Raw genomic sequence first — 90,831 nt, 5'->3', positions numbered from 1 at the left:
CAGGATCAAACTCTCAAGTTGAGACTTCTCTCTGCTGCTCTTCGCTCTTTGCTCACCAAGCCCCTAAAGGCTCAGCAATCACTGCGTAGTTCTGCGTTCATATTAACGAGTTCCCACATATAGATCAGGGCCTAAACCCCAACCCATAAATGGTTGTCTATTAAAAGAGACCGCTCACAACAGTAGTCGTCATCAGACCACCGCCGCCTGCGTTTCCCTTCCCCATTCTACAATGTCAAAGATCAGAAATCCGTTTCAGCGTTAAGCTTCGTAAAGATTTCGTTGCCGCCGTCAGCGGCGAGGAGGCGGTTTCTATTCGAACCCCCGATCCGCGTCAACGGTCTTTTTCGGTTTTCCACAAGGTCGTGGCATTTTATTTGACGGCCCTTGCGGATGTCGCGCTATTTTTACATTTATATCAGCAGCTTAAATAAAATCGGGCGCAGAAATTTTCTTTCCGCGCCCGCTGATTTTGTCCGTTCACCCCAGAGAGATCAGGGCAGTTGGGCGATCTGCCCCCAAAAGCGCACCACTTCGCGCACGGTTTCGGCGTAAAGGCCGCCGTCGAACGGCTTGACCACATAGCTGCTGGCCTGACGTTCATAACAGTCGCGGATATCGCTCGGCGATTCCGACGAGGTGAACATCACCACGGGAATAGCGCGAAAGTTCGGATCGGCCTTGATCTCGCTGAGAAACATCTTGCCGTCCATGCGCGGCATGTTGATATCGAGCAGGATCAGGTCCGGCCGCGGCACCTCTTCGAAACGCCCTTCGCGGCGCAGGCACTCCAGTCCCTGCTGCCCATTGCCCGCCACCGACACCCGGCACGACGGCGTCGCGGTGCGCAGGGCGCGGCGAGTCATTTCCACATCGCCTTCATTATCCTCGATCAGCAGAAGTTCGAGCGTCATGACGTCTCCGGTTCAGAAATTACAAACGGGCCGGTTGCGGCAGGGTGAAGCTGAAGGTCGTGCCTTCGCCCGGCTTTGAGGTGAAGCTGATGTCTCCGCCATAGAGGCGTACGAACTTGCGACAGGTCGAAAGGCCGATCCCGGTGCCCGGAAACTCGTCTTCGCTGTGCAGTCTCTGGAAGATGGTGAAGATGCGATCGGCATAGGCCGGGTCGATGCCAATGCCATTATCCGCCACATCGAAACGATAGGCCTTACCAGCGCGACGCGCCGAAACGTGGATTTCCGGTGTCCGGGTGCCGTCCTGAAACTTCAGGGCATTGCCGATAAGGTTCTGCAGCAGCACGCGCATCAGGGTGGGCGAGGTCTGCATTTCCGGCAGGGCGCCGCAAGTGACACGGGCGCGCTGGGCCTCGATGACACCGGCCAGACCCGCACAGACCTCATCGAACACGCGCCGCGTATCAACCGCCTCAACCTCTATGGCTTCGCGGCCGACGCGCGAGAAGTTGAGAATGTCGCCGATCATGCGGTTCAGTCGCGTGGCGTTATCGCGGATATATTGCACATAGCGGCGTCCGTCTTCGTCCAGTGACTCTACCGAATCCTCCGCCAGAAAGCCCGCATAGATGTTCATCATGCGGACCGGCTCCTTCATGTCGTGCGAGCAGACATAGGCGAAGCGCTCCAGCTCTTCGTTCGACTGACGCAAGGTGGCGTTCAGTTGCAGGATCTGCTGCCGCTGGGTGTAGAGGTCGAGATAGACCTGCACCTTGGACTTGAGGATGTCGGGATTGATCGGTTTGAAGATATAGTCCACCGCGCCGATGGACGCGGCTTCGGTGGCGTAGTGGTCTTCCTTGGAAATGGCCGTGACAAAGATAATGGGTACGCCCTGCATGGAGGGGCGGGTCTTCATCAGGCGGGCGGTCTCAAAACCGTCCATGCCGGGCATCTGCACATCGAGCAGGACGATGGCGAAGTGGCGTTCGAGCACCAGGCTCAGGGCCGCCTCACCCGACTCGGCGGTGACGATATCGGCCCCCAGCGGCTTGAGCAGGGCTTCGGTCGCCAGAAGATTCTGCCAGCGGTCATCGACAATGAGGATAGAGGGCCGCTGGGCCTCTCCCCAGACCGCGGATGGTGTCTGAGCCGTCCTGACTGTCGTCATATCAGTCTCCGATTGCCCTTTGGCGAGAGGAACCTAAAACAGATCGCGTGCGGATTGAATCGAAAAATGGGTGATAAGCGCCTGTTTTATGATCTTTATCAGGCTGAGCTTGCCACTCTCTCTGTCGTGACACAGCTTCCCTTACAGAGTGTTCACAACCTGCGCGCGGCCCGCCATTTTCGTCTTATGCCTTTGCGCCCAGATTTCCGGGTGAAAGGAGATAACATGACGGAACACCGCTCCCCCACGCCCGAAGAGATCAGCCGGACCGCCGAGCAGAAGGGCCACGACAGCGATCCCTTTCCGCCGGAAGGCACGACGGACGAGCACCTGCTGCATCAGGACAGCCAGCGCCCCCTCCGCGAGAATGAGCGCGTCAAGGCGACGCGCAAGGCCCTGCGGCGTATCCGCAAGCCGAAGACCCACCTGTAAACGATGACAGTCAATACTGATTTTTTACGGTCCTTACGGGTAAGGACGGGCCGCGTCATTGAAGTGCGGCCTCCGTAAAATATCATTGTTCTCAAAGGTTTGTTATGATTGATTGTCAAGAACGCAAGGGCAGGGCGGCCACGGCACCCGCGCCTTTGAAAGTGCTGGTCGTTGACGACAATCAGGCCTCGGCCCTCACCTTAAGCTGGGCCATCGAATCGTGGGGCGATGAGGTGCGGACCTGTTTCGACGGTCTCAGCGCCATGGAGACGGCGCGCAGCTTCCACCCCGACGTCGTGCTGCTCGATCTGGGGATGCCGGAAATAGACGGCCTGAGTGTGGCGCGGGCCCTGCGCGCCGATCCGCGCACGCGCCGCTGCAAGATTATCGCCCAGACCGGTTGGGGCGATGCGGGCCGACGCCGGGAAACGGCGCAGGCCGGCTTTGACCTGCATCTGGTCAAGCCCATCGACTTTACGGTCCTGCAGGACATGTTTGAGCTGTTCCGCCTGATGCCCAGCCGTTAAATCAGAAACCACGACGGCAACTAGGACGATTGCTCAAAAATAAACGTTTGCGCGAAACGTTCTCATAAATTAAACTCAAATATTATGCCAATACAGGCTGTAAATCTCCGTTTGTCGCAATATGCGACACTGAGATATTTTGCCACATTATTTATATTTGCACAAAAGATAGACGCGACAATCGCTTAATACATCATTTATTATTACGAGCGCGATCATCCCCTAACGCCGTTATGGCGGCTGGAGGATGCACATGAACATACATTCCGTAAAAACGAAGATCGTCGCCCTGTCGGCGCTCTGTCTTCTGACGGCGACCGGGGCCCTGGTTGGTTTCGGCATATTTTCGTCGGGCAAGACCGCGCACTTTGTGAACCAGAATGTGCAGGGCCTGCTGGATCGCAACAGCAGCGAGTCCCTGACGCGGCTGGCCGATGCGCAGGCCGGGACGATCCGCACCGAGGTCGATACGGCCTTTTCCGCTGCCCGTAACATGGCGCGCAGCCTAGAAGTCATCGCCGGTCCGCGCGGCGTGCCGCGCGCGCAACGGCGTCAGCACCTGAACCAGATCCTGCTGGGGGTGCTGAAAGACAATTCGCGCTTTAACGGCACCTATAGCGCCTGGGCACCCAATGCGCTGGACGGAGCCGACGCGGCCTATGTCAACCGCAAAGAAGCAGGCTCCGACGCCACGGGCCGCGCCCTGCCCTACTGGACGCGCAATGCGCAGGGCGAGATCGCGCTTCAGCCGCTGGTCGAATACGACAGTCATGACCGCCACGCCAACGGCCTGATCAAGGGCGGCTGGTTCCTCAGCCCGCAGGCCAATGGCAAGGAGAGCATCCTCGCCCCCCTGCCCTATATCGTACAGGGCAAACACGTCTTTCTGGCCACCATGTCGGTGCCCATCGTCATCGACGGCCAGTTCAAGGGCGTGGCCGGGGCCGATTTCGATCTGTCCTTCGTGCAGGTTCTGGCCCAGTCGGTGAAGAAGTCGATCTATGAGGGCAAGGGCAATGTGACCATCGTCACCTCTGACGGGCTGGTGGTCGCCTCAAGCGCCTTCCCCGACGCCGTTGGCGGCTCGGTGCAGTCGGTCGATCCGTTGGCCTGGCGGGCGCTGGACACCGTCAAAGGCGGGCGCTCGGCCGTCGATTTCGACAAAAAGAACGATCAGATGCGCGTCTATGCCCCCATTCAACTGGGCCGCAGCGGACAGTTCTGGTCGGTGATCATCACCGTGCCGCGCACCGTCGTCATGGCCGATGCCGACAAGCTGTCCAATGCGCTCAAGGCGCGCGGCGGCAGCGACTCCCTCTGGGAGATCGTCTGCGCCCTGATCGTGGCGGTTCTGGGGATCGCGATGATCGCCGTTATGGCCAATAATGTCGCCAACCCCATTGCCCGCCTCACCGAGGCGCTGGGCCGGCTGGCCTCTGGTGAAAAGCTGCGCGAAATCGCCGGGGCGGGGCGCAAGGACGAGATCGGCGACATTTCGCGGGCGGTTGACCGCATCCGCATCGTCACCGAGGAAGAGGCCCTGCAAAAGGCCGCCGATGCCGAGGCCGAACGCCAGAGGCAGGATCAGGCACGGCGTCAGATGATGCTCAAACTGGCCGATGAGTTTGAAAAGTCGGTGGGCGGCATCGTCTCTCTGGTGTCTAGCGCGGCCACCGAAATGCAGGCCTCGGCACAGCAGCTGACCGCCACCGCGCAGCAGGCTTCGGCGCAATCGGTCGCGGTATCTGCCGCCGCCGAAGAGGCCGGGGCCAATGTCACCTCGGTGGCCTCGTCCGCCGAAGAACTGGGTGCCTCGGTCAATGAGATCGGGCGTCAGGTCGAAACCTCGGCCAGCATTTCTTCGGAAGCCGTGGAAGAGGCCAGCGGCGCGGTGCGGCTGGTGGACGAACTGAATACGGTGGCCGTCAGCATCGGCGGCGTGGTCGATCTGATCGCCGGGCTGGCCAGCCAGACCAACCTTCTGGCGCTCAACGCCACCATCGAGTCGGCGCGCGCCGGTGAAGCGGGCAAAGGCTTTGCCGTAGTCGCTTCCGAGGTCAAGGCGCTGGCCGGTCAGACGGCGCGGGCGACCACCGAAATTTCGGACAAGATCGCCCACATGCAGGAGGCGACCGCCAAGGCGGCGGCGGCCATCTCCAACATTTCCGGCACCATCGCCCACCTCAACCAGACCAACACCATCATCGCCTCCGCCGTCGAACAGCAGACGGCGGCAACGCAGGAGATCGTGCAGGCGGTCAATCAGGCCTCGGTCGGGACGCAGGAGGTGACCACCAACATCACCGGCGTGGCCATGGCGGCGGAACAGACCGGCACCTCTGCCGTGCAGGTGCTGGGGGCGTCGGCCGAACTGGCGCAGCAGGCCGAGCGGCTGCATCAGGAGATGGACAAGTTCCTGCAAACCGTGCGCGCCGCCTGAGGCCCCGCATGAGCTGAGCCTAGAGCGGAATGATTTCAAATGGAATCATTCCGCTCAAGCCGCCACTGAGGCGGCGGCCAAGGTGGCGGAGCCCGCACCCGGCGAGGGGCTAAACAAAAATCCAGATCATTATGTTTCCACCAGAAATCATAATGATCTAGGGGCGGGACCGTCGAACGGCCCTGCCCCCGGCAAGCCGCAGGGTAAGCGTAATGACTCAGTGATCCGTCACGCCGATTGCCCGCGCCGCCAAAACGACGCATACTCAGGCGCATGACAGGCAAGCGCAGAATCCTGATCCTGGGGGGCGGTACGGCCGGATGGCTGGCGGCGGCCTATCTGGCGCGCTATTTCGACATCAAACGTCAGCCGCGCCTTGAGATCGTGCTGGTGGAATCACCGGAGATCAGCAGCGTAGGCGTCGGCGAAGGCACCTTCCCCACCATTCGCCAGACGCTGAAATTCATCGGCATAGACGAAGCGCCCTTCATGCGGCGCACCACGGCCACCTTCAAACAGGGCATCCGTTTTGCCGACTGGGTGACGACGCCGGTCAACGGGCGGCACGAACACTATTTCCACCCGTTCGAAGCCCCCTACTATACCGAGGGCGAAGGGCTGGTCCCTTACTGGCTGTTGCAGGACGAGGCGACGCGCAAGCCCTTTGCCGAGGCCGTAACGTTTCAGAAGCGCGTGGCCGAGGCGCGGCGCGCGCCCAAACGCCCGCACGAAGGCGATTTTGCCGGGCCGCTGAACTACGCCTATCATTTCAACGCGCATCAACTGGCCGAGGTGCTGGCCGAACGCGCCGTCGCCCTGGGGGTGGCGCATAAGCCGGCGCGGCTCGATGGGGTGGTGCTCGACCACACAGGGCAGATCGACCACATCGTCGCCGAGGGCGAGGTGCTGACGGCGGACCTCTATATCGACTGTTCGGGCTTCCGGGCCGAACTGATCGGTAAGGCGCTGGGGTCGCCGTTCCGCTCGGTGCGCGGGACGCTGTTCACCAACAAGGCGCTGGCGTGTAAGGCACCCTATGAGCGCCCCGACGCCCCTATCGAAAGCTACACGGTGGCCACGGCCCATGCGGCTGGCTGGACCTGGGATATCGGCCTCGATGGGCAGCGCGGGATTGGCTATACCTACTCGACCGACCACACGAGTGACGACGAGGCGGAAGCGACGCTGCGTCGCTATGTGGGCAGCAAGGCCGCGGTGAACCTGCGTGAGATTGCGTTCGAGCCCGGCTACCGCGAGCGCCCGTGGATCGGCAATTGCGTGGCGGTGGGGCTGGCGGGGGGCTTTATGGAGCCGCTGGAATCGACCGGCATCGTGATGATCGAGGTCGCCGTGGCCATGATCGCCGAGATGTTCCCGCACGCCGGGCCAATCGACGCCCCGGCCCGTCGCTTCAATTCGCTGATGACGGCGCGTTACGAGAATATCGTCACCTTCCTCAAGCTGCACTACGCGCTGAGCCACCGCAGTGAGGCCTTCTGGCGCGACAATGCCGATCCGCAAACCTGGCCTGAGCGGTTGCGCGAGTTACTGGAGCAATGGCGTTACCGGCCGCCCAGCCGGTTCGACTTCCTGATTGACGTCGAAACCTTCGCCTTCTTCAACTATCAGTACATTCTCTACGGCATGGGCTTCCGGACCGATCTCAGCGGGGCGCGAGACCACTTCCCGCATGTCGAGGACGCCAACCGGACCTTTGCCAAGATCCATAATTTCGGCGAGCGCGCGACGCTGGACCTGCCGCCGCACCGCACCCTGATCCGCCAGATCTACGCCGAAGGCTTTGCGGAGTCGGCATAGCTGCTCTTCTTATACCTCCCCAGCTTGCTGGGGTATAGCGCAGTGAAAGTATAGCTTTCGCCAGCGTTGGGACCGCACGAAGCGAAGCTGAGATGCGGTGGTGGGGGTTCTTTCTGATCTTAACCCCAAACGGATGTTAAACCTTTGGAGCGATGTGCGGAAACGGAGTTCGGCGAAGCCAAAAGTGTGAGCGGTTTTCCGCACATCGCGACAAAAACAAAAATTTAGAGCGAAATGGCCATTCTACTTAAAGTCTTTTCGCTCTAGTCCGGCGACCTGTCCGGCAAGGCCCCAAGCTCGCCGCTTTCGCGCGCCTTGCGGCCATAGACGGCTTCGAACAGCGGCGAGGCCATGACCGTGGTGACAATCGCCATCAGCACCAGCATCGAGAACAGGGCCGGGCCGATAATGCCCTTTTGCAGGCCGATATTGATGATGATCAGCTCCATCAGCCCGCGGGAATTCATCAGCGCCCCGATGCCCAACGCCGTGCGGTTGTCTTCGCCGGTCAGGCGCGCCGCCGCATAGCAGGCGCCGAATTTAGCGAGGATCGACACGGCCAGAATGGCCAGCGCGATCAGCAGCAGTTCAAGATTGTTGACCATATCGAGGCGCGTGTTCAGCCCCGAATAAGTGAAGAACATCGGCAAGAGCAGGATGACGGTCAGCGGCTCGACCTTTTTCTTCAACTCCTCGGTAAACTTGCCACGCGGCATGACCGTGCCCAGAATGAAGCCACCGAAGATGGCGTGGATGCCCACCGCGTCCATTACAAAGGCCGAAGTCGCAAAGGCGATCAGGGTAATGGCCAGAACCGTGTGGCTCATCTCACCCTTTTGTTCAACCATGCGGCCCAGCGGCGCCAGAAGCGGCTTGCCCGCGAACACCACGAACAGGGTCCATAACAGGCCGCCGCCGATGGCCAGCACGGCGATACCCGGCCCGCCGCCAAAGGTGGCCAGCACGATGGCCAGCACGCACCACGACACGGCGTCGTCAAAGGCTCCGGCCGTCAGGGACAGGGTGCCCAGCGACGAATGGGCCAGACCGCGCTCATTGATAATGCGCGCCAGCATGGGGAAGGCGGTCAGCGCGATACAGGCCCCCATGAACAGGGTGGCATTGAACTGCGAAATGCCTTCGGCAAACAGGCCCGGCACCGTCAGAAGCCAGGGCGTAATCAGCAAGGCCATCAGAAACGGCACCGTAATGCCCGAAAACGAGACCGCCGCAGCGCTTTTGCCCTTTTGCGCAAAGTGGTCGGCGCGGAAGGTGCAGCCGACGAGGAACATATAAAGACCCACGCCCAGTTGCGCCCCGACATAGAGGACGTTGCGGCTTTCCTTGGGGAAGATGGCCCCCTGAAGATCGGGGAACAGAAGCCCCAGAAGAGATGGCCCCAGAATGACCCCGGCGATCATTTCGCCGACCACCTGCGGCTGCGCCAGAAACTTCTGACCCAGCCAGCCGACCACGCGGCACGCCAGAATGATCAGGCCGATTTGCAGGAAGAAACGGATGCTGAAGTCGTTGGCATTATAGGTGCCATTGGGCCCATGCGGCGACAGGAGGGTGGTGATGGTCTCAAACGTGTGAGCCCACATGTCGGGTGTAGCGACGGTCATGCGAGTCTGTGATCCCCTGATTGATCTGTGTTCGGCCTTCTTTTGAGCGAGACCGGTGGCTGAGACAGACACAGAAATCACGCCGGACGCAACCGGTTGCCGGCTAAAAAAAACGTTTTGAAATACCGCGTTTGAAAATTGTTGCTAAAGGGTCACGATGTAGTAACGTAACTACATGTTAGCGCGCTCATTTGTAGCAACGTAGGTGCAAATTGACGACCTTTTCCAGCCGCGAGTTTAATCAGGATGTCGGTAGCGCCAAACGCGCCGCCCTATCGGAGCCTGTGTTTATCACTGATCGGGGCAAGCCGACTCACGTCCTTTTGAGCTTTGAGGCCTATCGCGCCCTGTCGGGGCAGACGGAGACTCTGGTCGATCTGCTGGCGCTCAGCGAAGGGGTCGCGATTGACCTCGACGCCGCCCGCGCCGGGGATGGCTGGGACCGTCAGGGAGGGGTTTAATGTACCTGCTCGATACCCCCATCGTTATGGAACTGCGCAAGGCCAAGTCGGGCGACACTGATCCCGGCCTGACGCGCTGGGCGTCTGGTATCGGGCGTCAGCACCTGTTCCTGTCGGTGCTGAGCCTGCTGGAGATGGAAACCAGCATCGCCGCGGCCGAAAAGCGGGATGCCGAAAGCGGGCGTCTGCTGCGGCAATGGCTGGACGAACAGGTGCCGCGCGCCTTTGAAAACCATATTCTGCCCATCGACGCGGCGGTGGCCCGACGCCGGGCAGCCCTCCATATGAGCGATTCCCGCGATGCGCTGATGGCCGCGACCGCCGCCGTGCACGGCCTGACCCTCGTGACCCCCTCACCGGCTGCCTTCAAGGCGGGCAAGGTCAAGACCTTCAATCCGTTCGGCTATACGCCCGAAGAGGCCGACACCTCCGCCGACTGGCGCGAAGCTTCACGCTCCGGCCCGCAATGGTTCCGCAACCTGTTTGTCAGGTTTTAAAACGCCGCAATGACCGCACCATTATAGGTCTTGGCGATGAAATCCTTGACCTTCTGAGAGGTCAGGGCCTCGGCCAGCGCCTTGATACGCGGGTCGTCTGTCTTGTCGGCGCGCGCCACCAGATAGTTGATGTACGGGCTGTCCGAGCCTTCGATGATCAGGGCGTCTCTCTTGGGGTCCAGCTTGGCATCCAGCGCGTAGTTGGTGTTGATCAGGGCCAGATCGACCTCCGGCAGGACGCGCGGCAGGGACGGCGATTCCAGCTCCTTGAACACAAAGCCCTTGGGGTTACCGGCGATGTCTTTCAGCGTCGCATTGATACTGTTAGGGTCTTTCAGCGTAATCAGGCCGTTCTTGTGCAGCAGGATCAGGGCGCGCCCGGTGTTCGAGGCGTCATTGGGCACGGCGATGACCGCGCCCTGCGGCAGGTCAGCAATCGCCTTATGTTTGCGCGAATAGCCGCCAAACGGCTCGACATGCACGCCGACCACGGTCACCAGCTTCGTGCCGCGTTCCTTATTGAACGAGTCGAGATAGGGCAGGGTCTGGAAATAGTTGGCGTCGATCAGGCCCTGATCGACCTGAAGGTTCGGCTGCACATAGTCGTTAAAGACCTTGATATCGAGCGTGATGCCCTTGGCCGCCAGATCGGGGGTTATGACCTTGAGGATTTCGGCGTGCGGTACGGCGGTGGCTGCGACGCTGAGGACATTGCCCTTGGCGGCCGGCTTGCCGCAGGCGGCCAGAGCAGAGGCGGCAACACCGGTCAGGATCAGATGACGACGAGACAGCATGAGTATCTTCCTTATTTCTTCGAGACGCGCGCCACCAGCGCATCGCCCAGCATTTGCAGCCCCTGAACCAGGGCAATAATCAGCACCACCGTCACCACCATGACATCGGTCTGGAAGCGTTGATAGCCATAGCGCACGGCCAGATCGCCGAGGCCGCCCGCCCCTACCACGCCGGCCATGGCCGTATAGGAGACGAGCGCGATGGCCGTCACGGTCGCCGCCGCAATCAGGCCCGGCAGGGCTTCGGGCAGCAGGGTGTGCAGGATGATCTGACGCTTTGAGGCTCCCAGCGCCTGCGTGGCCTCGATGACCGAGCGATCGACTTCGCGCAGGGCGTTTTCGACCAGCCGCGCGAGAAATGGCGCGGCCCCCAGCACCAGAGGCGGAATGGCCCCCTTGACGCCCAGGGACGTGCCGACCAGCGCCAGAGTGACCGGGATCAGCAGGATAAACAGGATCACAAAGGGGATGGAACGCAGCACATTGACCGCAAAACTCAGCAGGCCATAGAGGAGCGGATGGGGGCTTAAGCCCTGACGGCTGGTGACCGACAGCCACACCCCCAGAGGCAGGCCCAGCGCGAGACTGAGCAGCAGGGACGCCCCGACCATGCCGAGCGTCTCACCGCTGGCGCGGGCGATTTCCGCCGGGTCGATATTGGCAAAAAACTCAGGCCCTATCATTGGACCGCCTCCGTCACGCTGACGCCGCGCGCCCGCAGACGCGCCAGCGCTTCGGCGCGGTGAGGACCGGCCATATCGACGATCATATGGCCATAGGGGCCGGATTTGAGGTGCGACACCTGCCCGGACAGCACGCTGAAGCGCGCCTGAAGCCCCTGCACGGCCGCCGACAGGGCGTCGGAATAGACTACCTCGCCGAAATAGGTCAGGGTGACCGCGCCTTCGCCCACCCCGTCGGGCGGCGGCGGCAGGATGTGCTTCGACAGGGCGCGACCGGCGGCGCTCACCGGGGCGAACAGCACCTGTTCCACTGTGCCGACCTCGGCCAGCCGCCCGTGATCGAGCACGGCCACGCGGTCGCACACCTGACGCACCACCTCCATCTCATGCGTCACCAGCACGATGGTCAGGCCCAGTTCGCGGTTCAGTTCGGCCAGCAGCGTCAGTATGCCCTGCGTCGCCTCCGGATCGAGCGCCGAGGTCGCTTCGTCACACAGCAGGATGTCCGGCGCATTGGCCAGGGCACGGGCAATGGCCACGCGCTGCTTCTGGCCACCCGAAAGCTGCGCCGGGTATTTCTGCGCGTGGGCGCTGAGACCGACGCGGTCGAGCAGATCAAGCGCCCGCTGGCGGCGGGTGCCGGACGTGCCCGTCCCGGCCAGCTCCAGCGCATAGGCGACGTTGTGCAGCGCTGTCTTGCTCGACAACAGGCCAAAGGACTGAAAGATCATGCCCATCTTGTGCCGCAGGGCCGACAGGGCGCGCGCATCCAGACCGCTGAGATCGACGCCATTGACCTCCACCCGGCCTTCGCTGGGCGTTTCCAACCGGTTGAGCAGGCGGATCAGGGTCGATTTGCCGGACCCCGACGGGCCGATAATGCCAAACACCTCACCGCGCGCGATATCGAGATCGACGCCATCCAGCGCCGCCTGCACGCCGCTTTTGGACACGAAGCGCCGGGTCACGCCACGCAGCGCGATCACCGAAGCCGGATTGTGCACATCTGAAACCATCAGGCGGTCTTAAAGCGCCTGTTCCGGCCTGTGAAGCGTGTTTTTCTGCGCCCACGAATGACGCTTACTAAACTGGCGGACACAGCGAGAGCGCGGCGTCTCAAAATAGTGATCGTTTTTGACATAATTTGAATATTTCAAATGTGAAAATTGCGCACGGCGTCAATTTTGAGGCAGTGACTTTGAGGGAATCAAGCACTTTCTTCTGCATACCAAGTATATACAGATTACCGGTAAAACCGTCCCACTTTTATATGTATTAAAAAACGATTATCGGAGTGAATTACAGTTTATTTACCCCGCATTGACGACACATTGTCGCCCCATTTCGTCAGCGTTTGACATATTGTGTGGCATTTTTGCCTGTGAAACGTCGATATTTGACATTTTCATAAAAATAGCCGCGCTATTTAAGGCGCAGGACTTGACTGATCGTTTTTGATCGTAAATGTTCGCAGCGCTGATAAATTGATCATCGCGCCACGAGGGTACCAACCCAAGGGCACGCCCGCGACACCCCACGGGCAAACGATGAGGGAGACTCGCCCCCTTCAGGAGCCGTTTGTGTGGCTCCACCGCCTTCCCCGCTCCGGTCCTGCGTCCCTGCACACCGATGGCCTGCGGACGGCGGCGCTCCGGCCTGTCTCCCGTTTCGATGTGTCCGCCGGTGTCGTGCCCGGTCGTCCCCCTCCCCGGACGTGAAGGCCGGGCCACCGTCCCGCAGATTGCTCAGGAGCCCCAAAGGTATGATCCGTCGCCCCTCCCCCCGCTTCCTTTCCTCGCGCCTGAAAAGCGCCTCCGCCCTGACCGCAGTCGCCCTGCTGGGCCTGTCCGGTGTCGCCCTTGCGCAGGAGGCCGCCCCCGCTGCCCCGGCACAGGAAGAGATTGAAACCGTTGTGGTCACCGGCACACGCGCCTCGCTGGCCTCGGCCATCACGCGCAAGAAGCGCGCCGCCACCGTATCGGACTCCATCGTCGCCGAAGATATCGGTCAGTTCCCGGACAAGAATGTCGGCGAAGCGCTGGGCCGCGTGACCGGCGTGCAGTTGTCGCGCGACATGGGCGAAGGCAATCAGGTGTCCATCCGCGGGGTTGAGCCTGATCTCAACCGCGTGGAAATCAATGGCATGAGCGTCATGTCCACCGCCGGCAATCTCAACGTCTATGGTGGGGGTGGCCGTTCTAACGACTTCCGCGAACTGCCGTCCGAAATCGTCAAGTCGATTGATGTGTTCAAGGGCTTTACCGCTGACATGACCGAAGGCGGCATCGGCGGCACCGTCGCCGTAACCACCAACCGTCCGCTCGATTTCCGCAAACCGACCTTCTCCGTGACCGCCTCCTATCAGAATCTGGATACGGTTGATGGCTGGACGCCGCGTGCCAACCTGTTCGGAGCGACGAAGTTCCTCGATGACCGTCTGGGGGTGATGGCCAATGTCACCTATGACCGCGTCAATACCCGCGGCGACTATTACGACGGCAATTCGTGGGCCCGACTGGCGGACTTTGACAATTCCGCCGAAAAGACCGCCAGCTATTATAATCAGGGCTACGGTCAGTCCGTCAGCGATGCCATAGCCGCCGTCACGACCAAGGCCGCCTGTGCCACCCTGACCACGCCGGACGCCAGCAAGCTGACGACGGCTCAGGCGCGCACGGCCTGCGAAACCCAATGGTACGACTATAGCCCGCGCGTGCCCCGCTACCGCGTATGGACCCGCGACGATGAGCGCGTCTCGGCAGAGTTTCAGGTTCAGTACAAGATCAGCGACCGCATGGATGTGTGGGCGGGCTATCAGCATAATCGCCGCTCGCAAACCCTGAACGACATCAATTACGGCACGGGCTTTACTTCGCTCGACGCGCTGAACTATTCGGCCAACGGGGCCAACTGTGCCCGCGTGACGGCGGCCACCGCCGCCAAAACGCCGGGCATCAAGGTCGATGCCAACCACAATGTCACGGAATTCGTCATCGGGGACTGCGTCACCACCGCCAACCGTGGCGGCAACAACGCGTTCAGCGTCTCGTCACGCGACTTCAGCTACACCTCGACCTCAAAATACCTGCAATATGGGCTGAACTATCGCGGTGAGCGCTGGCGCGTCGAATTTGCCGGATCGAACGCCGAGACGGAAACGCTGAGCCAGACCAACAATGTCAGCGTCAGCTACAATACGCCCGGTCTGAAGGTCACGATCGACCCCAACACCTCCGCCCCGATCTTTACCTTCGCTCAGGGCTATAGCCCCGCCGATGCGTCAGCGGTGAGCCAGTACCAAATCCAGTATCGTCCGTCGCAGTCGGCCAATTCAGAAGATCAGTACAAGCTCGACTTTACCTATGATACCGACCTGCCCTTCCTCAAGGGCGTGAAGTTCGGTGGACGTTACACCGATACCGTGACATCCGGCTATGGCTATGGCGGGTTCATCGTCAATGCCGGGTCCGATCTGGCCAGCGAGCTGGACAATACGGTCATCTATGCCAACTCGGTCAATTCGACGGCGACGGTCAGCAATAGCGCCACTGCGGATCAGACCGCGCCGGCCTACGGCAACCCGTACCAGACCAGCTACTGGAATACGACGGAGACCTGGTCACGGGCCTTCTCCAATCAGGTCTTTGCCAATGCGATGACGCCCCTGCCGTCAAACTTCTATTACGGCGGTACCAGCAACCTGCCGTCTAGCTGGCTCTACCCGACCTTTAATCAGGTCGCGCAGTATCTCGATACATCGCACTTCAATCTGGACAATCTCTACACCACCGTCGGCAGCGACGGAAAAACCTACAGCCAGATTCCCTACAATGTGAAGGAAGTCACGGACGCGCAGTATGCCCGCTTCGACTACGGCTTCCCAGCCTTCGGTCTGGAGTTCGAAGGTAATTTCGGGGTGCGTCGCGTTCATACCGAAACGACGGCCAGCGGTCAGAACACGCGTCGTGAAACGCGTCTGGTCAATGGCGTCGCGACCACGGCCATCGTGTCCAACACCCAGACGACGATGACCAAGGACTATACGGTGTGGTTGCCGAGCTATAACATCAACACTTGGATTATCCCGTCGCAACTGAACATCCGCGCCGGCTTTGCCAAGCTGATGGCGCGTCCGCTTGTCAATTATCTTCAGCCCAGCATCGACTGCACCATCAACTACACCAATGATGGGACGTCGGAAGACGGCCCCGATAGCTGCAATGCCGGTAATCCGGGTCTGAAGCCTTATCGCGCCGATCAGTCCGATATTTCGGTGGAATGGTATCCGAACCGCGACACGCAGCTTTCGGCAGGCTTCTTCTACAAGAACATCAAATCCTTCTACATCGCCTCGCGCACCAATCTGGGGCAACAGGATGTGTTCGGCGACGGCACGCTTTATTACTACAACAGCTATATCAACGGTCAGGGTGCCAAGATTTCGGGTCTTGAACTGACCGCCAAGACCGCCTTCACCTTCCTGCCGGGCTGGCTGTCGGGCTTTGGTGCCGACGCCAACTATACCTATCAGGAGGCCAAGGATGTAGGCGTTTACAGCCAGCTCGACGGCTCCGAACTGCCATATCCCGGCCTGTCTTCAGACAGCTACAACGTCACCCTGTGGTACGATAAGGGCCCGATCAATGCGCGTCTGGCCTATAATTACCGCTCAAAATATCTGGTGACGGCGGCCGACACCTCGCTCAATCCGGTGTTCAAAGACCCGACAGGTTATCTGGATGGCAAGGTCACCTGGAAGCCGGGCCCCAAGGGTCTCAGCCTCTTTATCGAAGGGAAAAACCTGACCGAAGAGGACGAGTCCACCTGGGCAGGTGATATCCGACTGATCAGTACCGGCTATTCCGGCCGTCGCGTCTTCTTTGGCTTCACATACAAGAATTAAAGTCCGTTTCCTCCCTGACCTGTCACCCGCCGCCTGCCCCCCGCAGGCGGCGGTTTTTTGTGTTTGCACGGTTTTTATGCCCCGGCGTCACGGCGGCATTTCCGCCTTATCGGACGAATGAGAGGGTAGGGCTCAGTACAGGGGGCGTCCTGTCCCCAAAGACCGAGGAGCCTGATTATGAACGAAAATTCCATTGGCTGGCTGACAGCCCTGATCGTCGGTGCCTTTGCCGGCTGGATCGCCGAGCAACTGATGAAGTCCGAACAGGGTCTGTTCATGAACATCCTGCTGGGTGTTATCGGGGCCGCCGTGGCGAACGGGCTTCTGGCCATCCTCGGCATCTCGTTCGGCGGGGTGATCGGTTATCTGATCGCCGGTGTCATCGGGGCCTGTCTGCTGATTGGGCTCAGCCGCATGTTGCGCGGTCGCCGGGCGTAAGGCGCTCAACGCGTTGACCTGAAAAAAGCCTGCTCCGCGAGGGGCAGGCTTTTTTCAGATCTTACGGTTTTCAGGCTTTGAGAAACCGCTTGGCCAGCGCCTTGCGCCGCGCCTCACCGGCGGCACGGGCCTTTTCCACCTCGACCAGTTCGGTGGTCGCCAGCAGGTGTTCGATCACGCGGTCCATATGCTCACGCATGGCCTGACGTGCGGCCTCGGGGGAGCGTTGTTCCAGCGCCTCGATAATCTGGCTGTGTTCGGCGACGCGCGCCTTCATGCCCAGATTGGCCGTCCGCGCCAGAATATTGCGCGCCAGTGGCGAACGGTAGCGCCAGTCCCACAGGTTTTCGACCGAGGACACAATGGCGCCGTTGCCCGTAACCTGAGCGATCAGCATATGAAATTCGCGGTCGGCGCGTTCGGAAATGGCCGGAGACGGGTCTTCCATGCGCCGGGCCAGCTTTTTCAGCTCATCCAGTTGTTCATCGCTGATCAGGGTGGCCGCCAGCGCCGCCACCTCGCTTTCGAACAGGCGGCGCGCCTCGATCAGCTCAAAAGCGCCGATCTCGGAATCGGACATGGGCAGGGGATCGGGCGACACGGCCTTGACCACGATGCCATGGCCTTGGCGCGCTTCAATATAGCCCAGGATTTCCAGCGCGATCATGGCCTCACGCAGGGTCGGGCGGCTCACCTTGAACTGCACCGCCAACTCGCGCTCGGTCGGCAGGCGGTCGCCCGCCGTATAGACGCCGGAGCGGATTTCTTCGGCGATGGAGTCGGCGATGCGTTTATAGCGTTTGCGAGTATCAGACATGGGACCGTTATCAGATTCGCCCGACTATGCCCCATCAGCCGCCGTTTTGAAACGGAAAAGACAGGAGGTCGCGCCGCTTTTTGGCCTGACCAATAAGACAGTCGAGTTTAACCAAGTGGGGCAAAGCTCTGCACATCACAATTTTAATGGCTTTTGTAACGAAGTTTCGGGTGTTTAAGCCTGTCTTCAGATCGAAAACCTGCTTGATCCCACGCAGTTTGTGCTTGCCATCGGGCGTGCAAAGCGGCAATAAGGACTGAATAGGTCATACCAATTTAAGGCGTCCGTCTCATGAAGATCGTATCGGCAAAAGTCATTGTCACCTGCCCCGGCCGGAATTTCGTCACCCTCAAGATCCTGACGGACGAAGGCGTCTATGGCATTGGTGACGCCACGCTGAACGGGCGTGAGCTGTCGGTCGTCTCCTATCTCGAAGACCATGTGATTCCCTGCCTGATCGGGCGCGACCCGCAGCAGATCGAGGACATCTGGCAATATCTCTATCGCGGGGCCTACTGGCGTCGCGGTCCGGTGACCATGTCGGCCATTTCCGCCGTCGATATGGCCCTGTGGGACATCAAGGGCAAGATCGCCGGCCTGCCCGTCTATCAGCTTCTGGGCGGCCGGTCGCGCACCGGCGTCATGGTCTATGGCCACGCCAACGGCACCACTATCGAGAACACCATCGAGGTGGCGCAGGAATACAAGGCCATGGGCTATAAGGCCATCCGCCTGCAATGCGGCGTGCCGGGGCTGGCCTCCACCTACGGCGTGTCGAAGGACAAGATGTTCTATGAGCCCGCCGATGCCGACCTGCCGACCGAAAACGTCTGGTCCACCGAGGCCTATATGCGCGTGGTGCCCAAGCTGTTTGCCGCCGCGCGTGAAGCCCTGGGCGAAGAGGTCCACCTGCTGCACGACGTCCACCACCGCCTAACGCCGATCGAAGCCGGGCGTCTGGGGCGCGACCTTGAACCCTATCGTCCCTTCTGGATGGAGGATTCGGTCGTGGCGGAAAATCAGGACAATTTCAAACTGATCCGTCAGCACACCACGACGCCTCTGGCCGTCGGGGAAATCTTCTCCTCGATCTGGGACGCCAAGGACCTGATCCAGAACCAGCTGATCGACTATATCCGCGCCACCGTCGTCCACGCGGGCGGCATTTCGCACCTGAAAAAGATCGCTTCGTTTGCCGAGCTGTACAACGTCCGCACCGGCTGCCACGGCGCGACCGACCTGTCGCCGGTGTGCATGGCGGCGGCCCTGCACTTCGACGTCTCGATCCCGAACTTCGGCATTCAGGAATATATGCGCCACACGCCGGAAACCGATGAGGTCTTCCCGCACGGCTATTATTTCGACAAGGGCGACCTGATGGTCTCCGAAACGCCGGGCCTCGGCGTCGATATCGACGAAGACCTGGCGGCGAAGTATCCCTATAAGCGCGCCTACCTGCCGGTGAATCGTCTGCAGGACGGCACGCTGTTTAACTGGTAAAAGATCATACCTCCCCAGCTTGCTGGGGAGGGGGACCGCACGAGATCGCAAAGCGAGCGAGATGTGGTGGTGGGGGCATTTCAGATATCATGCAGATAATCTGACAAGGCTTTACCCCACCTCCGTCGATTCCGGCGGCATCCCCCCCTGATTTGGCTTCGCCGAACTGGCGTTTCAGGGGAGGAACTTAAAAACCGCACCCGCAAAGCGGGGCACCACAGGAGGGAAGATGCGTAGGCTTATCCACGCGCTGTGCGCGCTTGTCTGTCTGCTGGCGGCCCCGGCCTTTGCCGAGGACGGTTACGATCTGTGGCTGCGCTACAAGCCGGTGGCCAGCGCCCACACCCTCCCCCGTGCTATTGTTGCTCAAGGCACCCCCTCGCCCACGGTCAGCGCGGCGGTGGCCGAGCTGCAACGGGGCCTGTCCGGCCTGTCCGGGCACACGGTTTCCGTGGCCCGAAATGTTAGCGCTCCCTCGGTCGTTCTGACGCGGAATGCGACGCCCGATGCGGCGCTGGGCCGCGAAGGCTATGCGATCCGTAACGGCCGTCAGAACGGCCAGCCGATCGTGCGCATCCGCGCCAACAGCGATATTGGCCTGCTGTACGGGGCTTTCGCTTATCTGCGGCACGTCCAGACCGGGGCCACCGCCGACACCACCGACGTGCCCAAGGTCAAACTCCGCCTGCTCAACCACTGGGACAATCTCGACGGTACGGTCGAGCGCGGCTATGCCGGCGCGTCTCTATGGGACTGGTGGCGGCTGCCGGACCTGAAGGACCCGCGCTACACCGACTATGCCCGCGCCAATGCCTCCATCGGCATCAACGGCACGGTGCTGAATAACGTCAATGCCAAAGCGGCGTCGCTGACCGCGCCCTATCTCGACAAGGCGGCGGTGCTGGCCGACACCTTCCGCCCCTACGGCATCCGCGTCTATCTGTCGGCGCGCTTTTCGGCCCCCATCGAACTGGGGGGTCTAAAGACCGCCGATCCGCTCGACCCCGCCGTGCGCGCCTGGTGGAAGGCCAAGGCGGATGAAATCTACGCCAAAATCCCCGACTTCGGTGGCTTCCTCGTCAAGGCCAATTCCGAAGGCCAGCCCGGCCCGCAGGACTACGGCCGCACGCACGAGGACGGGGCCAATATGCTGGCCGAAGCGCTGGGGGACCGCGGTGTCGTGATGTGGCGGGCCTTTGTCTATAAGGCCGAGGTCGCCGACGACCGCCACAAGCAGGCCTATAGCGAGTTCAAACCGCATGATGGAAAATTCGCCCCCACTGTGCTGGTGCAGGTGAAGAACGGTGCCATCGACTTTCAGCCGCGGGAGCCCTTCCATCCGCTGTTCGGGGCCATGCCCAAAACGCCGCTGATGGTCGAGTTCCAGATCACCAAGGAGTATCTGGGCTTTGCCACCCATCTCGCCTATCTGGGTCAGTATTACGAGGAAACGCTGCGCGCCGACACTTTTCAGAACGGCCAGAAGGGCTGGAGCGTCGCCCGCGTCGTGGAAGGCGAACATCACGCCCTCAGCGGTATGGCGGGCGTGGCCAATATTGGCACGGATCGCAACTGGTCCGGTTCGCACTTCGATCAGGCCAACTGGTACGCCTTCGGGCGGCTGGCGTGGAACCCGCAAGGCTCGGCGCGCGACATCGCGACCGAATGGGCGAAGATGACCTTCACCCCCGACCCGCGCTTTGTGACGCCCGTCGTCGCCCTGATGATGCGCTCGCGCGAGACGGTGGCGGACTATATGACGCCGCTGGGGCTGCATCACCTGATGGACACGGGCCACCACTACGGCCCCGGCCCGTGGGTCGATAATCTGGGCCGGCCCGACTGGAACCCGGTCTATTACCACAAGGCGGACGCCAACGGCATCGGCTTTGACCGCACCAAAACCGGCTCTGATGCCCTGAGCCAGTACGACCCACAGGCCCAGAAGGCCTGGGCCGATCCCAAAACGATGGATGAGCGCTATCTCCTGTGGTTCCACCACCTGTCGTGGGACTACCGGACGCGCTCCGGACGCCCGCTGTGGGATGAACTGGTCCTCACCTATGACAAGGGAGCGAAAGACGCCGCCGCGATGCAACAGACGTGGGCGGCGATGAAGCCCTATGTCGATGCCGAGCGCTTCGAGGCCATCGCCAGCACCCTGCGCATACAGGCGCGCGAAGCCAAATGGTGGCGCGACGCCTCTATCGCCTATTTCCAGTCGAAGTCGGGCCGCCCCCTGCCCGCCGGGGTGGCGGCACCCGCAAAGTCACTCGACTATTATAAATCCCTGAGCTTTCCCTATGCGCCGGGGCATCACTAAAAAAATTTGGGCGAAAGGTGATCCAGCTTAAATCCCGGCACGTATAATCTCCTTTTTTCAAAATAAATAACTGAACTTTATAAGTTTTTTATAAAAGCAGCGTTCGATTTTAACGCGCGCTTTACCAACGGCGTAACAATGCTACGTCAGAAGTTGCGTAAGGTTTTGCCATGCTCGTTAAATCGAAGACCGACCACCGCCCGCGCTATGAGGCCCTGTCGCGGACCCAGGCCATCATCTGCTTCACGCCCGATGGGACCATCGAAGACGCCAATGACCGCTTTTGCGAGGCCATGGGCTATAGTCGCAGCGAAATCATCGGGCGGCACCACAGCCTGTTCGTCGATCAGGCCTATGCGGCCAGCGACGACTATCGCGCCTTCTGGGCCGATCTGAAGGCCGGACGCTTCCGCTCGGATGAATTTGAACGGCTGGGTAAGGGCGGCAAGCGCGTCACGCTTCAGGCCACCTATTCGCCCATCGAAACCAACGGCCGCGTCACCGGCGTCATCAAGATCGCCACCGTCGTCGAAAGCCGCAAGGCGCAGCAGGAACGCATCGCTCGCCTGCTGGAGACGCTGGACAAGCTGCCCGTACCGATCATGACCTGCGATCCGCAGACCTTCGTCATCGACTACGCCAATGAGGCTTCGATCCGCATGATGGGCAAGATCCAGCAATATATCAACGTCAAGGCCGATGAGATCATCGGTTCCAAGATCGACGTCTTCCACAAGGTGCCGGAGCATCAGCACCGGATGCTGAACGCCATGGGCAGTGACGGCCATCAGACGACGATCAAGGTCGGGCCGGAATATCTGGAGCTGAAGATCAACCGCATCGCCGGAAGACCCCTGCTGGTGTGGTACGTGGTAACGCACCGGGTGGCCATGGCCAAGGGGATGGAAGATACGGTCGCTGAGATGACGCGCGTCGGCGATGCCGTCACCTCGCAGGCCGGTGAGCTGTCGGGCTATGTCCGCGAAACCATGACCCTGACCGCTACCGTCGCCAATGCGGTGTCGGAACAGGCCACCGCCATCCACGAAGTCGCCATGCGCACCACCGACGTGGCCCGAGAGGCCGAGGCGGTCGAAACCGCCAGTATCGGCACCAAGCATCAGCTCGAAGGTCTGACCGGTGCGGTCGGCAGCATTTCGGACGTGGTGTCCACCGTGTCCTCCATCGCCGAACAGACCAAGCTGCTGGCGCTCAACGCGACGATCGAGGCGGCGCGCGCCGGGGCCGCCGGTGCGGGCTTTGCGGTCGTGGCTTCTGAGGTCAAGGCCCTCTCCGAACAGACGGCCAAGGCCACTTCGGAAATCGGCAAGCGCATCGAGGCCATTCAGGCCGAAACGCGCAAGACGGTCGATACGGTGTCCGGCGTCATCAACGGCATCGGACAGATCAGCCAGCTGGTCAATTCGGTGGCCTCGGCCACGCAGGAGCAGCGGGCCGTGGCGCAGTCGGTCTCCGAAACCATGGGCCGCGTCGCCGAATATGCCGAAAATACGGGCAAGTCCGCCGAGCGGGTGGCCGGCATTTCCGACACGGTGCGCGCCACGGCGCAGGAGCTGAGCAGCCGTCTGGCGGAGTTCGTCAAGAAGGAATAGAGCGATAGGTCGAAAAGTGTGAGCGGTTTTCGACAAAAATATCGCCACAAAACAAAAATTTAAAGCGGCATGAGGCTGGCATTGAAAATCATGCCGCTCCAGGCGCGGCCACCCGGCCATAGCTGAGCGCCGTTTGCGGTATACCCACCTCAAACGGCGTCACCTCAAAGCCGAAGCGCTGCGTCAGCTTGTAACCGTCGATATGGTAGGGGCGGTCGAACAGGAAGCGCATGTCGTGCAATTCGCGCATAAAGGGCGTGACCAGCCCCAGCACGGGCAGCAGGCTTTGCGGGATGGCTTGGATCCGCGCGGGCTTCCCCAGCGCCTCAGCCCCCAGCGCGATCAACTGACGCGGCGTGCGCGTCGGCGCACTCGGCATATGCCAGACCTGACCATATTCGGCTGCCGGCAGGTCGAGCAACAGGGCCATGGCGCGCGCCACATCCGGTATGTAGGCGAAATCGTGCGGCGTATCCGGCGGGGCGATCAGTTGCGCGGGCTTACCCTGAGCCAGCCGCCCGAAGACCAGATCGCCCAGATGGCTGTTGCTGACGCCGGGACCGTAGAAATCCGGCACGCGCAGGGCGCTCATCACCACCTCGCCCTTCGCCGCCGCCGTCTGCCACTGGTCTGAGATGGCACGGCGCACCGCCGGCTTGCCGCCCCAGCGGGCATAGGACGTCGTTTCCGAAATCGGCCCGTTTTGCGGTCCGTACATATAGAGATTATCGAAGAAGAGCGTTTTCGCACAGGTCTCGCGGGCCGCCTTGAGCAGGTTCGTCATCGCCACAGGCCAGCTTTGCCGCCACACGGCGGTCGAATACTCAAAGCCGATGGTGATGACGATGTGGGTCGCGCCGCGCGTCACCGCCTGCACGGCAGCGGCATCGAGCACGTCCGACGCCATGAAATTCACCCCCGGCGGCAGGTCTTTGGGGCGCTTGCGCTGGGTGATCAGGGGACGGCGGCCTTCGGCGACCAGACGTTCGGTGAGGCTGCGGCCACCGGGGCCGTAACCAAAGATGACGATTTTCTCGGACATGACACACTCCTGTGACTGTCCCCAAGATAAGGCCGGTTGAACTATATCAAAAATGCATTATTTATATAAGCGTTATGCAAAATAAGAATTTAGCCGCCGTCGATCTCGACCTGCTGCCGGTGCTAGAGGCCCTACTGCGGCGGCGCAATGTCACCCACGCCGCGCAGGAGGTGGGCCTCAGCCAGCCGGCCGTCAGCCGGGCCCTTTCGCGGTTGCGCGACCTGTTCGACGATCCTCTGCTGATCCGCACCGGCGGCGGCCTGACCCTGACGCCGAAGGCCGAGCGGCTGGCCCCGCAGGTGGCGGCGGCGCTTGAGGGCTTGCGCGGTCTGTTTCGTGAAGCGGGCTTCGACCCGGCGCAGGAAAGGCGCACGATCCGCCTGGTGGCCTCCGACGTGCACGCGGTGCTGCTGTTGCCGCCGCTGATGGCGCGGCTGGCGCACGAGGCCCCCGGCATCGACGTGCAGGTCTCGGCCTATGGCCCGGATACGGTCACCCGGATGCAGCAGGGACGGCTCGATCTCGCCTTTGCGCTGGAGACGACGCCCCTGCCCGTCGGGACCGAAACCCTGCCGCTGGGGGAAGACCGGCTGGCGCTGGTGATGCGACGGGGGCATCCGCTGGCCGACCGGCCCGTCACTCCGGAGGATTATGAACGCTTCCCGCACGCCGCCATCAGCATTTTCGGCGATGGTCAGTCCGAGTTGGACGCGGCGCTGGCGGCGCGCGGCCTGTCGCGCCAGATCGCCCTGACCACTCCCTATTTCATGGCGGCGCTGGCCACAGTTGGCCACAGCGACCTTCTCACCACCCTGTCCGCAGCGCTGGCGCAGCGCATGGCCGACAGTTTCGGCCTCGTCTGCCGCCCCACACCCCTGGCGCCGGAGCCCATGCGACTGGTGCTGGTGTGGGACCGTCTGCGCGGCCGCGACCCGGCCCTGATCTGGTTCCGCGAACGGCTGCGAGACGTGGCGGCGGAGGTCTATTCGGTCACCTGATACCAACGTCCGAAGATGCTGACCGCATCCGGCCGTTGAAGACACCGAAAAACCGCAATTAGCGCTTACGGTGATTTGTGTCCGGACTGGCGAAGCGCCGTCCCTGACTCTTATCCCCCCCTTCTCGTTCTGGCTGCGCCCGCTTCCACGCCGAGTGCGCTCCAACCCTTTTTAAGTCCGCCCCTCAGCGGACAGGAACATCATGTACACATCTCTTACCCCAACGGCTCCGAACGGCCGTCACGGTCGCATTGCGGCCCCTCTTCACCGCGCCTTTGATCCCGAAAACCGTTGCACACGTACCGCAATGCGCTCTGAGCGCCCTATTCCCACGCCGCCCCTGTTTACGCCGGAAGAATTGCGCCGCCTTGTCGCTGAAATGATAGACTAAACGAAAATAAAATAGGCCCCTGTCGCTTTTGGGGCGAAACTTATTTCAAGCTGTGCTATAGTAAAATCTCGAAACACAGACCGCTTTGTCTGATTGCCTGTATTGGCCTCTCCCAAGCATTTCTTTTTTCGAACGCCCCGGTTTTCGGGGCAGACGGCGCACGTCTATATGCGAACGGAGGCCAACATGGCTGTCGGTATTGTAAAGTGGTTCAACCCGAACAAGGGTTTTGGTTTTATTCAGCCGGAAGACGGTGGCAATGATGTGTTCGTGCACATTTCGGCCATCGAACGCGCTGGCTGGCGGATGCTGGTCGAAGGCCAGAAGATCGCCTACGAGGTCCAGAGCGACCGCGGCAAGGCGGCAGCGGTCAATCTTCAGGCCGCTTGACTCTGCGAAGCCCGGCGACCCCGCCGGGCTTTTTTATTTGATCTAAGGAGCCTGCACATGACCCCTTTCCGTTCCCCCGCCGACACCTGGGATTCCCTGTGGCCGACCGTGGGTGAGGCCGGGCTGGTCAATGCCCATGTGCCTGCCCGGTTTGAAGTGCGCTTTGACGGTCAGCTCTGGCAGGTGCTCAAAGACCGTGAACCCGTGGCGCATCATAGCGAGCGCAGCGAGGCTATTCGCGGCGTACGTCAGGCCATGCAGCGCCTGTTTGCCGCCGGCAAGTCGGCGCAGTGGCGACTGATCGCCGCCAACGACTGATCCGCCTGTTGTCTGAAACGGTTTTTTGAAAGCTCTCCTCATGACCTATTCGCCCGCTGTTGTCCCCACCACCGACGCCCTGTCCGACATCGCCGATCTGGTCGATGCGTTGCTGGTGGAGCCGTGGGAGCCGCAGAAGGTGACGGGTCGGCGTCGTGAAGCCTGGGCGCAACTGGCACCCCTGATCCTCAACGGCATTACGCTGTCGAAATTCGACACGCCCGCGTTTGATCGCCTGATGAACGGCCACATGCCCCTGCTGCGGCGCAGCCGTGACCGCGTCTGGACGGCGGCGTTGTTCGTCGTGGCGGCCGCCCTGTCGCGCTCGGAGCCGGTCGAGTTCCGGCGCTTTCTGTTCAGTCCGCCCTTGCTGAACGAGATGGCGGGCCTCAGCCGCATTATCGACTACATGGTCCGTCTGTACGCGGGCTCGACCGACTTCCGCCCGGAGTTGCGGCGTCAGGTCATCAACCTGATCTTTGATCCGGTGGAGGAGTTGGCGCGCGCCAGCGACCTGAGGCAGGTGGTGGACTTCGTCGCCGCCCGACTGGCCGATATTGACGGCTTTCAGCCCGACCTTTCGGGCATCAGCCTCGACCTGATGGGGGCGGTACTCGCCGCGCGGCGCGGTGTGTACGATCTTCGCCACCAGATTCGTTAATCACTCTTCCAAGGCCGCCCGTCGCCGCGCCAGTTCGGTCGAAACGGCGCTCATGCTGGCCTTGTCGAGCTTATACATCAGCAGCACAGCGACCGAGATCAGGGCCGCGACCGCCGGCGCCAGCGACATCAGAACGGTGATAATGCCCTTGGTTTCGACGGTCTGCGGACCATTGGCGACGTAATCGACGGCCTTCAGGCCCGCGCCGATCAGGTAGGAGGCCAGCGCCCCGCCCAGCTTCTGCGAAAAGGTCGCCGCCGCATAGGTCATGGCCGTGGCGCGCCGTCCGAAGCGGTATTCCGTATAGTCGGCTGCGTCGGCATACATGGCGTAGGCCAGCGGCGATTTCGGCCCCAGACACAGGCCGATCAGTATTTGCACCCCGAACATCAGCCCGATCTGATCCGGCGGGATGACGAAGAAGCTGGCCGACAGGACGGCGACGACGCCCATCAGGATCATCATCAGCCGCGGCTTGTCGATCCCTTTCGTCATCATGGGCGTCAGGAGCGCACCGGCAGCCAGCGCCACGCCGTAAGAGGTCAGGAACGGCCCGATCAGGTCCTCACGCCCCACCACATAGCGCATATAGTAGGCCGAGGTGGCCATGCGCAGGGTAATGGTCACCATGATGACCAGAGCCAGCGCAAACAGCACCAGCCACGGCTTGTTGCCGAACAGGTCGCGGATATCGCGCCAGGGACTGGAGACCTGCTGCGGCGGCGGGCTGATGCGTTCGCGCGTATTGAGGACGACCAGCGCCATGATGGCCACGACCGCCACGCCGTAGATGGCCATAACGATCGGCCAGCCTTGCGCCGGATTGGCCCCGCCAAAACTTTTGACCAGAAGCGGCGTGGCGTAGGTGACGATGGTGCCGCCCAGAAAGCCGCCGACAAAGCGGAAGGAATTGAGCGTGGTGCGGTCCTGCCCGTCGGCGCTCATCACGCCGGACAGGGCGCTGTAGGGGATGTTGGCGATCGAATAGACGATCATCAGCAGATTATAGGTCAGATAGGCATAGACCAGCTTGCCGTCATGATCGAAGGGCGGGGTGAAGAAGCACAGCACCCCCAGCACCGCCATGGGCGCGGCGGCCCCGAAAATCCACGGACGAAAGCGGCCCCAGCGGCTGCGCGTGCGGTCGGCCACGGCCCCCATGATGGGGTCGGCAAAGGCATCGAGGACGCGGCTGATCAGCAGCATGGTCCCCGCCGCCAACGGGTCGAGGCCGAAGACGTCGGTGAAGAAGATCAACCCGAAGGCCGAAATGGTCGTCCAGTAGAAGTTGAAGCCCAGGTCGCCTGCGCCATAAGCGATCTTTTCGCGCAAGGATAGACGGTCTGTTGCGGCCATTTCGTTCCCCTGTGGTGCCGCTTTTTTGCGGTTTTCGTCAGACTAGGGCACTGTTGACCGCTCTGCAAGCGCCGATACGTCAACGTTGTCATGTGACGCGACATAAAGGTCACACCTGCGCACCGCTATGGACAGAGACACGCATCGCGGTTAAGCCTGTTTTATCATATTTTTTGCGCGCGTGCCCGTGTCCCGTATCACCATCGTCGATCTGGCCCGCCTGTCGGGCGTCTCCATCAAAACCGTGTCGCGGGTGCTGAACAAGCAGTCGGGCGTGCGGCCGGACAAGCGCGCCGAGATCGAAAAGCTGATCGCCGAGACGGGGTTCAAGCCCAATCCCGCCGCCCGCGCCCTGTCGGGGTCGCGCAGCTATATGATCGGGCTGATTTTTGAGCGTCCGGTCACCCACTATTACCAGCACGAGCTTCAGATTGGGGCGCTCGATGCCTGTCACCGGGCCGGCTACCATCTGATTATCGAAGGGGTGGCGGAACTGCGCCACTTGCCGCGTGCCCAGATGAAGGCGCAACTGGCCACCTCGCGCTTTGACGGCGTGCTGCTGGCCCCGCCGGTGTGCGATGACGCAGCCATGATCGACCTGTTCGATGAGCTGGGCGTGCCTGTGGTGCGCATCTCCCCGGTCCAGCATTTCGAGCGCAGCCCCTATGTGTTTATGGACGATGTGGCGGCGGGCTATGAGCTGACGCGCTGGCTGATCGAACTGGGCCACACACGTATCGCCTTTATCGAAAACCTGCGCGGGCGCGGCTCCAATGCCGACCGCAAGGCCGGCTATCTGCGCGCCCTGTCCGAGGCCGGGCTGGCGGCGCGGCCCGACTGGGTGGTGCGCGGCGATGTGCGCGTCAATAACGGCTTTGACGAGGCCGAAGCCCTGCTGTCGCAGGCCGACCGCCCGACCGCCCTGTTCGCCGCCGCCGACTATATCGCCTTCGGGGCCATGGCCGCGGCGGCCAAGCTGAAACTGTCGGTGCCTGAAGACGTCTCCATCGTCGGCTTCGACGATGCGCCGGGTACCAGCAGCGTGTGGCCGCCGCTTTCGACCGTGCATCAGCCGATGAAGGGGCTGGCCGAAGAGGCGACGCGCCTGCTTCTGGAGCGCATCAACGGGCGCGACGTCCCGGCGGCGCAACAACTCGACTATTTCATCGTCCGTCGCGGGTCCGCCGCCGCGCCCCGTAAAGCGTAAATATCAACCCGAAACAGACCGGCCTTAATTTGGCTGCATAGCCGTCTCACAGTCCCCCTCATGCCCCTGAAACGCCTCGCCCTTTCCGGTCTGATCCTTGCTACGCTGATCGTCACGCCTGTGGCGGTGTGCGCGGCGGATGATGAGATCGTGGCCACCAACCACCCCAAGGTGGCCCTTGACACCCCGGCCCCTGCGGGCAGCGTCACGCCGGTGACCGCCGAAGACACGGCCAAGGCGACACAGGCGCAGGTGCTGTCGACTCTGGACGGGACGCGCCCCCCTGAGCGCCGTCAGCCGACCTCGTGGGGCCGCGACGATGTGGACTCAGGGCCGCAAAAGCGTCAGATTCACGGCGAAGCGGGTGTGTCCATCGGCACCGGCGGCTATAAGAGCGCCTATGTGGCGACCCTGATCCCGGTAGGTGAAACCGGCACGCTGGGCCTGGCCTACAGCCAGACCGATCACGGAAAGAACAACTATCTCTATGCCGATCCTTACGGCTATGGCTACGGGCCGGGCTATGGTCGCTATGGGGCGTCAGCTTACGACGACGCCTACGGATACGCCCCTTATGGCTATGGTCGTGGCTATGGCTATGCGCGCGGCGGTACGTCGAAATCCCTGTCCATCTCGCTTGACTTCAGTGATCGCAGCAAGGACCGCGACCGCGACGAAGACTGCGACAGCGTGCGTTATGAAGGCGCCCGTTATGACAGCGCAATGGGCGACCCCATCTGGGGCGGCTATCGTCCCTCCCGCCGCGTCTGCACCAAGACCACCCACTATTCCGACTAGAGCGAAATGACTTTAAGAGGAATCGCCATTTCGCTCTAAATTTTTGTTTTGTCGCGATGTTTTTTGCGGAAAACCGCTCACACTTTTGGCTTCGCCGAACTCCGTTTCCGCACATCGCTCTAACGCCTGTTCGCGCGATTTCGAACCGGGTGATACGCTGTCCGTGTGCCGTACATGATGAACGCCCTGACCGAACGCACCGGCTATTACACCGCTCTGGCGCTGGGACTGGGTCTGGCGACGGGCTTTGCCATCGTCTTTGGCTATCTGTCGCCGGATTCCTGGTACTATATTCTGATCGCGCAGGGCCTGCGTGAAGGGCACGGCTGTGCCCTCTATGGCCACTATCTGTCGGCCTATCCGTGCGGTTATCCGGCCCTGCTGGCCCTGACGGCCCCGACCTCTGACCTGCCGGTGATGATGGTGTCGTCCAAGATCACCAATCTGCTGCTGATGGGGCTGAGCCTGACCTGCGTGGCCGCCGCCCTGCGCCACCGTCTGGCGGCGGCCTTTGTGGTGCTGAACCCGATTACCCTGCACCTCTTCATGTACACCTGGTCGGAGAACCTGCTGCTGCTGTGCGTCTGCGCGACGTTTCTGGCGCTGACGCGGCTGACGGAAGATCCGACCTCGCGCAAATGGATGGCGCTGCTGGTGGTTGGCCTGATCGTCGGCTGCTTCGCGCGCTATTTCTTCGGCCCGTTCGCCTTTATCCTGTTTCTGGTGGCCGGGGCGGTCTATGGCCGCCGTCTGGCGATACGGGTCCTGCCCGCCTTTGCGGTGGCAGGCCTCGTCTATCTGGCCTATCAGCACGTCAATACCGCCCTGACCGGCTACCCGACCGGGATGCCGCGCCTGCCCGCGCCGGAAAGCCCGACGCTCCTGGTGCGCATGTTTCTGGGGGCGGTGGCGGAACTGGGCTGGACGCTGGTCATACCGTTGCTGCTGGCCATTGGCCTGTCGTGGCGGCAGATCCGCTTTGAGCGGACCGCTCCGCCCGATGCGCCCGCAAGAGCCGCGGTGTTTTTGCTGCTGGCCGGCGCAGGCTTCCTGCTGCTGGGTTTCGTTTTGCGCGCCTCGACCTATTACGACTCCTATGACGAGCGCACGCTGGGCTTCGGTGTGGTATTTGTCGTCGCCGGCCTGATCGCGCGTTTCGTTCACCTGCGTCGCCCCCAGTCGTGGCCGGTGCTGGCCGTGCTGGGGCTGGCCCTGTTCAGCCCCCTTAATGCCGACGAAGACTCGATCCCGCAGGGGCTGGCGCAGCTCCGTGACGGCCATTACCGCTTTGCCCCCGCCACCCTGTCGGCTTTTCAGCGCCAGGGCCCCCCCGTCGATACGGTGGTCAGCTTCGCCCTGCCCGCCACGCCCGCCGACCTGTGGAACGTCGATCATATCCGACAGTTTTATTACGGCGGAACGACGCGACTGATCTCGCCCGATCTGGCCCCCGATGCGGTGCCGGAAACCGCAGGCGCGTTTGTCAACCGCGTGCGTCAGGCGGCCAGCGGACGCTGCTTTGTCGATTTCGCCGCCTTCCCCGACCGCGACCGTTTCGATCTCTATCTCAACGTTACCATACCCACCGATCAGCCCCTGTTCGGCGGCCCTCTCAAGGCCAAGCCGCGTATGGACCCGGCGCTGAAAACCTATCTGAGCGGCATCTTCCAGCCGGGCGCCTTCCTCCCCTGCGCCGAGGTGCTGGCCCTGCCGCAAAGTCAAGCGATACCTGAGGCGGTCCCGCACAACTGAGAGGTCTGCGTTGCGCAGCGTGGCCGCGAAAACGGGTTTCCTCTTTGGAGCGACCTGTTTTAGATTGATCCGACAACGTTGTCGCCACAGGAGGCCTCATGCAACGCCGGACCTTTCTGCTCGCCGCCACCGCGTCCCTGCTGACGCCCGCCCTCAGCCGCGCCGACAGTCAGTACCGGGTGCTGGTTCTGGCCATGCCCAGCAAGTACCATTACGAATATATCCCCGTGGCGCGCGACAGCTTTGAGCGCCTGTCGAAGCTCCATGCCTTCGACCTGAACTGGACGCACGCGGCCTCGGTGCTGGAGCAGGACCTCAGCGCCTATGCCGCCATTGTGCTGCTCAATACGCCGGTCGAAGACCTCAACCCCGCCCAGCGCGCAGGCTTTGAGGCCTATATGGCCGGCGACGGCAATGCGGTGATCGTGCACCGCGCCGCCATCGCCCTGCCGGTGGGAAGCTGGGCGTGGTACGAAAGGCTGGTCGGGCGCACGGTCGGGGTGCACCCCATGCTGCAAACCGGCGTGGTGACGGTCGTGGACAAGGGCTTTCCCGCCACCTTCGGCCTGCCGGAGCGCTGGATCTGGAGCGACGAATTCTACACCACGACCAACCCGTATCAGGTGCCGATCCACCCCGTGCTGAACGTCGATGAAACCAGCTATGACCCGCGCAAGATCTGGCCCGGTCAGGTCTCCGAGCCGATGGGCAGGGATCATCCGATCGCCTGGTACCACCGCCCGCAAAAGGGCCGGGTCTTTGTCACGACGCTGGGCCATACGGTCGAAATGTACCGCGACCCGACCTATCTGACGCACCTTATGGGAGGTCTCTACTGGACAGCGACCGGGCGTGGTCAGACGCGCTGACCACGCCCGGCAACCGCATCAGAAGCGCATCCGCACCCCGCCATTGAGCACAAAGCCGTCGGTCGGGGCCCAGGCCTCGACCGTCCAGCGTCCGTCGGCGGCCCTTTGTCGCCGGACCAGCGGATCGTGCCGCGTCTGGCGCACATTGAGCAGGTTCTCGGCATTGAGGAACAGGCGCACCTTACCCACCACGCGTTCGCCCAGCAGGCCCAGCTCCCAATAGGGTTTGCTCACGCTCCGGTACGGGTTGTCGTCCAGAGTCTGACGCCCGGTATAATAGGCCTCAAAGCCGATGCGCCCGATGTCGTGTTCCTCCCACATGGCGACGAAGCCGCCGGTGTGTTTCGGCGTCGTCGGCTGAGCGCGGCGGCCGCTGCCCGACGGATCGGGCTCGGTGGCATCGACATAGACGTAGGAACCGGTCAGGGTCAGCGCCTCATGACGGTAACGCAAACGCCATTCCGAACCGCGCGTGCGCGTCACGCCCGCCGCATTGACCAGCCTGACCGAGGCCGGGCCGGTTTGGCGGAGCTGCACCGCATCGTCTATGTCCGCACCGAACAGGGTCATATTGGCCTCGATCGGTCCTCTGGCATAGGTCAGGTCGAGCGAGGCCGTGCGCGCCACCTCGGGCCGCAGGTCACCCAGCGGCTCCAGCCGGCCAAAGCCCGTGGCCTCGATGGCCTCGACAAAGGGCGTGGGCGCATGAAACCCGCGCCCCACTGAGGCCCGCACCGTCCAGGGACCCGGACGATAGAGCAGAGACAGGCGCGGACTGAACTGCCTGCCGTAGCGGCTGTGGTCATCCAGGCGGGCACTGGCCGCCAGCGTCAGGCGCTCCCCCATCGTCTGCTCCACCTGCCCGAACAGGCCAGGGACGCTGAAGTGATAGTTGAAGCCGCTGAACCCCTTGGAATGGTAGTGGTCGGACTGAAAGGCCACCCCGCCCACCCAGGCGGTCGGCCCCGTCTCGCCCTTCAGCGCCGCCTCGGCAAAGCCGGTCAGGTGCGAGTCGCGGTCAATGACCTCACCGAAGCGGTGCTCGTGCCGCTGGGTCATGGACGAGGCGCGCAGGCTGAGCGTACCCAGCCCCTGAAGCGGAAACTGCGCCGTAACCCCGGCATCGACGCGGCGCGAGGCCTGCGTTTCGGGAAAGGCCGTGCCGTCCGGGACCGTGCGCCCGCTGAGCGTGCCGCCCTCGCGCTGTTCGCGCATCGCCCCCAGCGTCAGCAGCGCCTTCGCCCCGTTGTCCCCGTACCAGAACAGGCGCGGGCGCAGCGTCCAGCGCTCAAAACCCGCCATGTCGATCCAGCCATCGCCATCGAGATCCTTGCGCGCCTGACGGTGATAGCCGCCGGTAAGCGAATAGCTGAGGCTCTGCGTCGCCGGGGCGGAGCTATAGGCCGTGACGTCCTGCCCGCCACGGTGGGTCAGGTTGAGCAGGACTTCGCTTTCCGGCTCAGGGCTGGGGCGGCGCGAGACGAGATTGATCACCCCGCCCAGCGCCGAGGCCCCATAAAGCGCCGAGACCGAGCCCTTGATCACTTCCACCTGGCCCAGATCGGTCGGTGGAATCTGCAACAGACCGAGCGACTGCCCGCCATAGAGTGGCAAGCCGTCGGTGAGCAGCAGGGTGTAGCGCCCGGCCATGCCCTGAATGCGGATATTTGCCGCCCCCAGCGACGGCGCGGTCACCTGCACGCGGATGCCCGGCGTCTCATTGACGAGGGTCGAGATATTGCCGGGGGTCATCAGGCTCTTTTCGTCGATCTCTTCGCGGCCGATGACGTCAACGCGGATCGGCTCGTCCTGAAGCCGGCGACCGGCGCGGGTGGCCTGAATCACCACCTCTTCGATGGCGTCTTCCGGCTGAGGGGGGAGGGTTTGGGCCTGTGCGGACGTTACGCTGGCAAGCAGAGGCAAGGCTGCAGCCGCCAGAGCGCAATCCGATAAAGTGGGCACCACTTTTCGGAAAAATTGCGCGACCAAACAAAAATTTAGAGCGGGATGACGTTTCGATCTAAAATCATCCCGCGCCAGAAGGGGCAAGGCCCCGTATGGGTAAAACATGGGAAAACCCGTAAAAATGAGCAAGCAAGGGCGTGGCGCGTCGAAGCGCGGCGCGTCGGTTCATTTTTCAGGGTTTCAGCGCGGCGGCGGGGCCAGCGGGCGGTAGCTCAGGCCGACGCTGTGGCGGTGACGCGGCTGGAAATCCAGCGCCTTCACGCTCGGCAAATGCATAAACAGGAAGCTGGCGGTGGCGATGGCGGCGCAGTGCTGACCGCAGACCTTCAGAGATGCGGCCCCCTTGTCGGCGCAGCAGGGCGCTTCCGACGACCGGACGTGCAGGTGCAGATGGGTGTCTTCGTGATGCGCCCAAGACCCCGCGCGTTCGGGCGCGTGCAGACCCGACAGCATGGCCAGCAGTCCCGCCACAATCACCATCACTTTGAAGAGGCCAGAGCGCATGGGGTGTTTATAGGCACCGCACCTCGCCACCGCAAGCAGAGGTTTCAGCGCTTTTTCCACACCCTTACGTAATCGACCTCAAAGGTGCGCGGGAAGATGCCGTCATCCACCTCACCGGCCATATTGCCGCCAATGGCCAGATTGAGCAGCAGGAACTGTGGCTTGTCGAAAGGCCAGGCACCCGGCTGATCGGTTTTGGCGTAGCTGTGGTAGGGCTGCCCATCGACGAAGAAGTCGAGCTTTTCCGGCGTCCACAGAAGCTGATACTTATGAAAGGCCGTGCAGGCATCCGGAACGTTCAGCGTATTGCCGTTGCCGGACCCGCCCACCGTGTCGATGGTTTGGCGGTTATGGACCGTGCCGAATATCTTGGTGGGCGTCTTGCCCACGTGCTCCATAATGTCGATTTCGCCCCCGTCCGGCCACGGCCCCTCGGTGCCAAGCATCCAGATGGCCGGCCATGAGCCCTGACCGCAGGGCACCTTGGCGCGGATTTCATAGAAGCCATAGAGGAAGCTGACCTTGCCGCGCGTGATCAGGCGTGCCGAGCTGTAGTCCTGCCCGCCGTAATCGGCGCGGTCGCTCAGGCGCTCCTTGCGCGCGGTGATGCGCAGCGTGCCGCCCTTCACCTCGGAATTTTCCAGCCGCCCGGCGGCGTAATACTGCTTTTCGTTATTGTACCAGCCGGTGCGGTTGGCCTGCGTGTCATAGACCCAGGTCTTGGCATCGGGCAGGCCGGGCGTGTTGAACTCCTCGGCCCAGTCGAGCGCATAGCCCGCCGGAACGGGTGAGGTCGCATCGGCCGCCCGCGTCTCAACGGCCACCGAGAGGGCGGTCAGCGTCACCGCCGACAGAATCAGGGATTTCAGCATGGCGTTTCCTTTGTTTTTATGCCCTCCCGCCGAAGGCCAGGAGGTTTAAGATCACTCTACCCTTACCATACGGCTCTTGCGGCGGCCATCGGGAGAGGTAACGCGCAACTCCACCGGGCCGCTCACCGCCACCGGCCCCGTATAGGGTGTCCATTCGCCGCCTGCGAGGCGGTATTCGATGGGCGTAGCGGCGATTTCGGCATTGGCGAATAGCTGGCCGCCTTCGATCTTTGCACCGGGTGGTGCCAGACGATAGGCGATATCCGCCTGATCCAGAAGCCGCAGATGCACGCCCAGCCGGTCGCGGAAACCTTGCCACTCACCCAGCACCGCCTTGGGATCGACCTTGCCGTCGCCATAGGTGTAGCTTTCCCCCGCCTTGTACGGCGCTTCCCAGCCTGCCCGGTGCCAGGCCCGTTCCGCCAGCGGCAAAAGGCGCGGGAAGAGACGGTATTCGGCCGCGTCGTCCGTGCGCACCACCTCGGACCACAACTGCCCCTGAAGACCGGTCAGGCCGCGCCCGGGCGCATAGGGCGTTTTATCGGCTACCGTCGTCCCCTGCCCGCGGATATCGGTCAGCAAGGAGGCATTGGCCGGCAGGTTTTCCGGCTGGAAGCTGAAAATCTTGTAGATGTCCGTATCGCGTGACGCCCAGTCATAGGCGATTTCGTCCGGGTCCGGTGCGGGCGGCATGTCAAAATAGGTGATGTCGGGCACCGACAGCACGACTTCCCAGCCGCGATTGGCCTGATCGTGCGCTTCGGTAGCTGCCGTGCCGAGGGTGGAACTCCAGATGTTAGACTGCACGATCTTTGGCATCCGCGCGGCGTCCGTGTGGCCCATGCCGTCGCTCCAGCCCGCCGTCTCGATGCCCTTTTCGGCCAGATAGGCCGAGACGCGCTCGATGAAATAGGGGGTGAGCTGAGACGCTTTCAGGCCGTTCTGCGCCATAAAGGCCTGACAGGCGGGTGACTGTGTCCACGCCCCCGCCGTCTCATCCGCCCCGATATGGTAGCGCTTCAGCGGCACACCGGCGGCCTGATGCAGCTTCATCGTCTCGTCGATCACCTTGTCGATAAAGGCGTAGGTGGCGGGCAGGCAGACATTGAGCGTATTGTCGTTATAGTGCTGGATCGAGCGATAGGCCGTGGTGTCTTCCGGTTCGACCAGCCGATATTGCGCCGCCCCCGCCGCATCACCGGCGGCCATCAGACGGCGATAGCGGACCTCCATGGATTTGATCGCCGCACGGCTGTGGCCCGGCATGTCGAAGGACGGTATGACCTCGATGCCGCGCGCCTGCGCCGCCTTGAGGATGTCGATATAGTCGGCCTTCGAAAAGTAGCCATTGACCGGCGTGTCGCGCTCCGGCCCGGCCCCCAGTTGCGGCAGCAGGCAGGTCTCTTCGGCCGGGTCGTGGCAGCGATAGGCGCCCACCTGCGTGAGTTCCGGCAGGCCGTCGATTTCCAGCCGCCACGCTTCGTCGTCGCCCAGATGCAGGTGCAGGCGGTTGAGCTTATAGGCCGCCATCTGCTCCAGCGTCTCGAGCACAAAGGCTTTGGAGTGGAAGTTGCGCGCCACGTCGATATGCAGGCCCCGGAAGGGCAGGCGCGGCGCGTCTTCGATGGTCATACGCCGCACCTGAGCACCATCAAAGGCCGTTTGCTGGGTCAGAGAGCGCAGGGCGTGGTTGGCCCCCGTCGTCGATCCGGCGCGGATGCTAACGCTTTTGCCCACCGTCAGGCGATAGGCTTCGGGGCGCAGTTTCGGGTCGATGGTGACGCTGAGCACCGGTCCCCGCCCCTCCCCGGCCCCGGCCCGTTTCAGGGCCTCTAAGGCGGGGATGAGGGCGTCGCGGCTCAGACCTTTAAGGCGCAGGTCAAACCCCTTGCTGAGATCGAGCGGCGCGCCCTTTTGCAGGGTCACCCTGGCCGGGGTGGGCAGGATCACCACGGCCGGACGGGTCAGGGCCACGTTGCGCGACGCATTGCGTTCATAGGCGCGTTGCGGCGTCAGCCACTGCGTCCTGTCAGTGGGGCTCTGGGTGCCCAGCTTCGCCTCATCGGTCATGGGGGCGACAAAGGGCAGGGTTTCCAGCCCGCTTTCGGGGTCGATCACCACCTTCGTCGCCGCCACGGTGCGCGCCGTCAGGCCCGATGCCGCCACATAGGCATTGGGCATGACCAGACCGCGCGCGTAAAAATGCCCCTGCCCCCAGATGCGAACCGTATGCGAGGCACCACCTTTCAGCGTCACCCCCGGCTTGGGCGTCAGGGCATAGAGGTCGCCATTGACCTGTTTCAGGTCGAAGATCTCGCTCTCATAACGCACAAGCCCCGCCACATAGGAGACATAGAGGGTCCAGCCGCCGGGCAGGTCGCTGCCTTCGGGCAGGGTGAGGGTCAGGACCGACAGGAAACAGGCCGCCTTGTCACAGGTCTGACGGTTATCGGCGATCTCCCAGCGATAGCCGAGCCGATCCCCCAGACGGTCCAGTGTGGCCTGATCCAGCGATGGCAGGGGCGGGGCGACCGTCGGCAGGACGGGCGGGGCCACAGGGGGGGGCAGTAAGCTGGCGCAACCGGCGGTCAGGGACAGGGCAAGGGCCAGTGTGCTCAGGCTGACGGAATGGGCAAAGGTCATGGGGGGCTCCCTGTTTGACACCTATGTGACGGTGGATTTTCCGCGAAATCAAGCCCAAAAGTTATAGGGTGGAGCGGCATTGGTTATAACCAATATAACAGATAGCTAGCGGATAGCTTTTGCAAGCCCCGCTTATCGACTTGACATTCGCGCCCAAATATGAGAACAAAAAAGGAACTGACGGAGGGTGCGATGAGCCGACTGTATGATGGAGCGTGGGTGCTGGTGGCCGGTCAGGCGGTGGCGCAGCCGGCGATTGAGTGCCTTAAAGGCATATTTCGCGTGGCGGACAGCCTTTATGGTGAAGATGGGCGCGCGGTGGACCGGGTTTTGGGTCGTCCGGCCATTCAGATGATCCTCGACCGTGAAACGGCGCGTGAAAATGGCCTTCTGCCGGGGTAATTTTTAACCCCCTTCCGCTATAGACAGTCCCCTCCCCTGCTGTACTCTGTGCGCCATGACCCCTGCCCTGACCGCTGCCAACGACAACTGGCCGCCCGAAGCCGAACTGATCGCCGAAACCGTTGCCGCCTATGAAGCGTCCGGCCGCACGCGGGCCCAAGCCCTGGCCGATCTGCGCCGCGCCGTGCAGGCCTTGCGCCGCAACGGTCTGCGCTCGGCCCGCGCCCTTAAGGGGATGGAGTAAGAATTATAGCGGAATGATTTCTATAATCAGTCCGCTCAAGCCGCCATTGAGGCGGCGGCCAAGGTGGTGGAGACCGCACCCGGCGAGGGACTAAAAAAGCTGGATCATTATGTTTATCATAATGATCTAGCGGAACAGACCGCCCAGCAACTTACCAAGTCCGTCCTGTCCCAGCAGGTTCGGGGCCGCCTCGGCTATGGCCTGCGGCAATTGCCCGCCCTGCGACAACTGATCGACCACACCGGGCAGGACGTCGCCCAGTTGCGCCGGATCAATGCCCAGTGACCCGGCCAGTTGATTGACGGTGTCCGGCCCCAGCGCCGATTGCAACTGCTCCAGCGATATCGGCAGGTTGGCGCCATTCGACACCCACGACTGCACCACCTCAGCCAGACCGCCCTGCTGCAACTGACCCAGCACGTCGCCGATCAGGCCCTGCCCACCCAGTTGCTGCGCCAGACCGGCGAGGTCGAGATTCCCCAGATCGAGCTTGCTGCCGAGGGCGCCGAGAATATCGTTCAACATGATCCGCTCCGTGTGTGTTCCCGTCCTACCTTGCTTGGCGAATCGGGCGGAGTCGAGTCAGGAGATGTGGTCACCGATCCCCCGATAAGCGCTTCCCGAAAAGTGCGCCGCACTTTTTGGATAAAAAAAAGCGCGTTAAACCAAAAATTTAGAGCGCGATTTCGATTCAATTTGAACGAAATGCGCTCTAATCGCGCAAACCTTTGCCTCACGCAGATGTTTTCAGCCGCGGGCGCGCAGCGGAATCTCCGTGATCACGTCCGACAGCGCCTTCAGGCACGCCACCCCCAGCGCCTGAGAGCGGGCCGGTGACCAGCCCTCAACGGCGTCCGGTGCGTCGTCATGGTCCTTGAACGGCATTTCCAGCGTCATGGCGATGGCCCCGAAGCGTTCGGCCACGGCATTGGTCGAAACGGTCAGATTGGCCTGCCCCGGCGCATCGACCGCATAGCCATAGGTGGTCTGGAAATCGGGCGTGCGCGCCGACAGGGCGCTCAGATAGCGGCGATAGAGGGCGTCACGCTGCGGCGTCCACGACGGAATGCCCTCAAATCCGGCCATAAAGACGTGCGGGATGGCTTCGTCGCCGTGCACGTCGATGGCAAAATCGACGCCGGTATCGTCCATGGCGTTGCGGATGGCCAGCACTTCCGGGCTCTTTTCCGCCGAGGGCGCGGCCCACTGCCGGTTCAGATCGGTGCCGGCGGCATTGGTGCGCAGGTGCCCGCGCGCGCTGCCGTCCGGGTTACAGTTGAGCACGATGTAAAAGGTCGCCGCCGCGCGCAGGGCCACGGCCTCCGGCGCGTCGCTGCACAGCCAGGGAATGGCCCCCTCCATCCACCATTCGGCCATGGTCTCGCCCGGATGCTGACGCGCATAGAGCCACACGATACGCGGCCCCTCCCCTACGCTGAACAGGTCGAGATCGTGGCCATCGAGCGTTTGGCCCAGAACCCGGTGTCTCATGCCCGGCAAGGTCATCACCCGCTCGACCAGCGCCCGGTGACGGTCACTGTCATAGGGCGCGAAATAGGCCACCCACAGGGTTTCAGAGGTGGGCCGGTGACGGATGGTCAGCACGCCGTCGGCATAGGTGGTGTCGGCCTGCGTCCAGTGGGCCCCATCGCCGCTGATACGGGCTTTGTAGCCCTCCCAGCCGCCCGTATAAGCCGATCCTCCGGCATTGGTCAGGCGCAGTTCCAGATCGACGCCTGAGGCCCCGTCCACGCGGAAATAGAACCATTGGTAATAGTGCGACTGATGATCCGGACGGATAGCCAGATCGAAACGTCCGCCCCCGTGCGCCTGCACCACCTCGATATTGCCGCCATCGAAACCGGAATGGATGCTGACCGCCATGTCGCGTCTCCGCAAGGGGTTGAATATACTGATCGTTTCCATAGCGACCGAATCGCAGGCCGTCACGTCATTTCCGGCCCGTGTTTTAAGGGGAGCACGGGCTATCGGGGGATCAGTGACGGCCGGTTTTCGCCGCAATCCCTTGGACTCCAAGCGACTCCGTGTCTTGTGGGGTCGTTTTTCAGCATCAAAACCGTGGCCTTACGGCTGAAATCAGAGCCTGACGGGTATATCTCGGCGGTGTTGCAGGCGGTCACTATAAACCCACGCGCTGAGGTCAAAGAACTGGACGCCGTGAACCGTAAATCCCGGTGACTGTGCTGTTCCGTGACTCTGTCGGTCGTCTGTTAACTGCCTTTCCCCGTAGATGTCCGCCTGAGCGACCCTTCAAAGGTCGCACAAGGCGGACCGCGCACGGACCTTAATACCGCGCCCCTCTCGCTGTTAAGAGAGTCTGTTAGTGAATCTAGTTAAATAGGTTAAGGGAAAAAACAGCCGGAATTCCCCTTTAAAATCAACAAGGGTACCTTTTGTTAATCTTTGATACCCCGTCACTTTGTCACTGATCCCCCGCGCAACGGGTCTTCGTTCCCCCGTGCAGGCGGTCACTCTTCCCCCGATAAGCGGTCCGGGAAAAACAGAGTATTTTCCACAGCTTGCCCGCAGCTTTTTAACCCTGTTTCCGCGGCAAATCCGGTCACCATTCCCCCGAAAAGCAGCTTTGGAGGGCAAAACCGCAGAAAAACGCCCGCCGGTCACCGTTCCCCCGACTCGCCTTGAGCGAATCGGTCACTCTTCCCCCGTCAATCCGGTCACGCATCCCCCGATAGGGTGGTCACTGTTCCCCCGACGAATCGGCCTCAAAAAGTCACCGATCCCCCGACACCGTTTTCTAGAACCGTTTGTGCATAAGGCCGTCGATTTCCAGCGCCCGCTGGTCTTCGGCGGTCTGCCGTTCTAGGGTTTTCAGCGCGTCGCGCACCCTCACCCGCTCCTCCATGTCGCGCTTGATGAAATGCACGGCGGGTGAGCCGTCATTGGTCTTGGTCAGCGTCATCTCGTATTCCGGCAGGGCGTTCTTGGCCACGATGCGCTTCAGGAGGTAGGTAAACTGCTTCAGCGGGCTGTCTGAGCCCGTTTTCTCGTGCAAAATCGCTATACGGCAGGTCCAGCCGCCCTCCTGATCGCCGGCGTGCTTGCGCGCCACGCGGTAAAGGGCGCGCTCCATGCCGCCGGTCAGCAGAAAGTAGTCCTGATGCATGGTCAGCAGCGAGCGTTCGGTGACGATCCCCTGATAAACCCAGTCGGACAAGGTGATCGAAATGCCGCGCGGCGCCTCGGTTTCCGGGTCCACCTCCAACTGAAAGGCGTCGATCCAGCCGAATTGCGCCTTGTCCTTGCGTTTGGGCGCACGCAGTGAGGTCTGGATGGTCGTCGATTCCAGCCTTTGCAGCGCGGCGTTCAGTTCCTGATAGGATTTGCCGCCCGTATCGCGTTTTATGGCACGCAGCAGATCATAAGACGTCGTCTTAAGAGTCCGCGGCAAGTCATTGACTCCCTGCTCTTTCAGGCGATTGAGCACCGAGGCCGCCCAGATCATGATATCGGCGTCCCAGATGGTGGCGATGCCGAATTCGGCATTGCCGGAGACCTTCACCCAGGTGTCGCCATCGGGGCTGGTATATTCGATCGGTTTCAGCCGCTTGCGCTTGGCGAGGCTGAAAAACGGCCGTTCCATCAGCTCGCGCTGGTCCTTCAGCGACATGTCGCTGACGAGCGGGATAAACAGGTCGAACTGCGATTCGGCGGCGCGGCGGGCCATGATCAGATCCTGCCCTCGGCTTTCAGTTTGTCTTCCAGCGCCTCGACGGCCTGCTCGAACACCTGCCCCAGCACCAGACCCTGCGCGTCCGCCACAGCATAGAAGCGGCGCAGCGCCTCGTCCGTGACCTTCAGATTGAGCTGACGGTTACGCCCGGTGCGGTAACGGCGTTGCAGAACCGGCTCAGGCGCCGCCGGTACGGCCACGGCCTCACGGCTGGGGAAGCCCCTCGCCTCGGCGACGGCGCGCAGAGACTCCTTGTCCGGTTTGGGCTTTGGCCGGGCGTCAAAGGCCGACAGGTCAAGATCGTCGTCAAAGATCGAAGCGCGTTCGGACATGGATTAAGCGACCTCCTGAGCCGGAACCGCGTCCGGATTTTTCAGCAATTCAATGGCTTCGGCGACAAAAGCACGGGCATTGGCCACGGCCTTGTCGATATTGGCGACCTGCGACGGGTCCAGCGTTTCCAGCGCCCCGCCGAACGAGAACATGGCCTTGAAGGCCTCGCGCTCGTGCAACTGCGTGTCGAACAAACGGATGCCGTGGGCGCGTAACTGCTCGTGAATGGCCGACAGGGTGCGCGGCTTGATGATCGGATTGGTGCGCGTCAGCAGCACCGCGTGCGGAATCGGGCGGCGCGACTGACGCTCGGTATTTTTGATCAGGCTGAGCGCCTTGGCCGCCTGCTTGGCATCAAGCTGCGAGCCTTGCGTCGGCACCACCACCAGATCGGACGCCCCGATGGCATAGGCCACCGTCAGCGACGCCGTGCCTTCGCAATCCACCACGACAAACGGCGCCTCGGCGGCCGCCTCCTCGATCTTGTCGAGGATGTTTTCCTGATTGGCGTCGGACACGATGCGGATATTGGCCGGACAGCCGTTTAACTGCGACCAGGCGAGGATCGGACGATTGGGGTCGGCGTCTATAATAATGACCTGCGTCTTACGCGCCAGTTGCGTGGCCATCAGCGTCGCCGCCGTGGTCTTGCCCACGCCGCCCTTGGGCGAAATGAAGGAGATGACCGGCATGTCAGGTTCCTCGTGCTGGCTTTGACGCGCGGATGGCAGCTATCGGATAGCCACCGGCTAGCGCGCACCTTTTGCGCAAAGGTTAATGAAGTGTTAATTCTGTTGGTGCGCCGATTCTGACGCAGGGTCCAGACGGAAGGCCTCCGACAGCTAACGGAAAGCTGTGCGAAAGTCGCCCGATAGACAGCGGCTATCTCACCGAAAGCCCTCAGCTAGACGACGGACTGCTGCCTGTTAGCTTTCGGTTAGCCATAGCCTAGCTTCCCAATAGCTAACGGAAAGTTAATAGCTAACCGAAATCCAGCCGATAGCCCGTGCATAGCTTTCGCATGGCTATCGGATACATAACAGATAGTTGGTAGCTATCTGTTTTTGGTTGGGATGACACCTCACAGTGGCTGAATGAGGTTTCATCTCAATAAGCTGTTGAATAAATACAGGATAGCCTTTGGCTATCTTTTGGGTATCTGATAAAGAGCTTCCGGCGGGCAGGGGCACAGCCCCTGCACCCGGAACGAGGAGGGGCGTTTGGACAAAGAGATCAATAGTGCCCTGTGGCGCTTTATCCGTCGCGACACCTCCGTCTCGGCTTTTGAGGCTTGGGTCTATGCTCATGAAGCCGCGCTCAGCACAGCCTTAGGGGCATAGTTCATTTCAAGCTGCTGGAAATGAACTATGCCGATCGCAATCAGGTCGAAGACATGCGCGAACAGCTTGAGGCGCAACTGCGCCCGGCCCTCACGTGCGAATGTCCGGCCGTGGCGGATGAGGATGTCATTCCAATGGGAGGAAACGGGCGTGACGGCCGGTTCTTCGCCTCAGTGAACGAAAGCACAAAGCCTGCTGAGGACCTTTGGTGGCTATGGCTGGGAAGATGTCAAACCTGCCGCACCGACTGGCTGATCGCTCAGGAGGAGCGCATATATGATGACTTTTTCGTCGTGCGCGTAACGCCTGAGACAGCGGATGCGATACGCAATGTCGCCCACTGGCCGCAGCGTTGGCTAACCTATGAAGGTGTTTTACGCACGTGGAGGACGCTTAGTCGGCCCTGTCGATTTTTGGACTATATGGCTCCTTCACTGTTGTGGACCGTCGAAGATATCCGCCGAGGGCGTCCCGACATCACTGTCGCTGAAATGGCCGATCTGCTGGGTATAGAGGAGAGTCACGTCAAAGATATTCTGAAATATCAATGCAGTTAGCTGGAGGCTATCCGATAGCTAGATGACGGGCGCGAAATCTCGATCATACCTCCCTAGCTTGCTGGGTGGGGGCCTTCCCTAACTTCAACGACACGATACTGTGAAAAGCCGGCAAGGCCCGCGCCTCTGCGCTACTGGTAAATGCCCCCAATCTATCCCCGCCGGAAAAAGCGCGGTTACCCTTGGGCGCATGACCGAGACGACGGACATGGCAGCCCCTTTGACCCCGGAACAGCGGCGCGCACATTTGCGTGCCTATGCGGACCGGATGCTGAGGGCGCTGACCGCGATGGACGCACCCGAAACGCCGGACGAAGTCGCCAAGGGTATCCGCACGGCGCTGATGATCGAGCGTCTCTATGCCCGCTGCGATGCGTCCGAGCGGCAGGCCCATAGGCAGCCCATCGCCGCCGTTGACAATCAAAAGCTGCAAAATACGCCCGACGAACCCGGCCACTGGCTGGACCGCGATCCCGTCGGTGAACTCAAGGCGCAGATTGAACGGATGAGGGCCGCGACGCGCGCCCGGACACAGCCGCATCCCGAAGCTAAACCTCAGCCCGCGTCCGTACCGCCGGTGGAGGCTAAACGCGAACCTCGGATGCCCAAGCCGCCTTCGCGGCCTCTGACGCCGCAGGAGGCGGCCTTGCGTGAGCGCGTCCTGAACACAGTGGCCATCCCCCGACCGCAAGATGCCTTGCTGGCGTACCACGATTTCGGTCTGATCCATGATGAGGATGTGGAAATCATCCACGGTGACTGGCTCAGGGCCTTTTATGCCAGGGGCGAGACGCGGGAGACGATCCTGAAAGGGCTCAAGCAGTTTAGCCGCGCGGACCTCAACCTGTTGTGGCCTGATCTCTTCCCGCTGGATACCGGGTGAAGGAGTCACCACGAACGACACCAACGCCACGAACCTCTTTGTGCTGAAACGCCTGGCCCGCAGGGCCCTGACCTTTGTGCGGCCTGCGCGAGTGAGGGGCGCTGCGCGCCGAAAGTCTTTGAACCACAGATTACACAGATGGCACAGATTGGCGCTGCGCGCCTATGCGTTACGCAGACACGGATAATCTGTGAAATCTGTGTAATCTGTGGTTTCTATAAATCTTGCGTGGCAAAACACAGCATTTGATACGTCAGGCGCAGGCCTGTGCCACAGGCTCGCGTTCGTGCTTTTTGTGTTTTTGGTGGCCAAAGCCCTTCCCCACGTCAAACTGAGTCATCAGCAATCGCGCACCGACATCCGGGGTCCGGGGTCAACTGACCCCGGAAGCCTTCCCCTTGCCCAAAACCCAAACCCCAAACCCAGCTCACCCCAGCAGGCTGGCGGCGATATTGATGCACAGGGCGAGGATGGTGGTGTTGTAGAAGAAGGCAAAGACGGCGTGGCCGAGATTGAGGCGTCGCATGGCTTTGGAGGCGACGGAGACGTCGGCGGTCTGGGCGGCGGTGCCGATGATGAAGGCGAAATAGGCGAAGTCGAGATAGTCCGGTTCGCAGTCTGCATCCGGGAATTTGAGGGGCGGGGGCTCGGCGCGGCGGATGGCGATGTAGTAGGCGTGCGCGTAGTGCAGAGCGAAGGTGGTGTGCACAAAGACCCAGGTGGTGACGATGGTGGCACCGACCAGCGCGAGGTCGAGGCCTTTGCTGAGCCCGGTTTCGTCGTGGGCGGCGATCAGTTCGCTGGCGATGGCGACGACGCAGACGGCGATGGCGGCCCCGGTAAGGCCCAGAATGGTCCACTTGCCGACATCCTGCGTTTCGGCGCGACGGCGCATATCGGCGGTATTGGCGGTCATCATCAGCCGGGCGAGGGCGATGAGGTAGAAGAGGGCCGCGCTGTTCCACGCGACCAGCACGCTTTGCGACAGGCGCAGGTCGGTGAGGGTGCCCAGAAGCGTGCCCAGCCCGAAGGCGAGGGCGATGGCGCGGCTCAGCCACGGGCGGGTACGCAGGGTGCGGACAAAGGAAAGGGCGGTCATAGACAATGCTATGACCGCCCGTCGGAAAATGTCCAGTAGGGGAGGGGGCTTAAACCGTCTTCGTTACCTTGTTGAGGTGCGGCGGGCTGTCGGGATTGAGGCCACGCGCCAGCGACAGGCGGTTGGCGAGGCGATAGAAGCTCTGCAGGCGCAGGATGGGCTCAAGGATGGGCTCGGCGGCCAGGGCGGGCAGGGTATAGGCGCCCGGCGTGGTGTCGGCCAGCCACACGGCGGCCCCGCGTCCGGCAAATTCCGCGGCCACGTCGCGCACCCCGTCGCCGGCCGTGTCGGAGGTGGCGAAGGCCAGCACAGGGAAGCCCTGATTGACGATGGCCATCGGGCCGTGCCGCACCTCGGCGGCCGAGAAGGCCTCGGCGTGCAGAGCGCAGGTTTCCTTGAGCTTCAGGGCCGCTTCCTGCGCCACGCCGAAACCGTAGCCGCGGCCGATGACGAAGAGGTTGCTGGCGGCGGTCAGGGCGGGGAGGGCGGCGGACCAGTCGAGGTCGAAGGCCTGACGCATCTGGGCGGGCAGGGCGGCCACGGCGGCCTTGAGGGCGGCTTCGCCGGACCATTCGGCGGCCAGGGCGGCAAACCCGGCCAGCGCCGCGAGGCACGACTTGGTGGCGGCGACCGACAGTTCCGGTCCGGCGCACAGGGGCAGGACTTCGTCGGCGAGGGTGGCCAGGGGCGCGGTTTCATCATTGACCAGCGCCACGACGAAGGCCCCTGCCGCCTTATAGGCTTCAACGGCGGTCAGCAGGTCGGGCGAGCGGCCCGACTGCGACACGGCGATGCACAGGGTTTCGTCGGCGACGACCGGGGCGGCATAGACCGAGGCCACCGACAGGGCGGCGGAGCTGACCGGCACGCCCGTCAGGGTCTCGATGACATACTTACCGTAGGTGCAGGCGTGGTCTGACGAACCGCGCGCACAGGTGACGACGGCCCTGGGCGGCTGGGCCTTCAGGCGCGCGGCGATGCGGCTCAAAGTCCCGGCATTGCGCGTCAGGAAGCGTTCGACGGCGTCGCCCCCTTCGGCTGCCTCGCGGAACATCAGAGTCGTGGTTTCATCCAGCGGCGCGGTGACGGAAGCGAGGGACATGCGGGCGGTTCCTTACAGTTTTTTGATACCAATATCGTATATTGGTATTACTATCATTGGCCATCTGACGCAACCCTTATCGCAAACGGGCATGTTTTGTAACTTTTGCCCGGTGTTTTCGGCCTAAATCGTCAGGTAATGCCAATTAAAGGTCATAACCAATATTGTCATTGGGCTGTGATTGTGTCAGTTTGGCAGACGTAACCGGGTCTTCCCTCAACCTTCCCGGCCCCTATGGAGTGGTCTGCCTTCCCACGGCGGCCACCCCCTTTTTTTGCCCTTCGCCTGCCCGTAAGACGCCTGACAGGTGAGAATGTGTCCGCAAAGACACAAAACGAGGGCATTGCGCGCGATTTCGCCGGGTGGGGGCGGCGGTTTTCGGAGTTACACAATTCCGTCACCTAAGTTTGTGCGTTCTGTCACACAGCCTCCCTATAAGGCCGACTAATGGCATGGGCGTGTTCAGAAGGGGGCCTCCCCAACGCGCCGCTGCGTTGGTCTGGAGAGATGCAAATGAACACTTCCACGAAATTCCGCCTGGGTCTTCTGGGCTTTACCGCGGCTGTCGCTCTGGCGGGCTGCTTCGGTGCCGACAACGTTGCTTCGCCGGGCGAAGGCGTCCTGATCGGCGGCGGTTCGTCCTCGTCTTCGTCGTCTTCTTCCAGCACCTCGGGTGTGGCGGCCGCTTCGTGCCCGACCGGCACCGACAATATCGGCGTCATCACGCTCGCCGGCGGCGCTCAGGCCCGTAACTGCCAGCTGCCGACCACCATCACCGGCAACCTGACGCTCGCCAAGCTCGACGGCGTCATCTACTCGGTGTCGGGCCGCGTCAGCGTCGGTGAGGACATGGGTCCGAACGTGAACGCCCCGATCGCCGGTGCGCGTCGCGGCGTCCTGACCGTTGAGCCGGGCGTCACCGTCTTCGGTTCGGCGGGTCTCGACTACATCGCGGTTCAGCGCGGTTCGCAAATCTTCGCCGAAGGTACGGCGACCAACCCCATCATCTTCACCTCCAAGAACAACGTCACCGGCGCTTCGACTGCGAACTCGATCGGCGAGTGGGGCGGTCTGGTCATTCTTGGCCGCGCGCCCTCGAACTCCTGCGCCACCGACGCCGTTCCGACCAATCTCGACGGTTTCAACAACTGCGGTGCAACCTTCGAAGCAGTGGCTGGCCTGAACTTTGGCGGCAACAGCCTCGCTGACAACTCCGGCACCCTGAAGTACGTGCAGGTCCGCTACACCGGCTATCAGGTCGATGTGGGCAAGGAACTGAACGGCATCACCCTGGCCGGCGTCGGTGCAGGCACCACGATCGATTACGTGCAGGTCTATAACTCGTCGGACGACGGCGTCGAATTCTTCGGCGGCTCGGTCAATGCCAAGCACCTCGTGCTGGTCGGCAACGACGATGAGCAGTTCGACACCGACAACACCTGGTCGGGTTCGGTGCAGTGGATGATCGCCCTGCAGGCGGCCCGCAGCTCGAACGGCTCCTTCGCCTTCGAAATGTCCTGTAACAAGGGTGGCAACGGCGGCATCCGCTCGATGTGCCCGACTTCGGCGGCGGTCAACACCGGCACCCTGCGCCCGTTCACCTATCCGAAGGTGTCGAACGCCACCATCATCATGAAGAACACCCTCAACACCCAGGCGCTGAAGCTCGACACCGGCACGGGTCTGCTGCTGATGAACTCCATCATCCGCACCACCAGCCCGTCGTCGAACTGCCTGCTGGTGCAGGACGACAACACGGTGATTGCGCAGGTCGCCTTCCGCTCGGTCATGGGCATCTGCGGTGGCATCGCTTCGGTTGGCGTTCAGTCGGGGGCTTCGAACACCGGTCAGACCCTGCCGACCGTCGCTCAGGCCGAAGCCCTGTGGAACACGGGTAACATCACCCGCGTGTCTTCGGTCACCTCGGTTCTGCTGCCGACCGTCACCAACAACTCGATCGGTACGACGACGACCCTGACCAATGACATCATCAACGGCGCGACCGAAAACGCCGTCCCGGTTACCAACCCGACCATCCTCAACGACGCGGCCAACAACAACCTCGGTTTCTTCACCAACCCGACCTATATCGGTGCCGTGAAGGACGCCAGCGACAACTGGTACAAGGGTTGGACCTGCGGCATGGGCACTGGCGAGAAGTCCTGCCAGTAGCAGGCGCAAGCGCGGCGGGGGAAACCCCGCCGCAACGCGCTCTGCTCTCCAAGTCCTTCAGCAAAGGTTGATCCCATGAAACTGCAAACTCTCTCCCTCGGCGCCTTGCTGATGGCTACGACGTCTCTGGCGGCTGTCAACGCCGCGGTGGCGCAAGACCAAAACCAGGCCCAGACGGCCGCCGACCAACCGGCGGAAGCCGCCACCGGCGACTCCAACGCCAGCCCGGCCAACGAAATCACCGAAGTCGTCGTGCGCGGCAAGAACCTGCCCAAGACCATGCGGCGCACGGCGGAAGTCACCTCGATCCTGACGTCCGAAGACCTCAAGCGCACCGGCGACGACAACGCCGCCACCGCCCTGACGCGCGTCGCAGGCCTGTCGCTGGTCGAAGGCAAGTTCATCTATGTGCGTGGCCTTGGCGAGCGCTATTCCTCGGCCCTGCTGAACGGCGCGCCGCTGCCGTCGCCGGAGCCGCTGCAACGCGTCGTGCCGCTCGACCTGTTCCCGGCGTCGCTTTTGGGCCGCGTCTCGGTGCAAAAGACCTATTCGGCGGAATATCCGGGTGAATTCGGCGGCGGTGTCGTCGATCTTCAGACCGTGGCCCTGCCGCGCGACAACTTCCTGAGCCTCGGCATCGGCACGGGGTACAACAGCGAAACGACCGGCAAGAAGACCGTTACCTATTTCGGTTCGGCCACCGACTGGCTGGGCTATGACGACGGGGCCCGCAGTCTGCCGGACCCGCTGCGCGATGCGCTGGCCAAGGGCAAGCTGGTCAATCCGAACAACTACCCGGCGACGGGCGCGGGCGCGACCAGCGAGTTGCAAAAGATCGGTCATTCCTTCACCAATGCCGACCTCAACCTGCTGCAAATCGGCCGTCCCACCCCGAACTTCAGTGTGAACGGCAGCGCCGGGCAGACCTATACGGTTCTGGGTGGCAAGCTCGGCGTTGTGGCTGTGGCCGACTTCTCCAACAACTGGTCGGTAAAGGACGGCATCCATTACGAGGATGACTATCAGAACACGGCCAATAATGTCTCGCTGAACAGCCTGCTGTCGCTCGGCTATACCCACGGTGCCCACACCCTGAAGTGGACGGGCATGTATATCCGCAAGACGACGAAGTTCGCAGCTACCCGTGACGGGTTTAACTCCAACGGCTTTTTCTATCGCAAGGACCGTACCGGCTGGTATCAGCGCGAACTGGGCCTGAGCCAGATCACGGGCACGCACGCTCTGACGCCGAAGCTGGTGCTGGACTGGACGGCCTCCTACGCCGTGACCGTGCGCGACACGCCGTATGACAAGTTCATCAACTACACGCTGGATACCTCCAACGCGGCGACGAAGGGCCTCTATTTCACCGACCTGCGTAACGGCGGCGGTAACGAAACGGCCTTCTCTAACCTTAAGGACGTGGCGAAGTATCTGGGGGCCAACCTGACCTGGGACTATAGCCTCGGCGAAGGGCGTGATGGCAAGCTGATGGCGGGCGTCTCGGTGCTCGACAACCAGCGCGACTATCAGCGCCGCGCCTTCGAGTTCAAGTCGGTTAATGACTCGCTGGCCAAATATACCCGCATTGATTACCTCTTCTCCGACTACAATATCCGCCCGGACTTCCTGCAACTGTGGGAAACCGGTTCAGACTCGCCGCAAGCCTATAAGGGCGGTCTGTTCGTGTCGTCCTACTACGTGAAGACCGATCTGGAAGTCATTCCGCTGGTCCGCGTCGCTGCCGGTCTGCGTTACGAAGTCGGCAAGGAGCGCAACGATCTGCGCTTCCTCTATCAGACGAACACCAAGCCGGATCGTGCCTCTACCCAGATCAAGGAGACCTACCTCCTGCCGTCGGGTACGGTGACCTGGAACTTCAAGGACGACATGCAACTGCGTTTTGGTGCGTCCAAGACGATCGGCCGCCCGCAGTTCCGCGAACTGGCCGAGCCGACCTTCCGCGAAGCCGACAGCGACCGTTCGTACACGGGTAACCCGCTGCTGAAGGACACCGAGATCACCAACCTCGATGCCCGTTATGAGTGGTATTACGGCGCGGGCGAATACCTGACCGCCGGTCTGTTTCACAAGACGCTGGACAAGCCCGTCGAAACCATCTCGACCGGTACTCAGCTCCAGCAGACCTTCGTCAACGCCCCGAAGGCCAATATTCAGGGCTTCGAAGTGGACTATAAGGGCCTGTTCGAAAGCCCCATCAAGGGCGCTTTCTTCGAGAGCAAGCAGTGGCTGGTGCAGGCCAACTACACCTTCACCGACTCCAGCGTGAAGGTAAAGACGGGCGACAAGATCGCCTTCAGCCGCACCACCTTCCAGCCGGTCGAGGCCAGCCTGTACATCAAGGACGGCGCCAAGCTGCAAGGTCAGTCTGACCACCTTGCCAACGTGCAGTTCGGCTGGGAAGACAGCGAAGCCAAGTCGCAGGCGACCCTGCTGCTCACCTACGTCAGCGAGCGTATCTCGGTGCGCGGCTCGGGCATTGTCGGCGACCCTGACATCATGCAGGAGCCGGGCACGCAGGTCGATTTCGTGTGGCGCAAGGGCTTCGACGCCTTTGGTCGCGGCCTGAACTTCCAGCTTGAGGCCCGTAACCTGACGGGCACCGAGTACAAGGAATATCAGACGATCAACGACAAGCGCGTCTATGTCGATCGCTACGATCCGGGCACGTCGGTCTCGGTCAGCCTTTCGACGCAGTTCTAAAAAAGAGGCCGTCCGGTTCGCCGGGCAGCCTTCTTGCTACTGACAAAAAAGCCCTCCGGAGTGATCCGGAGGGCTTTTTTCTTATCTTGAAGGTCACTGAACCCCCGACAGTGTCGGGGGAACGGAGACTATTTCGCGGCCTTGGCTTTTTCGTCTTCGCTGAGGCGCTGGAACAGCAGATCGACCATCTCCTCGGCGTTTTCGTCCGTGGCGGTCGAGGCTTCGACGCCGCAATAGCTCTGGTCCGGCAGGCGGCCCCAGACGACCAGCGGCGCGTAGTAGCGGGCGAGGTCGCTCAGCGCCTCGTGCTGATCCCTGGCCGCCGTGTCAGGCAGGACCAGCATACCGTCAAAGCGCTGCGAGCGGACAAGGTCCTTCAGCGCGCCCTGACGCTTGGCCGGGGTCTTGAGCACCAGCAGCTCATAGCCGCGCTTGAAGACGGCCTGGGTGAGGGCGCCCATCATGCTCAAGAGGTGCGGGTCGCGCAGCTTGCGGTCGCCGTCGTCGGGCAGGACGAGGCCGATGGTGCGGGTGCGCTTCAGACGGAGGTTACGGGCGGCCTGATTGACGACGTAGCCATGTTCCTCGGCAATCGCCGCGATCTTGTCACGCAGCGGCTTCGGGATCAGGGGGCTTCCGGCCAGGGCCCGCGAAACGGTGGACACCGAGACGCCGGCCATGCGGGCGATATCGGCCATCTTGAGCGGCGCGGTGGTCGAAAGAGTCTCTGTGGTCATTGTCTCCTCAAGGGGTTCGGATGGGTCCGGAACAGACGCATCAGCGCGCCAGCCAGCCCCCATCAACGGGGATAATAACTCCGTTTACGTAATTTGACACGCGGGAGGCCAAAAAAACCGTCGCGCCACCCAAATCTTCTGGCGTCCCCCAGCGGGCGGCGGGAATCCGGTCGAGAATCGCCTTGGCGCGTTCGGGGTCGCTTTGCAGCCCTTCGGTCAGTTCCGTAGCCATATAGCCCGGCGCGATGGCGTTGACATTAAGGCCTTTGGACGCCCATTCGTTGGCCAGAAGCCGCGTAATCCCGGCCACGCCCGACTTCGACGCCGTATAGGAGGGGACGCGGATGCCGCCCTGAAACGACAGGAGGGAGGCCGTATTGATGATCTTGCCGTGGCCCTGTGCGATCATGTGGCGACCGGCGGCCTGACACATGAAGAACAGGGTCTTGAGATTGAGGTTCATCACCGCGTCCCAGTCTTCCTCGGTAAATTCCGTGACGTCGCCACGGCGGATCGACCCGGCATTGTTGACGAGGATGTCGAGCCCGCCCATGACGCGCAAAGTTTCGGTGATAATATCCTCCACCGGCGAAATGGAGGTAAGATCGGCGCGGATAAAATGGAACCGGCGTCCCAGAGCCGTGACCTTTTCGGCGGTGGTGTCCGCCCCCGACGAGCCGACGGCGCAGATATCGGCCCCGGCTTCGGCCAGAGCTAGCGCCATGCCCTGCCCCAGTCCGCGATTGGCTCCGGTGATCAGCACGGTTTTCCCGGAGAGGTCGAACATCGAGGCAGCGGACATGGCATTTCCTGAGTAAAAAAGGGCGTGATTAATTTTGATCTATGATGATTGAACGGGATTGTCCACGCATTGTCATCGGGCTTGGCCCCATGCTAGAGCAACAGATATTGCTTTTCCATCCTTTGCGTTCCGCCTGCTGAGTCTGCCATGATCATCTCCGCCTCGACCGATTACCGCGAAGCCGCCCGGCGTCGGCTGCCGCCCTTCCTGTTTCACTATATCGACGGCGGGGCCTATGCCGAGCGCACACTGGCGCGCAATGTATCGGACCTTGGCGACGTGGCCCTGCGCCAGCGCGTGCTGAAGGACGTGTCGTCGCTCAGTCTGGAGACGGAACTGCTGGGTGAAAAGCTGTCCATGCCTATCGTTCTGGCTCCCGTCGGCCTGACCGGCATGTATGCCCGGCGCGGCGAGGTGCAGGCGGCGCGCGCGGCGCAAAAGGCCGGCATCAACCTGACCCTTTCGACCGTCAGCGTCTGCCCCATCGAAGAAGTGCAGGGCAGGTGCGACAAGCCGATCTGGTTTCAGCTCTATGTGCTGAAAGATCGCGGCTTCATGAAGAACGCGCTGGAACGCGCCTGGGCGGCCGGTATCCGCACGCTGGTCTTCACCGTCGATATGCCGGTGCCGGGGGCGCGCTACCGCGACGCCCATTCGGGCATGAGCGGGCCGAACGCCGAAATCCGCCGCCTGTGGCAGGCGGTGACGCACCCGCACTGGGCCTTTGATGTCGGCCTGATGGGGACGCCGCACGATCTGGGCAATGTCTCGAAATATCTCGGCAAGGCCACGGGTCTGGCAGACTATATCGGCTGGCTGGGGGCCAATTTCGACCCGTCGATCTCGTGGAAGGATCTGGAATGGATCCGCGACTTCTGGAAGGGCCCCATGGTCATTAAGGGCATACTCGACCCGGAAGACGCCAAGGATGCGGTCAGCTTCGGCGCCGACGGCATTGTGGTGTCCAACCACGGCGGACGGCAGCTCGATGGCGTCCTGTCTTCGGCACGGGCGCTGCCGGCCATTGCCGACGCCGTGAAGGGCGATCTGACCATTCTGGCCGACTCCGGTATCCGCACGGGCCTTGATGTAGTGCGCATGATCGCGCTGGGGGCCGACGGGGTGCTGCTGGGCCGGGCCTTTATCTATGCCCTGGCCGCCGGGGGGGAGGCGGGGGTCTCCAACCTGCTCAGCCTGTTCGAGAAGGAAATGCGCGTCGCCATGGCGCTCACCGGCGTCAAGTCGATCCGCGAAATCGGCCCGCAGTGTCTGGTGCCGGGGGGCATGACTGTCAAAGATTGACAATTTTGGGGGCGGGCGTATCCTTTAGAGCGGAATGATTTCTAATGGAATCATTCCGCTCAAGCCGCCATTGAGGCGGCGGCCAAGGCGGCGCAGCCGCCGCCCGGCGAGGGGCTAAACAAAAATCTAGATCATCATGTTTCTACCAGAAATCATAATGATCTAGTCAGGAGATACGCCATGACCCTCAACATAAATCTGACGCCGCGTCTCGAAGATATGGTGCGTGAGAAAGTCGCGGGCGGCCTGTATAATAATGCCAGCGAAGTGATCCGCGATGCGCTGCGCCTGATGGAAGCCAATGATCGGTTTCAGGCGGCCAAACTTGAGGCGTTGCGCGAGTCGATCCGTGAAGGCATCGAAAGTGGTTCAGCAGGGGAACTGGATATCGAAGCCATCAAGGCAAAAGGTCGCGCCAGAGCGAAATGACCCGGATTTTAAAGACGGCACGGGCGGAAGATGATCTCGAAGCCCTGTGGCTTTATACCAAGGGTCATTGGAAATGACTCTTGGTATTCCGTTCGAGAATTTCTCATGTAGCTGATACATATGAGAAATTCTCGAGTTTTCAACGGCCGGATGCGGTCAGCATCTTCGGCCGTTGGTATTATATTCCCAAAGATCGTCCTGACGCTACGGATAAGATGCTGGATCGCATTGCCGAAACGCTTAGAAAGTTGTCTTTGCATCCCGACATGGGGCGACCCCGACCGGAACTCTACGCTGAGCTGCGCAGCTTTCCGATCCGGCCCTATGTGCTTTATTATCGTCCTGTAGAGCAGGGTATCGAACTGGTGCGGGTATTGAATGCCGCTCGCGATATGCCTGCCGCCTTTGAAGCTTAACCGAAGCGGCCGCCGATATAGTCGGAGGTGCGTTCGACCTTCGGCTTGACGAACAGTTCTTCGGTTGGGCCGTATTCGACCATCTTACCCAGATACATGAAGCCCGTATAGTCCGACAGGCGCGCCGCCTGTTGCAGGTTATGGGTCACGATGATGATGGTCAGGTCGCGCTTCAGCTCTTCCAGCGTGTCTTCCAGCTTGGCCGTCGAAATGGGGTCGAGCGCCGAGGCCGGTTCGTCGAGCAGCAGGATTTCCGGCTCAACCGCGATGCCGCGGGCGACGCACAGACGCTGCTGCTGACCGCCCGAAAGCGACAGGCCGGACTTGGTCAGCTTGTCCTTCACCTCGTCCCACAGCGCGGCGCGGCGCAGGGCCTTTTCGACCACCTCGTCCATCTGCGATTTCGACTTCTTGTGGTACAGCTTCACGCCGAAGGCCACATTGTCATAGATCGACATGGGGAAGGGGGTCGGCTTCTGGAAGACCATGCCGACGCGGGCGCGTAAGCTGGTCAGATCGACCTTGGGGCCCAGAATGTTCTCGCCATCGACCAGAATCTCGCCTTCGGCCCGCTGACCCGGATAGAGGTCATAGATGCGATTCATGGTGCGCAGCAGGGTGGACTTGCCGCAGCCCGACGGACCGATCAGGGCGGTGATGCCGTTGCGCTTGACCGGCATGGAGACGCCGAACAGCGACTGATGCGTGCCGTAGTAGAAGTTGAGGTTCCGCGTTTCCAGCACAAGCTGATCGGCCGGGGGCGGGGTGATGACGCTTTGGAAATCGGTGTCGGACATGACGAGGCCTTACTTGTGATCTTTGTCGCGGGCGAGCCAGCGCCCCAGAATGTTGACGCCCAGAACCGCCAGCGTAATCAGCAGCGCCCCGGCCCAGGCGAGGGTGTTCCACGTCTCGTAGGGGCTCATGGCGAAGGGATAGATGGCGCCCGGCAGGCTGGCGAATGGCTTCGACATGTCGAAGCTCAGGAACTGGTTGTTGAGGGCGGTAAACAGCAGCGGCGCGGTTTCACCCGAAATACGCGCAAAGCCCAAGAGGCCGCCGGTCAGCATACCCGCCCCGGCCGCCTTCCAGATGATGCTGCGCACCGTGACCCATTGAGAGGCCCCCAGCGCCATACCGGCTTCGCGCAGGGCATTGGGCTGAAGGTTCAGGATGTCTTCGGTGGTGCGGGTCACGATGGGCGTGGCGAGGATGCCGAGCGCGATCGCCCCGGCCCAGCCGGAGAAGCCGCCCATGGGGACCACGACCCACCAGTAGACGAACAGCCCGATCAGGATGGACGGGGCCGACAGAAGCACGTCATTGAGGAAGCGCACGACGTGGCCATAGGGGGTGTTGCCGCCGATTTCGGCCAGCCACGTCCCGGCCAGCACGCCGATAACCACGGCAATCATCATGGCGACGCCGCACATCAGAATGGAGCCGACAATGGCGTTGCGCAGGCCGCCGGGCGAGTCCGGGGCAGGGGTGTCGGCGGTGAACAGCATCAGGTCCACCCCGCCGACGCCCTTGGTCAGCAGCGAGAACATGATCAGGGCCAGCGCGGCGAGAGCGACCAGCGCGGCCCCGGTGCAGATAACGACGAAGGCCTGATTGGCGAATTTGCGGCGAAGGGCGCGATCCATGCTCTTGCCTCCCTTAGTAACGCTGCGAGGACAGGAGCGCCCTGGCGATGGCCAGAACGGTGAAGGTAATCAGGAACAGCACCAGACCCAGCGCGATCAGCGAGGCGAGGTGGACGCCCGAGGCTTCGTTGAACTCATTGGCGATGGTCGAGGCCAGCGTCGAGCCCGAAGCGAACAGCGAGTCCGGGAAGCGGTGCGAATTGCCGATGATGAAGGTGACGGCCATGGTCTCACCCAGAGCGCGGCCGAAGCCCAGCATGACCACGCCGATCATGCCCTTCTTGACGTAGGGGATCAGCACCGAGCCCACCACTTCGTAGGAGGTGCAGCCGAGGCCGAAGGCGGCTTCGCGCACCTGCGGCGGGATCGAGCGGAACAACTCACGGAAGACCGCCGACATATAGGGCAGGATCATGATGGCCAGCACGATGGAGGCCGTGAAGATATTGGCCCCGTTGGGCACACCGGCCAGCAGCTTGCCCCAGAAGCTTTCGGGGTCGAGGCTGGTCAGAATGGGCAGTTGCACCGTGCGCGCAAACCACGGCGCGAAGACGAACAGGCCCCACATGCCATAGACGATGGAGGGGATGCCGGCCAGAAGCTCAATGGCGGTCGAAACCGGCTGGGCGATGGCCTTGGGGCAATACTGGGTCAGAAAGACCGAGACGCAGACGGCGATGGGCAGGGCAATGGCCAGAGACAGCACTGCCGTGATCAGCGTGCCGACGATGGGACCGGCGGCCCCATAGACCTCGGTGACCGGGTTCCACGTGCTGGAGGTCAGGAAGCCGAAGCCGAACTTGGAGATGGCGGGCCAGCCGCCGATCATCAGGGCGACGATCAGGCCGCCCAGAGTCAGGAGCAGGGTCGTCGCCGCCGCGAAGGCGAGGCCGCGGAAGATCGGGTCAACGGGATCAGGGTGGCGGGCGCTCTGAAGAGACATTGGGGTTTCCATAAGCTTACTGAGCGGAGGCGGCAGAGGCCGCCACGGCGGTGGCGGCGGTGGCCGGGGTATAGACCGGCTTACCGTCCGGACCGGTGATCTGCGACCACTGGGCGCGCATCATCTGCTTCACCTCAGGGGGCAGGGGGACGTAGTGCATCTTGGTCGCCAGGGCGTCGCCATTGGTATAGGCCCAGTCGAAGAAGGTGAGGGCGGCGCGGCCGCTGGCCGGCTTGTCCTGCTTTTTGTGCATGACGATGAAGACGGTACCGGTGATCGGCCACGCCTGAGCCCCCGGCTGATCGAGGAGCAGAAGCTGATTGCCGGGCGCGTGCGCCCAGTCGGCACCCGCTGCAGCGGCGGCAAAGGCTTCGATGGACGGGGCGATCATATGGCCGTCGTGGTTTTGCATATTGACGACGGCGGTGCCGGTGCGGGCGGCGACGGCGAATTCGACATAGCCGATGGAGCCAAGGGTCTGCTTGACGAAGGCCGAAACGCCTTCATTGCCCTTGCCGCCCAGGCCCACCGGCCATTCCAGCGCGTCCGAGGCCCCGACCTCTGCCTTCCACGTCGGGCTGACCTTGGCCAGATAGTTGGAAAAGAGGAAGGTGGTGCCCGACCCGTCGGCGCGGTGGATGACCGTGATCGGCAGGTGCGGCAGTTTGAGGCCCGGATTGAGGGCGCGGATGGGCGCGTCGTCCCAGCGCTTCACCTTACCCATATAGATATCGGCCAGAAGCGGGCCGGTCAGGTTGAGCTGGCCGCTCTTGATATCGGGCAGGTTGACGATGGGCACGATGCCCCCCATGACGATGGGGAATTGCAGCAGGCCGGATTCGTCGAGATCGGCAGGCTTGACCGGCTTGTCCGTCGCGCCGAAATCGACCGTTTTCACCTTGATCTGACGCACACCGCCGCCGGAGCCGATCGACTGATAGTTCAGACGGATGCCGGTGGTCTCCTTATAGGTTTCGGCCCACTTGGCCCCCAGCGGCGCAAAAAAGGTCGAACCCGCACCGGTGATGTCGCCCGCCGCCGGCGCGTCCTTGCCTTCAGCGGTCGCCGCACCCTTGTCCGAGCACGCGGTCAGCAGGAGCAGCGCGCCAAGCGCCAGGGCGAAGGGTTTGAACATCTACTCGTCTCCGATGATCCGACGAACACGCTTCCGGTGAGGATGACGTATCCGAATCCAACCACCGGTAAATCACCGCTGCGTTAAACAAATATGACGCAAGGGTAAACGGCAGGCGGCGCTGTGAAGCTGAGGCGGCGTTACAACAGTTTTATGACAGTTGTGTGAATGTCGCCAGAGGGGCGACTGGTCTAAACCGCCCGCACGGCGCGCAGGAAGGTGTCCACCGCGCTGTTGAGGCGCGCGGTTTCTTCGGCCAGATGCGCCGATTCCGCGCTGACGCAGGCGGCGGTCTGGTCGGTTTCATCGGCGGAGCGATGCACAAGTTGCAGGGTGCGGCCCACGGCCTGAGCGTCGGTGGCGGTCTGTTCGATGGTTTCGCCGATGCGGGCGGTCAGGCCGGTCTGCGCCTCGACGGCCTGAGCGACGTCTTGCGCCGTGCGGCCCATATCCGTGATGATGCTGCGGATGGCCCCGACGCTGTCCACCGTGTCGCGCGTCGCCGACTGAATGTCCTGAATCTGGCTGGTGATGCGGCGGGTCGCTTCGGCGACGCGTCCAGAGAGGGTCTTGACCTCGGCGGCCACCACGGCAAAGCCGCGCCCGGCGGCCCCGGCACGGGCGGATTCGATGGTGGCGTTCAGCGCCAGCAGGTTGATCTGACCGGCAATGTCGTCGATCAGCCCGATAATGTCGGTGATCTGCGCGGAGCGGGCCGAGAGCGAATCGAGCTTGGCCGCCGCGTCGGCGGACCGGTGCGCCGCTTCGTGAGCAATGGCGTCCGAGCGGGCGCTGCGTTCGGCAATATCGCGGATGGCGAGGCTCAGGGCCTGCGCCGCTTCGGCAACGTGGCGGGCGCGCTCCTGCGTGTTGCGCGTCGCCGTGGCGGCGGTTTCGACGCCTTCGCGGGTACGGATGGCGATTTCCGAGACATCGGCGGCGCGTTCGTGCAGACCCTCCACGGCCTGTCTCACACCGTCGAGAATACGGCAGGCGGTCTGTTCAAAGGCGGTAGCGGCGTCCGACATAGCGGTGCGGCGGCTGGCCTCGGCCTGAAGCGCCGTGTGTTCGGCGCGCAGGCGGTCGTGCTCCATGGCCTGCAATTGCTGCGAACGGGCGGCGTTTTCCTGACGCACGCGCTCCGCCGCATGGCGGTGGCGTCCGACCATCAGCCCGGCCGCAATGGCCGCCAGTGCGGCGACGCCCAGACCGATGAGCAGGGCGTTGCGGATGCCTTCCAGACGTTTCAGATAGGCGTCCACGCGGATATCGACCCCGACCAGACCGACAAATTGCCCCTTGTCCACCAGCGGCGCATAGCCCGACAGGAAGGTGCCCCATTTGTCCGTATAGGTTTCCGCCTCGACCTGCGGAGCCTGGGTCTCAAAGGCCTTTTCAAGCACGGGGGTGCGGTTGTCATAGGTTTCCATCACGCCGGTCGGCACGATCTGATCGCCGGGCTTGGGGATGGAGGCGTCCATGATGAAGTGGGTCTTACCGTCCACGCGGATCATGGTGTAGATGTAGGCGAGGTCCGGATTGCCGCGCAGCAGGGCGAAATAGGGGGCGCGCACGTGCTCGTAATCGGCATTGCCCTGATCTTCGGGGCGGGTGATGCGGGCGTGGGCGGTGGTGTCGGTCAGTTGCGCCGCGCTGACAGCAACGCGCATCAGATTGGTGCGGACTTCGTTTTTCAGCGCCGAAGAGGCGGTCAGATAGACCGCCAGACCGGTGACGGCGGCGGCGGCAAACAGGGTGCAACCGGCAATCAGCCCGTCGCGCCAGCCCGCGCTCCACCCGATACCCAGACGTTTAAGCATAGCCGCCCCCCACATCCCGCCCGCGCACGTCTGTGCCGGCTCGTTTTCTGAACTGAACGTCCAGTAACCGTTCGTTTTTTAATGGAGGGTTAAGCCGGCAGGTGCTGAGCCCCAAAAGCTGTTTATGGTGCTATTTTGCCGGGTGAAGCCGCGTTATTTCAGTATGAAGAGCACTTTCAGCACTTCGCGCAGTTCGCTGGCCAGCGCTTCGCGGTCGATGTCGGGATTGGAAACGGCGCGGATCATCATACCGTCGAACAACATGCCGATGATTTCGCCGCGCGCATCCATCCGCTTGCGGTCGCATCCTGGATTGAGGCGGTCGCAGAGGTTGCGGCCCAGTTCGCGCTCCTGCACGTCGGCGGCCTGAACGATAGCGGCAACGCGCGGATTGCGCGCCGCTTCGGCCAGCACCTCAAGCGCCAGAGCGCTCTTGTCCGGGCCATATTTGTGGTCCAGCGCGAAGTCCACGGTGAGCAGGATCTGATCCAGCAACTGATCGTCCGGCGTGTCGTCCCATTCGGCGAACTTGGCGCGCATTTCGGCCAGATCGTTGGCGACGATGGCTTCAATAATGGCTTCTTTATTCGCAAAGTAGCGATAAATAACGCCGACACTCATTCTGGCTTCGGCGGCGATGTCGGCCATGGAGGCACCGTGAAAGCCGGAGCGTCTGACGCAGCGCAGCGTAGCGTCGAGAATTTGCTGGCGCCGCTCCTCACGGCTTTGGCGCGACCGCGGTGCGACAGGGGAATCGGTAAGAGGGGACTTCAAAGCTGTACTGTTCATCCGCGGTGGCAAACCCTTCGTAGATAAGGGAGTTAACATTTTTTAATGTTATCTCTGCGCTTGACATACACCAAAAAGCCGCGTAAGGCCAGAAAAAATGAGAATGATCGTTCACTCTCATTTCATGCTGACACTTTCTTGCGCCTAGGTGCGACAGGTGTAGGGCTTGTTTTGCGTTGCACACTTTGATCTGCGCCGACGTATAAGGCGGCATTTACAAGTGACAGAGTTCAGAGGTCGGAGGCGCTCAGCCTCTCTGGCCGCTGCTATGATATTTCGTTCCGGAGAGAACCCGCATGAGATCGCAATCCCCCCTTATGAAATCCGCAGCGGTGGTGCTGGCGCTTGGCCTCACCCTCACGGCCTGCGGCAAAAAGGAAGGCGGCCCCGGGGCGGGCGGCATGGGCATGGGCGGGCCGACCGAGGTCGGGATCGTCGTGGTGGCCTCTGAGCCGGTCAATCTGACGACCGAGCTGTCGGGTCGGACCTCGGCCTACCTTCTGTCGGAAGTGCGTCCGCAGGTCAGCGGCATCGTCAAGGCGCGCCTGTTCACCGAAGGCAGCTATGTCAAGGCGGGTCAGCCCCTCTATCAGATCGACGCCGCGCCGTTTCAGGCCTCCTACGCTCAGGCGCAGGCCACCGTCGCGCAGGCCGAAGCCAATCTGACGGCGGCGCGCCTCAAGGCCGAGCGCTATGCCGAGCTGGTCAAGATCAACGCCGTGTCGAAGCAGGACAATGACGACGCGCAGGCGCAGTACGCTCAGGCCAGGGCGACCGTCGCCGCCGGTCAGGCCGCGCTGCAAACCGCCGGCATCAATGTCGGCTACACCAAGGTCATGGCCCCTATTTCGGGTCGTATCGGCAAGTCGAACGTCACGCCGGGTGCTCTGGTCACGGCGGCGCAGGCGACCGAGCTGACGCGCATCCAGAATATCGACAATATCTATCTCGACATCAATCAGTCGGTGACGGAGCTGATGGCGCTAAAGCGTGCGGCGGCGGCGGGTCAGATCGGCGAAGCGACGACGGCGGATGTCGAACTGGTCCTCGAAGACGGTACGGTCTATCCGCTCAAGGGCAAGCTGCAATTCTCGGACGTCAGCGTCGATGAATCGACCGGCACCGTGACGCTGCGCGCCCTGTTCCCCAACCCCAACGGCGTCCTGCTGCCGGGCATGTATGCCAAGGCGCGCATCGTGTCGGGCGTGGTCGGTAACGGCATTTTGGTGCCGCAGCCGGCGGTGACGCGCGATCCGAAGGGCAATGCCACGGTCATGGTGGTGTCGAAGGACAACAAGGCCGAGCCGCGCCCGATCAAGGTGGCGCAGACGGTCGGTGACAAGTGGCTGGTGACCGAAGGCTTGCAGGCGGGTGACAAGGTGATCGTGGAGGGTCTTCAGAAGATCCGCCCCGAAGCGCCGGTCAAACCCGTCAGCGTCGGCGCGGCCAAGGAAGCTCCGGCGGCCGCGGGTTCTGCTCAAAAAGCTAAGTAATTCAAGCGTTTTAAATAAAGGACTGACGATGCGACGCCCGAAGTGTGTCCGTCGTCAGCCCTGATACTCCGGTCCCGGCCTGTGTTGGCCTGCTTTCTCCGTTTCATCGGGCGGGACCAGACCTCCATCTGCCAGACCTCCATCTGACTGCATCCGTTCCTGCAAAGGCACCGTCATGATCTCGCGTTTCTTTATCCACAGACCGATCTTCGCCTGGGTGGTGGCCATCGTCATCATGATGGCGGGCCTTCTGTCCATCGCCAACCTGCCGATCGCCCAGTATCCGCAGATCGCCCTGCCGCAGGTGTCGGTCAGCGCCTTCTATCCGGGCGCTTCGGCCAAGACGGTCGAAGACTCGGTGACCCAGATCGTCGAGCAGCAGATGAAGGGCATTGACGGCCTTCTCTACATGAACTCGACCTCGGATTCGAGCGGTGCGGCGACCATCACCCTGACCTTCAAGGCGGGGACCAATCCCGACATTGCGCAGGTTCAGGTGCAGAACAAGCTGCAATCGGCGACGCCGCTCCTGCCGCAGGAGGTGCAGCAGCAGGGCCTGACCGTGGCCAAGGCGACCTCCAGCTTCCTGATGGTCGTCGGGCTTTATTCGGAAGACCCCAATGTCTCCGAGCATGACCTTGGCGACTATATGTCCTCGACCCTGGTCGATCAGCTCAGCCGCGTCGATGGCGTCGGCACCATCCAGAACTTCGGGGCCCAGTACGCCATGCGTATCTGGCTCGATCCGGCCAAGCTGACCAGCTACAGCCTGACGCCGACCGACGTGATGAACGCCATCCGCGCCCAGAACACGCAGGTCTCCGCCGGGCAACTGGGCGGTCTGCCCGCCGTGAAGGGCACGGTGCTCAACGCCACGATCACGGCACAATCGCGTCTGACCCGCATCGAACAGTTCCGCAACATCATCCTCAAGAACACCGCCGGCGGGGCCGTGGTGAAGCTGGAGGACGTGGCGCGTGTTGAGCTGGGGGCGCAGCAATATACCGGGGCGGTGAAGTTCAATGGCCGTGAAGCGACGGGTGTCGCCATCAGCCTGGCCACCGGGGCCAATGCGCTGAACACCGCCAATGCCGTGAAGGCCAAGATGGTCGAGCTGGAGAAGAACTTCCCCAAAGGGTACCGCTATGTGGTCCCCTTCGACACGACGCCATTTATCGAGCTGTCGATCCATGAGGTCGTGAAGACCCTGATCGAAGCCGTGGTGCTCGTCTTCGTCGTCATGTTCCTCTTCCTGCAAAACTGGCGCGCCACCATCATCCCGACCATCGCCGTGCCGGTGGTGTTGCTGGGGACGTTCGGCGTGCTGGCGGCCTTTGGCTATTCGATCAATACCCTGACCTTGTTCGGGCTGGTGCTGGCCATCGGTCTGCTGGTCGATGACGCCATCGTCGTGGTGGAAAACGTCGAGCGCGTCATGCACGACGAAAAGCTGCCGCCTATGGCCGCGACCATCAAGTCGATGGAGGAGATCACCGGGGCCCTGATCGGTATTGCGCTGGTCCTGTCGGCGGTGTTCATCCCCATGGCCTTCTTCGGCGGCTCGCAGGGCGTGATTTATCGTCAGTTCTCGATCACCATCGTTTCGGCTATGGCCCTGTCGGTGGTGGTGGCCCTGATCCTCACCCCGGCCCTGTGCGCCACCCTGCTCAAGGCGTCGGACGCCGACCATTCGCAAAAGAAGGGCTTTTTCGGCTGGTTCAACCGCAACTTTGACCGCATGGCCAATGGCTACCGCAACACGGTGGGCAAGATCCTCAATCAGGGTGGCCGTTACATGATCGTCTTTGCGGTGATCGTCGGCCTGATGGCCTTCCTGTTCACCCGCATCCCGACCTCCTTCCTGCCGGATGAGGATCAGGGCATCCTGTTTACCCTTGTCCAGCTTCCGCCAGGGGCGACGGACGAGCGTACCGGTCAGGTCATGGATCAGGTCGGCGCGCACTTTGCCAAGGACAGCGCCGTGGAATCGGCCTTTACGGTCAGTGGCTTCTCGTTTGCCGGGATCGGTCAGAACGCGGGTATGGCCTTCGTCCGCCTCAAGCCGTTCGAAGAGCGTAAATCGGCCGACATGAAGGCGCCCGCCGTCGCCGGGCGTGCCATGGGAGCGTTCAGCCAGTTCCGGGATGCCATGGCCTTCGCCATCATCCCGCCGGCCGTCTCCGAACTCGGCAACTCGTCAGGCTTCGACCTTCAGCTGAAGGATGTCGGGGGTCTGGGTCACGAAGCCCTGCTCAATGCCCGTAATCAGGTGCTGGGTATGGCGGCGCAGAATCCGTCGCTGATGGCGGTGCGTCCTAACGGCATGGAAGACACGCCGGAACTGAAGCTCGATATTGATCAGGTCGCCGCCGGTGCCATGGGCGTCAGCCTCAGCGATGTCAATGCCACGCTTTCGACCGCGATGGGCGGGGCCTATGTCAACGACTTCATCGACCGCAACCGCGTCAAGAAGGTATTTGTGCAGGCCGATGCGCCCTTCCGCATGAAGCCGGAGGATCTGAACCAGTGGTATGTGCGTAATGCACAGGGCCAGATGGTGCCGATGTCGGCCTTCACGACCGCGCACTGGGCCTACGGCTCGCCGCGACTGGAGCGCTATAACGGCGCGCCGTCGATGAATATTCAGGGTATGGCCGCACCGGGCAAGTCGTCGGGTCAGGCCATGGCCGAGATGGAGAAGATCATCGCGCAACTGCCCCCCGGCATCAGCTATGAATGGACCGGCCTGTCGCTTCAGGAGAAGCAGTCCGGTGCGCAAGCCCCCATGCTCTACGCCCTGTCGATCTTCGTCGTCTTTATCCTGTTGGCCGCCCTCTATGAGAGCTGGTCGATCCCGGTGGCCATCGTCATGGTCATTCCGCTGGGGGTGCTGGGGGCGTTGATTGCCACCCTGCTGCGCGGCCTGTCGAACGACATCTACCTTCAGGTGGCCCTCTTGACCATCATCGGTCTGTCGGCGAAGAACGCCATCCTTATCGTCGAGTTTGCCAAGCATAACCACGAAAGCGGCATGAATCTGATCGACGCCACGCTTCAGGCGGCCCGCGTCCGCCTGCGCCCGATCATCATGACCTCCATGGCCTTTACCTTCGGCATCCTGCCGCTCTTCTTCGCCAATGGCGCGGGGTCGGGCAGCCAGAACGCCATCGGTACGGGTCTGGTCGGCGGCATCCTGTCGGCCACCTTCCTGGCGGTGTTCTTTATTCCGCTTTTCTTTGTCATCATTGAAAAGATGTTCAAGGCGGACGAAAAGCACCTTAAGACTCTGGCGGCGGAGCGCGAAGCTCTGGCGGCGCTGGAACAGTCGCGTCACAACCGTGAGGACCACTAATGACTAGCTCGCTTAAACTCGGTCTGATGCTCCCGGCCACGGCTCTGGTCCTCAGCGCCTGTACGATGGCGCCGAAATATGAGCGCGGCACCCTGCCGGTGGCCGATCAGTTCCCGACCCCCGCCACCGCGCAGGGGGCCTCGGCAGAAACCCTGCCGTGGCAAAAGGTCTTCCTCGACCCGCGCCTGCAAAGCGTCATCTATGAGGCGCTGGTCAATAACCGCGACCTGCGCATCGCCACCCTCAATGCCGAGCGCGTGCGCGCCCAGTACAGCGTGCAGCGCGCCGGCCTGTTCCCCGGTGTCAATGGCACAGTCAGCGGTCGTCAGGCTAAGGACACTCCGGATAGCTATAGCGCCGATGTCGGGGCTTCGTGGGAGTTGGACCTGTTCGGACGGGTGCGATCGCTGAGCAATGCTGCGCTCAACACCTATTTCGCCTCGGCTGAAAATCAGAAGGCGGCAAAGGTGTCGCTGATTGCGTCGGTGGCGACGGCGTGGCTGACCCTGGGCGCCGATCAGGAGCAGTTGCGCCTGTCGCGTGAGACCCTGCGTCTGCGCGAAGAGAGCCTGTCCCTGACGCAAAAGCGTTTCGACCTCGGTGCCACCGACGCGCTGGGCCTGCGTCAGGAGCAGACCCTGACCGAACAGGCGCGCGCCGACGTGGCGCAACTGGAAGCGCTGGTGCAGCAGGACAAGAACGCCCTGCGCCTGCTGGTCGGGGTGGAGGTCGATGCCGCCAACCTGCCCGATGCCCTGCCGGAAAATGCCGTGCTGAGCGACCTGCCGGTCGGCCTGCCGTCGGACGTCCTGCTGAAGCGCCCGGACGTGGTGGCCGCCGAATTCGATCTGAAGGCTGCCAACGCCAATATCGGGGCGGCGCGCGCCGCCTTCTTCCCGCGCATCTCGCTGACCGGCGCGGTGGGCAAGGCCTCTACCGATCTTAACAACCTGTTTGACGGGGCCGACACCTGGAGCTTTGCGCCGTCGATCTCGGTGCCGATCTTTGCCGGAGGGGCCAATGTCGCCGGGCTGGAAGGCTCGAAAAAGGCGCGTGATATCGCGCTTGCCACCTATGAAAAGTCGATCCAGACCGCGTTCCGCGATGTGGCCGACGCTCTGGCTGTGCGTTCGACCATCGACACCCGCCTGACGGCCCAGACCCGTGTGGTCGAGGCGGCCAGCGAAACCGAGGCCCTGTCGCGCGCCCGTTTTGACCGCGGTGTGGATTCGCGTCTGACCCTGACCGACGCCCAACGCACCCTCTATGGCGCGCAGCAGGGGCTGATCACGACGCGCCTGACCCGCGTGCTGAACCTGACGCGGCTCTATTCGGCCACCGGCGGAGGCCTGCAATAGAGCGGTTTGCCGTTTGCGCTTTGACCGCCTGAGAGACTATAGATACCGGTCTCTCAGGCGGTTTTTTTATGATCTCACTCAATCCTCATCTGACCCTTACGGTACAGTCTCTGGGTCAGGAGGCCCAGCCTCTGGTCATTGTCGATGAGGTGCTGACCGATCCGCAGGCCCTGATCGCCGAGGCCGATGCCGCGGCCTTTCGCACGCCGGCACCCGGATCGCGCTATCCGGGTCTCAACGCGCCCCTGCCCGATGCCTATAAGGCGGTGGTGGCGACGGCGCTTCTGCCCCGCCTGTTGCCGATTTTTGGCGTGACGCCTCAGCCGTTGCCCCTGTTCGGCTTTTTCGGGGTGGCGACGCAAGGGGGGGCCGATATGGCCGTGCGTCAGGCCGCGCCGCATATCGACGCCTTCAATCTCAACAGCTTTGCCAGCGTCCATTATCTGTTTGCAGGTGATCTGGGCGGGACGGCCTTTTTCCGCCACCGCGCCAGCGGGCATGAGCTGATCACCCCCAGCCGCAGCTATAGTTTTGAGCGCGCGCGGCGGCTGGAACTGGACGGCTTCGAAGGGACAGGTGCTGCGGCGCGGGGGCAATTCTACGAAGAGATTGCCGCGGTCGAGCCGCGTCTCAACCGGCTGATCTTCTACCGCGCCGGGCAGATACATTACGGCGAGGTGCGGTCAGACGAGGGGCGGCGTCTGACGGCCAATCTGTTTTTTGGTATCCGATAGCTATCCCGAAGCGCATTCCGAAAAGTGTGCAAGGGCTTTGAAATCAAAGGCGCGATAACACAAAACGTCAGACGAAAATCAGGCCTCGCGCCGCCGCAGTTCCGCCGACGGCGCAAAGCGCCGCAGATAGTCTTCGTGGGCGGGCAGGGTGTCGGCACGGCTTTCCACCATCTTGCGCCAGCGGCTCATATGCAGGCGCAGGTCGGTGGGGTCCACGCTGTCCACGGCCGGGTGAACGGCTTTGGGCAGCAGTCCCTGACCCATCAGGACGGCCAGCCAGCTCGTGTCGCGGAACAGCTCCGGGTCGCGCGCCACCACAATCGCCGTTTCCCGGAACATCTCGAGCCGCTCTTTCAGGCTGTCGGGCATGTCCATGGCCTGCACCCACTGCCAGAACGGCGTGTCGTCGCGCTCGCTCACCTTATAGTGGGCGATCAGGAAGTCTTTGATATTGTTATAATCGAACAGCACCTCCTTATTGTACTGCGCGACGACCGACGGCACGATGCCGGTGCGGGGGAACAGGGCCAGAAGGCGCGTAATGCCTGACTGCACCAGATGGAGGGCGGTCGATTCCAGCGGTTCGAGGAAGCCGGAGGCAAGACCGAGCGCTACCACATTCTTGTCCCAGACGCGCTTGCGGTGGCCGGTGACAAATTTCAGCAGGCGCGGATCGGCCAGAGGGGCGCCGTCCAGACAGCCCAGCAGACGCGCCCTGGCGTCTTCGACGCTGATGAACTGATCGGAGAAGACATAGCCATTGCCCGTGCGGTGTTGCAGCGGGATGCGCCAGGTCCAGCCGGCTTCGCGGGCCGTGGCGCGGGTGTAGGGGGTGATGTCGGCGACGCGCTCACACGGCACGGCCACGGCGCTGTTCATCGGCAGCCAGCGCGACCAGTCTTCGTAGCCGCAGTTCAGCGCCCCTTCGATCAGCAGGCCGCGAAAGCCGGAGCAGTCGATGAACAGATCGCCTTCGAGGCGGCGGCCATCGGCGGTGACGACCGCCGTGACAAATCCGGTTTCCGGATGCTGTTCGACGCTGACGATGCGGCCTTCGTGGCGGATGACGCCGCGTTCGGCGCTGTAATTGCGCAGGAATTTGGCATAGAGGACGGCGTCGAATTGAAAGGCATAGTTCAGGTTCGGCTTGTCGCCTTCCGACATCAGATGCCCGAAGCGGCCCTTATAGGCGGCGACGGTCTCCAGATTATACTGCGTATAGTCATAGTCCCCGCCGCGACGCCACCAGTCGGCCAGCCAGTAATGGTGGAAGGGGAAGCTCTCGATTTCCCGCCCGCTGTGGCCAAAGGGGTGGAAATAGCTGTGGCCGCGGGCGCGCCAATCGACGAACTCGATCCCCAGCTTGTAGGTGGCGTGGGTTTCGCGCACGAAGGTGGCTTCGTCTATGCCCAGAAAGTCGTTAAATTTGAGGATGGGTGGAATGGTGGCTTCGCCGACGCCGACAATGCCGATTTCCTCCGACTCGATCAGATCAATCTCCAGCGTGTCGCCCAGCGCCTTGGACAGGCCTGCCGCGGCCATCCACCCGGCGCTGCCGCCGCCGACAATCACAATCTTCCTGATGGTCTGTTGCATCCGATAAACCCTATACAGTCGCTGCCCGTGATACGGCATCCGGGGTGGGCATGGTTTCAACCTGTTTGCGCACATAGCCGAGAACGCTCTGGAAATGGCGGATCAGGTCAGGTTCGGCGATCTGATCCGCGCGCACATCATAGGCGGCGGGCAGGCGGCCGTGACCCAGACAGGCCGCGATCCACCACGCCTCGTCGAAGGTTTCCTCATCATACATCGGCATGTGCCCGCAGGCGGAGAACAGCTCCAGCCGGTAGGCCAGTTCCGGCGGCAGGCTCTGACTGCGCAGACGGTCCCAGACGGGCTGGTCGCGGCGCTTGTTGAGGCTGTAGAGGAGGATCTGCGCGTCGCGCAGGCGCGCATAGACCTGAGCCACCGTGCGGTTATAGACGGCGCTTTCGAGGCCGCCCGTATCCAGCGGGAACAGGGCCGTCAGGTGCGACAGGCCAAACAGCAGGGCGGGCATACGCGCACTGCCCAGGGGGTCGAGCACGGCGGCGGCGTCGCCCAGACCGATGACATTGCCCGACCAGGCGCGGCGCTGCCCCGCCTCAAACGGCGTGACGGTGGCCTGCGGATTGAGGCTGACCCTGGCGACAGTGGCGGCGGCTTCAAACGCTTCGTCGTCGGACAGCTCATCGGTGGTGTACACCTGTTGCAGGGCCGTGTAGTCGCGCAGCGGAAACAGTCCGGTCCAGCCCGAACGGAAGGCGGTAATCTGCGCAAAGACCGGGAGCGGCGTAGCGGGGGCGGCATAGCTGGTCAGCAGGCGGTCGAACGGCAGCCAGTGCCGCCACGAGGTGAAGCCGGTCTCCGGCATCTGGCTGAGCAGGCGGGCCTCGCTGCCGGTGGTGTCGATAAATAGATCGCCTTCGACGGTCTGGCCATCGGACAGGACCACGGCGGACATCTGCGCGCCCTGCACGACCGGCGAGACGTGCGCCGCCGGCAGATGACGGACGCCGCGTTTGAGGGCCACCTGACGCAGCATTTCGCCATAGGGGGCCGCCGGCAGATGATAGCCGCGCCCGGCCTCGGCAAAGCCGCTCAGCTCCGCCTCGCGCGTCAGCAGGCGGCCGTGTTTGGCGCAGGCGGCGTTGATGGCGAAATCTTCATAGGCCACCGACAGGCCAGAGGCGCGGGCGCGCAGCCACAGATGATGGAAGGGCACGTTTTGCACTGCCACGCCTGTGCTGGAATAGCCCACAAACACCGGGGGGGCGTTTTTGGCCCAGCCGACATATTGCTGACCCAGCGTAAAGGTGGCGCCCAGCGCCCGCATCAGCACCTCTTCCTCCAGCCCCAACTGGGCGTGGAAGCTGGCCTGACTGTCCAGCGTCGGCAGCACCTCGCCGGGGCGCAGCAGCGACGGCAGCTCGACGGCGGTAAAGCTCAGATCACTGCGCGCGAAGGTGCGCTGCAAGACCGCAGCGGTCAGCCACAGGGCTTCGTCGCGACCGACGATCACCACCTTGCGAACGGGACGGGGCGGGGCGTCAGTCATGGGTCACCCCGCTGTCCGGATCATAGCAGTGCCCGGCGACAAAGTCCGCGTGGCTGGGCAGAACGGCCAGATTGGCGTCGATCTTGCGCTTCAGGCGTTTCAGATAGTCGCGTATGCCGTCCTCCCCCAGACCGTCGGCCTGCGGGTCGAAGGCGGCGGGCATGACGTCCTGCCCCATGAAGACGGCGATCCAGCTCGCCGGTGAAAAGAGGCCGTCCTTATAGCGCTGCACATAGCCGCGATGGCGGAACAGGGCCATTTTTTCGCGCAGGCTGTCCGGCACCGGCATGGTGCGCACATAGTCCCACAGGGGGCCCTCACTGGCCGAATTGGCGTGGTAGTGCAGGATCAGGAAGTCGCGCACCCGCTCGTATTCGATGTCGATCAGGCGGTTGAATTCGCGCGCCAGCGCCGGGTCGAAGCGCGTGTCGGGCATCAGACGCATCAGGAAGGTCAGGGCGATCTGCGACAGGTAGATGCTGGTCGATTCCAGCGGCTCCAGAAAACCGGAGGCCAGCCCCAGCGCGATCACGTTCCTGTGCCATGACGCGGTCCGGCGACCGGCCTGAAAGCGCAGCAGGCGTGGCTCGGCTTGAGCCGGGGCATCGAGCGCGCCCAGAAGCACTTCACGCGCGCGGTCTTCCGTCGAAAAGCGGCTGGAGAAGACATAGCCGTTGCCGGTGCGGTGTTGCAGCGGGATGCGCCATGTCCACCCGGCTTCGCGGGCGGTGGCGCGTGTGTAGGGCGTCAGGTCGTCGGTACGTTCGCACGGCACGGCCAGAGCGCGGTCGCAGGGCAGCCACGGCGTCCAGTCTTCCCAGCCGAGGTTCAGGGCCTGACCGGCGATGACGGCGCGGAAACCGGAACAGTCGATAAACAAGTCGCCGTCCACGCTGCCGCCACTGGCGAGGGTCAGGCGTTCGACAAAGCCGGTTTCGGCGTTCTGATCGACGCCGGTGACCTGTCCTTCGATGCGCTGCACGCCGCGCGCCTCGCACCACTGGCGCAGGTAGCGGGCATAGAGGACCGCATCGAAATGGTAGGCATAGTCGTAGGTGGAGCGGATCGACTTCGGGTCTTCGACCGGAAAGTCAAAGCGGTTTTCGCGCGCCAGCCGGATGGGGAAGGCATAGTCTTCGATGGGGCCGGGGTCCATGAAGGTCCGCGCCTTCAGCCAGAGCTGGTGGAAGGGGATGCCGCCCGCCGACTGACCGTGCACGCCGAAGGGGTGGTGATAGCTCTGCGACGCCCCCCAGCCGCGAAACTCGATCCCCAGCTTGAAGGTGGCGTTGGTGGCCCGCATGAACTCGGCTTCGTCGAGGCCGAGCCAGGTGTTAAAATCGCGCACCTGCGGCAGGGTGGCTTCGCCGACGCCGACAATGCCGATCTCTTCGGACTCGATCAGGCGGATCGTGCAGGTGCCCGGCGCGAAGGCCCGGCTCAGCGCCGCCGCCGCCATCCAGCCGGAGGTGCCGCCACCCAGTATGGTGATATTGCGAAGGGGGGCCATGCCTGTCTCACCCGTGTTTGTTAGGAGGTTTTGCGCGTTTCTGAAGACAACGACCACACTTAAAGCAGGTTACGTTCCGTGTGAATGGAGACCTGTCTCCAGGCGGTTGCCTGATGGTGCTGTTTTCCCAAAACGAAGGTCGGCCAAAAGGGTCTCACCCGATCAGAGTGCACCCGGCGGACATCGTCCTTTTGCGCCTGTTCCTTGCCGTCCCCCAAGCCTTTCCCGAAGCCTTCCCACGTGGATAAAAACAGGACGCACCACCGTTGTGTGATGCGTCCCGACAAGTTTTTCCGCAACTTACGGAGGGAGAGATTGCGCAGAAACCGAAACCCCTGCGCAGGGGAGGCACCGTCCGTACCCCGGATAAGAGGTGCGGACGGCTCAGGCTTAGAACTTCAGACGAACCTGCGCCTGAAGGCGACGGTCGTTCTGGAACCAGGCATTCGGCAGAAGCAGGCGGGTATCGTTCGGGCTGCTCTGAGTGGCCCCATCGACCTGCTGCATCAGCTCGGTGCGGGTGTTGAGGAGGTTGGTGCCTTCCAGCGACACTTCGACCTGCTCGTTGAAGCGGTAGGCCAGACGGGCATCGAGATAGCCTGCCGACTTTTGCCAGATCGGCAGAGCGATACAGCAGTCCTGCGACGTCACGAGATATTCCGAACGCCAGTTATAGGCCAGACGCGCCGACCATGCCCCCTTTTCGTACATACCGACCAGGTTGAAGGTCTTGTCCGACAGGCCTTCCAGCGGCAGATCGGTGAACGAATTGGCCGCGACGGACGTGCCGCCACCCGTTTGGCCCGCCGTGCCGTCGCCGGAATTGACGACGACGTTCGACGACTTGATGCCCTTGTTGCTGAGCATGGTATAGTTGACGTCGATGCCGAGGCCGTTCCACGGAGAGGGCAGGTTGTCGAAGAAGCGCTTGTAGGCCAGTTCCCAGCCCTTGATCGCGCCGCCGTCCGAATTGATCGGGCCGCGGGTGCGCACGCTGCGCGTCACGCCGTTGTTGGTGACGTTACGGAAGTAAACGCCCTGCGTGATGTAGTCGTGGAACTGTTTATAGAACAGCGAGAAGGTGAACGAACCGGTCGAAGAGAAGTAGTTTTCGAATGACAGGTCGAACTGATCCGCCGTCACCGGCTTCAGGTACGGGTTGTTGGCATCCGCCGTATAGGTCAGGATCAGGCTCTGGATATTGCTGGCATTGGCCGGGGTGACGGGAAGCGCATTATTGGCACAGACGACGGTGACGCCACACACCAGCTCCGACTGAGACGGGATGGTGAAGCCCACCGACGTATAGGCCTTCAGGTTGCCGATGTCGGGGCGCGACATGGCGCGCGAAGCCGCAATCCGCATAAACCAGTCGTCGGCGATACCGATACGGGCGTTGAAGCTGGGCAACCAGTGCTCATGCGTGGCCACGTTCGGCGCGCGGTTGGTATTGACGGCAATAAAGTTGCGATCGGCCTGGGTGATGAAGTAGGTGGAGTTCAGCACCGTCCGTGTCGTCGTTACACCGTTGACGGTAGTAGCAATATCGCTCGTCGGCGTCGTCGCATAGACAATGGAGCCCGCCCCGAAGTTGGTGCCGCCGATGCTTTCGTTATCGGTCTTGACGTAGCGCACGCCGATATTACCCGTGACCGGGAACTTGCCGAACAGCAGGGCTTCGTCGCCACCGAACTTCAGTTGCAGATAGGCCGCCTTGGTGACTTCGGACACTTCGGCGATTTCAGCCGGACGGAAGCAGCCATCGACAAGGTTGGTGCGCTTGCACACCGGCACCCAGGCGTTGGTGCCGCCCGCCGTATAGGCCGTGCTGTTGAAGGTGTTGGCCAGCTTTTGCTGGTCCTTCAGCAGGTCCATGGCGAAGAAGACGGCCGAGCTGGCGTTGGTGCGATCGCCGCCGAAGAAGTCGGGGTCCAGCGTGCGCACGCCATAGGCGTTCTTGTTCGGGAAGTTGGCACCGGTGATGAAGTAGTTGTCGTAGGTGTTGTTGTCGCTCCAGGTATTGGTGACGTTGGCCCAGTTATAGGTGGTCCAGCGCACGGTCTGCTCACGGTCGGCGTAACGGACGCCGAACTTCAGCATGTTGAGCCAGGGCGAATCGAAGCTGTACTGCATATCGGCGCGGAAGGCGTCTTCGGTGCCGTCCGAATCGGTCACGTGGTCCATGATGTCATGGATACGGTAGTTTTGCGGATTGGCGACCCCGCCGGTGGCCATGTTGAAGTTCGAGCCGTTGGCGATTTTGATTTGCGGCAGGTCCCCCGTCAGATCCCAGGTCGTATCGGCCTGCGTGTTCATATCGACGGTGATGTCGTAATTGGTCTGGGTCGCTTCGACGTGCTGGATGTCAAAATTGGCCGTCAGCTTGTCGTTAATGCGCCACTTCAGGTTAAACGAGGTGTCGCGCGTGTCATTGACGCTGTCGCTGTAGCGGCTGCCCGTGCTGAAGGTCGTGCCGTATCCCACGGGGCTGTAGCAGGCCTGCCAGTTATAGCAGGCGAAGAAATCGTTGTCGGCGAGGCCCGTCGGGGTGCGGGCGGCACGGCCGAACCAGGTATCCGGCGTGCTGAGCAGCGTGCCCTTCTGCAGGAAACCATTGGAGTCGAAGGTGCAGGTCGTACCGGCCTTACAGGCCGCCGTATTGCCCGTCGCCGTGTTGACGTACTCGATATCCTTAGCCCATACGTCCACGGGGACGTTCGAGGTGGAAACATATTCTTCCCACTGCTCGCGCTTCTTGGACTGGTTATATTGCAGCGTGGCGGTAATATTGCCGTCGTTGCTCTTCCACTGGGCAGCGGCGGCAATGCCGTCGCGCACGCGGTTATAGACATTGTCGCGCAGGGCGATGCTGGTCGGGATATAGCGCTTGTCCGAGGTGCCCCAGATGGCCGGGGCCTGCACGACCGCCATACGACCGAGCTGGATGCCTTCCGAATTGGTGTTCACTTCGGAATGGGCGGCGTTGATCATCACGCCGAATTCGCCGAGGTCAGTCTCAAAACGGTCGGAATAGATGCCGGAGAAGGTGGCCGCACCCTTTTTGGCCAGGTCGCCATAGGTGTATTCCGCTGTCGCCGCCAGCAGGCGACCCTTCTGATCGAACGGCAGGCGGGTGCGCAGATTGACCGTACCGGCGATACCGCCTTCGATCAGTTCCGCGGTCTGGTTTTTATAGACATCCACGCCACCCATCAGTTCCGGCGAGACGTCCGACCACGACAGGCCACGGTTGGAGTCGGCGGTGAAGATGTCACGGCCGTTAAATTCCGAGCGGACCTGTTGCAGGCCGCGCACCACCACGCCCGACGGTTCGGCCGAGAAGTGCGCCGTGTCGCCCGTGGCGGCAAAGCGGTTGACGGTGATGCCGGCGACGCGTTGCAGCGCTTCGGCGACCGACTTGTCGGGGAAGGCCCCGATGTCGTTGGCCGTGATCGAGTCAACGACCGTGTCGGCGTTCTTCTTGATCTGCTGCGCGCTTTGCAAGGCCTTGCGCGCGCCGACGACGACGACTTCCTGAGGCTCGTCCGCCTTGGCAGCGGTTTGCGCCTGAGCCGCACCGCCCATGGCTATGCCTGCCGAAATCAGAAGCGCCATAGCGGAAACGCCGTGCTTCAACTTAACTGTCATGATTCAAGTCCTCCCTGACCGCTCTTCATCTCAAAAAAAGGGTTCCGGGGAGGCAGAATTGCGAAAGCAACACGACACTGCGTGTGCTTTGGCCCGTCGATGAGCTTCCCGAAACCTGTAACCACTTTTTTATTGCCCGCCCGTCCATGACACGCGGGATTAACCAACAGGCCGAAGCCTGACAGCGCTGACATTTATAGGATTATAATAAGTGGTGGCTTTTGAAAATGGATTAAAACAATTTGATTTAAAAAATATTGACCAGCGTTGTCATTTCAAACAGGGTTGTTTTTGCAGGGTTTGAGAAAGATAAATAAAAACAAAATTTTAAATTAAAGCCTGTGCGTGGTCGATGCCAAGGCCTGTCTCGGAAATGTAACATTTTTGCCGCATTGGTTTTGCCGTTTAAACCCTGGACGCGGAAATTTTACGCCGTAAACCCTGCCCTTTGCCGGTGTTTGGCGCTATCAAACGGCGAATCCCAAGCCGCCAGCCGGCGAGGCACCAACAGCTGTGATTAAAGACGATGGGAGGCCGGATGAGCCGCGAAGTGGAGGCGATCGAGCGCGCCGATGAGACGACGATGCGGACGCGCATCCGGCAGGCGAGTGCGCCCTTTGTCGTGCGCGGGCTGGTCGCACACTGGCCCGCGGTTCAGCGGGCGCAAGAAGGCGTCACGGCGCTGGCGACCTATCTGCAAGGCCTCGACAACGGTCGCCCCGCCGGGGTGCTGACGGCCAGTGCGCACCTGAAAGGTCGCTTCGGTTACACGCCTGATCTGGAGGCGCTGAATTTCAGCCGCGCGCAGCAGACCCTTTCCGAGGTGGTGGCCACCCTGATCCGCCTGAGCGGCCATCCCATGCCGCCGGGTCTTTATCTGCAATCGGCCCCGGCCCGCGACCACGCCCCTGACTTTGCCGCGCAAAACCCCATGCCCCTGCTGCCGCCGGAGATCGGGCCGCGTCTGTGGATCGGCAATGCGACGCGCGCGGCCCTGCATAATGATCACGACCTCAACCTGGCCTGTCTGGTAGCTGGGCAGCGGCACTTCCTGCTGTTCCCGCCGGAACAGGTCGCCAACCTCTATATCGGCCCGTTAGGCCATACGCCTTCGGGACGTCCCATCGGCATTGCCGACCTCGATACGCCCGATTTCGAAACCTATCCACGCCTGAAACAGGCCTTCGTGCACGCGCAGAGCGTGACGCTGGCGCCCGGCGACGTCCTGTTTATCCCGCGCTACTGGTGGCATCAGGTCACGGCCGAGGGACCGTTCGGTATGCTGGCCAATTTCTGGTGGGGCAGCTATGCCAACCCGCTGGAGGACCCGGCGGTGGTCTTCAATCAGGCCCTTGCCGCCATGGCCGGCCTGAGCGCGGCCGACCGCGCCTACTGGCGTGAGATGTTCCGCCTGCACATTGCCGATCCTCAGCCCGACACCTTTGCGCACCTGCCGCCGGAAAGCCGTCAGATGAATGAGGCCGAACGCCGGTCGCTTTTGTCCGGCATCGAAGGGGTGATGCGCCGTCATTTCGGCCCCCCGCAGCCATAGCGCCGCTTTGTCGGATGGCGCTCTAAATTTCTGTTTTGTCGCGTTTTTTCACGCTCAACCGGTATCCACTTGAGCGAAAAACGCTCTAAAAAAAACGGCAGGCGCTGAGGCCTGCCGCTTTTTAACGTCTGTGGTCTGAGGCTTACGACGCCTTGCGCGGCTTGCGGGCGGCCTGACGGCCACCGGTGCCGAGGCCCATCTGCTTGGCAAGGTTGGAGCGCGCCGCGGCATAGTTGGGGGCGACCATCGGGTAATCCTTCGGCAGGTTCCACTTGGCGCGGTATTCTTCGGGGCTCATATTGTACTTGGTGCGCAGGTGACGCTTCAGCGACTTGAACTTGCGACCGTCTTCCAGACAAATAATGTAGTCGTCCGAGATCGACTTTTTGATAGACACGGCCGGGGTCTTGGCTTCTTCGACCTTTGCTTCCGGTTCGCCGGTCAAACCGCCCAGCGCCTTGTGCACCGAGTGAATCAGAGCGGGCAATTCAGACGCGGGTACCGAATTATTACCGACATAGGCGGTGACAATATCGACAACCAGATCGGTCAGCTTGTTTTGTTCTTCCATAACCAAGAATCCTTGTTACCTTTCCTTCCCCAAAACAGCAGTTTGCGCGTGAAGTCAACTGAGGCGATCTAAAAAAACGAAATAAATGCCCTTCGGGCGAAGTTTCCAGTCTCTGAAACCCCGGATAATTGTGTTCACAATAGTATAGAGAATAGGGCATTACTGCGTCGCAACGTCTATCCTTCCGTGTAGTGGGGCCGCACTTGACTTAGGGTAACCGCGGCCCCCGCTTACGGACGCGTTTGCGGCGGGCGCACCGGGTTGGCGCGGGCGCTCATCCCATCGGGCAGCCGTACCTGATAAGGGCTCCAGTCACTGCGCGGCGTCGGATAGTCGGTAGAAATATACTGGGCACCGGAGGCCAGCGCCCTGGCGAAACGGCGAAGATCGTTACGGCGCGCTTCGGTTGTCGAATCGTCGGCACGGGTGCGCACCATAAAGCCCGCCTTCACCGCCGCCTGAATACGCTCAAACTGTTTCACCGGGTCGTTGAGGGTGAAATAGGCGGCGTGGTCGGCGTCTTCCGACACCGAATTGACGAAGACGGGCAGGCCCTCCAGCGAGGCATGGCCGCGCATATAGACGGCCACCTTTTGCGGCCCTTCGTCCAGCGCGAAGAAGACCTTGCCGCGCGCCGCCTCCAGCGCGGGCCAGCCGCCGGCCATCGCCCCTTCGCGCAGGGTTTTGTGCGTGCCGCGCACCTCATCCGGCGTAATCAGGCGCTCAGGCCCGAAGACCGAGCGGATTTCGGCGTCCAGCGCGTCAAAGGCCTTCGCGTCGTAATCGAGCGGCTTGACGCCACCGTCGAGGCTGGGGGCACCGTCCTTGGCGTTCATCATGATCAGCAGCGGCACGTGACCGGGGTGGGCGTCGGACCAGTCGCGGATCTGTGTCAGGCACTGGACGAAGGTGTGGCAGTGGCTGCGCACATCGACATCGGGCATGTGCAGCACCTTGAAGCCCGGCCTGTCCATATCGCTGCCGTCATAGGGTTCGCCGCTGATCTGCGGCAGGCGGGGATGGGCGTAGCGGTCACCATCGGGATCATAGACGAAGTCGATCTCCAACTGACGCATTCCCAGATCGAGCTGCGTCGCCAGAGGCAGGTGGCCGTAATCGAGCGACTGTGCCCCCTGCGCATTGCGTGCGGCGATCAGGGCCAGTTCCTTCGGCGGAATGGCGATCTTGTAGCTGTTGTGCGTGCCCACCGCCTGAAGGTCGTTCATGTGCAGACCGGCGGGGGCGGACGGTTCCAGAGATTGCGCCGCTGCGACGACGGGCAGGGCGGTGAGGGCGGCGGCAAAGGCCGCCATCAGCAGGCGGGTCGAACGGCGGGTCATGGGCGTGCCCTTTTTCAGTTGTCAAAAGCGTCTGTAGCGCCCGTATCACGCTCAGATGACAAAACGACGCCAAAAGCCAGGCGAACACCGTTAGATGTGCGGTGTCATCAAACTGTATTATGTATGACAAGTCATTTTCATAAATAAAACTTAAGGCCGCCTTAATCCGTCGCGTCCTCCCCTTTGCGACGGTTTTGGGAGCTGTTTTCATGTCTGTTTCGCAAAAAACGCTGCTGGCGGGGGCCGCCTTCGGTGTCCTGTCCCTGTCCCTGTCGCTTATCCACGCCGCGCCGGCTTTGGCGCAAACCGAAGAGGTCAACACGGTGTCGCCGGCGGGCGATGAGGCGCAAGAGGTCGTCGTGCGCGGCTTCCGCAAGTCGCTGGGTCAGGCGCGCGCCCTGAAGCGCAATTCGGATATCGTCTCCGACGTCATCGTCGCTGAGGATATGGCCAAATTCCCCGATCTGAACCTCGCCGAATCGCTGCAACGCCTGCCGGGCGTCGCCATCAACCGCGAAGGCGGCGAAGGCCGTCGCGTGTCCCTGCGCGGTCTGGGGCCGGACTTCACCCGCGTGCAGCTCAACGGCATGGAAGTGCTGGGCAATGTCGATTCGCCGATGGATTCGCGTGGTCAGACCTCGCGCGACCGTGCCTTCGACTTCAACCTGTTCGCCTCTGACCTGTTCAACAAGGTCGATGTGAAAAAGTCCTTCTCGGCCGAGCAGGACGAAGGCGGCATGGCCGGGACGGTCGGTCTCTATACCGCCAAGCCGTTCGACTATAAGCCGGGCCTGAAGGGCGCCTTCTCGCTGCAAGGCGGGACCAATTCCAACACCGAAGACTTCCAGAAGCGCGGCGCGGCCATGCTGTCGTACAATCACGACGGCAAGTTCGGGGCCCTGATCTCGGTCGCCTATGGCGAGCGTCAGACGCAGGAGCAGGGCTACAACACCTACGGCGCGGGCAATCAGAAGGCGCGTGCGGAAAATGTCAGCAAGCTGAGCGCTGCCGATCAGGCGCTGGCCACCGCCGGCCTGCTGGTCTTCCAGCGCGGCAACCGCCTGTCGGTGTGGGGTTCGGACCAGACGCGCCTTGGCATCACCGCTGCCCTGCAATGGCGTCCGGTCGAAAACCTGACCCTGACGCTCGACGCGCTGCACGGCGAATTCACCAATGACCGCGACGAGCTGCACCTGGCCACCCGCGCCAGCGTCGGCTCGACCATCCTTGGCACGGCCATGACCCATTCGGGCATCCCGGCCTCGGCGCAGAAGGCCCCCAGCCTGAATTCGATCAAGTACGATTCGTACTACAGCGTCCTCTATGCTGACGTCGATAATACGGTCTTCGCTACCGAAACCCGCCGTCAGAAGGCCGAAAACACCTTCGATCAGGCGGTCCTGACCGCCGACTGGCAGGTGTCGGACTCGCTGAATATCAACGGCCATATCGGCAAGGAAAAGTCCACCTACGACCTGCCCTATTCGGACAAGTTCTATATGGAAGCTTTTGGCGGCCTGATCACCGACTATACGCAGGATCCGTTCTACGGTCGCAATACCTACAAGTGGGACACGACCGACCCGAACAACTACCGCGCCCACGAAATCGACTTTTTCAGCAGCTATCAGACGACCGAGCTGGAAAATGCCGAGATCAACGCCGTCTATGCCTATAGCGACAGCCTGACCTTCAAGGGCGGCCTGTCCTATCGCAGCTTCAAGAATTCGGGCCGTCAGTACACCAATGACGACCTGCTGAAGGGCGAGTGGGAAAACGGCACCTGGGGCAGCCGTCCGGACGACAAGGTCAACAGCTATTACAAGCTGTTCACCGGCCATAAGGACCAGTCGTGGGTGATTGCCGACTTCGACAAGGCGCTCAACTATTACGGCGTGACGCGCACGGTGAACTGGGTGCGCAATGCCGATTACAGCGTCACCGAAGACACCAATGCCGCCTATGCCCAGGTCGATTTCAAGAGCACGCTGGGGGGCCGTCCGGTGCGCGGCAATTTCGGTCTGCGCGGCTATGAGACGGAACTGACCTCCGAAGGCTTTATGAGCGTCAACGGCACGACGAAGCCGGTGACGACGTCGAAGACCTATTCGGGCACCCTGCCGGCCTTCAACCTGGTGGTTGAGGCATCCGACAATGTGCAGGTTCGCATGGCCGTGTCGCAGAACCTCAACCGTCCGTCGCTGTCGGCCTATGCCATGAACGGTACGGTCGGCAATGACACCACCACCAACACCATCACCGTCTCGACCGGCAATCCCAATCTCGAACCCTATAAGTCGAACGAGTACGACTTCGGCGTCGAATGGTATTTCGGTCGCGTCGGCATGGTTACCGGCGGCGTCTTCCATAAGGACATCGACAATCTGGTCGTGTCGAAGAAGGTGACGAATGTCTCCTACGCCTCGACCGGCCTGCCCGAAGGTCTGAGCGCCGGGGTGACGGCCAACAGCACGGTCAACGAATATACCCGTCCGATCAACCTCAATAACGTCAAGCTGACGGGCTTTGAGCTGAGCGGTCAGACGGATTTCGTCTTCCTGCCCGCGCCGTTCAACAATCTGGGCATGGTCGCCAATGTCACCTTTATCGACACCACGACGATCAATTCGGTGCAGGGCGTCGATGTGAAGGGGCCGCTGTGGGGCGTGTCGGACGTCAACCACAACCTGACCATCTATTATGAAACCGCCAAATGGGGGGCGCGCGTCTCCGAAAACTTCCGCTCGGACTATCCGATCGACGGCGGTGGCTTTGCCTCGACCACCTATGTGGACGCGGCGGCCTTCTGGCAGGTGACGCCGAAACTGCGCCTGACGCTGGACGGCATCAACCTGACCGACGAGAAGGAAATCCAGTACAACAGCTTCTGGCCGGGCGGCGACGCCGCGCGCGGGGCCAAGCGTCTGTGGAACACCACGACGTCGGGCCGCACGGTGTTTGTCGGCCTGAACTGGCAGTTCTGATCTGACGTTCGGCTCTGAATGAATAACCCCGGGGCGAAGGCTCCGGGGTTTTTTAGCGTCAGGCGGCGGTCTCGCTCGTCATGCCCGCGTCGAGAATATCGCTCAGGCGCTGCGGGCGGCCCAGCAGATAGCCCTGAAGCTGATCCACGCCCAGCGTGCGCAGGGTTTCGCGCTGTTCGTCCGTTTCCACCCCTTCGGCCACGATGGTCAGGTCAAAGGCACGGGCGATCAGTATGGTGCTTTCGATAATGGCCTTACTCTGACCGTTGAGGTCGGCGACGAAGGACTGATCTATCTTGATGCCATTGGCATTGAGGTGGCGCAGGCGCGACAGAGACGAATAGCCGGTGCCGAAATCGTCGATATGGATATGCACGCCCAGCGTCTTGAGGTGTTTGATCGTCTGGGTCACCTGTTCGATATGACCGTCATCGAAAACGCTTTCGGTCACTTCGATCTCCAGACAGGACGGGGCCAGACCGGTACGCGCCAGTATGGACACCAGATGCAGCGCAAAGGTGTCGAGCGTCAGTTGTTTGACCGAGACATTGACCGCCACCTTGGCGGTGAGGCCTTTGCGCCGCCAGTGGGCCGCATCGGCGCAGGCGCGTTCCAGGACCCAGTTGCCCAGTGCGACGATGCGGTCGGTGTCTTCGGCCAGACGGATAAATTCATCCGGTCGGATGAGGCCCAGTTGCGGATGATGCCAGCGACACAGGGCCTCATAGGACAATAGCGCCCGGGTGCGGGCGCAGACGATCGGCTGATAGGCGACCTGAAGCGCGTCGCTGCCGATGGCTTCGCTGAGGGCGCGGCTGAGGTTGAAGCGGCGACGCAGGCTTTCGGCAAAGGTTTCGTCAAAGGCCAGCGTCCGGCCGCGGCCGCTGCGCTTGACCTCGGTGGTGGCCAGATCGGCAGCGTGGATGATGTCCGGGAAGGTCTTGTCATGGTCGGGATGACAGGCCCAGCCGATACTGACCCCCAGTTTGAGGTCGGTGCCTTCGATGTTCAGCGGAATATCGACGGCGTGCGACACGGCGTCGGAGACCTGATCGACAAGGTCGTTGAGGTCGCCGTTAACGGGGCAGGCCAGAACAAACTCATCACCGCCCCAGCGCGCCAGCCGGGCGTCCGCCGGGGCCACCGCCTCGATCTGACGGGCGATGGCGCTCAGCACCTTGTCGCCGGCCTCGTGGCTGAGGGCGTCATTGACCTGCTTGAAACGGTCGAGATCGAGGAAGAAGACGGCCGTGCGGCTGGTTGGTGCGTGCGCCAGGCGCTTCTGGTGCCAGTCGAACAGGCCGTAACGGTTGAGAAGGCCCGTCAGCTTGTCCGTATGCGCCAGTCTGGCCAGACTCTCGGTGCGCTCGATCACCTTTTCCTCCAGCGCGTGATTGACCTCGCTGAGCTGCTTGATCAGGCTGAGATTGCGGTCTTCGAGAGTGAGATTACGCACCAGCAGGCGATGATTGCCGCGAAGCGTCACCAGCATGACGCCGCAGAAGATCAGGCCCAGCAGGCCCAGGGTGCGATGTATGTGGTCGTGGGTCAGGAGGGTCAGGGAGGCGGGCAGCAGCAGCAGGCCGATATAGACGCTGCCGGCGCGCGCAAAGCTGGAGGTAACCCCGGTGGCGCCGCCCGCCAGCGCCGACAGGATGATCAGGACGGCGTACTGCGCTTCGACGGAGGCCGTCTCAGGATGTTTGGCAAACAGATAGAGGGCCAGAGCCGACCACAGGCTGCCGGACACCAGCAGGCCCGCCGTGTAGCTGGCCTTCCAGGACTGATAATCGCTCTTGCGCCGCCAGTTACGCTTGTCCTGATGAAAACGCGCCCACGAGCCGCCGCGGATCAGGATGACCGTTATATGCACCACCACCCATCCAAACAGCAGAGGATGGTTTCCAACGTCGAGCAGAAGGCTGGTCCCGAGCACGCAGGCCAGATTGACCACCAGCATCGGTCCCAGGGTGCGATAGGCCTGACGCAAAAGGTGCGGGTGGTACGAAACAGAGCGGAACAGGTTGGGCATAGGCAATCGGCAGACAGGTTACCCCGCCTTTTGATAACATTGTCATGTTAACGAACCGACAAGATTGACCTTCCAATTCCGGAAAACGTCACGACCCGGCCTTGATCGCCATGCTGAGGATCAGGATGCCGATGGCGATAATCTGGGTACGCACGCGCCATTCCATCGCCTTGTTGAGCCTGGCGCCCGCCTCCTTGCCGTTCTGGGCAAAGGCGAACATGCCCATGATGAAGGTCGCCAGCACGACCAGCAGGGACAGGCCGATGGCGATATTGACGATGATATCCATTGCGTGACCTTTCCGGGCGGACAGAAAAGAGGTCCGGAACGCAGCTCCGGACCTCTGTACAGGCAGGGTTATTTCGGCAGAACGACCTTGTCGATGACGTGTATGACGCCGTTCTTCTGATAGAGGTCGGTTGTGGTGACGGTGGCCACACCGCCCGCTTCGTCGGTCAGCAGCACCTTGCCGCCCGACAGCGAGGCAACCAGCGTATCGCCGCTGACGGTGGTGATGGTGTACTTGCCATTATGGGCGTTGATGGCGGCGATCAGGTCGGCGGCCTTCACCTTACCGGCGACGACGTGATAGGTCAGGACCTTGGTCAGCTTGGCCTTGTTTTCCGGCTTCAGCAGCGTGGCAACCGTGCCCTGCGGCAGGGCGTCGAAGGCGGCATTGGTCGGGGCAAACACCGTGAAGGGACCGGGACCGGACAGGGTGCCGACCAGATCGGCGGCCTTCACCGCCGCGACCAGCGTGCTGAAGTTCGGATTGCCGGCGGCGGTCTCGACGATGGTCGTGGTGGGCTTGGCGCCGTGATCGTGGGCCATGGCGGCGGCCGGCAGGGTCAGGCTGGTGGCCAAGAGGGCGATGGTCAGCTTATGCAATAGATTGCGCTTAATCATGGGTTTAGTCTCCGTCTGTTGGGGGATGCCGAACGTGGCGATAAACTCGAAATCAGAAGCGCTTCTGGATACCTATACGGCGCGTGGCGACGTTTAGATTAGAAGACTAAAGCGGAAGGATTTCTTTCAAATCATTCCGCTCAAGCCGCCATTGCGGCGGCGGCCAAGGTGGCGGAGCCCGTACCCGGCGAGGGGCAAAAAAATGCGAGATCATAATGTTTTTGCCAAAAACATTATGATCTAGCGCACCGGTCGGGCCCCCAAAGCGCGGGCGAGGCGCGACAGGGTGGGACGCACGGGCAGGAAGGCGCGGTAGGCGCGCTCAAGACACCACGCCACGCCGGGCAGGCGGGCCAGCCGCGCCAGCCAGCGCCAGCCGGGCACCTGCGACCAGATGGCGATGAAGGCCTGTGCCCCGGACAGTAGCGAGCCATCGGGCTGACGCACGTGCAGGCGTTTCAGCGCCGCCTCACGCGGCAGGTCGGGCTCAGGCGTCACCGCGTGGTCGGCCACATCGACAAAGCGCAGGGCTTCGCTCGCGCGCGCCGAATAGTAGCGGATTTCGGTGGAACAAAGGGCACAGGACCCATCGAAATAGACGGTCAGGCCCTCGCGGCAGACCGTGCCGCAGGCGGCGATTTCGGGGGCGGGCGTATCGGAGGGGTCGGGTGTCTGGGTCATGCGCGTTCTACGCACGAGCGCGCTGTTTAGAGCGATATGTCGAAAAGTGTGAGCGGTTTTCGACAAAAATATCGCGATAAAACAAAAAAATTTTGAGCGGGATGAGGCTTCTATTTTAAAATCATCCCGCTCCATACGGGTTTACCGCACCTCGATATAGACCGGGCTGCCATAGACCCACAGGTCCGGCCACGGGTTTTCACCCAGCGGATCGGGCAGGGGCTCGGCCTCATCGGTCGCTGTGCCGCGCAGACGCAGATAGGCGTCGGTGGTGGCGGTAAAGGCCCAGTTCAGGGTGATGACCTCCCCCTCGCGCGTCCAGTCGGCGGGGGTAAAGCTCTTCACCACGCGGGTCGTTGGGTTGCGCTCAGCCACCTGTCCGGTCACGTCCCCCATGATCAGGTCCACGCGCTCTAATTGCGGGTGATCGCCGTGGGCGTTCGGCCCGGCGGGCGTGCGCAGGCGTACCGAGACGCGCACCGTCTGGCCCTTTTTGACCTCTGCCGTGTCGCCCAGATTGGCCCCGGCGATGTCCATATCCAGTTCGCTGACCAGATCGCCGGTGGCCACGAAGACGCGGCCCTTGCGCAGGCCGTCGAGAATGTCCGCCGGGTCCTTGCGCGCCTTGACCCAGGTCTTGGCGTACTGACCGGGCCAGAAGTCTTCGCCGCCGTCGGCGACATTGCGGTGCGAGTCCGAGGTGGCGGTAACCACGAAGTGGCGGCCTTCGCCCAGAAGTCCGTCCCACACGCCGCCCAAGCGCGCCGTCATGGCGTCAAACCCGCCATAGGTCGGCGACTGCTCGTAATAGCCGCGCTTGCGCAGGGTGTCGGGCGTCGCCCCGATCTTGAGGCTGGCCCCCTGATGGCCCGGCGCGCCTTCCATGCCGATGGCGACGTCGGGGGCGGTGTCCATCCATCGGCGCAGGGATTGCGGCGTATGGCGGCCATAGCCATCGGGCGAAGACGCGCCGCGCGACGGGTGATTGGCGATGACGAGCGGGCGGGGGGTCAGCCCCTGCATCTCGGCCAGCGCCGCGATCATGCGCGCCGGGTCGTCACGGGCCGGGTCTTTCGTTTCATGGGCCGCATAGGTGCTTTCGAGATGGCGCAGCGTCTCGGCCTCCTGCGGGTCGATGGCCATGATCAGGCTCGAATGGTCGCCGCCCGGCGTATCGAGTTCCATACCAAAGAACTGGATCAGGTCCGGCACTGCCTGACGCGCCTGTAAAAACTCCGGATAGGCCTGTTCGTAGCGCAGTTTCGACAGGCCTTCGCCACCGTGGTCGATCAGCACGACCCAGCTCAGGCCGTACTGGCGGGCGTGGCGGGCATTGTCGGGCAGGGTGTAGATGCCGTCCTTGCCCAGCACATAGGTGCCGTCTTCGGCGCGCTTGCCGGAAAAGCGGCTGTGGACATGGTGATCCCCGGCCAGCCAGGCGCGCGCCTCTTCGGCGTGGACGCGGCCGGTGAGAGCGATCAGAATGGTCAAGGCAAGACAGGGCAGACGCATGAAAAAAGCTCCCGGAAACGGGAGCTTCTTACCGTTCGAGTGTGACGGTTTTGCTGCGCTGGGGGGGGGCATACCAACGAAGGCATACCCAGAGTCATTTTCAATGACCCTGGGTATCAGGCCCGCTTGTCGTTCTCGAATTCCTTGCGCAGATCGTAGAGCGTTTCGGCGATATGCGCGTGCATCAGTTCGGACGCCTCTTCGCCCTTGCCGCGCATCCACAGATCGAGAAGCGTGGAGTGTTCCTGATGCGCGCGGTCGTCGCGGCCGGCGGGCTCAAGGTGCTTGGAGACGTAGCGCTCGGCGATGATGTTGAGGCGTTCGATGATCTGCAAGGTCACCTGACGGCCCAGCGGGCGCACCAGCGACAGGTGGAAGGCGCGGTTCAGCCGACCGACTTCGCTCTTGTGATCTTCCGAGGCGGCACGGTCCAGCGCCTCCAGCGCCTCACGGGCCGCCTTGTGGTCGGCGGGCGTAGCCAGGGCGGCGGCCTGCGCCACGGCTTCCGGCTCGATCTTCAGGCGCAGGGCATAGACTTCTTCGGCCTCAGAGGCGGTCATGGGGCGCACGAAGAAACCGCGATTGGCCTGAGAGCTGAGGAGGCCTTCCTGCTCCAGACGCACCAGCGCCTCACGCAGAGGGATCTTGCTGACCCCCAGCTCCGCCGCCAGGGCGTCCTGACGGATGGCGACCTCCACGGGCAGGGACCCGGAAATGATCCGGTCCCGGACGAGGGTAAAGATCTGTTC

General features: G+C 62.2%; 74 protein-coding genes (1 of these 74 cut by a window edge). 34 read left to right on the top strand and 40 right to left on the bottom strand.

Translation table 11 applies throughout. The features are described from left to right. Positions 1–494: 494 nt before the first annotated feature. Entirely contained in the window at positions 495–914 is a 420-nt protein-coding gene (locus PQU94_RS16065; RefSeq protein WP_272742450.1) for a response regulator, read from the bottom strand. A 19-nt stretch (positions 915–933) separates the two neighbouring features. Beyond that, positions 934–2,085: a sensor histidine kinase gene (locus tag PQU94_RS16060; protein WP_272742449.1), complete on the bottom strand. Its 1,152-nt coding sequence runs from the start codon at positions 2,083–2,085 to the stop codon at positions 934–936. Positions 2,086–2,310: 225 nt separating this feature from the next. On the opposite strand from PQU94_RS16060, the gene PQU94_RS16055 reads away from it, so the two are divergent. The 4 genes from PQU94_RS16055 to PQU94_RS16040 all read left to right on the top strand — a co-directional run bounded on the left by PQU94_RS16055 (position 2,311) and on the right by PQU94_RS16040 (position 7,302). Beyond that, complete coding sequence (locus PQU94_RS16055) at positions 2,311–2,517, top strand: hypothetical protein (RefSeq protein ID WP_272742448.1); 207 nt, start codon at positions 2,311–2,313, stop codon at positions 2,515–2,517. Between the two features lie 104 nt (positions 2,518–2,621). Beyond that, the gene (locus tag PQU94_RS16050) at positions 2,622–3,044 is read left to right on the top strand and encodes a response regulator (RefSeq protein WP_272742447.1); all 423 of its coding nucleotides are present in this window, start codon (positions 2,622–2,624) and stop codon (positions 3,042–3,044) included. 253 nt (positions 3,045–3,297) lie between these two features. Then, entirely contained in the window at positions 3,298–5,484 is a 2,187-nt protein-coding gene (locus PQU94_RS16045; protein WP_272742446.1) for a methyl-accepting chemotaxis protein, read from the top strand. Positions 5,485–5,757: 273 nt separating this feature from the next. Continuing rightward, positions 5,758–7,302: a tryptophan halogenase family protein gene (locus tag PQU94_RS16040; RefSeq protein WP_272742445.1), complete on the top strand. Its 1,545-nt coding sequence runs from the start codon at positions 5,758–5,760 to the stop codon at positions 7,300–7,302. A gap of 263 nt (positions 7,303–7,565) precedes the next feature. Here the strand turns inward: PQU94_RS16040 and PQU94_RS16035 are convergent, their stop codons facing one another. After that, a complete protein-coding gene (locus tag PQU94_RS16035; RefSeq protein ID WP_272742444.1) occupies positions 7,566–8,927 on the bottom strand; it encodes a cation:proton antiporter in 1,362 nt (453 codons plus the stop codon). A gap of 212 nt (positions 8,928–9,139) precedes the next feature. Here PQU94_RS16035 and PQU94_RS16030 point away from each other — a divergent pair, with 212 nt between their 5' ends. Together PQU94_RS16030 and PQU94_RS16025 are read left to right on the top strand one after the other, a co-directional pair. Next, positions 9,140–9,388: a type II toxin-antitoxin system Phd/YefM family antitoxin gene (locus tag PQU94_RS16030; protein ID WP_272742443.1), complete on the top strand. Its 249-nt coding sequence runs from the start codon at positions 9,140–9,142 to the stop codon at positions 9,386–9,388. Then, positions 9,388–9,885 carry a PIN domain-containing protein gene (locus tag PQU94_RS16025; RefSeq protein ID WP_272742442.1) on the top strand — a complete coding sequence of 166 codons (498 nt, stop codon included), beginning with the start codon at positions 9,388–9,390 and terminating at the stop codon, positions 9,883–9,885. The genes PQU94_RS16030 and PQU94_RS16025 overlap by 1 nt, the downstream gene beginning before the upstream one ends. Here the strand turns inward: PQU94_RS16025 and PQU94_RS16020 are convergent. From PQU94_RS16020 to PQU94_RS16010, 3 genes are read right to left on the bottom strand one after another with little or no spacing between them, the layout of a single operon-like run. Beyond that, positions 9,882–10,679, bottom strand: coding sequence for a MetQ/NlpA family ABC transporter substrate-binding protein (locus tag PQU94_RS16020; RefSeq protein ID WP_272742441.1), 798 nt, complete (start codon positions 10,677–10,679; stop codon positions 9,882–9,884). The genes PQU94_RS16025 and PQU94_RS16020 overlap by 4 nt on opposite strands. An 11-nt stretch (positions 10,680–10,690) precedes the next feature. Further along, positions 10,691–11,362: a methionine ABC transporter permease gene (locus PQU94_RS16015; protein WP_272742440.1), complete on the bottom strand. Its 672-nt coding sequence runs from the start codon at positions 11,360–11,362 to the stop codon at positions 10,691–10,693. After that, a complete protein-coding gene (locus PQU94_RS16010; RefSeq protein ID WP_272742439.1) occupies positions 11,359–12,378 on the bottom strand; it encodes a methionine ABC transporter ATP-binding protein in 1,020 nt (339 codons plus the stop codon). The genes PQU94_RS16015 and PQU94_RS16010 overlap by 4 nt, the downstream gene beginning before the upstream one ends. A gap of 746 nt (positions 12,379–13,124) precedes the next feature. On the opposite strand from PQU94_RS16010, the gene PQU94_RS16005 reads away from it, so the two are divergent. Together PQU94_RS16005 and PQU94_RS16000 are read left to right on the top strand one after the other, a co-directional pair. Then, complete coding sequence (locus PQU94_RS16005) at positions 13,125–16,265, top strand: TonB-dependent receptor (RefSeq protein ID WP_272742438.1); 3,141 nt, start codon at positions 13,125–13,127, stop codon at positions 16,263–16,265. Positions 16,266–16,442: 177 nt separating this feature from the next. Beyond that, positions 16,443–16,703: a GlsB/YeaQ/YmgE family stress response membrane protein gene (locus tag PQU94_RS16000; protein WP_013480787.1), complete on the top strand. Its 261-nt coding sequence runs from the start codon at positions 16,443–16,445 to the stop codon at positions 16,701–16,703. A gap of 70 nt (positions 16,704–16,773) precedes the next feature. Here PQU94_RS16000 and PQU94_RS15995 read toward each other — a convergent pair whose 3' ends face one another. Next, the gene (locus tag PQU94_RS15995) at positions 16,774–17,520 is read right to left on the bottom strand and encodes a FadR/GntR family transcriptional regulator (RefSeq protein ID WP_272742437.1); all 747 of its coding nucleotides are present in this window, start codon (positions 17,518–17,520) and stop codon (positions 16,774–16,776) included. A gap of 291 nt (positions 17,521–17,811) precedes the next feature. Here PQU94_RS15995 and manD point away from each other — a divergent pair, with 291 nt between their 5' ends. The 3 genes from manD (at position 17,812) to PQU94_RS15980 (ending at position 22,956) form a co-directional block, all read left to right on the top strand. Then, complete coding sequence (gene manD / locus PQU94_RS15990) at positions 17,812–19,020, top strand: D-mannonate dehydratase ManD (RefSeq protein WP_272742436.1); 1,209 nt, start codon at positions 17,812–17,814, stop codon at positions 19,018–19,020. A gap of 229 nt (positions 19,021–19,249) precedes the next feature. Further along, entirely contained in the window at positions 19,250–21,343 is a 2,094-nt protein-coding gene (locus PQU94_RS15985) for an alpha-glucuronidase family glycosyl hydrolase (RefSeq protein ID WP_272742435.1), read from the top strand. Between the two features lie 170 nt (positions 21,344–21,513). Beyond that, positions 21,514–22,956, top strand: a complete 1,443-nt coding sequence (locus PQU94_RS15980) for a methyl-accepting chemotaxis protein (protein WP_272742434.1) — start codon at positions 21,514–21,516, stop codon at positions 22,954–22,956. An 88-nt stretch (positions 22,957–23,044) separates the two neighbouring features. Here the strand turns inward: PQU94_RS15980 and PQU94_RS15975 are convergent, their stop codons facing one another. Next, the gene (locus tag PQU94_RS15975; protein WP_272742433.1) at positions 23,045–23,998 is read right to left on the bottom strand and encodes an NAD-dependent epimerase/dehydratase family protein; all 954 of its coding nucleotides are present in this window, start codon (positions 23,996–23,998) and stop codon (positions 23,045–23,047) included. Positions 23,999–24,072: 74 nt separating this feature from the next. Here PQU94_RS15975 and PQU94_RS15970 point away from each other — a divergent pair, with 74 nt between their 5' ends. The 4 genes from PQU94_RS15970 (at position 24,073) to PQU94_RS15955 (ending at position 26,756) form a co-directional block, all read left to right on the top strand. Continuing rightward, positions 24,073–24,996, top strand: a complete 924-nt coding sequence (locus tag PQU94_RS15970) for a LysR family transcriptional regulator (RefSeq protein ID WP_272742432.1) — start codon at positions 24,073–24,075, stop codon at positions 24,994–24,996. 577 nt (positions 24,997–25,573) lie between these two features. Further along, entirely contained in the window at positions 25,574–25,777 is a 204-nt protein-coding gene (locus tag PQU94_RS15965) for a cold-shock protein (protein WP_272742431.1), read from the top strand. Between the two features lie 57 nt (positions 25,778–25,834). Further along, positions 25,835–26,095 (top strand): hypothetical protein, encoded by a 261-nt coding sequence (locus PQU94_RS15960; RefSeq protein ID WP_126423214.1) that lies wholly within the window; start codon positions 25,835–25,837, stop codon positions 26,093–26,095. 40 nt (positions 26,096–26,135) lie between these two features. Beyond that, positions 26,136–26,756 carry a hypothetical protein gene (locus tag PQU94_RS15955; protein ID WP_272742430.1) on the top strand — a complete coding sequence of 207 codons (621 nt, stop codon included), beginning with the start codon at positions 26,136–26,138 and terminating at the stop codon, positions 26,754–26,756. On the opposite strand, the gene PQU94_RS15950 is transcribed toward PQU94_RS15955, so the two are convergent. Then, entirely contained in the window at positions 26,757–28,112 is a 1,356-nt protein-coding gene (locus PQU94_RS15950) for an MFS transporter (protein ID WP_272742429.1), read from the bottom strand. It abuts the gene before it with no gap. Between the two features lie 187 nt (positions 28,113–28,299). Here PQU94_RS15950 and PQU94_RS15945 point away from each other — a divergent pair, with 187 nt between their 5' ends. The 4 genes from PQU94_RS15945 to PQU94_RS15930 all read left to right on the top strand — a co-directional run bounded on the left by PQU94_RS15945 (position 28,300) and on the right by PQU94_RS15930 (position 32,738). Beyond that, entirely contained in the window at positions 28,300–29,319 is a 1,020-nt protein-coding gene (locus PQU94_RS15945) for a LacI family DNA-binding transcriptional regulator (RefSeq protein ID WP_272742428.1), read from the top strand. Positions 29,320–29,379: 60 nt separating this feature from the next. Continuing rightward, a complete protein-coding gene (locus tag PQU94_RS15940) occupies positions 29,380–30,117 on the top strand; it encodes a hypothetical protein (protein WP_272742427.1) in 738 nt (245 codons plus the stop codon). 174 nt (positions 30,118–30,291) lie between these two features. Continuing rightward, positions 30,292–31,869, top strand: coding sequence for a hypothetical protein (locus tag PQU94_RS15935; protein WP_272742426.1), 1,578 nt, complete (start codon positions 30,292–30,294; stop codon positions 31,867–31,869). A gap of 98 nt (positions 31,870–31,967) precedes the next feature. Continuing rightward, on the top strand, positions 31,968–32,738 hold the full coding sequence (locus PQU94_RS15930; protein WP_272742425.1) for a ThuA domain-containing protein: 771 nt from the start codon (positions 31,968–31,970) through the stop codon (positions 32,736–32,738). A gap of 18 nt (positions 32,739–32,756) precedes the next feature. Here PQU94_RS15930 and PQU94_RS15925 read toward each other — a convergent pair whose 3' ends face one another. The 4 genes from PQU94_RS15925 to PQU94_RS15910 all read right to left on the bottom strand — a co-directional run bounded on the left by PQU94_RS15925 (position 32,757) and on the right by PQU94_RS15910 (position 38,722). After that, positions 32,757–34,661, bottom strand: a complete 1,905-nt coding sequence (locus tag PQU94_RS15925; RefSeq protein WP_272742424.1) for a TonB-dependent receptor plug domain-containing protein — start codon at positions 34,659–34,661, stop codon at positions 32,757–32,759. 222 nt (positions 34,662–34,883) lie between these two features. Beyond that, positions 34,884–35,207: a hypothetical protein gene (locus tag PQU94_RS15920; protein WP_272742423.1), complete on the bottom strand. Its 324-nt coding sequence runs from the start codon at positions 35,205–35,207 to the stop codon at positions 34,884–34,886. Between the two features lie 44 nt (positions 35,208–35,251). After that, complete coding sequence (locus PQU94_RS15915) at positions 35,252–36,079, bottom strand: glycoside hydrolase family 16 protein (RefSeq protein ID WP_272742422.1); 828 nt, start codon at positions 36,077–36,079, stop codon at positions 35,252–35,254. Positions 36,080–36,130: 51 nt separating this feature from the next. Continuing rightward, positions 36,131–38,722 (bottom strand): beta-N-acetylhexosaminidase, encoded by a 2,592-nt coding sequence (locus PQU94_RS15910; protein ID WP_272742421.1) that lies wholly within the window; start codon positions 38,720–38,722, stop codon positions 36,131–36,133. Between the two features lie 192 nt (positions 38,723–38,914). On the opposite strand from PQU94_RS15910, the gene PQU94_RS15905 reads away from it, so the two are divergent. Both PQU94_RS15905 and PQU94_RS15900 read left to right on the top strand, forming a co-directional pair. Continuing rightward, positions 38,915–39,124 carry a hypothetical protein gene (locus PQU94_RS15905; protein ID WP_272742420.1) on the top strand — a complete coding sequence of 70 codons (210 nt, stop codon included), beginning with the start codon at positions 38,915–38,917 and terminating at the stop codon, positions 39,122–39,124. 55 nt (positions 39,125–39,179) lie between these two features. Beyond that, entirely contained in the window at positions 39,180–39,368 is a 189-nt protein-coding gene (locus PQU94_RS15900; protein ID WP_272742419.1) for a hypothetical protein, read from the top strand. A 126-nt stretch (positions 39,369–39,494) separates the two neighbouring features. Here the strand turns inward: PQU94_RS15900 and PQU94_RS15895 are convergent, their stop codons facing one another. From PQU94_RS15895 to PQU94_RS15875, 5 genes are all read right to left on the bottom strand, one after another. Beyond that, the gene (locus PQU94_RS15895; protein ID WP_272742418.1) at positions 39,495–39,893 is read right to left on the bottom strand and encodes a YidB family protein; all 399 of its coding nucleotides are present in this window, start codon (positions 39,891–39,893) and stop codon (positions 39,495–39,497) included. A gap of 222 nt (positions 39,894–40,115) precedes the next feature. After that, on the bottom strand, positions 40,116–41,252 hold the full coding sequence (locus tag PQU94_RS15890) for a M14 family metallopeptidase (protein ID WP_272742417.1): 1,137 nt from the start codon (positions 41,250–41,252) through the stop codon (positions 40,116–40,118). An 892-nt stretch (positions 41,253–42,144) separates the two neighbouring features. Then, positions 42,145–43,074 (bottom strand): replication initiator protein A, encoded by a 930-nt coding sequence (locus tag PQU94_RS15885; RefSeq protein ID WP_126423195.1) that lies wholly within the window; start codon positions 43,072–43,074, stop codon positions 42,145–42,147. A 2-nt stretch (positions 43,075–43,076) separates the two neighbouring features. Next, positions 43,077–43,412 carry a stability/partitioning determinant gene (locus tag PQU94_RS15880; protein ID WP_272742416.1) on the bottom strand — a complete coding sequence of 112 codons (336 nt, stop codon included), beginning with the start codon at positions 43,410–43,412 and terminating at the stop codon, positions 43,077–43,079. A 3-nt stretch (positions 43,413–43,415) separates the two neighbouring features. Continuing rightward, on the bottom strand, positions 43,416–44,105 hold the full coding sequence (locus PQU94_RS15875; RefSeq protein WP_126423191.1) for an AAA family ATPase: 690 nt from the start codon (positions 44,103–44,105) through the stop codon (positions 43,416–43,418). 668 nt (positions 44,106–44,773) lie between these two features. Here PQU94_RS15875 and PQU94_RS15870 point away from each other — a divergent pair. Then, positions 44,774–45,310, top strand: coding sequence for a hypothetical protein (locus tag PQU94_RS15870; protein ID WP_272742415.1), 537 nt, complete (start codon positions 44,774–44,776; stop codon positions 45,308–45,310). Between the two features lie 208 nt (positions 45,311–45,518). Further along, a complete protein-coding gene (locus tag PQU94_RS15865) occupies positions 45,519–46,193 on the top strand; it encodes a hypothetical protein (RefSeq protein ID WP_272742414.1) in 675 nt (224 codons plus the stop codon). Positions 46,194–46,620: 427 nt separating this feature from the next. Here PQU94_RS15865 and PQU94_RS15860 read toward each other — a convergent pair whose 3' ends face one another. Together PQU94_RS15860 and PQU94_RS15855 are read right to left on the bottom strand one after the other, a co-directional pair. Next, positions 46,621–47,292 carry a DUF1345 domain-containing protein gene (locus PQU94_RS15860; RefSeq protein WP_272742413.1) on the bottom strand — a complete coding sequence of 224 codons (672 nt, stop codon included), beginning with the start codon at positions 47,290–47,292 and terminating at the stop codon, positions 46,621–46,623. Positions 47,293–47,341: 49 nt separating this feature from the next. Beyond that, positions 47,342–48,394: an SIS domain-containing protein gene (locus tag PQU94_RS15855; protein WP_272742412.1), complete on the bottom strand. Its 1,053-nt coding sequence runs from the start codon at positions 48,392–48,394 to the stop codon at positions 47,342–47,344. Between the two features lie 513 nt (positions 48,395–48,907). Between PQU94_RS15855 and PQU94_RS15850 the strand changes: the two genes are divergently transcribed. Both PQU94_RS15850 and PQU94_RS15845 read left to right on the top strand, forming a co-directional pair. Continuing rightward, a complete protein-coding gene (locus PQU94_RS15850) occupies positions 48,908–50,566 on the top strand; it encodes a beta-helix domain-containing protein (protein ID WP_272742411.1) in 1,659 nt (552 codons plus the stop codon). A gap of 75 nt (positions 50,567–50,641) precedes the next feature. Then, positions 50,642–53,290 carry a TonB-dependent receptor domain-containing protein gene (locus PQU94_RS15845; RefSeq protein ID WP_272742410.1) on the top strand — a complete coding sequence of 883 codons (2,649 nt, stop codon included), beginning with the start codon at positions 50,642–50,644 and terminating at the stop codon, positions 53,288–53,290. A gap of 128 nt (positions 53,291–53,418) precedes the next feature. Here the strand turns inward: PQU94_RS15845 and PQU94_RS15840 are convergent, their stop codons facing one another. Further along, positions 53,419–54,027 carry a LacI family DNA-binding transcriptional regulator gene (locus PQU94_RS15840; protein ID WP_272742409.1) on the bottom strand — a complete coding sequence of 203 codons (609 nt, stop codon included), beginning with the start codon at positions 54,025–54,027 and terminating at the stop codon, positions 53,419–53,421. Positions 54,028–54,067: 40 nt separating this feature from the next. Beyond that, positions 54,068–54,829 (bottom strand): 2-dehydro-3-deoxy-D-gluconate 5-dehydrogenase KduD, encoded by a 762-nt coding sequence (gene kduD, locus PQU94_RS15835; RefSeq protein ID WP_272742408.1) that lies wholly within the window; start codon positions 54,827–54,829, stop codon positions 54,068–54,070. Between the two features lie 147 nt (positions 54,830–54,976). On the opposite strand from kduD, the gene lldD reads away from it, so the two are divergent. From lldD to PQU94_RS15820, 3 genes are all read left to right on the top strand, one after another. Next, on the top strand, positions 54,977–56,131 hold the full coding sequence (gene lldD / locus PQU94_RS15830; RefSeq protein ID WP_272742407.1) for an FMN-dependent L-lactate dehydrogenase LldD: 1,155 nt from the start codon (positions 54,977–54,979) through the stop codon (positions 56,129–56,131). Between the two features lie 180 nt (positions 56,132–56,311). Next, positions 56,312–56,560, top strand: coding sequence for a type II toxin-antitoxin system ParD family antitoxin (locus PQU94_RS15825; RefSeq protein WP_272742406.1), 249 nt, complete (start codon positions 56,312–56,314; stop codon positions 56,558–56,560). 80 nt (positions 56,561–56,640) lie between these two features. Then, complete coding sequence (locus PQU94_RS15820; RefSeq protein WP_272742405.1) at positions 56,641–56,976, top strand: type II toxin-antitoxin system RelE/ParE family toxin; 336 nt, start codon at positions 56,641–56,643, stop codon at positions 56,974–56,976. Here PQU94_RS15820 and pstB read toward each other — a convergent pair. The 6 genes from pstB to PQU94_RS15790 form a co-directional block, all read right to left on the bottom strand. Then, entirely contained in the window at positions 56,973–57,773 is an 801-nt protein-coding gene (gene pstB, locus PQU94_RS15815; protein ID WP_272742404.1) for a phosphate ABC transporter ATP-binding protein PstB, read from the bottom strand. The genes PQU94_RS15820 and pstB overlap by 4 nt on opposite strands. A 9-nt stretch (positions 57,774–57,782) precedes the next feature. Further along, positions 57,783–58,622: a phosphate ABC transporter permease PstA gene (pstA, locus tag PQU94_RS15810; RefSeq protein ID WP_272742403.1), complete on the bottom strand. Its 840-nt coding sequence runs from the start codon at positions 58,620–58,622 to the stop codon at positions 57,783–57,785. A 13-nt stretch (positions 58,623–58,635) separates the two neighbouring features. Beyond that, positions 58,636–59,565: a phosphate ABC transporter permease subunit PstC gene (gene pstC / locus PQU94_RS15805; protein ID WP_272742402.1), complete on the bottom strand. Its 930-nt coding sequence runs from the start codon at positions 59,563–59,565 to the stop codon at positions 58,636–58,638. Positions 59,566–59,581: 16 nt separating this feature from the next. After that, positions 59,582–60,700 (bottom strand): phosphate ABC transporter substrate-binding protein PstS, encoded by a 1,119-nt coding sequence (gene pstS, locus PQU94_RS15800; protein WP_272742401.1) that lies wholly within the window; start codon positions 60,698–60,700, stop codon positions 59,582–59,584. Positions 60,701–60,891: 191 nt separating this feature from the next. Next, positions 60,892–62,520, bottom strand: coding sequence for a methyl-accepting chemotaxis protein (locus PQU94_RS15795; RefSeq protein WP_272742400.1), 1,629 nt, complete (start codon positions 62,518–62,520; stop codon positions 60,892–60,894). Positions 62,521–62,673: 153 nt separating this feature from the next. After that, a complete protein-coding gene (locus PQU94_RS15790; protein ID WP_272742399.1) occupies positions 62,674–63,309 on the bottom strand; it encodes a TetR/AcrR family transcriptional regulator in 636 nt (211 codons plus the stop codon). 296 nt (positions 63,310–63,605) lie between these two features. On the opposite strand from PQU94_RS15790, the gene PQU94_RS15785 reads away from it, so the two are divergent. The 4 genes from PQU94_RS15785 to PQU94_RS15770 all read left to right on the top strand — a co-directional run bounded on the left by PQU94_RS15785 (position 63,606) and on the right by PQU94_RS15770 (position 70,246). Next, a complete protein-coding gene (locus PQU94_RS15785; RefSeq protein WP_272742398.1) occupies positions 63,606–64,802 on the top strand; it encodes an efflux RND transporter periplasmic adaptor subunit in 1,197 nt (398 codons plus the stop codon). Positions 64,803–64,977: 175 nt separating this feature from the next. Further along, positions 64,978–68,154 carry an efflux RND transporter permease subunit gene (locus tag PQU94_RS15780; protein ID WP_272742397.1) on the top strand — a complete coding sequence of 1,059 codons (3,177 nt, stop codon included), beginning with the start codon at positions 64,978–64,980 and terminating at the stop codon, positions 68,152–68,154. Continuing rightward, positions 68,154–69,512: an efflux transporter outer membrane subunit gene (locus tag PQU94_RS15775; RefSeq protein WP_272742396.1), complete on the top strand. Its 1,359-nt coding sequence runs from the start codon at positions 68,154–68,156 to the stop codon at positions 69,510–69,512. Before PQU94_RS15780 ends, PQU94_RS15775 begins: the two co-directional genes overlap by 1 nt. A gap of 68 nt (positions 69,513–69,580) precedes the next feature. Beyond that, on the top strand, positions 69,581–70,246 hold the full coding sequence (locus PQU94_RS15770) for a DUF6445 family protein (protein WP_272742395.1): 666 nt from the start codon (positions 69,581–69,583) through the stop codon (positions 70,244–70,246). A gap of 78 nt (positions 70,247–70,324) precedes the next feature. On the opposite strand, the gene PQU94_RS15765 is transcribed toward PQU94_RS15770, so the two are convergent. The 4 genes from PQU94_RS15765 to PQU94_RS15750 form a co-directional block, all read right to left on the bottom strand. Continuing rightward, on the bottom strand, positions 70,325–71,842 hold the full coding sequence (locus tag PQU94_RS15765; RefSeq protein ID WP_272742394.1) for a tryptophan halogenase family protein: 1,518 nt from the start codon (positions 71,840–71,842) through the stop codon (positions 70,325–70,327). 10 nt (positions 71,843–71,852) lie between these two features. Continuing rightward, complete coding sequence (locus PQU94_RS15760) at positions 71,853–73,346, bottom strand: tryptophan 7-halogenase (protein ID WP_272742393.1); 1,494 nt, start codon at positions 73,344–73,346, stop codon at positions 71,853–71,855. Then, complete coding sequence (locus PQU94_RS15755) at positions 73,339–74,856, bottom strand: tryptophan halogenase family protein (protein WP_272742392.1); 1,518 nt, start codon at positions 74,854–74,856, stop codon at positions 73,339–73,341. The genes PQU94_RS15760 and PQU94_RS15755 overlap by 8 nt, the downstream gene beginning before the upstream one ends. Positions 74,857–75,246: 390 nt before the next feature. Next, complete coding sequence (locus PQU94_RS15750; RefSeq protein WP_272742391.1) at positions 75,247–78,504, bottom strand: TonB-dependent receptor; 3,258 nt, start codon at positions 78,502–78,504, stop codon at positions 75,247–75,249. 538 nt (positions 78,505–79,042) lie between these two features. On the opposite strand from PQU94_RS15750, the gene PQU94_RS15745 reads away from it, so the two are divergent. Continuing rightward, positions 79,043–80,056 carry a cupin-like domain-containing protein gene (locus tag PQU94_RS15745; protein ID WP_272742390.1) on the top strand — a complete coding sequence of 338 codons (1,014 nt, stop codon included), beginning with the start codon at positions 79,043–79,045 and terminating at the stop codon, positions 80,054–80,056. Between the two features lie 142 nt (positions 80,057–80,198). On the opposite strand, the gene PQU94_RS15740 is transcribed toward PQU94_RS15745, so the two are convergent. Continuing rightward, positions 80,199–80,627 carry a Ros/MucR family transcriptional regulator gene (locus PQU94_RS15740; RefSeq protein ID WP_272742389.1) on the bottom strand — a complete coding sequence of 143 codons (429 nt, stop codon included), beginning with the start codon at positions 80,625–80,627 and terminating at the stop codon, positions 80,199–80,201. Between the two features lie 230 nt (positions 80,628–80,857). Continuing rightward, positions 80,858–81,967 carry a phosphatidylinositol-specific phospholipase C1-like protein gene (locus PQU94_RS15735; RefSeq protein WP_272742388.1) on the bottom strand — a complete coding sequence of 370 codons (1,110 nt, stop codon included), beginning with the start codon at positions 81,965–81,967 and terminating at the stop codon, positions 80,858–80,860. Positions 81,968–82,176: 209 nt separating this feature from the next. Here PQU94_RS15735 and PQU94_RS15730 point away from each other — a divergent pair, with 209 nt between their 5' ends. Continuing rightward, on the top strand, positions 82,177–84,951 hold the full coding sequence (locus tag PQU94_RS15730; RefSeq protein WP_272742387.1) for a TonB-dependent receptor: 2,775 nt from the start codon (positions 82,177–82,179) through the stop codon (positions 84,949–84,951). Positions 84,952–85,009: 58 nt separating this feature from the next. On the opposite strand, the gene PQU94_RS15725 is transcribed toward PQU94_RS15730, so the two are convergent. The 6 genes from PQU94_RS15725 to PQU94_RS15700 form a co-directional block, all read right to left on the bottom strand. Then, positions 85,010–86,983 carry a putative bifunctional diguanylate cyclase/phosphodiesterase gene (locus PQU94_RS15725; protein WP_272742386.1) on the bottom strand — a complete coding sequence of 658 codons (1,974 nt, stop codon included), beginning with the start codon at positions 86,981–86,983 and terminating at the stop codon, positions 85,010–85,012. A gap of 88 nt (positions 86,984–87,071) precedes the next feature. Continuing rightward, positions 87,072–87,272, bottom strand: a complete 201-nt coding sequence (locus tag PQU94_RS15720) for an HIG1 domain-containing protein (protein WP_272742385.1) — start codon at positions 87,270–87,272, stop codon at positions 87,072–87,074. Between the two features lie 68 nt (positions 87,273–87,340). Then, on the bottom strand, positions 87,341–87,889 hold the full coding sequence (locus PQU94_RS15715; protein ID WP_272742384.1) for a fasciclin domain-containing protein: 549 nt from the start codon (positions 87,887–87,889) through the stop codon (positions 87,341–87,343). A gap of 240 nt (positions 87,890–88,129) precedes the next feature. Next, positions 88,130–88,570, bottom strand: a complete 441-nt coding sequence (locus PQU94_RS15710; RefSeq protein WP_272742383.1) for a thiol-disulfide oxidoreductase DCC family protein — start codon at positions 88,568–88,570, stop codon at positions 88,130–88,132. Positions 88,571–88,711: 141 nt separating this feature from the next. Then, positions 88,712–90,082, bottom strand: a complete 1,371-nt coding sequence (locus PQU94_RS15705; RefSeq protein WP_272742382.1) for a CehA/McbA family metallohydrolase domain-containing protein — start codon at positions 90,080–90,082, stop codon at positions 88,712–88,714. 116 nt (positions 90,083–90,198) lie between these two features. Beyond that, a protein-coding gene (locus PQU94_RS15700; RefSeq protein WP_272742381.1) for a GntR family transcriptional regulator crosses the window boundary here: on the bottom strand, positions 90,199–90,831 show its 3' portion. It continues 27 nt past the right edge of the window; 633 of the gene's 660 nt are visible here — the last part of the coding sequence; its start codon lies off the right edge, out of view; its stop codon occupies positions 90,199–90,201.

The sequence above is a fragment of the Asticcacaulis currens genome (assembly GCF_028550395.1).
GTDB classification, from domain to species: Bacteria; Pseudomonadota; Alphaproteobacteria; order Caulobacterales; family Caulobacteraceae; genus Asticcacaulis; species Asticcacaulis currens.
The sequence above is the reverse complement of the archived record's forward strand: the minus strand, read 5'-3'. Positions and strand labels throughout refer to the sequence as shown.

Coding starts and splice junctions, on each gene's coding strand:
- PQU94_RS16065 (WP_272742450.1), bottom strand. CDS start 914: ATGACGCTCGAACTTCTGCTGATCGAGGATAATGAAGGCGATGTGGAA.
- PQU94_RS16060 (WP_272742449.1), bottom strand. CDS start 2,085: ATGACGACAGTCAGGACGGCTCAGACACCATCCGCGGTCTGGGGAGAG.
- PQU94_RS16055 (WP_272742448.1), top strand. CDS start 2,311: ATGACGGAACACCGCTCCCCCACGCCCGAAGAGATCAGCCGGACCGCC.
- PQU94_RS16050 (WP_272742447.1), top strand. CDS start 2,622: ATGATTGATTGTCAAGAACGCAAGGGCAGGGCGGCCACGGCACCCGCG.
- PQU94_RS16045 (WP_272742446.1), top strand. CDS start 3,298: ATGAACATACATTCCGTAAAAACGAAGATCGTCGCCCTGTCGGCGCTC.
- PQU94_RS16040 (WP_272742445.1), top strand. CDS start 5,758: ATGACAGGCAAGCGCAGAATCCTGATCCTGGGGGGCGGTACGGCCGGA.
- PQU94_RS16035 (WP_272742444.1), bottom strand. CDS start 8,927: ATGACCGTCGCTACACCCGACATGTGGGCTCACACGTTTGAGACCATC.
- PQU94_RS16025 (WP_272742442.1), top strand. CDS start 9,388: ATGTACCTGCTCGATACCCCCATCGTTATGGAACTGCGCAAGGCCAAG.
- PQU94_RS16020 (WP_272742441.1), bottom strand. CDS start 10,679: ATGCTGTCTCGTCGTCATCTGATCCTGACCGGTGTTGCCGCCTCTGCT.
- PQU94_RS16015 (WP_272742440.1), bottom strand. CDS start 11,362: ATGATAGGGCCTGAGTTTTTTGCCAATATCGACCCGGCGGAAATCGCC.
- PQU94_RS16010 (WP_272742439.1), bottom strand. CDS start 12,378: ATGGTTTCAGATGTGCACAATCCGGCTTCGGTGATCGCGCTGCGTGGC.
- PQU94_RS16005 (WP_272742438.1), top strand. CDS start 13,125: ATGATCCGTCGCCCCTCCCCCCGCTTCCTTTCCTCGCGCCTGAAAAGC.
- PQU94_RS16000 (WP_013480787.1), top strand. CDS start 16,443: ATGAACGAAAATTCCATTGGCTGGCTGACAGCCCTGATCGTCGGTGCC.
- PQU94_RS15995 (WP_272742437.1), bottom strand. CDS start 17,520: ATGTCTGATACTCGCAAACGCTATAAACGCATCGCCGACTCCATCGCC.
- manD (WP_272742436.1), top strand. CDS start 17,812: ATGAAGATCGTATCGGCAAAAGTCATTGTCACCTGCCCCGGCCGGAAT.
- PQU94_RS15985 (WP_272742435.1), top strand. CDS start 19,250: ATGCGTAGGCTTATCCACGCGCTGTGCGCGCTTGTCTGTCTGCTGGCG.
- PQU94_RS15980 (WP_272742434.1), top strand. CDS start 21,514: ATGCTCGTTAAATCGAAGACCGACCACCGCCCGCGCTATGAGGCCCTG.
- PQU94_RS15975 (WP_272742433.1), bottom strand. CDS start 23,998: ATGTCCGAGAAAATCGTCATCTTTGGTTACGGCCCCGGTGGCCGCAGC.
- PQU94_RS15970 (WP_272742432.1), top strand. CDS start 24,073: ATGCAAAATAAGAATTTAGCCGCCGTCGATCTCGACCTGCTGCCGGTG.
- PQU94_RS15965 (WP_272742431.1), top strand. CDS start 25,574: ATGGCTGTCGGTATTGTAAAGTGGTTCAACCCGAACAAGGGTTTTGGT.
- PQU94_RS15960 (WP_126423214.1), top strand. CDS start 25,835: ATGACCCCTTTCCGTTCCCCCGCCGACACCTGGGATTCCCTGTGGCCG.
- PQU94_RS15955 (WP_272742430.1), top strand. CDS start 26,136: ATGACCTATTCGCCCGCTGTTGTCCCCACCACCGACGCCCTGTCCGAC.
- PQU94_RS15950 (WP_272742429.1), bottom strand. CDS start 28,112: ATGGCCGCAACAGACCGTCTATCCTTGCGCGAAAAGATCGCTTATGGC.
- PQU94_RS15940 (WP_272742427.1), top strand. CDS start 29,380: ATGCCCCTGAAACGCCTCGCCCTTTCCGGTCTGATCCTTGCTACGCTG.
- PQU94_RS15935 (WP_272742426.1), top strand. CDS start 30,292: ATGATGAACGCCCTGACCGAACGCACCGGCTATTACACCGCTCTGGCG.
- PQU94_RS15930 (WP_272742425.1), top strand. CDS start 31,968: ATGCAACGCCGGACCTTTCTGCTCGCCGCCACCGCGTCCCTGCTGACG.
- PQU94_RS15920 (WP_272742423.1), bottom strand. CDS start 35,207: ATGCGCTCTGGCCTCTTCAAAGTGATGGTGATTGTGGCGGGACTGCTG.
- PQU94_RS15915 (WP_272742422.1), bottom strand. CDS start 36,079: ATGCTGAAATCCCTGATTCTGTCGGCGGTGACGCTGACCGCCCTCTCG.
- PQU94_RS15910 (WP_272742421.1), bottom strand. CDS start 38,722: ATGACCTTTGCCCATTCCGTCAGCCTGAGCACACTGGCCCTTGCCCTG.
- PQU94_RS15905 (WP_272742420.1), top strand. CDS start 38,915: ATGAGCCGACTGTATGATGGAGCGTGGGTGCTGGTGGCCGGTCAGGCG.
- PQU94_RS15900 (WP_272742419.1), top strand. CDS start 39,180: ATGACCCCTGCCCTGACCGCTGCCAACGACAACTGGCCGCCCGAAGCC.
- PQU94_RS15895 (WP_272742418.1), bottom strand. CDS start 39,893: ATGTTGAACGATATTCTCGGCGCCCTCGGCAGCAAGCTCGATCTGGGG.
- PQU94_RS15890 (WP_272742417.1), bottom strand. CDS start 41,252: ATGGCGGTCAGCATCCATTCCGGTTTCGATGGCGGCAATATCGAGGTG.
- PQU94_RS15885 (WP_126423195.1), bottom strand. CDS start 43,074: ATGGCCCGCCGCGCCGCCGAATCGCAGTTCGACCTGTTTATCCCGCTC.
- PQU94_RS15880 (WP_272742416.1), bottom strand. CDS start 43,412: ATGTCCGAACGCGCTTCGATCTTTGACGACGATCTTGACCTGTCGGCC.
- PQU94_RS15875 (WP_126423191.1), bottom strand. CDS start 44,105: ATGCCGGTCATCTCCTTCATTTCGCCCAAGGGCGGCGTGGGCAAGACC.
- PQU94_RS15870 (WP_272742415.1), top strand. CDS start 44,774: ATGAACTATGCCGATCGCAATCAGGTCGAAGACATGCGCGAACAGCTT.
- PQU94_RS15865 (WP_272742414.1), top strand. CDS start 45,519: ATGGCAGCCCCTTTGACCCCGGAACAGCGGCGCGCACATTTGCGTGCC.
- PQU94_RS15860 (WP_272742413.1), bottom strand. CDS start 47,292: ATGACCGCCCTTTCCTTTGTCCGCACCCTGCGTACCCGCCCGTGGCTG.
- PQU94_RS15855 (WP_272742412.1), bottom strand. CDS start 48,394: ATGTCCCTCGCTTCCGTCACCGCGCCGCTGGATGAAACCACGACTCTG.
- PQU94_RS15850 (WP_272742411.1), top strand. CDS start 48,908: ATGAACACTTCCACGAAATTCCGCCTGGGTCTTCTGGGCTTTACCGCG.
- PQU94_RS15845 (WP_272742410.1), top strand. CDS start 50,642: ATGAAACTGCAAACTCTCTCCCTCGGCGCCTTGCTGATGGCTACGACG.
- PQU94_RS15840 (WP_272742409.1), bottom strand. CDS start 54,027: ATGACCACAGAGACTCTTTCGACCACCGCGCCGCTCAAGATGGCCGAT.
- kduD (WP_272742408.1), bottom strand. CDS start 54,829: ATGTCCGCTGCCTCGATGTTCGACCTCTCCGGGAAAACCGTGCTGATC.
- lldD (WP_272742407.1), top strand. CDS start 54,977: ATGATCATCTCCGCCTCGACCGATTACCGCGAAGCCGCCCGGCGTCGG.
- PQU94_RS15825 (WP_272742406.1), top strand. CDS start 56,312: ATGACCCTCAACATAAATCTGACGCCGCGTCTCGAAGATATGGTGCGT.
- pstB (WP_272742404.1), bottom strand. CDS start 57,773: ATGTCCGACACCGATTTCCAAAGCGTCATCACCCCGCCCCCGGCCGAT.
- pstA (WP_272742403.1), bottom strand. CDS start 58,622: ATGGATCGCGCCCTTCGCCGCAAATTCGCCAATCAGGCCTTCGTCGTT.
- pstC (WP_272742402.1), bottom strand. CDS start 59,565: ATGTCTCTTCAGAGCGCCCGCCACCCTGATCCCGTTGACCCGATCTTC.
- pstS (WP_272742401.1), bottom strand. CDS start 60,700: ATGTTCAAACCCTTCGCCCTGGCGCTTGGCGCGCTGCTCCTGCTGACC.
- PQU94_RS15795 (WP_272742400.1), bottom strand. CDS start 62,520: ATGCTTAAACGTCTGGGTATCGGGTGGAGCGCGGGCTGGCGCGACGGG.
- PQU94_RS15790 (WP_272742399.1), bottom strand. CDS start 63,309: ATGAACAGTACAGCTTTGAAGTCCCCTCTTACCGATTCCCCTGTCGCA.
- PQU94_RS15785 (WP_272742398.1), top strand. CDS start 63,606: ATGAGATCGCAATCCCCCCTTATGAAATCCGCAGCGGTGGTGCTGGCG.
- PQU94_RS15780 (WP_272742397.1), top strand. CDS start 64,978: ATGATCTCGCGTTTCTTTATCCACAGACCGATCTTCGCCTGGGTGGTG.
- PQU94_RS15775 (WP_272742396.1), top strand. CDS start 68,154: ATGACTAGCTCGCTTAAACTCGGTCTGATGCTCCCGGCCACGGCTCTG.
- PQU94_RS15770 (WP_272742395.1), top strand. CDS start 69,581: ATGATCTCACTCAATCCTCATCTGACCCTTACGGTACAGTCTCTGGGT.
- PQU94_RS15765 (WP_272742394.1), bottom strand. CDS start 71,842: ATGCAACAGACCATCAGGAAGATTGTGATTGTCGGCGGCGGCAGCGCC.
- PQU94_RS15760 (WP_272742393.1), bottom strand. CDS start 73,346: ATGACTGACGCCCCGCCCCGTCCCGTTCGCAAGGTGGTGATCGTCGGT.
- PQU94_RS15755 (WP_272742392.1), bottom strand. CDS start 74,856: ATGGCCCCCCTTCGCAATATCACCATACTGGGTGGCGGCACCTCCGGC.
- PQU94_RS15750 (WP_272742391.1), bottom strand. CDS start 78,504: ATGACAGTTAAGTTGAAGCACGGCGTTTCCGCTATGGCGCTTCTGATT.
- PQU94_RS15745 (WP_272742390.1), top strand. CDS start 79,043: ATGAGCCGCGAAGTGGAGGCGATCGAGCGCGCCGATGAGACGACGATG.
- PQU94_RS15740 (WP_272742389.1), bottom strand. CDS start 80,627: ATGGAAGAACAAAACAAGCTGACCGATCTGGTTGTCGATATTGTCACC.
- PQU94_RS15735 (WP_272742388.1), bottom strand. CDS start 81,967: ATGACCCGCCGTTCGACCCGCCTGCTGATGGCGGCCTTTGCCGCCGCC.
- PQU94_RS15730 (WP_272742387.1), top strand. CDS start 82,177: ATGTCTGTTTCGCAAAAAACGCTGCTGGCGGGGGCCGCCTTCGGTGTC.
- PQU94_RS15725 (WP_272742386.1), bottom strand. CDS start 86,983: ATGCCCAACCTGTTCCGCTCTGTTTCGTACCACCCGCACCTTTTGCGT.
- PQU94_RS15720 (WP_272742385.1), bottom strand. CDS start 87,272: ATGGATATCATCGTCAATATCGCCATCGGCCTGTCCCTGCTGGTCGTG.
- PQU94_RS15715 (WP_272742384.1), bottom strand. CDS start 87,889: ATGATTAAGCGCAATCTATTGCATAAGCTGACCATCGCCCTCTTGGCC.
- PQU94_RS15710 (WP_272742383.1), bottom strand. CDS start 88,570: ATGACCCAGACACCCGACCCCTCCGATACGCCCGCCCCCGAAATCGCC.
- PQU94_RS15705 (WP_272742382.1), bottom strand. CDS start 90,082: ATGCGTCTGCCCTGTCTTGCCTTGACCATTCTGATCGCTCTCACCGGC.